This is a genomic window from Actinomycetota bacterium, from assembly GCA_019347675.1.
GTDB lineage: Bacteria > Actinomycetota > Nitriliruptoria > Nitriliruptorales > JAHWKO01 > JAHWKW01.
On sequence record JAHWKW010000003.1, the window covers coordinates 114,598 to 205,203 of the forward strand.

82 protein-coding genes and 1 riboswitch (1 of these 83 only partly in view) are annotated in these 90,606 nt (G+C 72.8%); of the genes, 29 read left to right on the top strand and 53 right to left on the bottom strand.

Features of this window, described 5'->3' with window-relative positions:
• Positions 1 to 524, bottom strand: partial view of an NAD(P)-dependent oxidoreductase gene (locus tag KY462_02910; protein ID MBW3576687.1) — the 5' portion only. Its footprint begins 361 nt before the window's first position; 524 of the gene's 885 nt are visible here — the first part of the coding sequence; it begins with the start codon at positions 522 to 524; the stop codon falls past the left edge of the window.
• A 92-nt stretch (positions 525 to 616) separates the two neighbouring features.
• Between KY462_02910 and KY462_02915 the strand changes: the two genes are divergently transcribed.
• Positions 617 to 1,540, top strand: a complete 924-nt coding sequence (locus tag KY462_02915; protein MBW3576688.1) for a TIGR03620 family F420-dependent LLM class oxidoreductase — start codon at positions 617 to 619, stop codon at positions 1,538 to 1,540.
• On the opposite strand, the gene KY462_02920 is transcribed toward KY462_02915, so the two are convergent.
• Complete coding sequence (locus KY462_02920) at positions 1,541 to 2,065, bottom strand: NUDIX hydrolase (protein ID MBW3576689.1); 525 nt, start codon at positions 2,063 to 2,065, stop codon at positions 1,541 to 1,543.
• Positions 2,062 to 3,147, bottom strand: coding sequence for a trypsin-like peptidase domain-containing protein (locus KY462_02925; protein MBW3576690.1), 1,086 nt, complete (start codon positions 3,145 to 3,147; stop codon positions 2,062 to 2,064). Before KY462_02925 ends, KY462_02920 begins: the two co-directional genes overlap by 4 nt.
• Here KY462_02925 and KY462_02930 point away from each other — a divergent pair.
• Both KY462_02930 and KY462_02935 read left to right on the top strand, forming a co-directional pair.
• Positions 3,146 to 4,684, top strand: coding sequence for an alkaline phosphatase D family protein (locus KY462_02930; GenBank protein ID MBW3576691.1), 1,539 nt, complete (start codon positions 3,146 to 3,148; stop codon positions 4,682 to 4,684). The two genes, KY462_02925 and KY462_02930, sit on opposite strands and share 2 nt — an antisense overlap.
• A 2-nt stretch (positions 4,685 to 4,686) precedes the next feature.
• Positions 4,687 to 5,262 (top strand): RNA 2'-phosphotransferase, encoded by a 576-nt coding sequence (locus KY462_02935; protein ID MBW3576692.1) that lies wholly within the window; start codon positions 4,687 to 4,689, stop codon positions 5,260 to 5,262.
• Positions 5,263 to 5,297: 35 nt separating this feature from the next.
• Here KY462_02935 and KY462_02940 read toward each other — a convergent pair whose 3' ends face one another.
• Both KY462_02940 and KY462_02945 read right to left on the bottom strand, forming a co-directional pair.
• Positions 5,298 to 7,364 carry an enoyl-CoA hydratase/isomerase family protein gene (locus KY462_02940; protein MBW3576693.1) on the bottom strand — a complete coding sequence of 689 codons (2,067 nt, stop codon included), beginning with the start codon at positions 7,362 to 7,364 and terminating at the stop codon, positions 5,298 to 5,300.
• A 65-nt stretch (positions 7,365 to 7,429) separates the two neighbouring features.
• Positions 7,430 to 8,620, bottom strand: a complete 1,191-nt coding sequence (locus KY462_02945) for a thiolase family protein (GenBank protein MBW3576694.1) — start codon at positions 8,618 to 8,620, stop codon at positions 7,430 to 7,432.
• A gap of 175 nt (positions 8,621 to 8,795) precedes the next feature.
• Here KY462_02945 and KY462_02950 point away from each other — a divergent pair, with 175 nt between their 5' ends.
• Complete coding sequence (locus KY462_02950; GenBank protein MBW3576695.1) at positions 8,796 to 9,080, top strand: DUF4235 domain-containing protein; 285 nt, start codon at positions 8,796 to 8,798, stop codon at positions 9,078 to 9,080.
• 56 nt (positions 9,081 to 9,136) lie between these two features.
• Here the strand turns inward: KY462_02950 and KY462_02955 are convergent, their stop codons facing one another.
• Complete coding sequence (locus KY462_02955) at positions 9,137 to 10,360, bottom strand: C40 family peptidase (GenBank protein MBW3576696.1); 1,224 nt, start codon at positions 10,358 to 10,360, stop codon at positions 9,137 to 9,139.
• 136 nt (positions 10,361 to 10,496) lie between these two features.
• On the opposite strand from KY462_02955, the gene KY462_02960 reads away from it, so the two are divergent.
• Positions 10,497 to 11,123, top strand: a complete 627-nt coding sequence (locus KY462_02960; protein ID MBW3576697.1) for a site-2 protease family protein — start codon at positions 10,497 to 10,499, stop codon at positions 11,121 to 11,123.
• A 34-nt stretch (positions 11,124 to 11,157) separates the two neighbouring features.
• A complete protein-coding gene (locus KY462_02965) occupies positions 11,158 to 12,114 on the top strand; it encodes a M15 family metallopeptidase (protein ID MBW3576698.1) in 957 nt (318 codons plus the stop codon).
• Positions 12,115 to 12,131: 17 nt separating this feature from the next.
• On the opposite strand, the gene KY462_02970 is transcribed toward KY462_02965, so the two are convergent.
• A complete protein-coding gene (locus KY462_02970; protein ID MBW3576699.1) occupies positions 12,132 to 13,304 on the bottom strand; it encodes a cardiolipin synthase B in 1,173 nt (390 codons plus the stop codon).
• Positions 13,305 to 14,283: 979 nt separating this feature from the next.
• Here KY462_02970 and KY462_02975 point away from each other — a divergent pair.
• Complete coding sequence (locus KY462_02975; GenBank protein ID MBW3576700.1) at positions 14,284 to 14,697, top strand: lytic transglycosylase domain-containing protein; 414 nt, start codon at positions 14,284 to 14,286, stop codon at positions 14,695 to 14,697.
• Positions 14,698 to 14,844: 147 nt separating this feature from the next.
• The gene (locus KY462_02980) at positions 14,845 to 16,014 is read left to right on the top strand and encodes a sigma-70 family RNA polymerase sigma factor (GenBank protein ID MBW3576701.1); all 1,170 of its coding nucleotides are present in this window, start codon (positions 14,845 to 14,847) and stop codon (positions 16,012 to 16,014) included.
• 194 nt (positions 16,015 to 16,208) lie between these two features.
• Here KY462_02980 and KY462_02985 read toward each other — a convergent pair whose 3' ends face one another.
• From KY462_02985 to KY462_02995, 3 genes are all read right to left on the bottom strand, one after another.
• Positions 16,209 to 16,988, bottom strand: a complete 780-nt coding sequence (locus tag KY462_02985; protein ID MBW3576702.1) for an SDR family oxidoreductase — start codon at positions 16,986 to 16,988, stop codon at positions 16,209 to 16,211.
• A gap of 131 nt (positions 16,989 to 17,119) precedes the next feature.
• On the bottom strand, positions 17,120 to 18,526 hold the full coding sequence (locus KY462_02990) for a cell wall-binding repeat-containing protein (protein ID MBW3576703.1): 1,407 nt from the start codon (positions 18,524 to 18,526) through the stop codon (positions 17,120 to 17,122).
• A gap of 624 nt (positions 18,527 to 19,150) precedes the next feature.
• The gene (locus KY462_02995; protein ID MBW3576704.1) at positions 19,151 to 19,792 is read right to left on the bottom strand and encodes a NifU family protein; all 642 of its coding nucleotides are present in this window, start codon (positions 19,790 to 19,792) and stop codon (positions 19,151 to 19,153) included.
• Between KY462_02995 and KY462_03000 the strand changes: the two genes are divergently transcribed.
• A complete protein-coding gene (locus KY462_03000; GenBank protein ID MBW3576705.1) occupies positions 19,791 to 21,098 on the top strand; it encodes an ATP-grasp domain-containing protein in 1,308 nt (435 codons plus the stop codon). The two genes, KY462_02995 and KY462_03000, sit on opposite strands and share 2 nt — an antisense overlap.
• Positions 21,099 to 21,113: 15 nt before the next feature.
• Positions 21,114 to 22,142: a DMT family transporter gene (locus KY462_03005; GenBank protein ID MBW3576706.1), complete on the top strand. Its 1,029-nt coding sequence runs from the start codon at positions 21,114 to 21,116 to the stop codon at positions 22,140 to 22,142.
• On the opposite strand, the gene glgA is transcribed toward KY462_03005, so the two are convergent.
• The 3 genes from glgA to KY462_03020 are packed head-to-tail and all read right to left on the bottom strand — an operon-like array spanning position 22,129 to position 24,960.
• Positions 22,129 to 23,325, bottom strand: a complete 1,197-nt coding sequence (gene glgA / locus KY462_03010) for a glycogen synthase (GenBank protein MBW3576707.1) — start codon at positions 23,323 to 23,325, stop codon at positions 22,129 to 22,131. The genes KY462_03005 and glgA overlap by 14 nt on opposite strands.
• On the bottom strand, positions 23,322 to 24,575 hold the full coding sequence (glgC, locus tag KY462_03015) for a glucose-1-phosphate adenylyltransferase (GenBank protein MBW3576708.1): 1,254 nt from the start codon (positions 24,573 to 24,575) through the stop codon (positions 23,322 to 23,324). Before glgC ends, glgA begins: the two co-directional genes overlap by 4 nt.
• Positions 24,576 to 24,585: 10 nt before the next feature.
• The gene (locus tag KY462_03020; GenBank protein ID MBW3576709.1) at positions 24,586 to 24,960 is read right to left on the bottom strand and encodes a DUF2203 domain-containing protein; all 375 of its coding nucleotides are present in this window, start codon (positions 24,958 to 24,960) and stop codon (positions 24,586 to 24,588) included.
• Between the two features lie 190 nt (positions 24,961 to 25,150).
• On the opposite strand from KY462_03020, the gene KY462_03025 reads away from it, so the two are divergent.
• Positions 25,151 to 26,524 (top strand): radical SAM protein, encoded by a 1,374-nt coding sequence (locus tag KY462_03025; protein ID MBW3576710.1) that lies wholly within the window; start codon positions 25,151 to 25,153, stop codon positions 26,522 to 26,524.
• Positions 26,525 to 26,612: 88 nt separating this feature from the next.
• On the opposite strand, the gene KY462_03030 is transcribed toward KY462_03025, so the two are convergent.
• Entirely contained in the window at positions 26,613 to 27,473 is an 861-nt protein-coding gene (locus KY462_03030) for an aldo/keto reductase (protein ID MBW3576711.1), read from the bottom strand.
• A gap of 222 nt (positions 27,474 to 27,695) precedes the next feature.
• On the opposite strand from KY462_03030, the gene KY462_03035 reads away from it, so the two are divergent.
• Positions 27,696 to 28,592 (top strand): DNA-3-methyladenine glycosylase 2 family protein, encoded by an 897-nt coding sequence (locus KY462_03035; protein ID MBW3576712.1) that lies wholly within the window; start codon positions 27,696 to 27,698, stop codon positions 28,590 to 28,592.
• Positions 28,593 to 28,725: 133 nt separating this feature from the next.
• Here the strand turns inward: KY462_03035 and KY462_03040 are convergent, their stop codons facing one another.
• The 21 genes from KY462_03040 to KY462_03140 form a co-directional block, all read right to left on the bottom strand.
• A complete protein-coding gene (locus KY462_03040) occupies positions 28,726 to 29,454 on the bottom strand; it encodes an adenosylcobinamide-GDP ribazoletransferase (GenBank protein MBW3576713.1) in 729 nt (242 codons plus the stop codon).
• Between the two features lie 43 nt (positions 29,455 to 29,497).
• Complete coding sequence (gene cobT / locus KY462_03045) at positions 29,498 to 30,559, bottom strand: nicotinate-nucleotide--dimethylbenzimidazole phosphoribosyltransferase (GenBank protein MBW3576714.1); 1,062 nt, start codon at positions 30,557 to 30,559, stop codon at positions 29,498 to 29,500.
• Positions 30,556 to 32,262, bottom strand: a complete 1,707-nt coding sequence (cobC, locus tag KY462_03050) for an Rv2231c family pyridoxal phosphate-dependent protein CobC (protein ID MBW3576715.1) — start codon at positions 32,260 to 32,262, stop codon at positions 30,556 to 30,558. The genes cobT and cobC overlap by 4 nt, the downstream gene beginning before the upstream one ends.
• The gene (locus tag KY462_03055) at positions 32,259 to 33,143 is read right to left on the bottom strand and encodes a sirohydrochlorin chelatase (GenBank protein ID MBW3576716.1); all 885 of its coding nucleotides are present in this window, start codon (positions 33,141 to 33,143) and stop codon (positions 32,259 to 32,261) included. Before KY462_03055 ends, cobC begins: the two co-directional genes overlap by 4 nt.
• Positions 33,140 to 33,739 (bottom strand): precorrin-8X methylmutase, encoded by a 600-nt coding sequence (locus KY462_03060; protein MBW3576717.1) that lies wholly within the window; start codon positions 33,737 to 33,739, stop codon positions 33,140 to 33,142. The genes KY462_03055 and KY462_03060 overlap by 4 nt, the downstream gene beginning before the upstream one ends.
• Entirely contained in the window at positions 33,730 to 33,960 is a 231-nt protein-coding gene (locus KY462_03065; protein MBW3576718.1) for a 4Fe-4S binding protein, read from the bottom strand. Before KY462_03065 ends, KY462_03060 begins: the two co-directional genes overlap by 10 nt.
• Entirely contained in the window at positions 33,957 to 35,576 is a 1,620-nt protein-coding gene (gene cobJ / locus KY462_03070; GenBank protein ID MBW3576719.1) for a precorrin-3B C(17)-methyltransferase, read from the bottom strand. Before cobJ ends, KY462_03065 begins: the two co-directional genes overlap by 4 nt.
• A gap of 89 nt (positions 35,577 to 35,665) precedes the next feature.
• Positions 35,666 to 36,880, bottom strand: a complete 1,215-nt coding sequence (cbiE, locus tag KY462_03075; GenBank protein MBW3576720.1) for a precorrin-6y C5,15-methyltransferase (decarboxylating) subunit CbiE — start codon at positions 36,878 to 36,880, stop codon at positions 35,666 to 35,668.
• Positions 36,877 to 38,058: a cobalt-precorrin-5B (C(1))-methyltransferase gene (locus tag KY462_03080; protein ID MBW3576721.1), complete on the bottom strand. Its 1,182-nt coding sequence runs from the start codon at positions 38,056 to 38,058 to the stop codon at positions 36,877 to 36,879. The genes cbiE and KY462_03080 overlap by 4 nt, the downstream gene beginning before the upstream one ends.
• Entirely contained in the window at positions 38,055 to 38,837 is a 783-nt protein-coding gene (gene cobM / locus KY462_03085; protein ID MBW3576722.1) for a precorrin-4 C(11)-methyltransferase, read from the bottom strand. Before cobM ends, KY462_03080 begins: the two co-directional genes overlap by 4 nt.
• Positions 38,834 to 40,432, bottom strand: coding sequence for a uroporphyrinogen-III C-methyltransferase (gene cobA, locus KY462_03090; GenBank protein MBW3576723.1), 1,599 nt, complete (start codon positions 40,430 to 40,432; stop codon positions 38,834 to 38,836). The genes cobM and cobA overlap by 4 nt, the downstream gene beginning before the upstream one ends.
• A complete protein-coding gene (gene cobI / locus KY462_03095) occupies positions 40,429 to 41,145 on the bottom strand; it encodes a precorrin-2 C(20)-methyltransferase (GenBank protein ID MBW3576724.1) in 717 nt (238 codons plus the stop codon). Before cobI ends, cobA begins: the two co-directional genes overlap by 4 nt.
• A gap of 282 nt (positions 41,146 to 41,427) precedes the next feature.
• Positions 41,428 to 42,819 carry a cobyrinate a,c-diamide synthase gene (locus KY462_03100; GenBank protein ID MBW3576725.1) on the bottom strand — a complete coding sequence of 464 codons (1,392 nt, stop codon included), beginning with the start codon at positions 42,817 to 42,819 and terminating at the stop codon, positions 41,428 to 41,430.
• Positions 42,820 to 42,832: 13 nt separating this feature from the next.
• On the bottom strand, positions 42,833 to 43,402 hold the full coding sequence (gene cobO / locus KY462_03105) for a cob(I)yrinic acid a,c-diamide adenosyltransferase (GenBank protein ID MBW3576726.1): 570 nt from the start codon (positions 43,400 to 43,402) through the stop codon (positions 42,833 to 42,835).
• A 35-nt stretch (positions 43,403 to 43,437) separates the two neighbouring features.
• Positions 43,438 to 45,546 carry a VWA domain-containing protein gene (locus tag KY462_03110; protein ID MBW3576727.1) on the bottom strand — a complete coding sequence of 703 codons (2,109 nt, stop codon included), beginning with the start codon at positions 45,544 to 45,546 and terminating at the stop codon, positions 43,438 to 43,440.
• 8 nt (positions 45,547 to 45,554) lie between these two features.
• Positions 45,555 to 49,367, bottom strand: a complete 3,813-nt coding sequence (cobN, locus tag KY462_03115; GenBank protein ID MBW3576728.1) for a cobaltochelatase subunit CobN — start codon at positions 49,365 to 49,367, stop codon at positions 45,555 to 45,557.
• Positions 49,368 to 49,384: 17 nt separating this feature from the next.
• Positions 49,385 to 50,932: a cobyric acid synthase gene (locus tag KY462_03120; protein ID MBW3576729.1), complete on the bottom strand. Its 1,548-nt coding sequence runs from the start codon at positions 50,930 to 50,932 to the stop codon at positions 49,385 to 49,387.
• Positions 50,929 to 51,870 (bottom strand): cobalamin biosynthesis protein, encoded by a 942-nt coding sequence (locus KY462_03125; GenBank protein ID MBW3576730.1) that lies wholly within the window; start codon positions 51,868 to 51,870, stop codon positions 50,929 to 50,931. The genes KY462_03120 and KY462_03125 overlap by 4 nt, the downstream gene beginning before the upstream one ends.
• Positions 51,867 to 52,490: a histidine phosphatase family protein gene (locus tag KY462_03130; protein ID MBW3576731.1), complete on the bottom strand. Its 624-nt coding sequence runs from the start codon at positions 52,488 to 52,490 to the stop codon at positions 51,867 to 51,869. Before KY462_03130 ends, KY462_03125 begins: the two co-directional genes overlap by 4 nt.
• Complete coding sequence (locus KY462_03135) at positions 52,487 to 53,203, bottom strand: CbtA family protein (GenBank protein ID MBW3576732.1); 717 nt, start codon at positions 53,201 to 53,203, stop codon at positions 52,487 to 52,489. The genes KY462_03130 and KY462_03135 overlap by 4 nt, the downstream gene beginning before the upstream one ends.
• A 23-nt stretch (positions 53,204 to 53,226) precedes the next feature.
• Complete coding sequence (locus KY462_03140; protein MBW3576733.1) at positions 53,227 to 53,412, bottom strand: CbtB-domain containing protein; 186 nt, start codon at positions 53,410 to 53,412, stop codon at positions 53,227 to 53,229.
• Positions 53,413 to 53,457: 45 nt separating this feature from the next.
• A riboswitch (cobalamin riboswitch) is annotated at positions 53,458 to 53,601 on the bottom strand.
• A 196-nt stretch (positions 53,602 to 53,797) separates the two neighbouring features.
• Between KY462_03140 and KY462_03145 the strand changes: the two genes are divergently transcribed.
• A complete protein-coding gene (locus KY462_03145) occupies positions 53,798 to 54,613 on the top strand; it encodes an aldo/keto reductase (protein ID MBW3576734.1) in 816 nt (271 codons plus the stop codon).
• 47 nt (positions 54,614 to 54,660) lie between these two features.
• Here the strand turns inward: KY462_03145 and KY462_03150 are convergent, their stop codons facing one another.
• The 8 genes from KY462_03150 to KY462_03185 all read right to left on the bottom strand — a co-directional run bounded on the left by KY462_03150 (position 54,661) and on the right by KY462_03185 (position 65,428).
• The gene (locus KY462_03150) at positions 54,661 to 56,589 is read right to left on the bottom strand and encodes a hypothetical protein (protein MBW3576735.1); all 1,929 of its coding nucleotides are present in this window, start codon (positions 56,587 to 56,589) and stop codon (positions 54,661 to 54,663) included.
• A 245-nt stretch (positions 56,590 to 56,834) separates the two neighbouring features.
• Positions 56,835 to 58,646, bottom strand: a complete 1,812-nt coding sequence (gene ftsH / locus KY462_03155; GenBank protein ID MBW3576736.1) for an ATP-dependent zinc metalloprotease FtsH — start codon at positions 58,644 to 58,646, stop codon at positions 56,835 to 56,837.
• Positions 58,647 to 58,796: 150 nt separating this feature from the next.
• Complete coding sequence (locus KY462_03160; protein ID MBW3576737.1) at positions 58,797 to 60,200, bottom strand: sigma 54-interacting transcriptional regulator; 1,404 nt, start codon at positions 60,198 to 60,200, stop codon at positions 58,797 to 58,799.
• Positions 60,201 to 60,353: 153 nt separating this feature from the next.
• The gene (locus KY462_03165) at positions 60,354 to 62,012 is read right to left on the bottom strand and encodes a cell wall-binding repeat-containing protein (GenBank protein MBW3576738.1); all 1,659 of its coding nucleotides are present in this window, start codon (positions 62,010 to 62,012) and stop codon (positions 60,354 to 60,356) included.
• 42 nt (positions 62,013 to 62,054) lie between these two features.
• On the bottom strand, positions 62,055 to 63,068 hold the full coding sequence (locus tag KY462_03170) for a metallophosphoesterase (GenBank protein ID MBW3576739.1): 1,014 nt from the start codon (positions 63,066 to 63,068) through the stop codon (positions 62,055 to 62,057).
• A gap of 11 nt (positions 63,069 to 63,079) precedes the next feature.
• Positions 63,080 to 64,006 (bottom strand): sucrase ferredoxin, encoded by a 927-nt coding sequence (locus KY462_03175; GenBank protein ID MBW3576740.1) that lies wholly within the window; start codon positions 64,004 to 64,006, stop codon positions 63,080 to 63,082.
• Positions 63,999 to 65,201: a cupin domain-containing protein gene (locus KY462_03180; protein ID MBW3576741.1), complete on the bottom strand. Its 1,203-nt coding sequence runs from the start codon at positions 65,199 to 65,201 to the stop codon at positions 63,999 to 64,001. Before KY462_03180 ends, KY462_03175 begins: the two co-directional genes overlap by 8 nt.
• Positions 65,202 to 65,206: 5 nt before the next feature.
• Positions 65,207 to 65,428 carry a hypothetical protein gene (locus tag KY462_03185; protein MBW3576742.1) on the bottom strand — a complete coding sequence of 74 codons (222 nt, stop codon included), beginning with the start codon at positions 65,426 to 65,428 and terminating at the stop codon, positions 65,207 to 65,209.
• 211 nt (positions 65,429 to 65,639) lie between these two features.
• Here KY462_03185 and KY462_03190 point away from each other — a divergent pair, with 211 nt between their 5' ends.
• The 4 genes from KY462_03190 (at position 65,640) to KY462_03205 (ending at position 69,018) form a co-directional block, all read left to right on the top strand.
• The gene (locus KY462_03190; protein MBW3576743.1) at positions 65,640 to 65,900 is read left to right on the top strand and encodes a hypothetical protein; all 261 of its coding nucleotides are present in this window, start codon (positions 65,640 to 65,642) and stop codon (positions 65,898 to 65,900) included.
• A gap of 70 nt (positions 65,901 to 65,970) precedes the next feature.
• On the top strand, positions 65,971 to 66,726 hold the full coding sequence (locus KY462_03195; protein ID MBW3576744.1) for a FliA/WhiG family RNA polymerase sigma factor: 756 nt from the start codon (positions 65,971 to 65,973) through the stop codon (positions 66,724 to 66,726).
• A 147-nt stretch (positions 66,727 to 66,873) separates the two neighbouring features.
• Entirely contained in the window at positions 66,874 to 68,172 is a 1,299-nt protein-coding gene (locus tag KY462_03200; GenBank protein MBW3576745.1) for a citrate synthase, read from the top strand.
• Between the two features lie 84 nt (positions 68,173 to 68,256).
• Positions 68,257 to 69,018, top strand: coding sequence for a dihydrodipicolinate synthase family protein (locus tag KY462_03205; protein ID MBW3576746.1), 762 nt, complete (start codon positions 68,257 to 68,259; stop codon positions 69,016 to 69,018).
• A 6-nt stretch (positions 69,019 to 69,024) separates the two neighbouring features.
• Here the strand turns inward: KY462_03205 and KY462_03210 are convergent, their stop codons facing one another.
• Positions 69,025 to 71,766, bottom strand: coding sequence for a cell wall-binding repeat-containing protein (locus KY462_03210; GenBank protein ID MBW3576747.1), 2,742 nt, complete (start codon positions 71,764 to 71,766; stop codon positions 69,025 to 69,027).
• Positions 71,767 to 71,940: 174 nt separating this feature from the next.
• Between KY462_03210 and KY462_03215 the strand changes: the two genes are divergently transcribed.
• Positions 71,941 to 73,209 carry an LCP family protein gene (locus KY462_03215; GenBank protein ID MBW3576748.1) on the top strand — a complete coding sequence of 423 codons (1,269 nt, stop codon included), beginning with the start codon at positions 71,941 to 71,943 and terminating at the stop codon, positions 73,207 to 73,209.
• A gap of 12 nt (positions 73,210 to 73,221) precedes the next feature.
• Here the strand turns inward: KY462_03215 and KY462_03220 are convergent, their stop codons facing one another.
• Complete coding sequence (locus tag KY462_03220; GenBank protein MBW3576749.1) at positions 73,222 to 74,205, bottom strand: DUF72 domain-containing protein; 984 nt, start codon at positions 74,203 to 74,205, stop codon at positions 73,222 to 73,224.
• Positions 74,206 to 74,238: 33 nt separating this feature from the next.
• Between KY462_03220 and KY462_03225 the strand changes: the two genes are divergently transcribed.
• Both KY462_03225 and KY462_03230 read left to right on the top strand, forming a co-directional pair.
• The gene (locus KY462_03225; GenBank protein ID MBW3576750.1) at positions 74,239 to 75,279 is read left to right on the top strand and encodes a ferrochelatase; all 1,041 of its coding nucleotides are present in this window, start codon (positions 74,239 to 74,241) and stop codon (positions 75,277 to 75,279) included.
• Between the two features lie 70 nt (positions 75,280 to 75,349).
• Entirely contained in the window at positions 75,350 to 76,342 is a 993-nt protein-coding gene (locus KY462_03230) for a hypothetical protein (protein ID MBW3576751.1), read from the top strand.
• Here KY462_03230 and KY462_03235 read toward each other — a convergent pair.
• The 3 genes from KY462_03235 to KY462_03245 are packed head-to-tail and all read right to left on the bottom strand — an operon-like array spanning position 76,305 to position 79,439.
• Positions 76,305 to 77,714, bottom strand: a complete 1,410-nt coding sequence (locus KY462_03235) for a 2,3-diphosphoglycerate synthetase (protein MBW3576752.1) — start codon at positions 77,712 to 77,714, stop codon at positions 76,305 to 76,307. The two genes, KY462_03230 and KY462_03235, sit on opposite strands and share 38 nt — an antisense overlap.
• Before the next feature lies 1 nt (position 77,715).
• Positions 77,716 to 78,567 carry a metallophosphoesterase gene (locus tag KY462_03240; protein MBW3576753.1) on the bottom strand — a complete coding sequence of 284 codons (852 nt, stop codon included), beginning with the start codon at positions 78,565 to 78,567 and terminating at the stop codon, positions 77,716 to 77,718.
• Between the two features lie 11 nt (positions 78,568 to 78,578).
• Complete coding sequence (locus KY462_03245; protein ID MBW3576754.1) at positions 78,579 to 79,439, bottom strand: metallophosphoesterase; 861 nt, start codon at positions 79,437 to 79,439, stop codon at positions 78,579 to 78,581.
• Between the two features lie 115 nt (positions 79,440 to 79,554).
• On the opposite strand from KY462_03245, the gene KY462_03250 reads away from it, so the two are divergent.
• The 5 genes from KY462_03250 to KY462_03270 all read left to right on the top strand — a co-directional run bounded on the left by KY462_03250 (position 79,555) and on the right by KY462_03270 (position 83,449).
• The gene (locus tag KY462_03250; GenBank protein ID MBW3576755.1) at positions 79,555 to 80,115 is read left to right on the top strand and encodes a cyclic nucleotide-binding domain-containing protein; all 561 of its coding nucleotides are present in this window, start codon (positions 79,555 to 79,557) and stop codon (positions 80,113 to 80,115) included.
• A gap of 31 nt (positions 80,116 to 80,146) precedes the next feature.
• Complete coding sequence (locus tag KY462_03255; GenBank protein ID MBW3576756.1) at positions 80,147 to 80,833, top strand: 2-phosphosulfolactate phosphatase; 687 nt, start codon at positions 80,147 to 80,149, stop codon at positions 80,831 to 80,833.
• A 28-nt stretch (positions 80,834 to 80,861) separates the two neighbouring features.
• Positions 80,862 to 81,494 carry a DUF2993 domain-containing protein gene (locus tag KY462_03260; protein ID MBW3576757.1) on the top strand — a complete coding sequence of 211 codons (633 nt, stop codon included), beginning with the start codon at positions 80,862 to 80,864 and terminating at the stop codon, positions 81,492 to 81,494.
• Between the two features lie 37 nt (positions 81,495 to 81,531).
• Positions 81,532 to 82,068, top strand: a complete 537-nt coding sequence (locus tag KY462_03265) for a flavin reductase family protein (GenBank protein ID MBW3576758.1) — start codon at positions 81,532 to 81,534, stop codon at positions 82,066 to 82,068.
• 73 nt (positions 82,069 to 82,141) lie between these two features.
• Positions 82,142 to 83,449, top strand: a complete 1,308-nt coding sequence (locus tag KY462_03270; GenBank protein MBW3576759.1) for an LCP family protein — start codon at positions 82,142 to 82,144, stop codon at positions 83,447 to 83,449.
• Between the two features lie 69 nt (positions 83,450 to 83,518).
• Here the strand turns inward: KY462_03270 and KY462_03275 are convergent, their stop codons facing one another.
• From KY462_03275 to KY462_03285, 3 genes are read right to left on the bottom strand one after another with little or no spacing between them, the layout of a single operon-like run.
• Positions 83,519 to 84,181 (bottom strand): uracil-DNA glycosylase, encoded by a 663-nt coding sequence (locus KY462_03275; GenBank protein ID MBW3576760.1) that lies wholly within the window; start codon positions 84,179 to 84,181, stop codon positions 83,519 to 83,521.
• Positions 84,182 to 84,210: 29 nt separating this feature from the next.
• A complete protein-coding gene (locus tag KY462_03280) occupies positions 84,211 to 84,894 on the bottom strand; it encodes a TetR/AcrR family transcriptional regulator (protein MBW3576761.1) in 684 nt (227 codons plus the stop codon).
• A 17-nt stretch (positions 84,895 to 84,911) separates the two neighbouring features.
• The gene (locus KY462_03285) at positions 84,912 to 85,796 is read right to left on the bottom strand and encodes an acyl-CoA desaturase (protein ID MBW3576762.1); all 885 of its coding nucleotides are present in this window, start codon (positions 85,794 to 85,796) and stop codon (positions 84,912 to 84,914) included.
• A gap of 380 nt (positions 85,797 to 86,176) precedes the next feature.
• Here KY462_03285 and KY462_03290 point away from each other — a divergent pair, with 380 nt between their 5' ends.
• The 4 genes from KY462_03290 to KY462_03305 all read left to right on the top strand — a co-directional run bounded on the left by KY462_03290 (position 86,177) and on the right by KY462_03305 (position 89,033).
• Positions 86,177 to 86,761, top strand: a complete 585-nt coding sequence (locus KY462_03290) for a TlpA family protein disulfide reductase (GenBank protein ID MBW3576763.1) — start codon at positions 86,177 to 86,179, stop codon at positions 86,759 to 86,761.
• A 112-nt stretch (positions 86,762 to 86,873) separates the two neighbouring features.
• Positions 86,874 to 87,170 carry a (2Fe-2S)-binding protein gene (locus KY462_03295; GenBank protein MBW3576764.1) on the top strand — a complete coding sequence of 99 codons (297 nt, stop codon included), beginning with the start codon at positions 86,874 to 86,876 and terminating at the stop codon, positions 87,168 to 87,170.
• Entirely contained in the window at positions 87,125 to 87,598 is a 474-nt protein-coding gene (bfr, locus tag KY462_03300) for a bacterioferritin (GenBank protein ID MBW3576765.1), read from the top strand. Before KY462_03295 ends, bfr begins: the two co-directional genes overlap by 46 nt.
• 103 nt (positions 87,599 to 87,701) lie before the next feature.
• Positions 87,702 to 89,033, top strand: a complete 1,332-nt coding sequence (locus KY462_03305; GenBank protein MBW3576766.1) for a hypothetical protein — start codon at positions 87,702 to 87,704, stop codon at positions 89,031 to 89,033.
• A gap of 83 nt (positions 89,034 to 89,116) precedes the next feature.
• Here KY462_03305 and KY462_03310 read toward each other — a convergent pair whose 3' ends face one another.
• Both KY462_03310 and KY462_03315 read right to left on the bottom strand, forming a co-directional pair.
• Entirely contained in the window at positions 89,117 to 89,791 is a 675-nt protein-coding gene (locus KY462_03310; protein ID MBW3576767.1) for a thermonuclease family protein, read from the bottom strand.
• Positions 89,792 to 89,997: 206 nt separating this feature from the next.
• A partial coding sequence (locus KY462_03315; protein MBW3576768.1) for an iron-containing alcohol dehydrogenase occupies positions 89,998 to 90,606 on the bottom strand: 609 nt, incomplete at its 5' end.

Here is a 90,606-nt window from a genome sequence, read left to right on the forward strand (position 1 = left end):
AGCCAGGCGTTGGTCACCAGCTTCACACGACTGGCCGCCCCGGCCTCCCCCAGCCACAGTGTCCGAGAGCCCACCGCGTCGAACACCGGCTCGCAGCGCTCGCGCAGGTCCTCGGGGCCGGCGGCCAACACCACCACCTCGCCGCGCTCCGCCGGTTCCTTGCTCCCCAGGACCGGTGCGTCGACGAACCCGACCTCGTGCTCGGCGGCGAGGTCGGCCAGGCGGTCGATCGCCAGCCCGACCGTGCTCATCTGCACCCAGACCGCGTCGTCGGCCATGGCGCCGAGGGCCTCGGTCATCACCTCCTCGACCGCTTCCGCGTCGGCGAGCACGGTGAGGACCATCTCCGTCCCGTCCACCGCCTCAGCCGCGTCGTCGGCGACGGTCGCGCCGTCCTGCCCGAGCTCCTCGGCCTTCTCACGGGTGCGGTTCCACACCGCGACGTCGTGGTCTGCTGCGAGCAGCTGGCGGGCCATCGCCGAACCCATGATCCCGGTGCCGAGCACGGTCACTCGCGTTGCCATGTGGTCCCCTCCAGTCGGCGCCCCCATCTTGTCGCACGCCCGGCACGGCACCACCGACCATGGTCGGCGGGCGATCGCCAGCCGGGACCCGGATGGTGGGCGGTAACGTCGGTGCGGTGGACACCACTGCGCGGCTCGGCACCTACGGTGTGTGGGCCAGCCACCTCGGCCTGTTCCCCATCCACGAGGCCCGCTCCGCCGCCGCGGCGATCGAGGGCCACGGCTACGGTGCGGTGTGGGTCGGCGAGGCCGAGGGCAAGGAGGCGCTGACCCACGCGGGCGTCCTGCTCGCCGCGACCGCCGAGGTGGTCGTGGCCACCGGGATCGCCAACATCTGGGCGCGCGACGCCATGGCGATGGCCAACGGGGCGCGCACCCTCGCCGAGGCGTACGCGGGCCGGTTCCTGCTCGGCATCGGGGCGAGCCACCCGCCACTGCTCGACACCCGCGGCCAGAGCTACGAACGGCCGCTGACGACCATGCGGCGGTACCTCGAGGCCATGGACCAGGCCCCGTGGCGCGGCCCGGAGCTTCCTGAGGAGCCGCCGCGGATGCTGGCCGCGCTCGGCCCGCGCATGCTGGAGCTGGCAGCAGAGCGCAGCGCCGGGGCGCACACCTTCCTGGTCCCCGTCGAGCACACACGTCGCGCCCGCGACATCCTCGGTGGTGACAGGATCCTGGTGCCCGAGCAGGCCGTGGTGCTGGCCGATACCCGCGACGAGGCCCGCCGGGTCGCCGCCCGACACCTGCGCCGCTACCTGCGGCTGGACAACTACCGGCGCAACCTGGTGCGGCTGGGCTGGGATCAGTCGGACCTCGACGAGCCGCTCGCCGACGTCCGGTTCGACGCGCTGATCGCCTGGGGAGACGCCCAGGCCGTGGCCGCCCGGCTCCGCGCCCACGTCGATGCGGGCGCCGACCACGTCGCGGTGCACCCGCTCACCCCCGCTGTCGAGGTCTCCCCGGTGCCGCTGCTCGCCGAGCTCGCCGGCGCCCTGGATCTCGCGCCGCGCTGACTAGCCAGCCGGCCACGACGAGGGGGTCTGGTCGTCGCTTCCCGTCCCGCCCGACTCCTCGGTCCGGCTGAGGGCGGCCAGCGCGGTGGCGGCCTCCTCCTGCAGCCTCGGTAGGTCGCCATGGGGGAACCAGTCCAGGTCGACGACCTCCGGGGTGCGGGTGTGGGCCGTGGTCGGCGTCCCGCGACGTGGCCGGCAGCGGAACACGATGTCGATGCGCCGCTTGGCGGCCTCCACGACCACTGCGGGCTCGCCGAGCGTCTCGATGTCGAGGCTGGTCTCCTCGTCGGCCTCGCGCCTGGCCGCGTCGATCGGTGTCTCACCGCGCTTGAGGAGGCCACCTGGCAGCCCCCAACCGTCGCGGTAGGACAGACGCAGCAGCAGGATCGCCCCGTCGGACCGTTCGATCACGCAGACCGACCCGACGGTGAACGACGGTGCGAGCCGGCGGACGACGAAGCGTCGCCCACGGACGGGGAGCCGGCGGAAGGCCCGCAGCAGTGCGTGGTGGACCGCACCGATCATCCCCGCAGCTCCGACGGGACGACCGTGAGTTGCCGGAGCTGGCCGTCGCGGACGACATGGAGCCTGATCTGACGGCCGATCCGCTCGCCACCCAGCAGGCGCTGCAGATCCCCGAGTTCGGTGACCGGTTCACCGTCGACCCCGACGACGATGTCCTCCACCGTGATGCCGGCGTGGTCGGCGGGGCTGCCGGCCATGACCTGGACGACCTCCACGCCGGCGCCCCGCCCGACCGCGTCACGCACCCGCGGGGGAAGCGGACGGGAACCCCCGGCGATGCCGAGGTACGCCCGCCGGTAGCGGCCCTCGGACACCAGCGCTGAGACGATGCTCAAGGTGGCGTCGTCGACGGGGACCGCGAGCCCCAGCCCGACGCCCGCCACCGCCGTGTTGATGCCCACCACACGGCCGCGGGCGTCGGCCAGCGCCCCGCCGCTGTTGCCGGGGTTGAGCGCAGCGTCGGTCTGGATCACGTTCTCGACCAGCCGGGTGACCGCCCCCTCCCGGGTCGGCAGCGAACGACCCAGGGCGCTGACCACCCCGGCGGTGACCGAGCCGGCGAAGCCGAGCGGGTTCCCGATGGCCACCACCAGTTGACCGACGCGGAGCCGGGCAGCGTCACCCAGCCGTGCCGCGGTCAGACCCTGGCCGTCCACGCGCAGCGCCGCAAGGTCGCTCAGCGGATCGCGGCCAACCACGTGGAAGGTGAACTGGCGCCCATCGGTGAAGGTGGCCGTGCCATTGTCGATCCTGCCGACCACGTGGGCGGAGGTGACCAGCACCCCACGGGGATCGAACACGACCGCCGAGCCGGAGCCGCGACGTCCCCGCAACCGGACGCTCGCCACCGCGGGGGCCAGCGTCTCGGCGACCGCGGTCACCAACTGCGAGTAGGCGTCCAGCGCGTCGTCGTCGTCGACCCCGTCGGTCAGGTCGGTGCGGTGCTCAACCACGCATCCTCCTTGGCAACACGGGCTTTGCGCGGGCCTGGCCGGCAGCCTCCGCCTGGCCACCAGGGCGACCGCCACCGTCGGGCGCTTCGATCGGCGGCCTACCGTGGCGACGGTCGGAAGGCCACACATGCAACCAGACCCACGCGACGTGAACGGACCGACGTTCCAGCACGGGGTGGCCAGTGGCGACCCCGAGGCGGACCGGGTGGTGCTGTGGACCCGGGTCAGCACCCCCGACGACCCGGTCGACGTGCGGTGGCGGATCGCCCGTGACGAGGACCTGTCGGACGTGGTCGCCAGCGGGGTCACGACCACCGGATCCGACCGCGACCGGACCGTGAAGATCGACGTCCCCGGCCTGTCCCCGGCGACCACCTACTTCTACGCGTTCGAAGCCGCCGGGGAACGCTCACCGGTCGGGCGCACCCGCACCGCACCGGTCGGGGCGACCGACGCGGTGAAGCTCGCGTTCACGTCGTGCGCGAAGTACAACGACGGGTTCTTCAACGCCTACGGACGGATCGCCGACCGCGACGACCTGGCGCTGGTCGTGCACCTGGGCGACTACATCTACGAGTACGGGACCGAGGATCGTTCACCGGGCGCTGCGATCGGCCGCGCCCACGTGCCCGACCACGACTGCGTCAGCCGCGATGACTACCGGACGCGGTACGCGCTGCACCGCCTGGACCCGGACTGCCAACGGATGCACCAGCGCCACCCCACGGTCCACGTCTTCGACGACCACGAGTTCGCTGACGACCGCTGGCGGGAAGGAGCCAGCAAGCACGATCCCCAACTGCACGGGCGGTTCGACGTGCGGGCCGACGCGGCGCTGCGGGCATGGTACGAGTGGCTGCCGGTCCGCATGCCCGACCGTGATCACCCGGCACGCATCTACCGCCGGTTCCCCCTGGGCGACGTCGCCGACCTGCTCATGATCGACTGCCGCTCCTGGCGCGACGAGCAAGTCGGCCCGCCCACGATGTACGACGACGTCCGAGAGTTGCTCGGCGCCGAGCAACGACGCTGGCTGTGCGAGCGCCTGGCAGGATCGACGGCGCGGTGGAAGCTCGTCGGGAACCCGATCATGGTCGGGCAGTGCTACACGCACCTCCTCCCCGACTGGCTCGGCCCGCCGCTCGCGGAGCTCGGGATCCTCACCGAGGAACGTCACGGCGCGAACCCCGACCAGTGGGACGGCTACCCCGGCGACCGTGGCCGGGTGTTCGCGGCCATCCGCCGCGACCAGGTCCGCAACGTCGTGCTCCTATCGGGCGACGTGCACACCTGTTGGGCGCTGCACCTGCTCGAGGACCCCACCCAAGACATCGAACCGGTCGCGGTGGAGTTCGTGACGCCGAGTGTCACGAGCCAGAACCTCAACGAGAAGCTCGGCGAGGACCGCGACCGCGAAGCCGAAGGTGTGGAGGTCACGGTGATGCGCGACAACCCGCACGTGCACTGGTGCGAGTTCGACGCCCACGGGTACGTGGTGATGGATGTGACGCCGGCCCGGATCCGGGGCGAGTGGTGGGCGGTGGACACCGTGCTCGAGCGCAGCGACGGCGAGGCGCTGCTCAGCTCCTGGGAGGTCCGCGACGGCACCAGCCGACTGCATCACATCGATGGGGAGGGCCACCGCCGCGTGGGCGAGGATCGCTAGACGTGGACCCCCGCCGCCGCGCGCGTCTGTCGAAGCTGCTGGCGCTGCTGCTGCGCCACGACCCGCAGCGGGCGGGGTTGCGCCTGGAGCCCGGTGGTTGGATCTCGGTCGAAGACCTGATCGCTGCCCTGGGCCGGCCGGGCAGGAACGTGACGGAGGCGGAGCTGGAGGAGGTCGTGCGCGTCGCCGGCGGCGCAGGGGGGCGGGGCGGCAAGGACCGCTTCGAGTTGTCGGCTGACGGCACCCACGTACGGGCCCGGTACGGCCACAGCGTCGCGGTCGATCTCGGGTACGAACCGGCCGAACCGCCACCGGTGCTGTACCACGGCACGGTCACACGGGCCCTCGACGCGATCCTGGCTGCCGGGATCAGGTCGATGGGGCGCCAACTGGTGCACCTGTCCGAGGACGTGCCCACCGCAGCTCAGGTCGGTGCCCGCCACGGCCGGCCGGTGGTGGTGGCGGTCGACGCCGCGGGTCTGGCACGAGACGGTGCCGTCTTCCACCGCCTTCCCGGCGGGGTCTGGCTCACCGCGGAGGTGCCGCCCGACCGCATCGAGGGCACGGTCACCCCGTGACCGGCCCACTCTGAGGGAATAGTCCTCAAACGACGTCAGGCGAACGCGCGGTCGTCGGCTGTCAGCAGCTGCCGGCCGAAGAGCTTGTCCGACAGGCTGATCTGGTCGGCGTACTTGCAGATGCCGCCCATGAAGAACGGCCATCCGGCACCCAACAGCAAGCCGGTGTCGATGTCGCGCCCGTCGGCGACGACCTGCTCGTCGAGCATCATCTTGGCTTCGTCGGTGGTCGCCTCCAACGCCCGCTGACGGATCTCCTCCCCGCTGAGCGGTTCGAGGCCCTCGTCGACCTGCACGGCGGCCGCGACCTCGTCGTGGGTCACGCGACCCCGCGACCAGTCGTAGATCCCGTCCACGTCGAGCTCGGCGAAGCGCCGGAAGTTCTCGTCGCGTGGGAAGCGGTCGGGGAACGCCGCGTGCAGCGTCTCGGCGGTGTGGTAGGCGACCTTCAGGCCCACGAAGCCCAGCAGTTCGAAGGGCCCCATCGGCAGGCCCAGCTGCTTGATCGCGTCATCGATGTCGGTGAACGGGTTGCCGTGGCGCAGCGCCTGCATGCACGCCCCGTTGAAGCGCATCAGCAGTCGGTTGACGATGAAGGCGGGGGTGTCCTTGCACTGCACGCCCGACTTGCGAAGCTGCTTGGACAGCTCAAAGGCGGTGGCCAGGGCACGGTCACTCGCGGCTTCTGTCCGGACGATCTCCAGGAACGGCATGACCCGCACCGGATTGAAGAAGTGCAGGCCCACGACCCGCTCGGGACGATCCAGGTGCGCTGCCATCTCGGTGACCGACAGCGACGAGGTGTTGGACGCCAGGATCGCGTCGTCGTCGACCACCTGCTCGAGATCGGCGAAAATGCGCTGCTTGACGTCCATCCGCTCGACGACGGCCTCCAGCGCCAGGTCGGCCCCCTCCACCGGCTCGTAGCTGGTGGTGTAGGTCACCAGCGTCTTGAGGAACCTCTCCTTGCCCCGGCGGACCCGGCCGCGCTCGGCGGCCTGGTCCAGGTCGGCCTCGATGGTTTGGCGGGCTTGTTCGAGGACGGCCTCGTCGATGTCCTTCATCACGATCGGTACCTCGAGCCGCTGCAGGATGTACGACCCGAGCTGGGCACCCATCAGGCCCGACCCGACGATCGCGGCCTTGCGCACCGGGCGTGGCTCGGCGTCCGGGCGCCACGGCTGCTTCCTGATGCGCTGCTGGGTCAGCTCGAACGCGTACACCGCCGCCTGCGCCTGGCGCGCCGGGAGCAGTTCGGTGATGGCCTCCTCCTCCAGGCGGTAGCCCTCGTTGAAGTCCCCGCCGCGGGCGGCGAACTCGATCAGGTCGATGGCCAGGCCTGGGGCCCGGGTCGCGCCGTGCACCCGGTTCTCGACGTACTCACGGGCCTCCTGCAACGCGTCATCCAGCCCCTCGGTCGACGGGATCCGCTCGGCCAGTCGCCGCTCGCCGGTCACCAGCTCCTCGAGGGTCCGCAGCGACCGTTCGTAGAAGTCGACCGCCGGGATCACGTCGTCGGCCAGGCCCAGTTGGGCGGCCTGGGCCGCGTTCAACGTGCGGTTGTTGTCGAGGGCGTTGCGGACGATCACCTGCAGCGCGTTGGCGGGTCCCGCGATGCGCGGCGTCAGCTGCGTCCCGCCCCACGCCGGGAGGATCGACAGGAACACCTCGGGGAAGCCGATCGGGCCGGCGGCTTGCGACAGCGTGCGGTAGTCGCAGTGCAGGGCGATCTCCAAGCCACCACCCAGGCACACGCCGTTGATCGCCGCCAACGTCGGGTATGGCAGGTCCATCAGCCGGCGGAACAGCCCGTGACCGGTCCGCCCCGCCTCCCGTGCGAAGTCCTCGTCGGCGCCCTCGAACGCGGTGATGTCCGCCCCGGCTGCGAAGATGAACGGCTTGCCGGTCAGCATCAGGCCCTTGACGTCCGACTGCGACTCGATCGAATCCAGGGCATCCCGGAGCGACTCCAGCGCCCTCAGCCCGAACGTGTTGGGCTTGGTGTGGTCGGCTCCGTTGTCCATGGTGACCAGCGCCAGACGTCCGGCCTCCCGCGAGTCGTAGTAGCGGACCTTGAAGCGCGTGTAGACATCGTTGGCCATGTCGGGGTTCCTTCCGCGGTCTGGCCGGGTCGGCGTGCGTCCGACCGGCTGACTTGTTCGAGTTCCTACAGCCGCTCCCACAAGATCGAGCAGCCCATGCCCAACCCGACACACAGCGTCGTCACGCCGTAACGGGCGTCGGGGTTCTTCTCGAAGAACGTGGCCAGCTCGGCGGTCAGCCGCGCCCCGGACATCGCCAGTGGGTGGCCCAACGCGATCGCGCCGCCGTAGGGGTTGACCTTGGGCGTGTCCAGTGGCAGGCCGTAGTGGTCGAGGAACGCCACGCACTGCACCGCGAACGCCTCGTTCATGAACACCACGTCGATGTCGTCCATCGTGAGGTCGTTGCGCCCCAGGATCTGATCGGTCGCGGGGACGGGGCCGTACCCCATGGTCTCCGGCTCGACACCCACGAACACGTAGTCGACGAAGCGCATCCGCGGTGTGAGGCCCTTGGCCCGGGCGTACTCGGCGCTGGTGAGCAGGACACAGCCCGCCCCATCGTTGAGACCAGCGGCGTTCCCGGCTGTGACCCGTCCACCGACCCGGAACGGGGACGACAGCGTGGTCAGGTCGTTCACGGTGGTGCCCGGGCGGGGATGTTCGTCGTCGGCCACGACCCGCACACCGTCCTTGGACCACACCATCATGCGCGCCACGTGGCCGTCGAAGATCCCCTCGGCCTGGGCTTTGGCGGTCCGCTCCTGCGACTGAACCGCGTACTGGTCGGCGCGTTCGCGGGTGATCTGCGGGAGTTCGTCGTGCAGGTTCTCGGCGGTGTTGCCCATCACCAGCGCCGTCGGGTCCACCAGCTTCTCGGCGATGAACCGCGGGTTGGGATCCATATGGGCCCCCATCGGGTGGTGGCCCATGTGTTCGACCCCACCGGCGAGGACCACGTCCTGCGCCCCGACCCTGATCGCGTTGGCCGCGTTGCAGATCGCGGTCAGCGCCCCGGCGCACATCCGGTCGATGGCGTACCCGGGGACGGTCAGTGGGAGGCCGGCCAGCACGGCGACGGCCCGACCCATGGTCAGTCCCTGGTCGCCGACCTGCGCGGTCGCGGCCAGCGCCACGTCGTCGATGTCGCCGGGATCCACGGCCGGGTTGCGTTCCAGCAGGGCACGCACCGTGCGCACCGCCATGTCGTCCGCCCGAGTGTCGGCGTAATAGCCGTCCGGCTTGGCGCGGCCGATGGGCAGGCGGACTCCGTCGACGTAGACGGCGTCGCGGAGCGGACCGGAGCGGTCGCTCATGGGATCTCCTTGTTGCGCGGCAGTGGTCGCAAGACAATGGAACAAGGTCGGGCCGGGGCGACGCCAATCGGGCATCGCCCCGGTACCGCCCTCGCACCTCCCTTCGCCCGTGCCCGCACTCGCCTGACAGCCGTCGGCGCTTGTAGTTTCCCGGTGCCGGCAGCCAGGAGCGAACGTGGATTCCAGGGAGACTCTGTGGAAGGCGTTGGGGACCGTCGCGGCGATCGCGGCCGCTGCACTGGTCCGGAACGCGGCGACCGCCGCGTGGAAGCGCACCCGCAACGCCGACCCGCCGGCGAACCCCGCGTCTCCGTACACGCGGTGGAGCGAGGCGATCGCGTGGGCTGCGCTGACCGGGATGCTGGTCGGAATCGCCCGGATGCTGGCGTCGCGGGGCGCCGCGGAAGGTTGGCGCCGCGCCACCGGCGTCTACCCGCCGGGGCTGGATGAGGTCGCCTGACCCGGCGCCGGCTCGCTCGTGACGGCGCCGGGCGCTGCGGACAGCGGCGACGACGGTCAGCGGGTCCTGGGCCGGCCGATGCCCACCAGGTCGGAGCGGTGCACCGTGCGGTCGTTGATCCGGACGCGCTCGCCGCTGTAGGGCGCTTCCACGACCTTGCCGTCGCCGATGTAGAGCGCGACGTGGTGGATCGGGCTGCCGAAGAACATCAGGTCACCGGGTCGAAGGTCCGAGCGAGGCACGCGCGCCGTCACCTCGAACTGCATCCGTGAGCTGTGTGGCAGCGACACCCCCGCCTTGGCCCACGCCCACTTCGTCAGGCCGGAGCAGTCGTAGGCGTCAGGGCCTTCGGCTCCCCAGCGGTAGGGCTTGCCGACCTGCGACCGCGCCGCGTCGACGGCGGTCTGCGCCCCGTCGCCCGCCGAAGGTGGCGGCTGCGGAGGCTCGGAGGCGGCGGGCGGAGCGGAGGGGGTGGTGGCGCGCCTTGTCGTATCGGCGGCCCGGCGAGCCGCCTCACGAGTCTCCGCCTGGGCCCGCTGGCGTGCCTCGTGCGCAATCCGCTCGCGCTCCGCGCGTTCGCGGGCTTCACGCTCCGCCCGTTGCCGTGCGAGCCGTTCCTCCTCGGCGCGGACAGCCTCGACGTGGGCGCCCTCGGCCTCCGCGACCGCCTCGCGCAGCTGGTCCACCTCGGCCCGTTGCGTCGCGAGCAGGCTCTCCACGCGGTGGCGCTCCCCCGCCAGCGACCGTTCCGCCGCGGCGGCTTCGGCCCGGACCGTTTCCAGCCGCCCCAAGTGCCCCGCCCGGACGCGACGGTCGCCGCGGAGCGCGTCGACCACCGACAGCTGCGCCTGAGCGGCCGACCGCAGCAGCGTCAACCGGGCCTGGGCCTCCGCCGCGTCACCGGCGTCCAAGACGACCGCGATCTGGTGGGTGACGCCCTGCTGGTACAGACGCCGAGCGAACCCGTCCGCCAGATCCTGGCGCTGTTGCATACTGGTCTCGAGGTGCTGGATCTCGGCCACGACCTCCGCCATCTGGCGGCGCACCACGGTGAGCCGCTCGTTGGCTTCGTTGTAGGACTCGACCGCCAGCTCCGCCGCGCGGGCCAGCTCGTCGAGCCGGTGCTCCGCCCGACTGGCCGTGCGGCGGGTCTCCTCCAACCGCCCCTCGGTGTCCTGCACCCTCTGCGGGTCAGCGCCAGCCGGGGCGACCGAGCCGGACATCACCACCGCGGCGAGCGCGACCGCCACCACCGCGCATCGGTTGCCGCCCCGCGCCATTCCCCCACCATCCATCGGCGCCCCCGGGGAGACTAACGCGTCGGCGCTGGCACTCCGAAGCTTGGTGGACCGGTAGCCGAACAACGCGCGGTAGCCTCGGCCCCGCCAGTTGGGGTCCATCCAGTGGAGGTCGGTACTGACACAGGTCGTCCTCATCCTCGTGGTCCTGGCCCCGTCGGTGATCCTCCACGAGGTCTCCCACGGCGCCGTCGCGCTGGCCTTCGGCGACGACACCGCCAAGCGGGCGGGGCGGCTCACGCTCAACCCGGTCAAGCACATCGATCCGTTCGGGACGATCCTCCTTCCCCTCCTGCTGGCGGTCACCACCGGGGCCGCGTTCGGTTACGCGAAACCCGTGCCCGTCAACCCCGCGCGGATGCGACGCCCTCGCGACCACGGGCTCCTGGTCAGCCTGGCGGGACCGGCCGTGAACATCGTCCTGGCAGTGGGCGCGGCGCTGGGACTGCGTGCACTGGTCACCAACCCGGCACTGGCCGGGATACGTCAAGGTGATGCGCTGCTGCAGGCGCTGTTCGCGTTCGGCTGGATCAACGTGATCCTCGCCGCGTTCAACCTCATCCCCCTCCCGCCCCTGGACGGCTCAGCTGTGATCGAACGGATCCTGCCGAGACGCTGGTTGCCGGCGTGGACCCAGCTCCGGTCGTACTCGATGGGGTTGCTGCTGATCGTGGTGCTGCTGCTGCCGGGTGCGCTCAGTCGCGTCTTCGGCGTGGCGTTGGGCCTGTGGCAGCTGCTGCTGTAACACGCTCCCGGCGCACCGGCGGTAGCGTCCCCGCATGCCATCCCCGCGCCCCCGTCGCCGGCGCGCCGCCGTCGCCGTGTTGATCGCCGCCGCCGTGGTCACGGGCTGCCTGCCGGGGAGATCTTCTGACGGTGCGCCTGCCGGGACGTCGCAGCCGTCGCCGTCCGACACGACCTCCGCCACCAACGGGGAGCCGGCCGTGTCGCCGTCGGCGACGGCTGCGGCCGGGCACACGCCGGGCGGACCGCCACCGACCGCGGAGGAGGCGATCGCAGCCGATCCGCCGATCAGCACGCGACCATCCTGGCTCGGCACGCGGGTGCTGCCGCTCCGCGCGGATGGCTTCGGCCAGGTCCAACCGACGCCGCCTGAGCTCCGCGACCGCCGGTTGCCGCCACCGGTGGGAGTCCCGCGGGCCGGCACCGACCGCTTCGTGGCCACGGTCAGCGACGTGCCCGAGGAGGTCGTCGCGCGCTCCACGTGGTCGCGGCGATGTCCGGTCGCCGTGTCGGACCTGCGCTACGTCACGCTGTCGTTCTGGGGGTTCGACGGGCGGGCGTACCGCGGGGAGCTCCTGCTGCACGCGTCCGCAGCGGATCCCGTGGTCACCGTCTTCGAGCGGCTGTTCGAGGCCGGCTTCCCGATCGAAGAGATGCGCGTGGTGTCCCCAGAGGAGGTCGACGCGCTCCCCACCGGCGACGGCAACAACACCACGGCGTTCGTGTGCCGCTCCGTGCGCGGGGCGACCTCGTGGTCGGAGCACGCCTACGGCCTGGCGGTCGACATCAATCCGTTCCACAACCCGTACGTCAAGGGCGACCTGGTCCTGCCGGAACTCGCGTCCGCCTACACCGACCGAGGCTGGGAGCGGCCGGGGATGATCCTGGCCGGCGACGTTGTGACCGAGGCGTTCGCCGAGATCGGCTGGGGATGGGGCGGCGACTGGCGCGGAAGCGTGGACTGGATGCACTCCTCGCGCAGCGGTCGCTGAAGCGGCGGCAGGAGCGGTCAGATCTGCTGGTCGATCAGGGCGCTCAGCTGCTCCAGTGTCCGCTGGGTCAGGCTGCGGTCGTCCCAGCGTCCTGGCTGCATCTCCTCGCTCCAGGTGAGGTCCTCGTCGAAGTGGGCGTCGAGCACCTCCACCACGTCGCGGTCGAAGATCACGGCATCCACCTCGTCGTCTTCGGAGAACGACCGGCTGTTGAAGTTCGACGACCCCACGTTCGCTACGGCGCCGTCGATGGTCATCACCTTGGGGTGCAGCATGGTGCGCTGGTAGTTGTAGATCCCGACCCCGCAGTCCATCAGCTGCTGGTAGCCCTGCTCGCCGGCGATCTGCGCGACCCGCTTGTCGGCGTGGACACCCGGCAGGAGGATGTCGATCTCGATGCCCCGCTGGGCGGCCGAGCACAGCAGGTCGAGCATCACATCGTCCGGCGAGAGGTACGCCGTGGTGATGCGGATCCGTTCCTGCGCCAGCTGGATCAGGCTCCGTTTGAGCGTGGTGATGTTGCTCCAGCCGGCTTCGGCTTCCCCGCGGATCACCTGCACCACCGACTCGCCGGCCTGGGGCTGTTCGGGGAACCGGTCGCGTTCGTCGAAGATCGGGCCGTGGGTCTCGGCCCAGTTGTCCACGAACGCGGCGCGCAGACCGTCGACCGCCGGTCCACGGAACCGGAAGTGGGTGTCGCGCCACTCGCGGTGGTTGCGGGCGTCACCTTCCCACTCCTCGGCGATGCCGACACCGCCGGTGAAGGCGACCTCCTCGTCACAGATCAGCACCTTGCGGTGGGTGCGGTGGGTTGCCTCGGTGATCCGCTCCCAGCTGGTGGGTGGACGGAAGAAGCGGACGTCGGCGCCGGCGTCCTGCAGCATGTCGACCAGATGGTCGTCCATCAGGCGCGCCCCGAACGCGTCGAGCAGCGCCCGCACGCGGCAACCGGTCCTGGCGCGGTCCGCGAGCGTGTCCGCCATCTTCTGGGCTATGTTGCCCGTCCAGTAGACGAACGTGAGGATGTCCACGGTGTTGGTGGCGGCGCCGATCGCCTCAAGCATGGCGGGGAAGATCTCGTCGCCGTTGCGCAGCACCGCGACGTCGTTGCCCTCGGTGGCGGGCACGCCGAGGAGGCCCTCGAGGTGGCGCCGGCACCGGTGGGTGAACGTGGCCCGTTCATCGGCCATGCGTGCGAACTCCGGGCGCGTACCCGGCTGACCGTAGCCGGGTGCGTCGAGGGGCCGGTGGCGTCGGCCCGACCGGACGCCGCAGCGACGATGCGACATCCGAAGCGCCGCCGGGGAAAGTGGGGCAGCGTTGAGCGGTCGCAGGTGGGTGGCCCTCGCCGCCAGCGTGGCGCTGGCGGGGGCGGCCGTCCCGGCACATGGCGCGGAGCCGGCAGACGCGGTCCGCCGACGGCTGGAGGAGACACGTCGCGGGCTGGCGGATGCCGGCGGGCAGCTGTCCGACGCCGACCGCAACGTGCAGCAGGCGCGGGCCGCGCTCGCGCAGATCGACGAGGTCCTGGCGGTGGAGTCGGCCGAGCTCGGCCGCCTGGACACCGAACGGGCCGCCGCTGAGGCCGCCTACCGCCAAGCGTGGGAGCTCACCCAGCTCGCAACGGCGCAGCTGGCCGAGCGCGACCGCGAGCTGTCCGCGCTGGTCGATCACAGCGCGCTCGCCCGCCATCGGCTCGACGCACGTGCAGCCACCACCTTCAAACACGGGGCCCGGGCCTGGCCGAGCGCTCTGTACGGGTCGTTGCTCGGCGCGATCGACGGGCACGGCCTGGCGGTCGGGGTGCGCATCGTGGAACGCTCGTTGGCTGCTGACGGCGAGCTGCTGCGCTCGGCGCGGGGGGTGACGATCGAAGCGGCGCGTGCCCGGCGTGAGGTCGCGGCCCTGCGGGCCGCACGCCAGCGCGAGGAGGTCCGGGCCACCGAGGCGCGCGCCCGCGCCGACGCGCTCGCCAAGCGCCAAGCCCAGGTCACCGCGAAGGTCGGCCACGAGCGCGAACGCCGAGCGGAGATCGTGGCCTCGACCGAAGCGGACCGCGAGGCCAGCGCGGCCCTGGTCCGCCAGCTCGAGGCTGCCGCGGCACAGCTGTCCAAGGAGCTGCGCAGCGCCATCGACGTGCGCTGGCAGGACCTCGTGATCGACGGCCCCATGCCCGAGTGGGCGGACCGCCTTCCCACCCACGCCCGCAGGTGGGCCCCCGCGGTCGCACAGGCGGCGACGCAGGCGGGACTGGACCCGCGGCTGTTCGCGGCCGTGGTCTGGGCCGAATCCGCCTACCACCCTGGCGCCGTGTCACACGCTGGCGCGTTGGGTCTGGCGCAGTTGATGCCGACGACCGCCGCCCGGCTGGGTGTCGATCCTGGGCACCCGCTGCAGAACCTCGCCGGCGGGGCGCGGTACCTCGCCCAGCAGCACGCGTCGTTCGGATCCGTGGAGCTGGCCCTGGCGGCGTACAACGCCGGACCAGGTGCCGTGGTGTCCCACGGGGGCATCCCGCCATACGCCGAGACGCAGTACTACGTCCTGGCGGTGTTGCGCTACTACGAGCGCCTCATCGCCTGACCGCTCTCTGCAATCCCCACGGGCGCCCGCGGCGCGCGCGGCCGAAAGCGGCGACCTCCGTTACGGTAAGGGGCGGGTCGCGCGCCGCGGGGGGCCGCGACCCGCACTTCGGCTGTGGGCACCAGCGATAACGAGGAGCGTGAACGCGTGGATGACGTCGACATCCCCCAAGCTCGAGCCGAGATCGCGGAGCTGTTCGAGCGTGGCGCTCAGCGTGGCTACCTCCTCGCCTCGGAGCTGACCGAGCTGCACGACCCGCTGGTCGACGAAGGTGACCTCGTTGAGGAGCTGGCTCAGCAGGCCCGTGAGCTCGGGATGGTGGTCGTCGACGACCTCACCCAGGACGGTGACCATCCCACCCCCCGACCGTTGAGCGCCTCGACCGACTCGGTCCGCCAGTACCTCGACGGCATCGGGCGGACCGCCCTGCTCACAGCCGAGGAGGAGATCGACCTCTCCAAGCGCGACCACGCCGGTCGGGCAGCGCGGCACATGATGGAAGACGAGACGCTCACGCTCAGCGCACAGCGCAGGGCGACGCTGTGGAAGCTGGTGCGCGACGGCCAGCGGGCGCACGAACACATGATCCGTGCGAACCTGCGCCTGGTGGTCTCGGTGGCGCGCCGCTACCGGGGCCGGGGACTGAGCCTGCTGGGCCTGATCCAAGAGGGAAACCTCGGTCTGATCCGGGCCGTCGAGAAGTTCGACTACAAGAAGGGCTACAAGTTCTCGACGTACGCCACGTGGTGGATCCGTCAGGCCCTGACCCGCGGGACCGCCAACAAGGCCCGGGTCGTGCGCCTCCCCGTCCACGTGCACGAGATGGTCGGCAAGATCCGCCGCGTCGAGATGGACCTACTGCAGATCCACGGCCGTGAGCCCACCGACGAGGAGGTCGCCGACGAGCTCGGCCTCGAGCTCGAGCGACTGCGCGATATCCGCCAGGCGTCCAGCTCGATCGCGTCGCTGGACAAGCCGGTCGGGGAGGAGGGCGACACCACGATGGGTGAGCTCGTCCCCGACGAGGACGCCATCGACCCGGAAGCGGTCGCCGCCTTCAAGCTGGCCCGCGACGACGTCGCCGCGGCGCTGTCGTCGCTCGACGAGCGCGAGCGGGGCGTGCTGATGATGCGCTTCGGGCTGCTCGACGGGCGCACACGGACCTTGGAAGAGATCGGCGAGTTCTACGGCGTCACGCGCGAGCGGATCCGCCAGATCGAGAAGAAGACGCTGACGAAGCTCCGCCACCCTGCCCGCGCCGACAAGCTGCGGGGACTGGTGGAGGCTGCAGCGCGGACGCAGGGCCTGCCGTTCTAGGACCCCACCTGGTGGTGTGACGATCTGTTCCCGCAGCCGGGAACGACCCGGCACGTCGACGGGTCGCAGTGCGGTGGTGTGACGATCTGTTCCCGCAGCCGGGAACGACCCGGCACGTCGACGGGTCGCAGTGCGGTGGTGTGACGATCTGTTCCCGCAGCCGGGAACAACCCGGCATGTCGACGGGTCGCAGTTCAGTGGCGGATCCCACGCGCACGGTCCAGGCGTGAGGCGACCGCCCGGTACAGCGGCGCCGCAACGTGGCGCACCACCACGATCCCGCGGTACCAGCGCGGAACCGTGCGCTCGACCTTGCCGCGCACGAGCGCGTCGAACACCGCTTCGGCGACGTCGTCGGGCTCCCCGATCAGCGGACCCAGGCCTCGGCGCCTGAGCCCGGTCTGCGGGAAGCCCTCGGTCTCGATGAAACCGGGGTTGAGTTGACAGACGGTCACGCCCCGGGCAGCCCACGAGAACGCCAACGCTTCGGAGACGCCGACGACCCCGAACTTGCTGGCCGCGTACGCGGCCGGCCCGATGCCCAGCTTCCCGGCGACCGACGCGACGTTGATGACGCGGCTCGGGGCGGATGCGGCCAGCAGGTCGGCGAACGCCGCGAGACACCGGAAGGTGCCCAGCAGGTTCACGTCGAGGGTCTGCAACGCGTCGTCGAGGTCGTCGCGGTCCCAGAACTGCCCGCCCGCAACCCCGGCGTTGTTGATCAGTGCGTGGCAGGCACCGAACTCGTCGCGGACCCGCTCGGACAGCGCATCGACCGCGGCCACGTCGGTGATGTCGGCCGCGTGCGCCACCACGTTGGGTTCCTCGCCGGTGAGCTCGCGCAGCCGTTGCTCGCGTCGAGCGACGCCGACCACCGTCATGCCCGCCGACGCCAGCCGACGCGCGGTGGCGCGACCGATCCCGCTGGAGGCGCCGGTGACCACCGCAACCTTGCCGTGCGGATCCCAGGTCACGCCGTGCTCCTCAACCGATGCTGCGCTGTTGCTGCCACGCCATGTTCGGGCGTCGCCCGGCGGACGTCACCTTCCGTGTCGTCGACCCTGACATGGCAACCTCGACGGCCTGGACACAACCGACGTCGACGCTAGCGCAGCCCGATCTTGCGGGAACACGACGGCCAGGCACCCCAGCCCTGCCGGGACTGCAGCAGCTCACCGCGGTAGATCTGCTCCCACTTCGATTGCTGGTGCGGGTAGCCGGTCCCCCCGACGGCGCGCCACGACGACAGCGCGAACTGCAGACCCCCGTAGTAGCCGTTGCCGGTGTTGATCGCCCAGTTCCCGCCGGATTCGCAGCGTGCCAACGACTCCCAGGTCGAAATGGGATGGTGGTAGGTGTAACGGCAGTCCGGCGACGAGTTCGGCGCGCAACTGGGTTCGGGGGCCGGCGGTGGCGGTGGCGGCGGCGTGGGCCGCGGAGCCCCGGCCAGTGCCGCCTCGAGCTCCTGGTGGACGAACCCGCTGACCGCCACCGGTCCCCCGACCAGGACGCCGCCTTCGAAGTCCGTCCCGTCGCTGCGCAGGAACGCATCGACGCCGTCCGCCAGCTGCCCGCCGGGCACCAGGACGAGCGGAGCGGACCGGCGAGCCGCCAGCGCCCCGGCGCCCAGCGCGTCCGGGAAGTTCTCCCCGGAGGCGAACACGACCTGTTGGCCGTCGAGCGTGCCGGCACCGCCGCCTCCGTCGAGGGCGGCTTGGGCGACCCGTACGGAGGTCGCGAACCGGTCGCTGCCGGCGGCCCGTTCGACCGGGATGTCCATCCCGGCGATCTGCTGGACGACCGCGTCGCTGACCGCCCCCGGCCCGCCGAGGACCATCACGCGGTCGGGTGCCAGCTGCTGCAGCGCGTCGCGGGTGGCGTCGGGCAGGTGATCGTCGGCAGCCAACAGGGTCGGCGCCGGGGAGTTGAGCCCCGCCAGCGACGCTGCTGACAGCGCGTCCGGCCAGGCGTCACGGCCGTCGGCGCGGCTGCCCACCGCGACCGCCACGAGCGGGACGTCCCCACCGGCGTTGACCTGCCCGGCCACGACCGCGGCGGTGTGGTACCGGGTCGGCCCCGAGGCGCGTTGCACCGCGTACCCGGCGGCCCGCAGGTGCTGCTCGACCGCGGGCGTCACTGCCTTGCCGCCCCCGAGGATGGTGACGTCGGTGGTGCCCAGTGACCGCAGCGCCTCCCACACGGGCACGGGCACGTGGTCGGGTGGCGTGAGCAGGACCGGCCCCTGGCGTCGGGCCGCCAGCGCTGCTCCCGCGATCGCGTCGGGGTAGTCGGAGGCTGTGGCCAGCAGCACGTGTGGGGCGTGGCCCCACGCCTGCGTGGCGACCGCGACCGCCGTCGACACGCGGTCGCGGTCGTGGACGCGCTGGACGCCGGACGCGGCGTGCGCAGGCTCCGCCCCCACGAGTTGCGTGACGGCGAGCGAGACCGCGACGAACACGGCCGGGAGCGCGCGGAGAAGCCGCAGTCGTCGAGGAGACACAGAAGACGGCATGGAGGATCTCTCGTTCGGGGAGGGGGAAGAGGGCGACGGCCGCGTCGAACGCGAGCGCTTCACATCGCGGCTCACGTGTCGGCAGCGCCGTGCCGATGGTGGAGCCCCAACCCCAGATGCGCTAACAAGAGTGCGCAGAGCGCATGCTGCAGTTAGCTCACCGGACGCTCACGTGCCCAACCGACCACGCGTTGGCGCCACGAGGTCACGGCGCCGTGATGCAGCACGTCGCCCTCCGCGCCAAAGACCTGGCCGGGCAGGACAGCCCGCGAGCCCGGCCGGACGACGCGGCACGTACCACACACCCGGTTCGCACCGTTGCCACGGGCGCAGCTACCGAACCCGACCAGGTTGGCCGATGCTGGTGGTGACGAGGCGACCGACCACGTAGGGCGTGACATGGCAGCGACGCAGTCCCATGAGCACCAGGCTCTGCTCGCCGTCAAGCTCGCGCTCGGGGTCGCCACCCCGCGCGACATCGAGCAGCTCCGCGAGCTGCACGCCGGCGACCACGACCAGCGGGCCGCCTGACCGCGTCGGGGGGGACCGGAGCGAAGACGGTCCTACGGGGTCGCAGGGCGGCCGGCTCACGCCGGCGGGCCGACGATCGACTGCTGCTTGCCGTTACTTCTTGGACGACTCGAAGTACGGGCTGTCCCCGGCGGCGTGGTCGGTGACGTCCACGATGTTGCGGATCTCGGGGACGGCATCGCGGATCGCCACCTCGATCCCCTGGGTCAGCGTCACCTTGGCCATCCCGCAACCTTGGCACCCGCCCGACAGGCGTAGGTAGGCGGTGTCGTCCTCGACGCCGACAAGTTCGGCATGGCCGCCGTGCGCGGCGATGCTCGGGTTGACCACCCCTTCGAGGATCTGCGCCACGCGCTCCGCGAGCGGGCCGCTGAGGTCGCCGACCTGGCCACGCATCTGCGGGCTCTCGGGCTTGTTGGGGTTGGTGACGACCACGGCGCCGTAGACGGGGTCACCTTCCACGGCGACCGTTGCGCCGCGGAGCTTGTCGACGTCGTCCTCGGGGATGACGATCGACAGGTCATCGTGGTGCTGCACGACGTCGCTGGGCTCGGCCAGCTCCAGCCGATCGATCCGGATCTCGTGGTCGTAGCCGCGTGGACCGAACCCGCTGACGGACACCCAGAGCGCCATCGCCTCGGGCTGGGGTTCCTGCGCCCGCACCCGCAGGATCTTCTCCTTGGCGTTGGGCGTGATCTGCACGATCGGTTCGGTTGTCATGGGACTGTCGGTCATGGATGCCCTCCGCGCGGGCCGACATCGCCTGGGCGGGACCGCGCACGTCACGTACGGTACCGCCGTGCGCCGCATCCTTCTGCTCCTGCCCTCGTCCACGTACCGCGCCGGGGATTTCCTCGATGCCGCCACGCGCCTGGGGGTCGAGGTGGTGATCGCATCGGAGGAGCGTCAGGCCATGGCCGATCGGATGGGCGATCGGGCGCTGAGGGTCGATCTGGGCGACCCTGACCGGGCGGCACGCGCGATCGTCACGCACGCACGCAGCAACCGGATCGACGCTGTCATCGCGGTCGACGACCAGGGGGTTGTGGCCGGAGCGCAGGCCGCCGCCGCGCTCGGGATCCCCCACAACCCGCCGGATGCGGTCGCCCGCACCCGGGACAAGGTCGCGCTGCGTCGCGCGCTGGCTGGGCGGGTGCGCCAGCCCGACTTCCGCGTCGCCGCATCAGGCGACGACGTCGCCGCGCTCGCCCGCACGGTGGGCCTTCCGTGCGTGGTCAAACCGGTGTCGTTGTCAGCCAGCCGCGGGGTGATCCGCGCCGACACCCCGGAGGATGCCGCGATCGCTGCGGCACGGATCCGGCGGCTGCTGGGATGCGCTGACGCCGATGCAGAGGGTCCGTTGCTGGTCGAACGCTTCGTTCCCGGCCAGGAGGTGGCCGTCGAAGGGCTGCTGCGCGGCGGCCACCTCGAGGTGCTGGCGGTCTTCGACAAGCCTGACCCGCTCGACGGGCCCTACTTCGAGGAGACCCTGTACGTCACGCCGTCGAGCAAGCCAGCGGACGTCGTGGCCGAGATCGAGCGTGTCACCGCCGACGCAATGACCGCGGTCGGCTTGCGCGAAGGCCCCGTCCACGCGGAGCTACGGGTCGGGCCGGACGGGGTCGCGACGTTCCTGGAGGTGGCCGCGCGTTCCATCGGTGGGCTGTGCGCCCGTGCGTTGCGGTTCGGGTTGGGCGTTCAGCTCGAGGAGCTGATCCTGCGTCACGCGCTCGATCTGCCGCTGGACACGCTGCGACGTGAGCCGGACGCGTCCGGGGTGATGATGCTGCCCATCCCCCACGCGGGCGTGCTCCGGGCCGTCCAAGGCCAGGACGCTGCCCGTTCGGTCCCTGGCATCGTCGGCCTCGAGATCACCGTCCCGACCGGGCGTGCGGTGGCGCCGCTGCCGGAAGGCGACCGCTACCTGGGCTTCCTGTTCGCCCGTGGCCAGACTCCCGCGGACGTCGAGCGCTCGTTGCGCGAGGCGCACCGCCAGCTCGACGTGGTCATCGCCGCGCCGGCCGATCAACGCACCGCTTGACGGCGCCGCCGCGACGTGAGCCTGACCCCGGATCCCGCCAGGGATCACCCGCCACCGGGGCGGCCGGGCCCGGCCCGGCGCCGGGTGCTGCAGACCGCGCACGGCACCCGAGTCGAACCTTTCGGTGTGGTCGAGTGGGGGTTGCTCGCCGGGATCGCCGCGATCTGGGGCTCGTCGTTCCTGTTCATCGCCATCGGGCTCGAAGCGTTCGCCCCCGGGGTCGTGGCACTGGCTCGCCTCACCCTGGGGGTGGTCGCACTCGCGCTGGTCCCCCGTGCCAGGAGCAGCGTCCACCGCGACGACTGGCCGCGGGTCGCGGTGCTGGGGCTGGTGTGGATGGCCGCCCCGCTGCTGCTGTTCCCCATCGCCCAGCAGTGGGTCGACTCGTCGGTGGCCGGGATGATCAACGGGGCGGTGCCGCTGTGGAGCGCGCTGATCGCGACGCTGCTGCTGCGGTCCCTGCCCCGACCGACCCAGGTCGTCGGCCTCGCGCTGGGGTTCATCGGCGTGGTGGCGATCATGTGGCCCAACGCGTCGGGGGCGGACGCGTCACTGCTGGGCGTGGCGCTGCTGCTGGTCGCGGTGGCGCTGTACGGCCTGGCCACCAACCTCGCCGTCCCGCTGCAGCAACGCTACGGCAGCGCTCCCGTGCTGCTCCGCGCCCAGCTCGTGGCGCTGGTGGTGATCGCCCCGGTGGGTGCCGCGTCGGTGCCGACCTCGACCTGGGAGTGGACCAGCGCCGTGGCCATGCTTCCCCTGGGGGTGCTGGGCACGGGTCTGGCGTTCGTGGGGATGACCACCCTGGTGGGGCGGGTGGGTGCAGCACGCGGGTCGGTGGCGATCTACTTCATCCCCGTCGTCGCGATCGTGCTGGGCGTGACGGTGCGCGGCGAGGCGGTCCACCCGCTGGCGCTGGTCGGGACGGCGCTGGTCCTGGTCGGGGCGGGGCTGACCAGCCGTCGCGAACGCGAACGTCGTCGAACCGACGTCGGGTCGACGGTTGCGGTGGGCGCCGACGTCCCGACCGACGTCAACCACCCGTGAGGCGCTGGTAGAGGTCGGCCGTCCGCTCGGCGACCACGTCCCACGTGAAGCGGTCCAGCACCCGTCGGCGGCCTGCTCGACCCATGCGGGCGGCGCGGGAGGGGTCGGCCAGGAGCTCGTCGATGCGGGTGGCCAGGTCCCGGGCGAACCGCTCGGCGTCGGCTGGCTCCGACGTGGGGTCACCGGGCTCGAACGGGACCAGCAGGCCGGTGTCGCCCTCGACCACGATCTCGGGGATCCCGCCGGTTGCGGTCGCCACGACCGGGGCTCCACACGCCATCGCCTCGAGGTTGACCAGCCCGAACGGTTCGTACACCGATGGGCAGACGAACACCGTGGCGTGGGACAGCACCGCGACGACGTCGGCGCGGGGCAGCATCGCCTCCTCCCACACGACCCCGCCCCGCCCCGCACGGAGCCGTTCGACCCGAGCGCGGACCTCGGCCGCGATCTCAGGCGTGTCGGGCTCGCCGGCCAACAGCACCAGCTGCGCGGGGTGCACGAGGAGCTCGACAGCGCGGAGCAGGTGCGGCAGGCCCTTCTGGCGGGTGATGCGGCCGACGAACACCACCGACGGCTGGTCGGGGTCAATGCCCAGACGGCGTAGCACGTGGCGGTCGGGTGCGGGCCGGTACACGTCCGGGTCGACGCCGTTGTGGATCACCTGGACCCGGTCGGGAGCGATCTGCGGGTAACAGGCGACCACGTCGGCGCGCATGCCCTCGGACACCGCGATCACCGCGTCGGCATCCTCCAGCCCGGTGCGTTCGCAGAAGCTGGACAGCGCGTAGCCGCCGCCGAGCTGCTCGGCCTTCCACGGGCGCAACGGCTCGAGGCTGTGGACGGTCGCCACGTGCGGGACCTCGTAGAGCAGCTTGGCCAGGTGCCCGGCGAAGTTCGCGTACCAGGTGTGGGTGTGGACCAGGTCGGCGCCGGCCACGCCGGCGGCCATCACCAGATCCACCGACATGGTGCGCAGGGCGGCCAGGTGGCGTGCGTCGCCCTCCAACTCCTCCCACGGCTGGTACGCCGCGGCCACCAGCGGGTCGCTTCGGGGGGGCCCGAAGCAGTGCACCGCGACGTCGACGTGCTGGGCAAGTGCGGTGGCGAGGTGCTCGACGTGCACGCCGGCGCCGCCGTACACCTCCGGCGGGTACTCGCGGGTGACGATCGCGGCCTTCACGGGCAGACGGCGCCCGCCGCTGCAGGCACGCGCTGCCCCTTGCCGATCACCACGACGCCGCCGTCGGAGACGGTGAAGCGCTCGCGGTCGAGGTCCGGGTCCACCCCGATGCGGGCACCTTCTGCGATGACCACGTTCTTGTCGACGATGGCGTTGCGGACGACGGCGTTGCGGCCGACCACGACGTCCTGCATCAGCACGGACCCTTCCACCTGGGCGTGCGACTCCACCAACACCCCCGGGGACAGCACCGACCGCCGCACCGTCCCGCCCGAGACGATCACACCGCCGCTGACCATCGAGTTGAGCGCCTGTCCCCGGCGCCCGTCGTCGTCGAAGATGAACTTGGTGGGCGGGAGCGACCCCGGCCAGGTGTGGATCGGCCAGTCGCGGTTGTACAGGTTGAAGATCGGGTGCACCGAGACGAGGTCCATGTGTGCCGCGTAGTAGGCGTCGAGGGTCCCCACGTCCCGCCAGTAGCCGCGGTCACGCTCGGTGGCTCCCGGCACGTCGTTGCTGGCGAAGTCGTACACGTGCGCCTGATCTGCTGCGGTCAGCATGGTGATGACGTCGCGGCCCACATCGTGGTCGCTGTCCTCACGCTGGGCATCGCGGGTCACCGCATCGACCAGCACCTCGGTGGCGAACACGTAGTTGCCCATCGAGGCGAACACCTGGTCGGGTGCGTCCGGCAGGCCCTGCGCGGTGGACGGCTTCTCGTGGAAGGCCGCCAGCCTGGTGCCCTCCCCCGGCTGCACCACCCCGAACCGGGACGCCTCCTCGCGCGGGGCGCGGATCGCAGCGACCGTCACCCCCGCCCCGGTGGCGACGTGCTGCTCGACCATCTGGCGCGGGTCCATCCGGTAGACGTGGTCGGCGCTGAACACGATCACGTGATCGGGACGCTCGTCGCGAACGATGTTGAGGTTCTGGTAGATCGCGTCCGCCGACCCGGCGAACCACCGCGCACCGTGGCGCATCTGCGCGGGCACCGGCGTGACGTAGTTGCCCAGCAGCGGTGACAGCCGCCAGGTGGTGGAGATGTGCCGATCGAGGCTGTGGCTCTTGTACTGGGTCAACACGACCAGGCGCAGGTAGCCGCCGTTGACGAGGTTCGACAGGGCGAAGTCGACCAACCGGTAGGTCCCGGCGAAGGGCACGGCCGGCTTGGCCCGGTCGGCCGTGAGCGGCATCAGCCGCTTGCCCGCCCCGCCGGCGAGCACGATCCCGATCACGTGGCGGTCGGCCACGAGCTCCTCCTCACAATAGGCGCAGTTCCGCGATCGGCGCGCGGCCCAGGAAGCCGGTCTCAGCCGTGTGGTACCAGGCGAGGTCGTCCTCACCCTCCAACCAGCACAGCAGCACCATGCCCTGGACCGCCCGGGCCGGGAAGTCCAGGAGCGCCGGGGCGATGCCTTTGACCTGCACGCCGTGCTCGGCGAACCACGCCAGCTCCTCGTGGACACGGGCGTCCAAGGCCTTCAGCTCCGGCACCCCGCCAGCAGCCGGACGGTCGTCGCGCAGCGCCCGCTCGAGCTGGCGAGCCTCGGCCGTGAGAGCCGCCACCGTCCTGATCCGCGCCCGCGCCTCGGGCAGGACAGCCCGGGCTTCTTCGAGGGTGAAGGTCCGCTCCATGCGGGCCAGTATGGCCGGTCCGTGTTGCGGCGGCAGCGGCCGCGAGGAGACGGCAAGGCCGCCCCCTCGCGGTCCCCCCGTTGGCTGCGACGTCGCAGATAGCGCCCCGCGGAGCGTGCGGTAGACCGTACAACCGGCCAGTCCAGCGAACCATGTCTCGACGGCCGGCCGTTCGTCGGCGTCACCGGGGATGGTTAGCCTCGGTGGCGTGCGTGTCCTGATCGTGTCCACCTACGAGCTCGGTCACCAGCCGCTGCACGCGGCGGTCCCTGCCGCGGTCCTCCGCGACGCTGGCCACGAGGTCCGCTGCCTCGATCTGTCCGTCCAGCGGTGGGACCCGGCCCTGATCGATTGGGCCGGTGCGGTCTGCTTCTCGACCCCGATGCACACCGCGATGCGTCTGGCCGTGACCGCGGCCACCGTCATTCGTCGCGAGCGCCCCACCCTCCCGATCTGCTTCTACGGTCTGTACGCCCCGGTGAGCCGTGACCACACCGTCGGTCGCGTCACCGACCGGGTGATCGCCGGCGACTACGTCGGGGCGCTAGTCGCGTGGGTCGCAGACCTCGCTGGCGACGTCGACGTGGCAGACCCTGTGACCATCCAGCTCGGCCGCGGCCGGGTGAAGCCACCGCTGCCTGCCCGCGACCTCCTTCCGCCGCTCGACTCCTACGCCCATCTCGCGTTCGGCGGCCACGAACGCCGGGTCGGGGCGGTCCAGGCGACCGTGGGTTGCAAGCACCGGTGCCGGCACTGTCCCGTCCCGACCGTCTACGGCGGACGCTTCCGGGCGGTGGACACCGCCGCCGTCCTGGACGACATCGCCCAGCTGGTCGAACTCGGCGCCGGGCACATCACGTTCGCCGACCCCGACTTCCTCAACGGCCCCACCCACGCGCTCCGCGTGGTGCGCGCCATGCACGAGCGTTGGCCGCAGCTCACCTTCGACTGCACCACCAAGGTCGACCACATCGTCGAGCACCCGCAAGCGTGGCCGGTGCTGGCGCAGTCGGGCTGCCTGTTCGTCGTGTCGGCCCTGGAGACGACCAACGACACGATCCTCGCCCGGCTCGACAAGGGCCACACCACCGCCCAGGCGCGTCAGGCGATCGCGTTGCTGCGCTCGTACGGGATCGAACTGCGGCCCTCCTGGCTGCCGTTCACGCCGTGGACGACGCTGGGAGACGTCCACGACGTCGTGACGTTCGTCGCCGACCACGACCTGGTCGGCAACGTCGACCCGGTCATGTACACGATCCGGCTCCTGCTCCCGCAAGGGTCGCTGCTCGTCGACCATCCCGACCTCGCCCCGCACCTGGGCGACTACGACGCCGAGAGGCTGACGTACCGGTGGACCGCCGCGGATCCGCAGGTCGATGCGCTGCAGGCCGAACTCGCACAGCTGGTGGCCGAGCGCACCGCCCACGGGGCGAGCGCCGAGCGGATCTTCCTCGACGTCGACGCGGCCGTGTCGGCAGCCGCGGGGGTCACCGCCGGGCGCCCGCAGATCCTCACCGGCTCGGTGCAGGGGCGCCCCAGGTTGACCGAGCCGTGGTTCTGCTGAGCGGAGCCCACCGAGCAGATGGCCGGTCCGGTCATCGCCGATGCGACACCCGATCGGAGCTGAACGCCACGTCGTCGTTGGCCGTGGCCTACACGCGGTCCAGGACCGCGACGACGTCGTCGGGGAGATCCACGGAGGCTGCGGCGACGTTCTCCTCGAGATGCTCCAGCGACGAGGTCCCCGGGATCGGCAGCATCACGGGAGAACGGGCCAGCAGCCACGCCAACGCCACCTGCGCGGGCGTGATGGCGTCGCGGGCAGCCAACCCCGCCAGGGGGCCGTCGTCGCTGGCCAGCTGGGCTGAACCCAGCGGGAAGTACGGGATGAAAGCCAGACCCTGTTCTGTGCAGGCCTCGAGCACGTCCTCGTGCTGGCGGGCAGCGAGGTTGTAGCGGTTCTGCACCGACACCACGTCGACGATCCTCCGGGCGGCTGCCAGCTGGTCGGCAGCCACGTTGGACAGCCCGACGTGGCGGACCTTCCCGGCGTCCTGGAGGTTCTTCAGCGCCCCGACGGACTCTTCGTACGGCACGGCGGGGTCGGGCGCGTGCAGCTGGTAGACGTCGATCGCCTCGACGCGTAGCCGTTGCAGGCTCCCGTCGCAGGCGGCCTTGAGGTGGTCGGGGCGGGCGTTGCGCGGCCACTGTCCGGGCCCGGGGCGCTCCAGCCCACCCTTGGTGGCGATGATGAGGTCGTCGGGGTAGGGGTGCAGCGCCTGGGCGATCAACGTCTCGTTGACGTGGGGGCCGTACGAGTCGGCCGTGTCGATGAAGTTGACACCGAGCTCGACCGCTCGGCGCAGCACCGCCCGGGCGGCGTCGACGTCGTCGGGCTCTCCCCACACCCCCGGGCCGGTGAGGCGCATCGCCCCGAACCCCAGTCGGCGCACCTCGAGGTCGCCGAGGACCACCGTGCCGGCGGTCGTGTCGTCCAGGGTGGCCACGCTCATCGGCGATCCCGTTCGTCGATCCCGGGTCACGCTACGGTCGCGGCCGCCCGTCCCGCAGGACGCACTCGTCCACCCGTCCGCCCCGTCCGACCGGCACGCCCGCGCCTGCGGCCGGCGACGGCCACCCGCGGCTCGTCCCAGCTTCGGTGTCCGGATGCGCCGGCCAGGCGCGCAGGCGTGGTTTCATGGCTTGCTCCTCGCAGGCCACCCACGGAGGGGCGCATGCGGGTCAGGCACCTGCGGCTGTCCTACCCGCTGGATCTGGCGGGCACGCTCGCGCCGCTGCGCACGGGAGCGGCGGACCCCACCGTCCGGCTCGCCCGCCGGGAGGCGTGGCGGGCGGTGCGGACTCCCGACGGTGCAGGGACCCTTCACCTGGCGTCCATGCCTCCCACGGTGGTCGCCACGGCCTGGGGTCCCGGCGCCGCGTGGCTCCTCGACACCGCCCCGGACGTGCTCGGCGCGGGCGACCACCCGGAGGGCTTCCGCCCCACCCACCCGCTGCTGGAGCGCCTGCACCGCCGCCACCGCGGTTTGCGGCTGTGCCGCTCCCGCTGCGTGGTCGATGCGCTGCAGCGTGCGGTGGTCGAGCAGAAGGTCACGTCGGTCGAGGCCAAGCGGGCGTGGGGACGGATCGTGGTCGGGTTCGGGGAGCCGGCACCGGGACCCGGTGGTCTGCTGCTCCCGCCGGCCCCGGACGTGCTGGCCCAACAGCCCTACTTCCGCTTCCACCCGCTGGGGTTGGAGCGCCGCCGGGCCGAGACGCTGCGTCGCGTCTGCGTTCACGCCGCCCGGCTCGAAGACGTTTCGACGCTGGACCCCGGCGAGGCGACCCGCCGGCTGTTGGCCGTGAACGGGGTCGGCCCCTGGACCGCGGCGCTGGTCGTTCGGACCGCGCTCGGCGACGCCGATGCCGTGGAGGTCGGTGACTACCACATCCCCAACCTGGTGGCGTGGAACCTGGCCGGCGAGCCACGTGCCGACGACGCACGGATGCTCGAGCTGCTCGAGCCCTACCGCGGCCACCGCGGCCGGGCCGTGCGCCTGCTGTGCCTCAGCGGGCGGTGGGCACCCCGGTTCGGGCCCCGCCAGCCCCTGCGCCGGCTCGAGGCGATCTGAGCCGCGTCGCCGGCATCGGGGGCGGCGAGCCCCGGCACGCTGCCTGCGCCAGCGTCGCCGGCAACGGGGGCGGCGAGCCCCGGCACGCTGCCTGCGCCAGCGTCGCCGGCCAGGAGTCTCCGCTGACGAGTGGTCACAGTGCTGCCACCAGCACGGCGAGGGCGACGAGCTCGGCGACGATCCCGGCGAGACCCACGGCATCGCCACAGGCGAAACCGTACCTGTGCCGCCACCACGCGGCGAGCGCCACCGCGGTGGTCACCGCGGTCGCCGCGGCCACGCCGCCCACGATCACCGCACGGGTCAGCGGGACGCCCGCTGCGCGCGCCGCCGCCGCGGCGATCACCGTGGCCGACCCGACCGCGACCCACCGCACCGTCGCGGTCGCGGTCGGTGCCAGGTCGCTGCTCAGCGATCCGGCTGCGGCGGGCAGCCGCCCCAGCGTCCACACCATCGCGAGCCGCCCGGCGGTGGGGACCGCGACCAGCGCGACCGGCACGGTCGTTGCCAGGAGCGCGAACCGGGCCAGCAGCACGGTGCCGACGCCGGCGGCGCCGACCGCCCCCACCCGCGGATCGCGGATCACGTCGCGGGCGGCGTCGCCGCGCCGACCCGATGCCCACGCGTCGGTGACGTCCCCGACGGCATCCAGGTGCAGCCCCCCGGTCACGATCAGGTCGGCCACCAGCACCGCCGCGGCGCCCACTGCCGCCCCGCCCAGCCCCCGTCCCGCCACGGCCGCCGCCCACCAGGCCAGGCCGACCACGGCTCCCGCGGCGGGGAACGCCGCCAGCGTCCGGCGGCCGGGACCGACCGCGCCCCGCACCGGCAGGACGGTCAGGAACGCCAGCGCGGCCCTCACAGGGCCACGTCCTGTGGTTGGCTGAGGAGCGCCAGCGCGGCCCTCACGCGAGCTGGTCCTGCAGCTCGGCGAGGGTCGCGACGTCGTGCAGCAGCCGGGCGGCGGACTGCACCAGCGGGACCGCCAGCAGCGCCCCCGTCCCCTCCCCCAGCCGCATCCCCAGGTCCAGGAGCGGGACCAGATCCAGGTGCGCCAGCCCGATCGCGGCGCCGGGCTCGACCGAGCGGTGACCGGCGACGACGTAGTCGGCCACCGCCGGGTTGAGCGCGACCGCCACCAGCGCGGCGCCGACGGTGGAGATCCCGTCCAGGATCACGGGGACGGCCTCGGCCGCCGCGGTGAGCACCACCCCGACGAGGGCGGCGTGCTCGAGACCGCCCAGCGACGCCAGGACAGCCAGCGGGTCGCGGTCGTCGCCGTGGCGCTCCAGAGCGCCGCGGACAACCGCCTGCTTGCGCGCCAGCGTCGCCGCGTCGATGCCCGATCCGCGGCCGGTGACCTGCTCGGGGTCGGAGCCGGTGAGCGCGGCGACCAGACACGCCGCCGGGGTGGTGTTGGCGATGCCCATGTCGCCGGTGAGCAGCAGGTCCGCCCCGGCGGCGAGCAGCTCCTCGGCCACCCCTGCCCCGGCCAGGACCGCCCGGGCCGCGTCGTCGCAGCTCATGGCCGGGCCGTCGAGCAGGTCGGCGGTGCCGTCACGGACGCGGGCGGCGCGGAGCAGAGGATGGGAGGCGACCGGCCCCGCCACGCCCACGTCCAGGACGGTGACGCGTGCCCCGATCGTCGCCGCCAGGGCGTTCGCGGCGGCTCTGCCCTGGCAGAACGCCGCGACCATCTGGCGGGTCACGTCCCGCGGCCAGGGCGTCACACCCTGGGCGTGCACGCCGTGGTCGCCGACGGCGATGACCAGGGCGGGGTCGGTGGGTACCGGCGGGGGGCAGGCCCCGGCGATCGCAGCGAGCTGGCCGCCGAGGCGCTCGAGGTCGCCCAGGCTCCCGGGGGGTTTGGCCAGCGCGGCGTGGCGCGCGCCGGCGGCCTGCCCCGCGGCCGGGTCGCCGGCGCGGGCCTCGGCGGCGAGCTCGCGGACCCGGTCGGTCACCGTCACGAGCGGCTGGCTGACGGGCGGGCGGCCACCGCGTCGCTCAGCGCGGTGACCAGCCGATCGGTCGTGGCGCGGTCCCGCACGGCGATGCGGACATGGTCGGGGCCCAGACCCGGGAAGGTGTCGCCGCGGCGGACCGCCAGGCCCCGGTCGAGGAGGCGCCGGCGCAGGTCGGGGTGGCCGGGGGCGTGCACCAGGACGAAGTTGGCGGCCGAGGGCCACACGGTCAGGCCGGGCACCGACCGCAGGGCAGCGAGCAGGTGGTCGCGTTCTGCGGCCACGGCGCGGGCGCGTCCGCGGCGGTGCTCGTCCGCCTCGACGCAGGCCACGACCGCCTCCAGCGCGAGGGCGTTCACCGGCCAGGGCTGGCGGTGGGCGGCCAGCTGCGCCACCAACTCCGCATCGGCGACCAGGTACCCGACGCGGAGCCCGGCCAGGCCCCACAGCTTGGTCAGGCTGCGCACCGCCACGACGCCGGGCAGGTCACGACGGTCGGCGACCCCGGCGGCGTCGTCGAGCAGCTCGGCGAAGGCCTCGTCGACCACCAGGATCCGCCCCGGCCGGGCCAGCGCCTCGACCGTCGCGACCGGATCCACCACGCCGGTGGGGTTGTCGGGGCGGCCCACCACCACCAGGTCGGCGTCGGCCGGGACGGTGGCCGGGTCCAGCGCCCAGCCCGCGGCCGGGTCGCGCTGGACCCGGACCACCGGGTGGCCGCAGGCGCGGAGTGCCGCCTCGGGTTCGGTGAACGACGGGTGGACGCAGGCGGCGAGCCGAGGGCGGAGAGCCGCCGCCAGGAGCCAGATCGCCTCGGCGGCGCCGTCCAGCACCAGGCACTCCTCGAGTGGGCGGTGGTGGCGTGCCGCGGCGGCGGCGCGGGCTTGCGTGTCGTCGGGATAGGCGTCGGCGCGGTCCAGGGCGGCTTCCAGGCGGTCGCGGAGCCAGCGGGGCGGGCCGGGCACCACGTTCACGGCCAGGTCGACCGTCCCGGCCGGGACCTGCCGGTCGCCGTGCTCGCGCAAGCGCCCCGCCATGTCGTCCGGTGGTGGGCGCCGCCCCGCCACCACCACGCCGCGATCAGCCTCCCGTTGCATCACGGCGCCCGGCGGGCCGCTGCGGGTCGGTGGGTCGAGCGCGGCGGGCAGGCGGTCGGCGACCTCCACGGCCCGCCCGGCGACGGCAAGGACTACACGGTCGGCGCCGGCCGACAGCCGCTGCCCCGCGTCGCCGTGCAGGTCGAGGTAGCGGCGGGTCGCGGCGTCGGTGGGTGTGGGGCCCCAGCCGGGCTGGCCGGCGACGACCAGGGTGGTGCCGGGGCGCGCGCCGGCCGTGTCCCAGAAGCCGGTGAGCTCGGCGAGGACCGTGTCGCGGGCCGCTCGTCCCGCGGCGCCCAGCGGGGCGACCGCCGCTTCCGTCCACAGCCCCGCCTCCCCCATCCGTCGCGTCAGCCAGGTGTCGAGCGCGTCGACCAGGACGGTGTCGTCGGGCGCGCTCGACATGACGGCGGCGGCCAGGTCGGCGGTCTCGAGCGTCGTCCACCCGGCGGGGCGCCGCCGGCGGTGCGCGGCGATCCGCTCGGCCATCTCGGCGTCGGTGACCAACCCTGGGGTGATCACCACGACCGGGTGGCCGGTGGCGGCCGCGAGCCGCTCGGCGACAGCGCTCTTGCCGGAGCGGGTCGGCCCGATGACCAGGATCCGGGTCACCGCGGTGGCCGGTGGACGTGGGTGGCGGGGTCGTGGGGGTGGACGTGCATGGTCTGTGGAGCGCCGACCGCGTGCTCGAAGCCGGGCAGGGCCACCCGGTGGATGCAGCGGTCGCAGGTGGCGTGCGCCTCCCCGGCGTGCGCCTCGTCATGGCGTTCCACGACGAGCCGGACGACACGCTGGTCGACCCCCAGATGGCCGGCGACGACCACGGTGACGTCAGGGTGTCGGGCGGCCCAGCGGCGGGCCTGGTCACCGATGCGTCGTATCAGCACCCCGGTGAACAGGAAGTAGGGCACCACCGCCACCCGGCGGGCACCCAGCCGGTGGCAGCGGTCGAGTCCGGCCTCGACCGTCGGCGCGGTGATCCCCGCGAACGCCGTCTCGACCAGCGGCCAGGGCCGTCCCTCCCACAGCAGCCTCCCCACCTTGGCGAGGTCGGAGTTGGCGTCCGGGTCGCTGGAGCCGCGCCCGACGACGAGCACGGCGGTGTCGGCGCGTTCGGCGGGCGCCACGGCGGCGGCGAGACGGTCGTCGACGATCGTCAACAGGTCCGGGTGGACTCCCAGAGGGGTGGCGTACCGGAAGGCGACGTCGGGGTGCAACGAACGTTGGCGCGTGATCGCGGCGGGCACGTCGGTCTTGGCGTGCCCGGCGCCGAGCAGGACCAGCGGCACGACCGTGATGTGCGTGGCGCCGGCCGCGGCCAGGGCAGCCGCGGCGTCGTGGATCGGTGGTGGGGACAGCTCGATGAAACCCAGGGCCGTGGGCAGCCCGGGGCGGACCTCCTCGACGGCCGCGATCAGCTCCGCGCACTCGGCGACCCCGGCCGGGTCACGTGAACCGTGCCCGGCGATCAGCAGCGCGTCGCGGCGGGTCACGGCAGTGGCCTGGCGTGCATCAGCGCGTGGACCGCGGCGGCAGCGGCTGCGGACCCGCCCTTGACGCTGCGGTTGGTCACGGCCGCAAGGCCGCTGACCCGCAACGCGGCCTTCGCCTCGACCGCGCCGACGAACCCCACCGGCAGGCCCACCACGAAGGCCGGGTCGGCACCGACCTGGAGCAGCTGGGTGAGCGCGGTCGGGGCGCAGCCGATCACCCACACCGCCCCGGGGCCGACCCGCTCGGCAGCGACGCGGATCGCCGCGGCGCTCCGGGTGGAACCGGTGCGCTCCGCGAGGTCGACGGTCTCGGGCGCCGCGATGAACGTCGACGCGCGCCGGGCGGTGATCCCCGCGGCGACCATCGCGACGTCCGCGACGAGCGGGGCGCCGGCGTGCAGCGCCGCCGCGCCTGCGGCCAGCTGCGCCTCGTCGACGACGAGGTCGGTGGCGTAGCCCACGTCGGCCGTGGCGTGCACCACGCGTTCCACGACCGCGCGGCTGAACCACGGCAGGTCTTCCAGGTCGAGCATCGTGCGCAGGATGCGGTAGCTCTCCTGCTCGATCGGGTGGACCTGCCGGCCGCTCACCGCCACGCCCCCCGAGCCGGTCCCGTGGATGCCGCCTCGGACAGCGGGATCGCCGCCTCGACCGGACACACCTCGGTGCACTCCCCGCACCCGGTGCACCCCGCGCCGACGATCACGGGGACGGGGTGGGTGGGCGGCGCGGGTCGCAGGCACCGGGCCGGGCAGGTCCGCAGGCACGCGCCACAAGCGGTGCACGCCGCGGTGATCGTCCAGGCGGCAGCGATCACGTCGTCGCTCCCCGCGGGGTGAGCATCCACCGCCCCGCCATCCGGGTGCGGGTGCTTCCCACCAGCACCACCGTGCGCATGTCGACCGTGGCCGGGTCCAACGCGGCCAGCGTGGTGACCTGCACGCTCGACGCCGTGCGGTAGGCGTCGCGGACCACACCCACCGGGGTGTCGGGCGAGCGGTGGGCGAGCAGGATGCGGCGGGCTTCGTCCAGCTGCCAGTCGCGCGTGGCGCTCCTCGGGTTGTACAGGGCCACCACGAAGTCGCCGGCGGCGGCTGCGCGCAGGCGCCGGCGGATGTCGCGCCACGGCGTCAGCAGGTCCGACAGCGAGATCGCGCAGTGGTCGTGACCCAGCGGGGCGCCCAGCAGCGACGCGGCCGCCTGCGCAGCCGTGACGCCGGGCACGATCTCCACATCGACGGGCGCCTCCGCGCCGTCGCCCGCGGATGACTCGATGGTCGGGGCAGCCATCGCGTACACGCCGACGTCGCCGCTGCTGACCAGCGCCACGGATCGGCCCTGGCGCGCCAGGTCCAGCGCCCGGCGGGCACGGGCCACCTCGTCACCCAGGGGGGACGGTTCCGTCGCGGCGCCCCGTGGCAGCAGCGGGCGGGCCAGATCGAGGTAGGCGGTGTAGCCCACCACCACCTCGGCGCGCGCCAGCGCCCGGCGGGCCCGGGCCGGCACGAGCTCCGGGTCACCGGGTCCGAGGCTGACCAGGGCCAGGTGACCGCGCGGGGCGCGGCGAGCCACCGCGACCGTCGCCCGGGTGCTCTTGCGCTTGGCGACGAGCAGGTCGCCGCCGCGGTGCAACGCCGCGGCTTCGGCGACGCTGGGTGTGCCGACCGCGGCGGCCACCACCGCCGAGGGGTGGGGCACGGCGATGGTGGCGAGCACCCCGGCCGGGAGTGTCACCAGCGGCCACCCGCGGGTGACGGCGGCCTCGATGATGCCGGCCTCGTCGGCCTTGGCGTCCACAGTGGCGACACACGCCACCGACAGGCTCGACAGGCCGGCCGCGGCCAGGGTCGCGTCGATCAGGTCGCCGACCTCGTCGGCGGTGACGCCCCGGCTGGCGCCCACCCCCACCACCAGGCTGGGTGGCCGGTACACGACGCAGGGCCGGGGCGGGTCCACCACCCGGTCGGTCACCAGCAGCAGCGGGGCGGCCGGCGCGTCGACCTCGGTCACGCCGGGCAGGGGACCCAGCGGCCACGCCACCTCCCGCAGCAGGTTGACCGGCGCGCCGCTGACCAGTGCCCCGCCGACCGCGGCGAGGTCACCGTCGCGCTCGGTGCGGACCCCGAACGCCGCCCCGACGTCCACCAGCGTCGGCACGTCGAACGCGTCGGACGCGGTGGTCACGACCGCGGTGGCACGCAGGTAGGCGGCGATGTGCTCGGCGAGGGCGTTGGCCCCGCCCTCGTGGCCGCCGGTGAGCGCGACCGCGAACCGGGTGGCGTCGTCGACGCAGACCACGCCGGGATCGCGGCGCTTGTCGTCCAGGAGCGGGGCGATCAGCCGCACCGCCGCGCCCACCGCCATCACCATGACCACACGGTCGCAGCTGCTCCACGCGGCGCGGAGCGCGTCGCGGACGTTCCCGTCCTGCACGGTCGCGCCGAGCGCGGTGGCGAGGTCGGTTGCCAGGCGCCGTCCGGCTGTGGTGGCCGCCACCACGCCGATCCTGTGCCCGTCGCCGGTCACGGCCTGCGCCCCACGACCACGAACACGGGGTTGGTGGCGGCCAGGCGGTGGCCGGCGCCAAGGGGCACGACGTCCGCGGCCTGCAGCATGCGGGCCCGCGCCGACCAGCGACCGTCGTGGAACGCCGCCAAGGTCGGTCCGACCCGTTCGACGGTGGCCAGCGACACCACGACGGCGCGGCGTGTCCGGGCCAGGACAACGTCGAGGATGGCGCCGAGGTCCGTCCCACCTCCGCCGACGAACACCGCGTCGGGGTCGGGCAGGTCGGTGAGGGCGGCGGGGGCCGCGCCGGACACGACCCTGACGGCGACGTCGAACACGGCCGCGTTCTTGCGGACCAGTGCACAGGCGTGCGGGTCGCGGTCCACCGCGATGACCGCTGCGCCGAACCGGGCGCATTCGATCCCCACCGATCCGCTACCGGCGCCCACGTCCCACAGGAGGTCGCCGGTGGCGGGCGCCAGCTCCGCCAGCGCGGCAGCGCGGACCTCGGTCTTCGAGATCATGCCGTCGCGGTAGGCGAACGCGTCGGCGTCGAGCGCCCACCGGCTGGGTACGGCCCGTGGCGGGTGCAGCACCGGCCGGGGGCCGACCAGCGGTCGTCGCGGGTCGAGCACCACGACGACGTTGGGGTCGGTCCAGGTCGTGGCCGCGGCCGTGACCGTGTCGACCTCGACGAGGCGGGCGTCGGGCTCCCCCAACCGCTCGGCGACGACCAGGGTGCGTTCCACGCCCGTGTCCACGAGCGCGCTGGCCAGGTCGGCGGGTGAGAACCGGGGGCTGGTCAGCACCGCGACCTTGGGGTGAGCCAGGCAGGCGTGGACAGCAACGGTCGGGTCGCGACCGTGTGCGCTGGCGACGACCGCGTCGTCCCAGGGCAGGCCCGCAGCGGCGAACGCGGCAGCGACGCTCGACACCGCCGGGAGCACGCGGAGCCGTTCGCGGCCGAACCGGGTTGCCAGCGCCCGCACGATCCCGAAGAAGCCCGGATCGCCGGACGCGAGGACCACCACGGGGCCGGCTGCTGCCGCCACCGCCGCAAGCCCCGGCTGCAGATCACCGGTCAGCTCCACCGTGGCGATCCCAGGCGGTGCCCAGCGCGCCAGGTGCCGGGCACCGCCCACCACCAGCGTGGCACCGGGCAGGGCCTCTTCCCCGCCGCCGGCCAGCCCACCGGGTCCGACGCCCACCACGGTCACCGGGGCGGTCATCGGCCACCCCCCCGCTCGCCGAGCGGCGCGTGGCGGCTGGCCCCGACCGGCTCGAGCGTGTCGAAGTCGACGAGTACGGCGTGGACGTTCAGCCGGTCCCGGGACCAGGCGCGCAGGTTGTCGGCGACCTGGGCGCACAGCAGGTCCGCGACGCCAGCGGCGATCCCCGCCTGCGCCCACAGCTCGTAGGCGTGACGGGCGGTGTTGGCCGCGCGGACGTCCGCGACGAGGCTGCGGTCACCGCCGGCCCGGGCGGTGACGGCGGCGAGGACGTCGGTGTCCACCCGCGAGCGCGTCCAGTGGGTCATCATGATCCCCGCGGCGAGCTTGGTCAGCTTCCCCGCCATCCCCACGAACACGACCTCGCCGACGCCGCGGTCGACGGCCCGGTCGACGGCGTTCCCGGAGAAGTCGCCGACCTCGACGAAGCAGACCTCGTGCAGGTGGGGCAGCAGCCGCCGCGCCGCACGTTCGGTCCGCCCGCCGGTGGTGAGCACGCAGGTGCGCTCCCCTTGCGCGGCCATCACGTCGACGGCCTGGAGCACCGACGCCCGCCACGACGCGGTGGAGAACGGGCGGACGATCCCGGTGGTGCCCAGGATCGAGATGCCACCGACGATCCCCAGCCGGGGGTTGGTGGTGCGCCGCGCCAGCTGGTCCCCGCCGGGGACGCTGACGGTGACGTCGACACCGCGCGTCTGCGGGTCGGTGACCTCCCCGATCGCCGCGCCGATCATCCGGCGCGGCACCGGGTTGATCGCCGGCCCGCCGACGTCGAGTCCCAGACCCGGTTTGGTGACGGTGCCCACGCCGGGTCCCGACCGCAGGTGCACGCCAGGTCCTGCGGCCCACCGCACGGTGACGGTCAGGTGGGCGCCGTCGGTGACGTCGGGGTCGTCGCCGGCGTCCTTGATCACGACCGTCTCCCAGCCATCGCCCGCCCGCGTGCAGCGCGCGAGGGGGAAGGTGACGCGCCGCCCCGACGGCAGCGCGACCTCCACCGACGCCTGCGTGAGGCCGGAGACCAGCGCGGCGACCGCGGCCTTCGCCGCGGCGGAGGTGCACGTCCCGGTGGTCCACCCGGTGCGCAGCGCCCCGGTGCGGACCTTGGCGGTGCGGGGCAGGTCGGGTTCGCGGAGCGCCCCGCGGACGTCGACGTCGCGGCGGGCCGGCGTCACGGGGTGACCTGCCGGTGCGGGCGGAAGCTGTGGGTGAACCCGGGCGAGTACAGCTGGCTGCGGGTGCCGCCCCGCTCCAGGGCCGGACCGACCAGGACCAGCGTGTGGCGGTGCAGGCCGGCGGCGCGGACGGTGGCGGCGAGCTGGTCGAGATCGCAGCGGCGGATCAGCTGCTCCGGCCAGGTGGCGCGGTACACCACCGCGCACGGCGTGTGCGGCGGGTACCCACCCGACAGCAGCTCCTGCTGGAGGCGGTGCGGTCGGGCGGCGGAGAGGAACAACGCCATGGTGGTGCCGTGCCGGGCGAACGCGGCGACGTCCTCGCCGGGCGGCATCGGCGTGTGCGTCGCCAGCCGGGTGATCACCACCGACTGCGCCACCTCGGGGATGGTCAGCTCGCGCCCGACCGCCGCTGCGGCGGCGGCCAGCGACGACACGCCCGGGACGATCTCCCACGCCAGGCCGAGATCGGCGCAACGATCGATCTGCTCCTGGATCGCCCCGTACAGGCTGGGGTCACCCGAGTGGATGCGGGCCACCACCTCGCCGCGCTGCGCCGCGACCGCGTAGCGGTCCAGGACCTGCTCGAGGGTCAGGGTCGACGAGTCGAGCACCTGCGCGTCGGGACGGACGTGGCCGAGCACGTCAGGGTGGACCAGGCTCGCCGCCCAGATCACCACGTCCGCTCCGGCGATGACCTGCGCGGCGCGGAGCGTGAGCAGGTCCGCGGCGCCCGGACCGGCACCCACGAACCAGACCTTCCCCCGACCGGCCGTCACGGGCGGTCCTCCACCGGCAACAGCGGCCGGGGCCCGTCGCTGACGTTGTTCGCACCAGGCTGCGATCGCGCCGCCTCGATCACCGCGGCGACGAGCGCGTCGAGATCGGGCTCGGCCGCCTCGGCCGCGACCGTCAACCCGGCCTCTCGGGCGGCACGCGTGGTGTGCGCCCCGATCGTGGCGGCGGCGACCCGGGTGGTGGCGTCGCCCAGCAGCCTCGCCAGGCCGGTGGCGGCGGTGGACGACGCCACGGCCGCCAGCAACGGCATGCCGTCCTGCACCTCCCGGCGGAGCCGGTCAGGGACATCGGTGACCGCGACGAGTGCGTAGGCGGTGACCACGACCGGGTGGAAGGTGGCCAGCGGCCCGGGATCGCCCGGGTCGGCTGCCAGCACGAGCGTGCCGCCGCGATCGTCGAGCTCGGCGAGGCGACGGGCGAGCTGGTCGAGGTCGGCGCCGGTGACGTCGGCGCGGATCGCCAGGCGATCACCCAGGGCGCGGACCGCGCCGCGCCCCACGGCAGCGACCCGGACGCCGGCCAGGGCCCGGGCGTCCAGCCCCGCTGCCGCGAGCGCGTCCGCCAGCGCGGTGACGGCGGGAGGTCCCGACGCCACCAGCGTGGCGTACGCCCCGGCGGCCAGGTCACGGGCCGCAGCGTGCAACCCGGCGGTGTCGCCGGGCCCGGGCCGGGCGACCTGGACCTCCAGGGGCTCTCCGCCGGCCGACCGGATCCGTGCGGCCAGCGCCGACGGACGGTGCAGGGTCCGGGGTACCAGCACCGTCCGGCCCATCAGCGGCAGATCCTCGCGGCCGCCGATGCCGCCACGCAGCCGGACCACGTCGCCGATGACCGCGACCGCGGGAGGTCGCAAGCCGCGCCGCTGCACCTCGGCGGCGATCGTGGCCAGCGTGCCCTCGACCGTCTCCTGCCGGGCGGTGGTCCCCCAGCGAACCAGCGCCACCGGGGTGTCGGCGGGCTTGCCGTGCGAGATCAGCGCGGCGGCGAAGGCCCGGACCTGCCCAACGCCCATCAGGACCACCACCGTGCCGGGGAAGTCGGCCAGGAGCGCGTGGTCGACGCTCCCCGACGACTCGGCGGGATCCTCGTGGCCGGTGACCACCGCGAATCCCGACGCGACCGTGCGGTGGGTGAGCGGGATGCCCGCCGCTGCCGGGACCGCCACCGCCGAGGTGACGCCGGACACGACCTCGACCGCGACGCCGTGCGCGCGGCAGGCCGCGGCCTCCTCCCCGCCCCGTCCGAACACGAACGGGTCGCCGCCCTTGAGGCGCACCACCGCATCACCGGCCCGGGCGCGTGACACCAGAAGGTCATCGACCGCGGCCCGGCTCAGGCCCTGCTCGCCCGACCGCTTCCCGACGCAGATCAGCTCCGCGTCGGGTGGCGCGAGCCGCAGCGCCTCGGCGGGGGCGAGCCGGTCGTACGCGACCAGGTCACAGGTGGACAGCACGACCGCCGCCCGGAGCGTCAACAGGCCGGGGTCGCCGGGACCCCCACCGACCAGGTAGACGGTGCCGGGCCGGGCCGGCGGGCCCCCGAGGCCGTCGATCAGCGCCTGCAGAGCGACGGTCACCGGTCGGCCTGCCGGGGGCGGGTGACGATGACGGTGGCCAGGTACGGGGCGGAGCCCGTCGGGAGATCACCGCGACCGCGGACGTCCTGACCCTCGAGGCCCAGCCGCGCCCCGTACACCGCGTGAGCCTCCCGGCCGGTCGCGGCGAGGATCGAGCGGACCGCCGGCAGGCGACGCCCGCCCTTGTAGCACACGACCGTGTCGAAGCTGTCCAGCGCGTGGCGCAGGGGCGCCTCCCCGGCCGTGAACGGCAGGAGGGCCAACTGCTCGTCGCCTTCGACCAGCACGGTCCCCGACCGGGCCGCCAGGTCCTGCATCGCGGTGATCCCCGGGACGGTGACGATCTCGGCGTCCGGGACGCGCTGGCGGACGGCCCGGGCCAGCCGCGTGAACGTCGAGTAGACGTTGGGGTCGCCGATCGTCGCGAACGCCGCGTCTGCCCCCGTCGCCAGCGTGGCGGCGACCGCGGCGGCGGCCGCGGCCCACGACTCGGCCCGCGCCTGCGGGTCGGGGTCGAGGGCGAACACCAGCCGGCGCAGCGGCGTGCCGTGGGTGACGTGGGCACGGACCACACGTTCGGCGTACCCGATCTCGTCGGCGGCGGCGACCGGGACGAAGACCGCATCGGCGCTGCGCAGCGCCGCCCGACCCTTGAACGTCAGCAGCTCCGGATCGCCCGGCCCGACGCCGACGCCGACCAGTCGCCCGCTCACGGGTACACCTCCGTCGCGGTCTTAGGAGACCTAAGACCGCTCCTCTCGCGCCGCTCCTGTGGAGCGTCGCTCACGGGGTACACCTCCGTCGCGGTCTTAGGAGACCTAAGACCGCTCCTCTCGCGCCGCTCCTGTGGAGCGTCGCTCACGGGGTACACCTCCGTCGCGGTCTCAGGAGACCGAAGACCGCTCCTCTCGCGCCGCTCCTGGATCCGTACCGGCTCGGTCTTAGGCGACCTAAGACCCTCTCCGGTTGGTGGAGCCCCGCTCACGTGGAAACGCTCACGTGGCGACCTTCCGGCGCGACACGGCCCCGGCGGCTGCGACCAGCGCAGTGGGCAGCTCCGGGTTGGCGGTCCAGTGCGGGTGCAGGTAGCTGGCGTGCAGCGTCGGGCCGGCGAACCCCTCGCTGTCGCCGTCGCCCAGCCGCCAGGCGGGGGAACCCCCGGCGCGGGGCGTGACCACGGTGCGGTGGAACGCGTGTGCCCGGACCGGGGTCCCAGCTGGCCCCAGCGGCGAATCCGAACCGGTGGTGGCCTCGTGGTAGCCGAGCGTGAGGCGCTCGCCCCAGGAGGCGTCGGCGTCGACCACGCCGCACATGACGCGGCCCTCCAGGCGGCCGCACAGGTACAGCAGCCCGCCGCATTCGGCCACGATCGGGCGGCGCGAGACCGCCAGCCCCGCGACCGACGCCCGCAGCCGACCGTTGCCGGCCAGCTCCTCGACGTGTTCCTCGGGGAAGCCCCCGCCGAGGTACAGGGCGGCGGTCCCGTCGGGGAGCGACTCGTCGTGGGTCGGGTCGAAGGTGGCGACGTCGCCTCCCGCGGCGCGGAGCAGCTCGCGGTGCTCCTCGTAGACGAACGTGAACGCCGGTCCGTCGGCGACCGCGACGACCGGTCGTCCGCGCACCGTCCGCCCGGCGACGGCCGCGTCCGCGGACCACGCCCGCTTCCTCAGAGCCCGGGCGGTGCGGGCGGTGCGGACAACCGCGTCGAGGTCGACCCCCTCGGTGACCGCCGCACCCAGCGCTGCCACCGTGGCGGCGGCCGCCTGGCCACGTTCCCGGGCGGGGATCAACCCCAGGTGGCGGGCGGGGGTGACCAACCGGTCGTCGCGGCGCAACACCCCGAGCACCGGGACCCCCAGCGGTTGGAGGGCCTCACGCAGCAGCTGCTCGTGGCTTTGCGATCCGACCCGGTTGAGGATCACCCCGGCGAGGTCGATCTCGGAGTCGAAGGTCGCGAAGCCGTGCACCTCGGCGGCCACCGACCGTGACGCCGCGGAGGCGTCCACGACCAGCACCACCGGGGTGGCGGTGAGGCGGGCGACGTGTGCCGTGGAGGCCTCGTCGCCACTGCCGCGGCCGTCGAACAGGCCCATCACGCCTTCGATCACGGCCAGGTCGGCGCCGGCGGCGCCGTGGGACAGCAGCCGCGGGATCAGGTCGGCCCCGCTCAGGAACGCGTCGAGGTTGCGGGGCGGGCGGCCGGTGGCCAGCGCGTGGTAGCTGGGATCGATGAAGTCGGGGCCGACCTTGTGGCCCGACACGCGCAAGCCCCGTGCGGCCAGCGCTGCCATCAGACCGACCGCGACGCTGGTCTTGCCCACGCCCGATCGGGTCCCGGCGACCACGACGCGAGGCAGCTTCACGAGCGTCCCACCGTGCGCGCGCATGGGCTGGGCAGCCTCACCATTCGATCCCCTTCTGGCCGCGGAAGCCGGCGTCGAACGGGTGCTTGAGTTTGCGCATCTCGGTGGCGAGGTCGGCGACGTCGAGCAGCGGCGGTGGCGCGTCGCGGCCGGTGACCACCACGTGCTGGAAGCCCGGGCGTGAGGTCAGCACGTCGACCACCTCGCCGGTGTCCACCCAGCCGAACGTCATCGGGTAGGTGAACTCGTCGAGGAGCAGGAACGTGTAGCGCTCGTCGGCGAGGCAGCGTTTGGCCTCCTCCCAGCCCTCACGGGCCAGCGCGGCCGAGCCCTCCAGGTCGCGCGACGTCCACGTCCAGCCGTCGCCCATCTTGAACCAGTCGATCCCCTCCAGCTTCCGGGCGGCGGCCTCCTCGCCCACGCGCCACTTCCCCGACTTCACGAACTGGAACACCCCGCACGGCCAGCCCTGATGCCAGGCCCGCAGCAGCAGCCCGAACGCGGCGGTGGACTTGCCCTTGCCGTGACCGGTGTGGACGATCAGCAGCGGTCGTTCGCGCTTGCGGCGTCGTGGCCGTTCCTCGGCGGTGGTGGCCGGCTGGGTCATCGACGTCTCCTTGGGGCGTCTCCTTGGGGCGGCCACTAGGCGGCCGGGCGGAGCCGGCGAACCATGGCGACCAGTGGCGCGGCGGCCAGCTCCTCCAGCGTCAGGCAGGCCATCCCCAGCGCGGCCGCCAGCTGTGCCGCCAGCCCCAGGCGGACCACGCCATCCTCGGTGTCGACCACCACGCCGGCCACGCCACGGGCGGTCATCGTGCGGCCGGCGACCTGCGCTTCCGCGACCGGGTCCAAGCCACCGACGGCTGCGTTGGCACGGCCGTCGGTCATCGCCACCAGCAGCGGCCGGTGACGGGGGTTGCGGAGGCGCTCGCCCGCGATCACCTGACCGGCGCGGGCCAGGCCCGCCGCCAGGGGCGTGCGCCCGCCGGTGGGCAGGTCCGACAGGCCACGGTCGGCCAGCTCCACCGACGACGTCGGCGCGACGACGAGCGTCGCGTCGCCGCCGCGGAAGCTGATCAGCGCGACCTTGTCGCGGCGCTGGTAGGCGTCGAGGAGGAGCGAGCGCACCGCGCCTTTCACCTCGACCATCCGTCGACGGGCCGCCATCGAGCCCGAGGCGTCGATGACCACGACGATCAGGTTGCCTTCGCGGCCTTCACGCACGGGCGTGTGCACATCGTCGGGGCGGACGACCATGGGGTTGTGGCGGCCGCGGCCGCGGGCGTGCTGGTGGGGGGCGGCGGCGCGGATCGTGGCGGCGATGGCGAGGTCATGGTCGCCGGGGCCGGCGGGGCGGGCGCCCACGGCCGAGCCGCGCTGGCCGCGGGCGGGGCTGCGCCGTCCCAGCGCCCCGGCTCCGACGCCGGGTGCGGTGAGCAGCAGGGGTCGGAACGCCGCCCCCGGCGCGAACAGCTGGTCGTCGCCGTCGTCGCCGGGCGGACCGCCGCCTGTTGCCGCGCGAGCGACCCGACCGTCGCCGTCGTCGCCGGGCGGGCCGCCACCTGTTTCTGCGCGAGCGACCCGACCGCTGCCGTCGTCGCCGGGCACACCGCCGCCTCCCTCTCCGCGGTCGCCGGCGGCGCTGCCCCGATCCCCGTTGGACCCAGCCCCAGCCGGCGGCGGCGCCGGGGCCGGGGGCCGCGACCCGCCGTTGGATCCCCCCCCGGGCGGTTGTGGCTCGCTGCCACCGTCCAGCGCCCGGTCCAACGCGTCCTCGTCGAGGCCGGGTGCCTCGAACGGCTGCCGGCGCCGACGGTGGGGCAACGCCAGCAGGGCGGCGCGGCGGACGTCGTCGCGGCTGACCTCGCTGCGGCCTTCCCACGCGGCGATCGCCCGGGCTGCCTTGGCCACGACGATGTCGGCGCGGAGCCCGTCGACGTCGAACGCGGCGCAGACCCCCACGGCCCGGTCCAGTTCGCGTTCCGGGAGGCTGACCGCGCCCAGCAGCTGCCGGGCGGCGACGACCCGACGTGCCGTCGCGGCCTCCTGAAGGTCGTAGCGGCGCGCGAACCCGGCCGGGTCCGCCTCGTAGGACAGCCGGCGGCGGACGACCTCCGACCGTGCCCCCGGGTCGCGGGGGGCGGTGACCTCGACGGCCAGGCCGAAGCGGTCCAGCAGCTGGGGGCGGAGCTCGCCCTCCTCGGGGTTCATCGTCCCCACCAGGAGGAACCGGGCGGCGTGACGCACCGAGATCCCCTCGCGTTCGACGTGCGCGACGCCCATGGCCGCGGCGTCCAGGAGGAGGTCGACCAGGTGGTCGCTCAGGAGGTTGACCTCATCGACGTAGAGGATGCCCCGGTTGGCTGCGGCCAGGAGGCCGGGCTCGAATGCGCGGGCGCCGGCGGCCAGGGCCCGCTCGAGGTCGATCGAGCCGGCGACGCGGTCCTCGGTCGCGCCGACCGGGAGCTCCACCAGCCGGGCGGGGACCACCGTGACGTCGACTCCGGCGGCGTGCGGACCCGCGGGGCAGGTCGGGAACGGCGCGGCGGGGTCGCAGGCGTACCGACAGCCGTCGACCTGCTCGACGGGTGGGAGCAGCGCCGCCAGTGCCCGGACCGCGGTGGATTTGGCGGTGCCCTTGTGGCCGCGGACCAGGACCCCGCCGATCGCGGGGTCCACGGCGTTCAGCAGCAGGGCGAGCTTGAGGTCGTCCTGGCCGACGAGCGCGGAGAACGGGAACGGGGCGTGCACGGCGGTGGTCACGGGGCGTCCTCGGTGCGGTCCTCCAGCGCGGCCTCGCACGCCAGGTAGGCGGCGCGCAGCTGCGCGAGCGTGTCGTCACGTGGCTGGGCCCACAGACGCCGGTCCGCGGCCTCCAGCAACCGCTCGGTCATGGCCCGCAGGGCCCAGGGGTTGGACCGCTCGAGGAAGGCCCGGGTATCGGCGTCGAACACGTAGCGGGCCGCGACCGTCTCGTACATCCAGTCGTGGACCACCCCGGCGGTGGCGTCGTAGCCGAACATGTAGTCGACGGTCGCCGTGAGTTCGAACGCGCCCTTGTAGCCGTGGCCCATCATGGCCGCGATCCAGCGGGGGTTGGCGACCCGCGCGCGGAAGATCCGGTTGGTCTCCTCCTGCAAGGACCGGGTCGCGGGACGTGCGGGGTCGGTGTCGTCGCCGATGTAGGCCCGTGGCGCGACGCCGGTCAGCGCCCGGATCGTTGCGACCATGCCGCCGTGCTCCTGGAAGTAGTCGTCGGAGTCGAGGATGTCGTGCTCCCGCGTGTCGATGTTCTTCACCGCCACCGCGACGCGCGACAGGTTGGTCTCCAGGTCGTCGCGGGCGGGCGCCCCGTCAAGCCCCTCGCCGTACGCGTACCCTCCCCACACGGCGTACACCTCGGCCAGGTCGGAGACGTCGCGCCAGTTGCGCGCGTCGATCAGCGGCAGCAGCCCCGCACCGTACGCGCCGGGCTTCGCGCCGAACACCCGGGTGGTGGCCCGCCGCCAGGCCCGGTCGTCGCCCTCGCCGGCGGCGGCCAGGCGTGCACGGTCGGCGCGGGCGTGCTTGGCCACGAAGTTGTCCTCGTCGGCCTCGTCCAGGCTGGCGACCAGCTGCACGGCCCGGTCCAGAAGCGACACCAGGTTGGGGAAGGCGTCGCGGAAGAACCCGCTGACCCGGACGGTCACGTCGATGCGGGGCCGGGCCAGCTCGTCGAGCTCGATCACCGCCAGGTCGACCACGCGACGGGTCTCGTCGTCCCACACCGGGCGGACGCCGAGCAGCGACAGGATCTCGGCGATGTCGTCGCCGTGGGTGCGCATGTTCGCGGTGCCCCACACCACGATCCCGACCGTCTCGGGCACCGTCCCGTCGTCGGCCACGGCCCGCGCCAGCAGGTCGGACGCCAGGCGCTGGCCGACCTGCCACGACAGGCGCGTGGGGATGGACTTGGGGTCGACCGAGTAGAAGTTCTTCCCGGTGGGCAGCACGTCGAGCCGGCCGCGGGTCGGCGACCCCGACGGGCCCGCTTCCAGGTAGTGGCCGTCGAGCCCGGCCACGAGGCGGTCGAGCTCGCGGCGGCAGGCCACCACCCGCGGGACCACCTGGGTACAGGTGAAGCGCAGCACGTCGGCCAGGCTGGCGTCGGGTCGGCCCAGCACGTCGGCGACGACCGCGTCGACGGCTGCGGTCTCCCAGTCCTTGGCGTGGAGTCGCTCCAGGAGCGCGTCGACGAGGGCTTCGATCCGGTCGAGGAGGTCGCTGCCGGTGCGCCCGGGACCCGGACTGGCCGCCACCAGCGCGTCGCGGCCCGCCCCGGCGGCGACCGGCTCGCCCGGCGCGTCCAGCAGGGCCCGTTCGTCGAGGTGGAAGACGGCGGCGACCGCAGCCCGCAGCCCCGGTACGTCACCGTGGGGCAGACGGAGGATGGCGCGGACCAGCCCGCGCAGCTGCTCACCTCGAGGCGGCGCTCCCAGGACGTGCAGACCGCCGCGGACCTGCAGGTCCTTGATCTCGCACAGGTACCCGTCGACGTGGGTGATCAGCTCGCCGAACCTGTCGGCGTCCGGTGGGCTGTCGGCGCCGAGGTCACGGGCGATCTCGGTGGCCTGGAGCAGCTCCCAGACCTGCGCCCGGAGGGCGGGGAGCTTGGCCGGGTCCAGCAGTTCGATCTCGGCGTACTCGTCGAGAAGCTGCTCGAGGCGGCGCAGATCGTCGTAGGCCTCGGCCCGCATCTGCGGTGGGACCAGATGGTCGACGATGGTGGCGTGCGCGCGGCGCTTGGCCTGGGTGCCCTCGCCGGGGTCGTTGACCACGAACGGGTAGAACAGCGGCGTGTCCCCGAGGGCGGCGTCGGGGCCACACGTCGCCGACAGGCCCACGCCCTTGCCGGGGAGCCACTCGAGCGTGCCGTGCTTGCCGACGTGCACGACCGCGTCGGCGGCGAACTCGCGGGTGAGCCACCAGTACACCGCCAGGTAGTGGTGGGTGGGGGCCAGCGCCGGGTCGTGGTAGATCGCGACCGGGTTGGCACCGAAGCCGCGGGGTGGCTGGATGGCGACCACGACGTTGCCCAGGCGCAGCGCGGCCACCGCCAGGTGCCGCCCGTCGGGCGTGACGAACAGCTCGCCGGGCGGCGGACCCCACGCCTGCTGCACCGCCGACTGCAGGTCGGCGGGCAGGTCGCGGAACCAACGCGTGTAGCGGTCGACGTCGAGGCGGGCGCCGAGGCGGGACAGCTGAGCCTCCGTGAGGAACTCCTCGTCGAAGCCTCCCGCGTCGATCAGGGTGTGGATCAGCGCGTCGCCGTCGGAGATCTGGTCGCTACCGCTGGCGCTACTTGAGCGACGAGGGACGAGACGCTCATCGACGTCGCCCAGGTCGTACCCGGCGTCGCGGAGCGCGGACAGGATCCGCACCGTCGAGGCGGGGGTGTCCAGCCCGACCCCGTTCCCCACCCGGCTGTGGCGGGTGGGGTAGTTGGACAGCACCACCGCGACCCGCTTGTCGGCGTTGGGCACCCGCCGCAACCGCGCGTGGTTGACCGCCAGACCGGCGACGCGGACGGCACGTTCGCGGTCGGGCACGTACGCGACCACCGGCCCACCGACCGTGTCACGACCAGCGGGGACCTCCTCCTTGAACGAGAACGGCACGCCGATCACCCGCCCGTCGAACTCCGGCAGGGCGATCTGCATGGCGGTGTCGAGCGGGGACAGCCCGGAGTCCGAGTCCGACCAGCGTTGACGGTCGACGGTCGCGACCAGGCCCTGCACGACCGGGACACCGAGGTCGCGGAGCGCGGGGACCTCCCAGCCGCCCGAATCATCTGCTCCCGTCGAGCCACCCATCGCCAGGACGGTCACCACCAGCGCGTCGGGGACCACTCCGACGTCACGCAGGTGGTCCAGCGCCGCGACCCGCCGGTCGAGCTCGGGGCGGAGCGAATAGCAGTACAGGCCGACGGCGTTGGCTCCGCGGTCCTCGATCGCCGCCAGGAGCGCGTCGACGAACGCGACGTTCCCGCTGGTCAGGTGCGAACGGTAGAAGACGACCACCACCGTGGGTCGGTCGGGGTTCAGGCGTCGGGCCGCGGCGGCGTCGTCGGGCGCGTGCGGGTGGTACAGCCCGAAAGGCGGGACCGGCCGGGGCGGGTCGAAGCCGAACCCCTCCACCAGGATCATGTCGGCGACGAAGCGGAGCAGGTTCGCGGTGTTGTCGACGCCGCCGAGCCGCAGGTACTCGAAGGCGTCGGCGACCACCGACGACGGCGCGGTCGAGGCGGCGGTGAGCTCGGCATCCGGGGCGTCCTCGCCGCCGAACGCCAGCAACGGGATCCGCCGGTCGGCGCAGCGCTCCCGCAGCCGGTCGAACAGCTCCGGGAACGCCGACCGGCCACCCAGCAGCCGGACCAGGACCACGCCCGCACCCGCGGTTGCGTCGTCGATCCACCGGCCGGTCGTGTCCTGCGGGGCGCGGGCGGGGTTGAGCGCCCGGACCTGGGGGAACCCCGCCGGCAGGAGCGCCACCGCTTCGGCCACTGCCAGGATCTCGGTGTCGGCTGTCGTCAGCAGCACGATCGTGGTGGTCACGCGGGGCTCCCCGTGTGGGCCACCCCGGCGGGGGGGACGACCGGGAGACCGGGTGGTGCGCCGTGGGTGATCAGCTCGGCGACGGCGGTGGTGTCCAGGTGGTCGCCGATCAGGTCGCCGAGGCGGTCGAGACGCTCCTCGCGGACCGCGGCGAACGGGCGGGGCCCCGGCCGCCACGTCCGTCCGGTTGCGGCGGCGACCCAGGCCAGCAGCGCGCGGCGGAACGCGTCGCACTCCAGCGCCCCGTGCCAGGACGTCCCGGCGACGGCCCCGGCCACGCAGCCCTCGTCGCGGCCGTCGGTGTGGCGCAGGAACGGCTCGCCGCCGTGGACGGCGACGCGGCCGTGGCGGATCTCGTAACCGTCCACCGCCACGCCGCCGAGGAACGGGGCCGTCCCGGCGGGGCGGCCGACGACCTTGTCGGGTGCAAACGCCGTGTCGACCGGGAGGAGACCAAGGCCGGCCACCTCGCCCCGCCGGGACTCGACGTGGTCGACGATGCGGTCGCCGAGCAGCTGGTACCCGCCGCAGACACCCAGGATCGGGCGGCCGGCGCGCGCCCGCTGTCGCAACACCCGGTCGAGGCCGGTGCGCCGCACCCAGGCGAGGTCGTCGACCGTGGCTTTGGTCCCCGGTACCACGACCAGGTCCGCGCGGGCCACCACCGCGGCGCTGGCGGTGAAGCGGACGGCGACACCCGGCTCGGCCGCGAGCGGGTCGGCGTCGGTGAAGTTGCTGATGCGTGGCAGGCGCACCACCGCCACGTCGAGCTGGCCGTCGGGGTCGTCCGGCGCTTCGCCGGTGCGGTCCCACCCGGCGGCGTCGAGCGCGAGCGAGTCCTCGACGTCGAGCCACAGGCCGTCGCGGTGAGGCAGCACCCCGAGAACCGGGCGCCCCGTCAGGCCGCGCAGCTGCTCGAGCCCGGCCGCCAGCACCCGGGGGTCGCCCCGGAACCGGTTGATCACGAACCCGGCGACGTGCGCCTGGTCGGCAGCGTCGAGCAGCGCGACCGTCCCGTGCAGCGCCGCGAAGACCCCGCCACGGTCCACGTCGCCGACGACCACGACCGGCAGGTCCCCCGTCCGGGCCAGGCCCAGGTTGGCCAGGTCCCCGGCGCGGAGGTTGATCTCGGCGGCGCTGCCGGCGCCCTCGCAGACGACCACGTCGAACCGGGCGCGCAGGTCCGCCAACGCATCCGCCACGACCGGGAGGAGCTCGCCGCAGCGGCGGCGGTAGGAGCGTGCGTCGACGTCGAACGCGGGCCGGCCGAGCACCACGACCTGGCTGTGGCGTTCCCCGGTCGGTTTGATCAGGATCGGGTTCATCGCGGCTTCGGGCGGCACCCGCGCCGCGGCGGCCTGCGCGGCCTGTGCGCGGCCGATCTCGGCCCCGTCGGCGGTGACCGCCGCGTTGAGGGCCATGTTCTGGGCCTTGAACGGGGCGACGGACACGCCCCGGCGGTGCAGCCAGCGGCACAGGCCCGCCACCACGACGCTCTTGCCGACATCCGAGCCGGTCCCACATACCAGCAGCGCGCCTCTCACCGCTGGTCCGTCCACGCCAGCGCCGCGGCGGCGATGCCGGCAGCGACCGCCCCGACCGCGCGCGACAGGCGGATCGCGCGGTGGACGTCGTCGACACCCGGGGTGGTGCCGTCTCCGATCCGAGGCCGGGCCACCATCTGGCCGTGGTAGGCCACCACGTCACCTCCGAGCACGATCTCGAGGGCGCCGGCGAACGCGGCCTCGACCGGACCGGCATTGGGGCTGGCGTGGACGCGCCCGTCGCGACGCAGCACCCGCCAGGCACGGCACGGATGGCCGCCGACCGCGGGGGCGAGCCCCACCGCCAGGACGGCCGTGAGCCGGGCGGGGACCGCGTTGAGCAGGTCGTCGAGGCGGGCGGCGGCCCACCCGAACCGGGCGTAGCGACCGTCGCGGTACCCGACCATCGCGTCGAGGGTGTTGGCCGCCCGGTGCGCGACGACCCCGGCCGGACCGGCGACCGCTGCCCACGCCAGCACCCCCACGACCGCGTCGGAGGTGTTCTCCGCGACCGACTCGACGGTGGCGCGGACCAGCCCGTCCGCGTCCAGCACGTCGGCGTCACGGCTGACCAGAGCGCGGACGCGGGTGCGCGCCGTGGGAAGGTCGCCGGCGTCGACCGCGGCGGCCACGGCGCGGGCCTCGCGGGCCAGCGACCGTCCGCCCAGGGCCGCCCAGGTCGCAGCGGCGGCGAACGCGGTCCCGGCCAGCGGCCGGGCGCGAAGCGCCCGGTGAGTGAGCGCCGCCGCGGCGGTGACCGCACCGACCAGCCCCCCGGTGTGCACCGCACCGGCCAGCCGCCGCGGCCGGTAGGTCCGCCGCTCCAACGCCAGGGCCGCCCGCCCGAAGCCGGCCACGGGGTGGTAGCGGGCCGGGTCTCCCACCAGCAGGTCGGCGGTGTACCCGGCGACGACGCCGGCGGCGGCCGGGGCGCTCACGGGGCGGTCCTGACCACGGCCGCGGTGCTCGTCGGGCGGTGCTGACCGCCGGGGCGCCCCGGACGGTTGACCCCGGCCACCGTCCAGCCACCGTCGCTCCGCGGGCGCAGTTCGGTCACCGAGCACGGAGCGACGTCCACGCGCCACACGGCCGCCAGCGGGGCGCCGAGCGCGTGCACCACCGCGGCCTTGATCGGCCCGCCGTGCGTGAAGCAGACCGCTTGACGGTCGCGCAGGCGCGCCAGCAGCCGCGCCACACGTCTCATGAGGTCCGCGATCGACTCGCCGCCCGGCGGGGCGGCGTCCGGCTCGGTGAGCCACCGGCGCAGCGCGGCCGGGTCCTCGCGGCCCACGTCGTCCAGGCGTCGCCCCGCCCACGCCCCGAAGTCGGCCTCGCCCAGGTCGGGGTCCCGGGTCGCGTCGGCGTACCCCGCGAGGACTGCGGTCTCGACGGCGCGCGCGGCGGGGCTGACCAGCGCCTCGATCGCCGGGAGCATCCCGGCCAGCGCGGCCGCCTGCTGGCGTCCCCGCGGGTCCAGTGGCTCGTCCGCGGCGAACACGCCGCGGCGGGTCGCTGCGGTCGGGGCGTGGCGCACCAGCAGGACGCGGGCGCCGATCATGACGGCGCCTCGGACGCATGCTCGCTGAGCAGCCCGAAGACCACCGCGGTGCCCGCCCACAGGACCAGCTGCGTGGCGAGCGCCGCCAGCCGGAAGTCCCACAGCAGGGCCGCGGGGACCCCGGTGGGCTCCGCTCCGGCGGGCAGCGCCCACACCCCGGCGAAGCCGACGCCGGCGGCGCTCGCCGTCAGCAGCTGGCGGGACACGTGAGGCACCCCGCGCACGCGCAGTCGGCGGGCCAGCTGCCACGCCGCGACAACCACCGCCAGTGACACCCCGACCGCGAGGAGGTACCAGCCGGTGCGGCCGGAGACGGTGGCCGGGTCGCCGACCGCGGGGGGGTTCGGCGGGTACTTCAGCGACGGCATCAACGCCACCCCGACGTACGCGGCCGCCCCGACCTGCAGCGACGCCGTCCAGCCGCTCGAGGTGGTGAGCTTCGGGCGGACCGCCCAGAACACCAGACCGAACAGGCCACCCGCCGTCACCCCGACCAGTCCGGTCGCGACGATCAGGCCGGCCTCCTGCACGCTGCGGCCGACCGCGACGACGTCGCCGCCGGGGGGCTGCTCGGCGTTGGCCTGCTCGAGGTGGACGGCGTCACGCAACGGTGGCTCGCCGACCACGAACGCGACCACGGCGGCGACGAGCCCGGCCAGGAGCCCAGCTGCCAGCCCCCGGCGCAGGTTCGCGGTCAACGCCGCCGGTGTCACCTCGGATCCGCTGCGGCGAGCGGTCAGTGGCAGGGGACGCCGAGCAGGTGGCGCGCGTCGTGGAAGACCTCGTGCAGAAGTGGGCTCCCGCCGGTCAGCGCCCCCTGCTCGAACAGCACCGCGTACACCGCGAACAGGGCGGCCGCCGCCACGAGCGCGATCCGCCACGACATGCCGGCGAGCGCGCCGGAAAGGAGGTGGGTGTGCATCCGTCGTCCTTCGTGGGATCCTCGTCCCGTCGGTCTGGCGACGCGCAGTCTCCTGGCTCCCGGATCGACGCTGGCCTCCGGCCTTCCCGGATCTCTCCAGTGGCCGTTCGTCGGGCGCCTGTCGGCGCCCCGGAGGGTCGCTCCCCGGTCACAGTGGCGGGACCGCCGCGGGCTCACACCGCGTTCCTGCCGCTGTCGCCGTGCGCGCGCACCCTAGTCGAGGCCGCCGGGCGCTGTCGCGACCTGATCCCGGGGGGGCGCGCCACGGTCGCCGTCACCGACATGGCCGCTCCTGGTCGCGCTCCCCGAACGGTCGTGGACGGCTCGCCTCACGCGTGCGCGACGCCCGTAGCGTCGTCCTCCGGCGACGAAAAGGCATCCAGCGATGGAGCACGTCGAGGTGCAGGGGGTAGCGGTCCCCGCCCTCGGGTTCGGCACCTGGCAGTTGAAGGGCCGCGCCTGCTACGAGGGTGTCCGCCACGCGTTGGAGCTCGGCTACCGCCACATCGACACGGCCCAGATGTACGACAACGAGCATGAGGTCGGCCGGGCACTGCGCGACGCCGACGTGGACCGCGACGAGATCTTCGTGGTCACCAAGATCCCGCCGCGCAACCTGTGGCCCCGCGACGTTCACCGCAGCCACGACGCCAGCCTGCAGGCGCTGGGCACCGACGACGTCGACCTGCTGTTGATCCACTGGCCCACCCGGTCGGTCCCGCTGGGAGCGACGCTCGAGGCGATGCGCGAGCTGCGCGACCAGGGCAAGGCACGCCACCTGGGGGTCAGCAACTTCACCCCCACCCTGGTCGACGAGGCGCTGGAGCACGCCGCGATCGTCTGCAACCAGGTCGAGTACCACCCGTACCTGGACCAGGGGTCGCTCGTGGAGCAGGCCGTCGAGCGCGACCTGGTGCTCACGGCCTACTCACCGCTGGCCAAGGGCCGCGTCCTCGATGACCCGACGCTGGAGGAGATCGCCCAGGTCCACGGCAAGACGCCGGCGCAGGTCACGCTGCGCTGGCTGATCCAGCAGCCCAACGTCGCCGTGATCCCCCGCTCGTCGGACCGCGCACACCGTGCCGAGAACGTCGATGTGTGGGACTTCGGGCTCAGCGACGACGAGATGCAGCGGATCGACGCGCTGCAACGCGGACAGCGCCTGATCGATCCGGGGTTCGCACCCGAGTGGGAGACCTGAACCTGCACGGCGGCGCGGCGGCCGACGGCCCGGCGAGGGCGGCCGGGTCACGCCGTCCGTCGTGACACGTAGTCGCGGACGATGAAGCCGCCCAGTTGGTCGCCGCTGCTCTGGAAGATCTGCCCACCGGTCAGCTGCGCCAAGCGATCAGCGAAGGCCACCAGCCGTGGGTCGTCCTCGAGCAGGAAGACGTGCAGCGCGATGCCCGACCGCGCCAGTCGCAGCGCCTCCCGCAAGGTCCGTTCGAGGGTCTCGCGTACCGGCGGCCAGTTGAACACCGCGGTGTCGCCGTCCAGGTGCGCGGTGGGTTCACCGTCCGTCACCATGATGACCTGCTTGACCGGCCGTGGATCGTCGTTGAGCAGGCGGCGTGCGAGCAGGAACGCGTGGTGCATGTTTGTCCCGTACACCCGGTCGGAGGCGGCCGCTCCGAGGTCCGCGGGCTGCATCCGCCGGGCGTAGTCGGAGAAACCGACCAGGTACAGCGAGTCCTGGCGGTAGGTGCCCTCGATCAGGGCGTGCAGGGCCAGCGCCATCCGTTTGGCGGGGACGAAGTGGCCTCGCAGCGGCATCGAGAACGACAGGTCCAGCAGCAGCGCGGTGGCGGTGCGGGGTCGGACCTCAAGCTCGGCCACCTCGAAGTCGTCGGGTGACAGCGACACCCGCGCACCGGGTGGACGATCCGCTGTCGAGCGCAGCACAGCGTTGGCGATCGTGGGCTGCACCGCGATCGGCTCGCGGTCACCGAACCTCCACCGGCGGGTCTGGCCGGTGGTCTCCGCCTCGGCGCCGACGGCGCGGATCGCGGTGTGGCGACGGATCCGGTGCATCAGGTGGGTCAGGGCACGCTGTCCCAGGATCCGCGCGCCCCGCGGCGTGAGCTCCAGGCGCCCCGCCCGCCGCTGGAGCACGCCGGCCTCCTCCAGCGCACGCTCCACCCGGCGCAGCCGGCGCAGGTCGTCTCCGGCGTCGTCGCCAAGGTGACGGCGCAGGGCGTCCTCGTCGACGTCTTCGAGGCTCGCGCCGGCGTACTCACCGGCGAGTTGGCGGTCGAGGTCCTCCAGCTCGCCCAGCCGCTCGAAGGCGTCCACCGCGCCCGACAGCGGCACCGGGTCGCCGGGTCCGCCGGGCGACGCCTGGTCCCACGGCAGGTTCGGCAGCAAGCTGCGCAGCTGCTGCTGGAGCTGGCTGAACTGGAACGCCAGGTCGAGGTCCTCGAGGACCGCGCGTGACAGCTCCTCGAGCTCGCGGCGCTGCTGGGGCGTCATGCTGGCCAACAGCCGGCTCATCGCCGCCATCCGCCGCGCGAGCATCTCCAGCAGCGCGTCGAGGTCGGCGGGGCGCTCGGGGAAGAACCGCCCGTGGCGCTCCAGGAACTGGTCGAGGTCGGGGTCCTCCCCGCGGGTCCGCGCAGCGAGGAGCGCGTTGAGGTCGGCCAGCATCGCGGCGAAGGCGGCGACGTCCTCGGGTGTGAGGTCACGCAACGCGCCGGAGAGCTGCCGGAAGTAGCTGTCGAGCACCTGCCGGCGCAGGTCGTCGACCAGCTGCGCGAACCGCGCGGCCGCGACCTCAGACCGGAACCGGTGGTCGGCCAGCTCGGCGATCGCTTCCCCCAGGGCGTGCGGGAGCTCGCCCAGGCGGAGCTCGGCGAACCGGGCGTCCGGGGAGTCGTCGGCTGCGAGCGCGTCGCGCTCCAGCGCGACGATCCCGTCGAGGCGGTCGCGCAGCTCCGCCAGGGCCCCCCCCGGATCGATGCTCCCCTCCAGCCGCTGACGGGCGTCGCCCAACCGCCGGCGCAGCTCGTCCAGGCCACGCAGCTCCCCGTCGACGCCGCGGCGCAGCAACCGGCGCAGCGCGACTTGTCCCCCGCGGCCCACCAGCAGGTCGTCAGCGAGTGCGTCGAGGACCTCACCGGCGTCGACGTCCTCGCCCAACGGGTCCTGGCTGCCGTCCCAGCGGCGGTAACGGGCGCGCATGCGTTCCAGCGTAGTGGCCGCCGGCGGGAGAGCCGGGGCGGTGGCCTGGAGACGTTGTGTGCCGCGCTGGGTGTGCCGCGCCGGGTGTGCCGCGCCGGGTGTGCCGCGCCGGGTGTGCCGCGCCGGGTGTGCCGCGCCGGGTGTGCCGCGCCGGGTGTGCCGCGCCGGGTGTGCCGCGCCGGGTGTGCCGCGCCGGGTGCGCCGCGCCGGGTGAGCCGCGCTGGCCGTTGCCGGGTTCGGCCGCCTCACATCGGGGGTGCGTCGATCCCGACCAGCTCGTAGACGACCTCGCCGTCGACCGTCTCGGCATCCAGAAGCCGCTCGATCAGCGCCTCCAACGCGTCGCGGTGGTTCTCGAGCGACTCGATCGCGTGCTTCTCGGCCTCGCGCATCAGGCGGGCCACCTCCTCGTCGATCATCCGTTGGGTGGCCTCGGCGAACGGACGCTGCCGGAACGGCTGGCGGTCGCCGTTGTCGTCGCCGAGCCCGATCCCGGCGTCCTTTGAGTACCCCACGGGCCCGAGCTTGTCCGACAGGCCGAAGTCGCGGACCATGCGGGCCGCCACCTCCGTCGCGTTGCGCAGGTCGTTCGCCGAACCGGTCGACGCCTCGCCGAGGACCAGCAGCTCGGCGGCGCGTCCCCCGACCCGGACCGCCAACGTGTCCAACAGGTAGCTCTCGATGTGCAGGCGGCGTTCGTCGACAGGCAGCTGTTCGGTTGCGCCCAGCGCCCGGCCGGTCGGCAGGATCGTGACCTTGGCGACCGGATCGGCGCGTTCGCTCAACGCCGCCACGATCGCGTGGCCCGACTCGTGCACCGCGACGCGGCGCTTCTCGTCATCGGTCAGAGCGCTGGACTCCTCGCGGCGACCGAGCATCACGCGGGTGCGGGCCTGGTCGAAGTCGTCCTGGGTGATGGTCTCGCGTTCGTCGCGGACTGCCGTGATGGCTGCCTCGTTGACGAGGTTCTCGAGTTCCGCGCCGCTGAACCCGGGGGTTGCGCGCGCGACCCGGTCGAGGTCGAGGTCGTCGGCGACGGGTTTGCCGCGGGTGTGCACCTCGAGGATGGCTCGGCGGTCATGGCGACGCGGGAGCGGGACCTGCAGCTGCCGGTCGAACCGGCCCGGGCGGAGCAGCGCCTGGTCGAGGAGCTGCGGGCGGTTGGTCGCGGCCATGACCACGACCTGCTCGGTCGGCTCGAAGCCGTCCATCTCGGCCAGGAGCTGGTTGAGGGTCTGCTCCTGTTCGTTGTTGGCCCCGATCGTCGCCGCACCGCCGCGCTTGCGACCGACCGAGTCCAGCTCATCGATGAAGATGATCGACGGGGACAGCTTCCGCGCCTTCTCGAACAGGTCACGCACCCGCGAGGCACCGACACCCACCAGCATCTGCACGAAGCTGGAGCCCTCCACCGAGATGAACGGCACGTCGGCCTCGCCGGCGACCGCCCGCGCCAGCAGCGTCTTGCCGGTCCCGGGGGGGCCCACCATCAGGATGCCGCCGGGCCCGCGCGCGCCGGCGCGGTGGAAGCGTTCGGGCTCCGTGAGGTAGTCGATGATCTCACGGACCTCCTCCTTGACGCCCTCGTACCCGGCGACATCGTCGAAGACCGTGTCGGGACGTTCGGTCGTGATGATGTCGGCCTGCGACTCGCCGATGCCGCGCAGCTGCGACAGCTGGCCCCGGGCGCGGCGTCCGATCCAGATGAACAGCAGGATCAGCAGCAGGAACGGGGCCATGGCGATGGCGATCTCCCAGAACCCTCGCGTCGGCGCTTCCGCGTCGATCGTGACCTCGTGCTCGCGCAGCGTCTGCTCGAGCTGCTCGTTGGGCAGGGCGGTCGGGATCACGGTGGTGAACTGCGAGCCGTCCTCGAGCTCGCCCCGGACCTCCCCCTCGGGCATGATCGTGACCTGTTCGACCTGGCCCTGCTGGACACGGTCCAGGAACGCGGAGTAGTCCAGCTCTTCGCTTCGGGGCTCCGTGGACGCGACGCTGAGCACACCGAACCCGACGATCGCGGCGGCGATCAGCACCCACCGCAGCCAGGGGGGCATCGACGGCACCGAAGGGCCGGCACTGCGGCGGCTGCGGTCGACGCGTTGCCCGCCCGTGCGTTCTCCAGGCAGGTGCGGGGAGGATCGGTGGGGACTCACGACCCAAGGGTAACGACGGCCGACTCGGCCACTGGACCGTTCGACCGTGCGTCAGACGCCCCGGAAGCGGTCCACGCCGGGCGCGGCCTCGTCCTTGTTCAGCCGCTTGGACAGGTGCAGCCCCTCGAGCGCGAACTCGACCACGCTCGCCGCCGCCGCGGGGCTCTCGGCGGGGACGTCCAGCTCCTCCATCAGTCGCGCCAGCCCCGGTATCTCGTCGCCGAACTGACCGAGCAGGTCCGCCCCGGCCATCGCGTCGTGCGTCTCGACCGAAACGCCGCGGTCGAAATGGGCCAGCAGCGGGCGCAGGTCATGGCGGCCGAGGTAGCGGCGCCACACGGTCAGGACCGCCTGCCGCAGCAGCCGCGCCACGATCTGCTCCTCACGACCTTCCTCGAGGGTGTCGAACTCGATCCGGCCGAGCGCGGCGGGGACCACCGGCCACAGGTCCACGACCCGGGGCACGGCCTGCGGCTCGCCGGTGCGTAGCGCCCGGCGCACCGCCCCGGCCACCAGCGTCTCGCGCGCCCCGATCGTGTACCGCACCGAGACACCCGACCGGTGGTTGACCTGGTTGCTGCCGCGCAGTTGCCGGGTCAGCTCCGCCAGGACCTCCTCCAGGAAGGACGGGACCCGCACGTCGGCGCCGGGCGGTGGCGGGGCGGCCTCCTGGCGAGCGATCGCGATCTCGTCGTCGACGGTCCGCGGGTAGTGGGTGCGCAGCTGTGTGCCGAAGCGATCCTTGAGCGGAGAGATGATGCGGCCACGGTTGGTGTAGTCGTCGGGGTTGGCGGTGGCGACCAGGACGACGTCCAGCGGCAGGCGGATCTTGTATCCGCGGATCTGCACGTCGCGTTCCTCGAGGACGTTGAGGAGCCCGACCTGGATGCGCTCGGGCAGGTCCGGGAGCTCGTTGAGCGCGAAGATGCCGCGGTTGGTCCGCGGAAGCAGGCCGTAGTGGATGGTGCGTTCGTCGCCGAGGTAGCGGCCCTCGGCGACCCGGATCGGGTCGACGTCACCGATCAGGTCGCCGACCGACGTGTCGGGCGTGGCCAGCTTCTCGCTGAAGCGTCGGTCACGCGCGACCCACTCGACCGGGAGGTCGTCGCCGTGCTCGGCGGTCAGGTCACGGCAGCGGGCGCAGATCGGGTGGTAGGGGTGGCAGTTGACCTCACAGCCGGCGGCGACCGGGGCCGTCTCATCGAGCAGGTCCGCGAGCCGCCGCACGATGCGGGACTTGGCCTGTCCCCGCTCGCCGAGCAGGATCAGGTCGTGGCCGGCGAGGATCCCGCGTTCGAGGTCGGGAACCACCGTGGCGTCGAACCCCACCACGTCCGGCAAGAGAGGGTCACCCGACCGCAGCCGCGCGATGAGGTTGGCGCGGAGCTCCTGTTTGACCGTGCGGTCGGGGTAACCAGCGCCGCGGAGTCCGCCGAGGGTTCTGGGAGCGTCCATGCCCGCAATCTAGACCGTGACAACCGGTGGTCGTGGTCCTTGATCTGGCGTCACAACCGGTGGTCGTGGTCCTTAGATCTGGCGTCACAACCGGTGGTCGTGGTCCCTGCTGGGACGGCTCGGCCCACGATGTGGCGACTGGCACCGGTGCGGTCACTCGGGGTGGACCGGGACGTCGGTCGCTCCGGGACCGCCCGTTGCGATGTTGTCGCGTGCGCGGTCGCGTTCGAACGGCAGCGGCCACACGTTGCTGGTGCACGCCCCCGTGTCGATCGACTGCTGATCCATCACCGGGGCGCGGTCGCCGGGGTCCTGGTGCGCGGCGCACGCGAAGTGGTCGAGGTTCAGCCAGTGACCGACCTCGTGCAGGACGACGTAGTGGCGGTAGTCGTCGAGGCTGCGGTCGGCATAGGTCGCGGTGGCGCTGCGCCAGCGGTCGTCGTTGATGTAGACGTCGTCGCCGACCCGGCAGCTCCAGTCGGCGCTGCAACCGGGACTGGCCGCGGCGACGTCCTGTGGGGATGCCAGCCACAGGTGGAAGCTGGCGGGTTCACCCTGCGGGACGCGCGTGTAGCGGAAGTCGTTGTCGAGTGCCCAGCCGCGCTGGTCGACCAGGGTCCAGTCCGCGTGCTCGGCGAAGAACCCCGGATCGCCGTGAACGGGACCGTGCTGGTCCCTGACGCCGACCGTGTACCGCAACGTCTGGATCGGCGGGAAGGCGGCCTCCGCCACGCGGAACAGGACCCGGTCGGTGACGGCGGCCGGGCCGCCCAGGGCACGCACCTCCTGGATCGTGTCGGCCCGGTCCACGATCCACTGCAGCAGGTCGTAGCTCACGCTGTCGGGCCCGCGGGTCAGCAGGATCGGCGCGCCGAGGACGCCGCCGTGGGAGGCGGCGGCCAGCGCGTCCGGGAACGTGTCGCCACGGCTGAGCAGGATCCGCTCGGCGGTGAAGCCCAGGTGCTGCTCGAGGTAGGTCGCGATCAGCTGCGCGGTGTCGCTGCGATCGCGTCCACCGAGCCGGTTGGTGTCGATGCCCAGCTCGCGGATGCGCGCAGCGACCTGCTCGGACAGGACCGCCTCGCCGCCGACGAGGACGGCCAACTCGGCGCCCACGTCCCGCAGCGCCGCAGCGGCCGCCGGGTGCAGGTCGTCGGTGGTCGACAGCAGGATCGGGTTGCGGTTGGCGTACGCGCCGGGACCGACCGTCAGGGCATCGGGGAAGTCAGCGCCGTAGGCGACGAACACCGTCCGCTGGTCGTGGATCGTCCCCACGCCGTGGCGGTCGGCGAGCTGGCGCGCGATGTCGGCTGCGGTCTCGTAGCGCGTCTGGCCGGCGACGCGCTCTGTCCGGTAGCCGCCCTCGCGCAGCTGCGCCCCGACCGCAGCGCCGATCGCGTCACTCCCACCGAGGATGGTGACCCGCTGTACCCCGAGGTCGCGGAGCACCTGCCCGGTGCGTTCAGGCAGATGGTCGCGCCAGCTGAGCACGACGGGCGCCCCGATCCCCCCCGCCAGCGACGACCCGGCCAACGCATCGGGGAAGTCGTTCGCGGAGGCCAGCACCGCACTGGTCGCGCCGCCGGTGAAGGTCCGCTGTGCGATCGCGGCTGCGGTGTCGATGCGGTCGGCGCCGGCGATCCGGTCGGTGGACTCGCGGCCGTGAACGGCTGCTGCCGGGACCGCGAAGGCCAGCGTCGCGACGGCGGCGAGCAGGACGATCAGGTGACGTCGGACGATGCAACCTCCCTCGGACGATGCAACCTCCCGGGTGTGGCCCCGACGGTGGCCGCAGCGCGACGTCGTGCCCACCGTCGGCCCCGTCCGGACGTCGACGGCGGAAAGCGCCAACTCCTAGCCGCCGGGTGGCCCGTGCACCGACCCTTGCCCGGCGTCGCGGAAGGTCCCGCCGGCGACAGGGGCGTACTCCCAGTCGTATCCGTCGCGCCGCAGCGTGAGAACGATCACCCCGTATGTGGCGTCGCTGGCCGCCTCCGACCCCGCCCGCCGCGGCTGGCGGAGTCGGTACAGGCTCCGCCCGCCGGTCCCGACCACGAACTGGCGGATCCCGTGGCTGGTGTCCAGGAGTCCGCGGGGGTCCAGCGGGGCGTAGCGCTCGTACAGGTGGTCGTGGCCCGCCAGGACGATCTCGGCGCCGTGCTCGTACAGGGCGGTCCAGAACGCAGCGGTCGCGTCGCTGTCGCCGTGCGGGCCCGAGCTGAAGCGCGCATGGTGCCAGTACGCCACGACGTGACGGTCGGCGTTGGCGGCGAGGTCTCCACGTAGCCAGCGTTCCTGCGCGGATCCGGGTCCGCAACCACCCACCGCGCCGCAGTTGCTGTTGAGGACGATCGCGTGCCAGTGCGGGCCGAGGTCGTAGCTGTAGTACCCGGCGCCCCGCGGGCCGGCGGCGGTACCGAAGTAGTCGAAGTACGCGGTGGCGGAGTCGGTGCCGTAGTCGTGGTTGCCGGGGGCGGGGCGCGTGCGGTGACGGTGGCGACCCCAGGACGGGTCGTAGCAGCGGGCGAACTCGGTGGCGGTTCCCCGGTCGTAGACGTTGTCACCGAACGTGGCGACGGTGCCGTCGATCTCGTCGAGAAGCGCCGCGGTCGCCTCGTCGCCGGAGCTCTCACACGAGGCGATGTCCCCGGCGCCGACCAGGACCGCCGGGCGTTGTCGGGGCTCGCTGGCCGCGGTGGGCTCGGTGGTCACCGCCCCGCCTGGCTCTGAGGCGTCGATGCGACCACCGGCGGTGTCGGACGTGGCGGTCGGCGGATCGCTGACTGGCCCGCGGGTGCATCCGACCATCCCGAGCACACCGGCCACCGTGATGGCGGCACCCAGCCGCATCCTGTGGTGGACACCCATCCCGAGCGACGCTACCGGCCGCTGGAGCCGGTCATCGGCACGTTCAGGTCGACCAGCTCGTACCGCAGCGGGCACATGCGGCCGGCCGCGCGGCAGGTCAGGCGCCACGCCTCCGGGTCGGGACGCGCCCGCACCGTGGCGGCCACGCGTCGCCCGTCGATCGTGGCGAAGGTGATCTCGTGCAGGTCTCCGTCGACGCGACCTCGGCCGATCGCGCGGAGCGCACCGACCGCGGTCAGCCCCAGCCTGTCCCGGATGAAGGTCTCGGCTGCCTGAACCGCGAACGGATAGCAGCTGCGGCCCCGGTAGTGGGCCAGATCGATCGTGCCGGCCTCGTACCGCTCGATCACCTCGGGGGCGTCCGTGGGGCTGACCCACCCGAAGTACAGGCCCTCGGGGAGGATCACGAGGTTGCCGGCGAAGCGGTCACCGCCGATGTGTGAGCACTCCCAGGTCTCGGCCGGTCGCGCGACGCTGAGCGCCGCCGCGAGCGGCCGGCCGAACTCGGCGCAGCACGGGTCGTGGGCGCCGTTGGTGCACACAAGGTACGGACCGCGGCTGACCGCCCGGCCTCCGACCGACCGACCCGCCGCCAGCGGGGAGAGATCGTGGTCGAGCAGCCCCGCGGCATCGTCGAAGGTCAGCTGCTCCACCCAGCAGGCACGGGGCGTGGAGTGCGCGACGAAGCAGGTGACCGCGGCACCGTCGTCGGCGGCGCGACCGTGGCGACGGATCACGATCAGGCGGGCGTCGACCTGCCGTGCACGGCGCCGCAGCTCTCCGCCGATCGCCGGCTGCAGCCGGCTGTCGATGACAGCGTCGTGTCCCCAGGCTCCCGGCTGCTCGAGCGCGATCCAGCGGCGGATGCGCGAGGCCGTGGCCAGCAGCGGTTCCGCACGGGTCCGTGCCGCCCGCGAGCAGGAGAACCGCTCACTCACCGCCGGCCACGAGCAGACCCTCGCGGATCAGCCGCCGCACCAGCACAACGCGGCTGTCTTCGTCCAGCTCCGTCAGGTCGCCGACACGGAGTCCCTGGGCGCTCAGCAGTCGGCCGATCACCGGCTCGAGTTCCGCCGGGAGCGTGAGGCGCCGGTCGCCGAGTTGCAGGTGGGCTCGCCCGTCGCGGACGTCGAGGTGGGCCACGGCACCGTCGCGGCGGCTGACGCGGCTGTCCTGGTCGAGGGCGTCGAGGTCGAGCAGCTGGCGTAGCTGCCCATCGAGGACCGGTGGCCGCGACGCCCAGAAGCGGTCCGCCAGCCGCGCGGCGAGCTTCCCGCCGTCGCGCTCCTCGATCCAGGTCGCGAGCTCCTTCAGCCGGGCGGAGACCGTCCCGGCGAACCCGGCCGGATCGGTGGCGTACCCGGCGGGGAGCGCCTGACGGAAGCGGACCTCGTCGGCCGCGTCGGTGACCACCTGGGTGAACAGGTCGTGCCAGGTGACGCTCCGGATGCCGAGCGTCAGGTGCAGCGACGCGGTGTCGACCGTCCGCGCCGCGTGCAGCATGCCCCGCGGGACGTACAGGCAGTCGCCAGGCGCGAGTTCGACGTCCAGGACCGGCTCGCCGGGATCACCGAGTGACGGATCCCAGCGCTGTGATGCCACGGGATCGTCGACGACGGGCGCGTAGGTCACCCAGTGTTTCCGGCCGAACGTCTGCATGGCGAAGACGTCGTGGATGTCGTGGTGGACGTTCAGGCCGGTGGCGACCGGCGGTGTGAGGTAGGCGTTGGCCTGCACGGGCTGGGTGAGGAACGCCTCCAGCTCGCGGCAGAAGCGGGTGACCGGCTCCCAGTAGCGGTGCAGGCCCTGCAGCACGATCGTCGCGCCCTCGTCGAACAGCTTCAGGACGCGTCCGATGTCGGGCAGGTCGGTCAGCCGCTGACCGCCCAGCGTGCCGCTCCGCGTGTAGCTGGCGCGTGGGAGCGTGTTGCCTGCCCGCACCAGGCGGAACGCCGGCGGCCGCGGCGACATCGTGGCGAGGATCCGGTCGACGTCGTCGAACGACAGCAGATCCGCGAAGTCGTCATCGCCGCGGCGCCGGTGCAGGTGCGCGGAGCACTGCCAGGCCTCCCGGAGGAAGCGGTCGGCGTCCCCGACGCAGCGACGCAGGCTGCGCGGGACCCCGGATGGCACCGGGCTCAGGCGTCCTCTCCGTCGGCGTCGGCGGCGTCGGCCGCGTCGGCGGCGTCACTGTCGGCGGCGTCGGTGGCGTCACTGTCGTCGGCGTCGCTGTCGGCTGCGTCACCGTCGGTGGCGTCCGCCGCGTCACCGTCGGCAGCGTCGCCCTGAGCCCGCGGCGGCGATGCGGCGGTGAAGGCGGTGTCGATGTCCTCGTCGGTCACGCGCAGCTTGGTGGTCATGCGATCCCCTCTCGTTGTCCGACGCCGGCACCCTACCGCTTGCCGGAAACGGGCTCCGAGCCCGCTCGCGACCGGGCCGCACGCAGGTCGCCACGGCCGCCGGTTGCCTGCGGCTGTCATCCTCCGGCCCCGACAGTCGGCGGGTGCGATGATGCAAACCGCGGGACACGACCCGGTTAGGTGGACGGGTGGCCCAGGAAAGTGACAGACCATGCAGCAGCGACCCGATGCGCGACCGTTGGAGCCGATCGCCGGTGGCGCGGACGAGGAGCCTCCGCCCGAGATCGACGAACGCCGGCTGGGCGTGGGCACGGGGGACACGGCCGACAGCGACGCCACGGCCGAGGAGGCCCCTTCCGAAGCCGACCAGCCCGCCACCGGCGACCCGACCGGCACCGGTCGGCCGGTGCTCGACGATCACCACGTTGAACGTGACCAACACGACGTGGAACGTGACCAACCTGACCGATGACGGATCGCACCCATGAAGGATCGCCGACCGATGCGTACGATGGGTAACGAGCCGATCACCAGGAGCAGCGGTGGATCCTGAGGCGCTGTGGGAGCGCTACCACGAGACCCACGACGGTGCCGCCCGCGACGCCCTGATCCTGCATTACTCGCCGCTGGTCAAGTACGTCGCCGGCCGGGTCGGCGTGAGCCTGCCGGACACCATCGAGCACACCGATCTGGTCTCCTATGGGATCTTCGGGCTGATCGACGCGATCGAGCGCTTCGACCCCGCCAAGGGGGTGAAGTTCGCGACCTATGCGGTGACGCGGATCCGCGGGGCGATCATCGACGAGCTGCGCAAGGTCGACTGGGTGCCGCGCTCGGTGCGCAACAAGTCCAAGGCGATCGCCGGCGCGATACGCCGGCTGGAGATCGAGCTCGGGCGGACACCCAGCGATCAGGAGATCGCCGTCGAGCTCGAGGTGACCGTCGAGGAGTTCCACCGCATGCTGGAGGAGACCGCCTACACCTCGATCGCGGAGCTGGACCGCACGCTCGGAGGTGACGGCGACGAGCAGATCACGCTGGTCGACACGCTCCAGGACACGGCGACGTTGGGCCCCCTGGACGCCATCGACGAGCAGGCGACCCGCGACATCCTCGTCCAGTCGATCGGGAAGCTGTCCGAACGCGAACAGAAGATCATCGCGTTGTACTACTTCGAAGGCATGACCCTGGCCCAGATCGGGGGTGTCCTCGGGGTGACGGAGTCGCGGGTCTGTCAGATCCACTCCAAGGCCGTGATCACTCTGCGCAACAAGATGATCGACGCGATGGCGAGCTGAGCGCGCGCAACCGGGTCCGACAGCGTCACGGTCTGCCTGTCGCCGCCAGTGGTGCCCATCCGGCGCCAGGTGCGCCCATCCGGCCGGACCTGTTCGCCGCGGTGGCGTTACCGTCGCGGGTGTCACGACTCGAGGAGACGGGTGGCGATGAACGACGGTGCCAAGGAAACCTTGAGCATCACGGACAACCGGACGGGGCGCCGCTACGAGGTCGAGCTGGTCGACGGTGCGGTCCGCGCGATGGATCTGCGTCAGATCAAGGTCTCCGACGACGACTTCGGCCTCCTCGTGTACGACCCGGCCTTCCGCAACACCGCCAACTCCCGCAGCGAGGTCACGTTCATCGACGGGGCCGCTGGGGTGTTGCGCTACCGCGGGTACGCGATCCAAGACCTCGCCGACCGCAGCAGCTTTCTCGAGGTGGCCTACCTGCTGGTTCACGGGGAGCTGCCCAGCAAGGACCACTACGACGAGTGGGTGTTCGACATCACCCACCACACGATGATCCACGAGAACATCAAGAAGTTCATCGACGGGTTCCATCACGACGCCCACCCGATGGGCATCCTGGTCGGCACGGTCGGCGCGTTGTCGACCTTCTACCCCGAGGCCAAGCAGATCCACGATCCCGAGGTGCGCCACAAGCAGATCGTCCGGCTGATCGCGAAGTTCCCCACCCTGGCGGCGTTCGCCTACCGCCACTCGATCGGGCTGCGCTACGCCTACCCCGACAACCACCTGTCCTTCCCCGGGAACTTCCTCAACATGATGTGGAAGAAAACCGAGCTGAAGTACGAGCCCGATCCGGTCCTGGAACGGGCGATGGACGTTCTGTTCATCCTCCACGCCGACCACGAGCAGAACTGCTCGACCACCACGATGCGGACGGTGGGAAGCTCCGACGCCGACCCGTACTCGTCGGCCGCGGCAGCCGTCGCCGCGCTCTACGGCCCCAAGCACGGCGGAGCGAACGAGCAGGTGCTACGGATGCTCGAACAGATCGGCGATGTCCGGCAGGTCCCCGAGTACGTCGAGCGGGTCAAGCACGGTGACTTCCGCCTGATGGGCTTCGGCCACCGCGTGTACAAGAACTACGACCCGCGCGCGCGGGTGGTGCGCGACCTCGCCCACGAGGTGTTCGGGGTGACGGGGAAGAACCCGCTGATCGACATCGCCGTCGAGCTCGAACGGATCGCGTTGGAAGACGACTACTTCCTCGAGCGCCGCCTGTACCCCAACGTGGACTTCTACACGGGGATCATCTACCAGGCGATGGGCTTCCCCACCGACATGTTCCCGGTGCTGTTCGCCATCGGTCGGATCGCGGGCTGGGTCGCCCAGTGGCAGGAGAACCTGCTCGACGAGGAGCAGGCCATCGCCCGTCCCCGCCAGCTGTACGTCGGTCCCGCCGAGCGCGACTACGTCCCGATCGACCAGCGCGGCTGACGCCGGGCTCGACATCGGACGTGGGGCCGTGCCCTGTGGCCAGCAGCAGCCGCTGTCTGGGATCCTGAGTCGCGAGGAGTGTCCATGTCGGTCTTCGACGGTGTCGGCGTGGCGCTCGTCACGCTCTTCGACGCCGACGGGAGGTTGGACACCGATGCCACGGCCGAGCACGCCGAGCGTCTGGTCGAGGCAGGTGTCGCCGCGGTGGTGGTGGCGGGCAGCACCGGTGAGGCACCGACGCTGGACACTGATGAGCGCCTCGCGCTGGTCGCGACCGTCCGCCGGCGGATCGCCGGACGGGTGCCGGTGGTGGTGGGGACCGGAGCGCCATCGGCGCGCCAGGCCGTGGGTCTGACCCGGGCCGCGTGTGACCACGGCGCCGATGCGGTGCTGGCGCTCTCCGGCCTGCAAGCCGCCGATCCACGGCCCTACTACGAAGCGGTGCGGGACGCCGCGGGCGACGTTCCCGTGTTGGCCTACCACTTCCCCACCATGGCGCCGCCGGGGATCCCGGTCGCTGCTCTGGCGTCGCTCCCGGTGGTCGGCGTCAAGGATTCGACCGGCGACCCCGACCGGCTGTTGCACACACTGGACGCGTATGACGGCGACGTCTACGTCGGCTCCTCAGCGCTGCTGACCATGGCGGGGGCCGTGGGATGCCGCGGTGCCATCCTGGCGCTGGCCAACCTCGAACCCCGAGGCTGCGTCGAGGCGTTCGGCGGCGACGGAGGCGCCCAGCGGGCCCTCGCACCGGTCCACCGGCGCGTGGCGTCACCGTTCCCGCGGGGACTGAAGGAGGCGCTGGCCGAGTCCTTCGGGACCTCGCCGGTGTGCCGGATGGGCTGAACCGCTTCAGCAGGGCCGACCGTCGACGGCGTCGAGCTCCCCACGACGATCGTCGGGGATGACCGACCGGTCCCCGACCAGCAGCAGGTCCACCTGGGGCGCTCCGCAGGTCGCCGCCAGGTCCCGGGTGATCGTCGGGACGAAGTCGGCGGCGACGAGGACAACAGGCGCACCGGCGTCGGCGGCGATGCCCGCCGCCGCCAGCCCGTAGCCCCAGCCGTCGCCGTGGTAGCCGTTGAGGATGACGAACCGGCGGGGGCCGCTCGCGGTCGCCCCCCACAGTCGGGTGGCGATCGCCCCGGCGGTCTCCGCACGACTGGGGCCCGCCACCCGGTCGGGGTGGGGCACCGCCCCGGCCACCGCGTCGGACAGCGCAGCCGTTCCGCCCACAACCACCGTGCGGACGGGGAGGTCGCGGGCAAGCCAGTCGCGGACGGCGTCATGCAGCGAAGCGGTCGGACTGAGCAGAACCGGGTGGCCGGCGCGGGCAGCGAACGCCCCGCCGGTCACCGAGTCCGCCCAGCCGGCGTTCGGATCGTGGGCCGGGCCGTGGCTCCGGGCGAGGATGACCTGGTTGCTTCCCGGACGCAGTCGCCGGACCTCGTCGGCGACGGCGAGCGCGGTCTCCACCCGCGTGGCTCCGCTCAGACGGCGGGTGACGTAGCCGTCGGCCTGGACGGCGCTCTCGACCGCGACGCCGACCGCGTCGTGACCTCCCAGCAGGTACACGGTCGCGCCCGGCGGGAGGACCCGGCGCAGCTCAGTGCGTGTGACGGTGGACAGCGCACCGGTGGTCGTGAACAACAGCGGGGCGCGCCCGGCCAATGCCGATCCGGCGAGCGAGTCCGCGAAGACGTCGTCTCGGGACAGCACCGCGTACGGAGCTGCACCCGGCGCGAAACGGGCCTGGCTCAACCCAACGCCGGCGGCAGTGGGGGTGGCTTCGTCGACGCGCTCGGTCGTTGCGGGGTCGCCATCGAAGCGCACAGCGGGGGTGACCGGTGTGGGTTGCGACGGTGGGCTGTCACCGACCGCGTTGGTGGCCACCACCGTGACCCGGTAGGCCACACCATTGGTGAGGCCGGTCAACCGCGCGGACGTTGTGGATCCGGCCACGGTCACCGTTGTGGAGCCCGGCGCGGCCGCGACGGTGTAGAGCTCCACCGCCGCGCCGCCGTCGTCGGTCGGAGGCAACCACGTCACGCTCGCCCCGCGGTCCGTCGGCGTCGCGCTCACCGTGTCGGGTGCGGTCGGTGGCCGACGTGGGTCGACGACCGCCAGCTCCGTCGGCCAGCCCCCGGCGGCCAGCGCAGCGGTGCGGACGCTGGCGACGTTCCCCGCCTCGTCGGCGACCGTGACCGCCTCGACCGTCCACGTCCCCGGCTCGGCGTACTGAGGCAGCACCGCGTTGGTGCGGAACCGGCCCTGCAGCGCGGTCCCGGACACCAGGTGGCGGGCCGCGTCGACCGTGGCGGTCAGCCGCTGTCGGCCGGACGGGCTGCGCAGCGCAACGCGGGTCAGAGGTTCCGCGCCCGCCGCCACGCCTGACTCGTCATCGCCCAGGTCGAGGGTGAACGTCAACGTGGCGTCGCCAGCGGCGGTGTCGACCCGCTGCGGAGACAGCGACAGGTGGTCCAGCACCGGCGGAGCGGTGTCGGTGGGGCCCGCCGCTTTGGCGGCCACCGACCGCCGGATCTCGGGCAGGCGCTCGTAGAGCCGGTCACCGGGGCAGTCGGTCGACGAGAAGTCCTGGTGGCCGGAGATCGCGGGCACGGTCCGGGAGCTGCTGCTGTTGGAGTACGTGACGTGCGCCTGCGGGTCGAGGCCGTGGCGGGCGGCGAGTTCCGCCAGGGCGTCCTCGAGCGTGCCGACCGCGGCGGCGGTGGGTTCCTCGCCGGGCTGGCCGGGCGCACCGAAGTGGCCCAGCAGGGCCACACCGACGTTGCCGGTGTTGTAGCCGCCGACGTGTGCGCCGGTGACCAGCCGGTTGCGGTCGTCGTGGGCGAAGTCACGCCCGTTGCCTCCGGCATCGCAGCGGCGGCTGTCGCCCCCCGACCAGCGTCCCTCGTAGATGCGGCCATGCGGGTCGATCAGGTACTGGTAGCCGATGTCATCCCATCCGCGGACCTTGATGTGGTAGGCGTAGATGCCGCGCACGACGGCCGCGGGATCGTCGCCGGTGCGGTTGAGGCGAGCGGTGTGATGCACGGTCATCACCTGCGCCACGCCGAAGGATCGCGACCCCGTCCGGATCGACTCGTCGGCCTGCCACTCGGCGCGTGACACGCAGCGCTGCAGCGCATCCGCCGCGGCCGCCGGTCGCTTCCCGATCCGCTCCACAGGACCGTCTGTGGTGTTGATCGCGGCGACGCGGACGTTGGCGGCCACAGGGGGGATGCCGCGGACCTGGTAGGCGTCGGCGTCGTCGCCGGCCACCAGGCCGCTCGCCCACTGCCCCTCGGCGTCGGCGCCGTCCTCGATCAGCGCGATCCACGGTCCCCACATCCGGCCGTGACGGAACCGCACGGCGCCGTTGTCACCCGCTTGGGCGCCGACCCCTTCCCCGTCCCACACCACCCCGAGGTGGTCGATCGGGAACCCCGGCTCCACCACGCCGGCTGCGGCGCGGCGGACGTCCAGCAGCGTCCGTGGCCGGCGGTGAGCGTCCGAGGCGGCCTGCGGCACGGTCAGGCCAGCGACCAGCACGCACAAAGCCACGACGATCCGCAGCCCGACCCCACGCCCCACGGCTGTTCCCCTCGTCCGCCCGGCGCTCGCGCACCGCCCCGGCACCGCCCGGCCGTCCCCCGTCGCAGCGGCACCTCACTGTCGTGTGGCGGCCGGCCGTCGTCAACCGCGTCCACGCTGGATCGTTCCGGCCGCTGCAGCTGCCAGACTGCGGACACCCGCGCGGAGGACGACGTGACCGAGACCCACGACGAGGGCTGGGGCGCCACCGTCCGTGGGGGGCGGCGTCGGGGACGACGCAGCGTGCGGGTCGTCCTGGTGATCGTCGTGCTGGTGGTGCTCGCCGCGGCGGCGACGGGCGTCGGGGCGGCCGTGTACGCCAGCGCGCAGATGCAGCACGTCGAGGTCGGTGGCCTCGACGGCGCAAGCCGTCCTCTGCACGTGTTGGTCGTGGGTTCCGACAGCCGCGCCGGGCTGACACCTGAGCAGCAGCGTGAACTCGCGACCGGCGACACCGCCGGCGAACGCGCCGACACGATCTTCCTGATGACCGTCTCCGGCCGGCGCGCGGCGGTGCTCGCCTTCCCCCGGGACCTGTACGTCGAGCGCTGCGACGGTTCGACGGGCCGCATCAACGGGGCGTTCGCGATCGGCGGGGCGGACTGCCTGGTGCGCACGGTGCGGGACCTGTCCGACATCCCGATCGATCACTACCTCGCCGTGCACTTCCTGGGCTTCCGGCACATCGTCGACGCGGTCGGCGGCGTCGACCTCTGCCTCGACCAGCCCATCGCCGACCCCTTCGCCGGGATCGACCTACCGGCAGGCTGTCAGCGGCTGGACGGCCGACAGGCGCTGGGCTACGTCCGGGTCCGCAAGATCGACAGTGACCTGCAGCGCATCGAGCGCCAGCAACAGTTCCTCAAGGCGCTGGCGCAGGAGGTCATCTCGCCGTCGGTGGCGCTGAACCCGCTGCGCCTGTACGAGACGGCCGGGCGGGTCGGGAACGCCCTCACCGGCGACCAGGGGCTGGGCACGGTCGCGCTGGTTCGGCTGGGGTTCGGCATGCTCGGCGTCGCATCCGGCAGATCGGTGACCCACACCGTCCCCGCCACGCCCGCCAACGTCGGCGGTGGCGCTGTGCTGCGGGTGAACGAGGACGAGGCCGAGCAGCTCTTCGAGCGCTTCCGGGACGGTTCGGTCCTGGCCGAGGCCGCTGGCGGGGCGCAGGTCGACCCGGCCGACGTGGAGGTCAGGGTCCTGAACGGCGCCGGCATCACCGGGCTCGCGGCACGCACCGCGGATCGGCTGCGCTCCGAAGGCTTCCGCGTCGTCAGCGTCGCTGACGCCTCGCAGCAGGTCGACCGCACGGTGGTGAACCACCCGCGAGGGCGGCGGACCCAGGCCGAGGCGGTCGCCCGTGCGCTGGACGGGCGAGGCGAGCTGCGCGAGGACCCGACGGTCGAGACGGTCACGATCGTGCTCGGCCCCGACGCAGCGTGACTGCGCCGCGCTCTAGGGCCGGGGGTCGGGGCGCACGTCCAGCAGCTGCGCGAGCTGCGCGGCGTTGCGTACCCCGTAGTCGCGGTAGCAGTTGTTCATGATCGCGTGTGTCTCGCGGGCTTGGACGCTGAGCTGCTGGACGCGGGCTGCCCACTGGGCCAGCTCCTCGGTGGAGTACAGGTAGGCGAACCGCTCCGCGGCCGTGATGCCCTCCTTCTCCCAGGTCTCGCGGTTGTGGCCGTGGAACCGGATCACCGCCAGGCGGTCCGTGGTCGCGGCGACGACCGGCGGGACGGAGGTCTCGAAGCCCTGCGGCTCGTCGACGCACACGTAGGCCAGACCCAGCTCCTCCAACAGGTCGAGGGTGCGGTCGGCGTCCGCCCCGTCTATCCACGAACGGTGGCGGAACTCGACCGCGAGGTCGTAGTCGGGGAGCCGCTGCGGGAGCTGCGCGAGGTAGTCGCGTGCCGCTCGGCCGGGGCGGAACCACGGCGGGAACTGGAAGAACACCGCTCCGAGCTTCCCCGCGGAGTGCAACGGCATCAGCGCCGTGCGGACGTGCTCGAAGGCGCGGTCGACCGCATCCGACGGCAGGTGCGAGAGGTACACCCGCCGCCTGCCCTGGTGCTCGACAGGCAGGTCGGCGAGGACGTCGTCCCACACCGCATCGGGTGATGCGGGGTGGTGGGTGAGGAGCGAGAACGCCTTGATGTCCATGCGGAAGTCGTCGGGCGTGCGTTGGGTCCACAGCGCGGCCAGCTCCGCGGTGGGCGGGTAGTAGTAGGTCGCGTCGACCTCGACCACCTTGAACCGTTCCGCGTAGTAGCGCAGTCGCTCCTCGGCGCTCATCGACCGGCGCGGGTACCAGTCGCTGTCACGGATCAGCGTCCGATCGGTCCACGAGGCCGTGCCGACGCGGACGTCGCCGTTGGCGCCCCGTCCCGGCACCCGACCTCCTTCACGGCCGCCGCCATCCTCGCACACCGGGCGTACCATGCGGTGCCGGCCACGTGAGCGAGGAGACCGTCGGTGCCGCGGCGCAGCTACGGCCGGTTCGACGACCGGCCGCACGACTACGACGCGGTCCTGTACCTGTCGTTCGGCGGGCCCGAGGCGCCCGAGGACGTCATCCCGTTCCTCGAACGGGTGATCCGCGGCCGCAACGTCCCACGCGCGCGTCTCGACGAGGTCGCCGAGCACTATTACCTCTTCGGCGGCGTCAGCCCGCTGAACGCACACAACCGGGCTGTGATCGCAGCCCTGCGTGAAGAGCTGGCGAACCGGGGCCCCGATCTGCCGGTGTACTGGGGCAACCGCAACTGGCATCCGTTGGTGGGCGACACGGTCGGTCGCATGCGTGACGACGGCGTTCGTCGTGCCGTGTGCTTCATCACATCCGCCTACAGCTCGTACTCCAGCTGCCGCCAGTACCGCGAGGACATCGCCCGTGCCCGGGCCGAGGTCGGGGCCGACGCCCCGGAGATCGACCCGATCCGCCCGTTCTACAACCACCCGGGGTTCATCGAGCCCCAGGCACGGAAGGTGAACGTCGCGCTGCACGCCATCCCCGATCACCGCCGCGCCGCCGCTCATCTGAGCTTCACCGCGCACAGCATCCCGGTCACGATGGCCGAGGCCAGCGACTACCAGGCCCAGCTGGAGGAGGCGTGCAGCCTCGTGGCCGGACGCGTCGGCGGCGACCATCCCTGGGCGCTCGTGTGGCAGAGCCGCAGTGGCCCGCCGGAGGTCCCGTGGCTGGAGCCCGACATCATCGACCACCTCGACAGCCTGCATGCTGCTGACATCACCGACGTGGTGGTCGTCCCGATCGGGTTCGTCAGCGATCATCTCGAGGTCCGCTTCGATCTCGACGTCGAGGCGGCTGCCCACGCGGCGTCGGTCGGCCTGCACCGCGTGCGTGCGGACACCGTCGGCGCCGACCCCACGTACGTCCGGATGATCCGCGACCTGATCGTCGAGCGTTCGGCCGCGCAACCGCACCGTCCCGCCCTCGGCGCTCGGGGGCCATGTCACGACGTGTGCGGCACCGGCTGCTGTGTCCCGACGTGACGTGCGGGGAGCCGCCACGGGCGGCTCCCGGCGCATAGGCTCGGTGGGAGCCGGCCGAGCGAGGAGCCGCGTGGAGCACGACCCCACAGCCCATACACACATCCTCGTGCGCGGCACGAAGACCGGGCTGCCCTACTCCAAGGGCCTGCTGGCCACGTCGGTGCAGGCCACGGGCCTGGCCCCCGCCCGCGCCTACGGCGTCGCCGAACGCGTGGAGAACGTCCTGCGCGACAGCGGCACGCGGGAGGTCAGCGTCGAGGAGCTGCGCCAGGTCGCCGTCCAGGTGCTGCGCGACACCGTCAGTGAGAAGGCCGCTGACCGCTACCTGCGCTGGCAGCGCGCCCAGGAGCGCCAGCTTCCGCTGATCGTACTGATCGGCGGCGCCACGGGAGTGGGCAAGTCGACCGTGGCGACGCACTTGGCCAGCCGTCTGGCGATGACCCGCATCGTGTCGACCGACGCCATCCGGGAGGTGATGCGCAGCACGATCAGCGAGGAGCTGATGCCGTCGCTGCACGTGTCGTCGTTCGAGGCCGTCGATGCGGTCCCGCCGGCGGTGTCCGTCGTCAAGGAACCGCTGATCGCCGGGTTCCTGCGGCAGGTCCAGGCCGTCTCGGTGGGGATCCGCCACCTGGTCGAGCGCGACGCCCTCGAACGCACCGACATGATCGTGGAGGGCGTGCACATCCTGCCGGGGATGATCACCGCGTCTCAGGTCGAGGACGCCGCCGTGGTCCAGGTGGTCTTGACCGTCGATGACTCCGATGTGCATCGCTCGCACCTGTCGGGTCGATCACAGCAAGCGCCCGACCGTCCCCGTGAGCGGTACCTGGAACGCTTCGAGGAGATCCGCGAGATCCAGGACGAGGTGGTCCGGCGCGCCGAAGCCGCCGGTGTCCCGATGGTGCGGTCCTACGCGCTGGACGCGACGGTCGACGAGGTCCACGGGCTCGTGGTCGACGCGGTGCTGCAGCGCCAGGGCGAAGCGATCCCCGACGTCACCGCCACGCCCCGCGGGGAGGTCCTCAGCGGCGCGCGCGGTGACGCCGGTCGGCGAGGCTGAGCAGCCGGTCGAAGGCCCCCTCCAGAGCATCGACGTCGACGCCACGGACCGGCTCGGGACGGTTGTCGCAGAAGACGACGTCGGTTCCCTGGTCACGGGCGGTGCGCACGACGACGTCCACCGCCGCCGCCTTCAACTCGGTGACCAGCGCATCGTGTGCCGGCGCATGCGAGAGATCGTCGAGGAGGGCCGGCCGGTCGGCGAGGTTCTGGCTGGCCCCCACCACCGTCGCGCCGAAGCGCTCCTCCAGGGTCTTCGTCAGACGGTCGGCCGCACGACCGCGGGCGGTGCTCACGACGAACACCCGCCGACCGGAGACGTCACCCAGGGGGTGGGGTCGCAGGTCGGTGAGAACGGGTTCGGGGACCGGCTGATCGTCACGGCGCGGTAGCTCGTTCAGCAGCTCGCGGACCGACCGCACGAGCGTCTTGAGGTGGGCGTCGTCGGCGTCCTCACCGGCGAAGCTGATCAGGACCGCATCCGCCAGGACGAACCGCAGTGGCAGCGACGACAGCAACTGCCCCGGGTCCTCGTCGGCGGGGACGATCAGCGCCGTGGCGTCGGCTGCACACGGCGGCAAGGCCGAACCGGAGCCCTCCAAGACGGTCAGGTCGCCGGGCTGCTCCTCGGACCGGGTCACGCCGGCGGCCACGTTGGACAGCGCGACCTCGCCGGCAGGGCCGTCGCCGACGCGGTAGCAGCCGATGCTCGCGGCACCGGTCGTCACGGCGTCCTCGTAGAAGTCGCTGGCGGCGTGCCCACCCGCTTCGACGACCTCCAGCAGCCGGTCGGGGTTGAGCGCTTCCCCGGCGGGGATGACGGTCGGTTCGGGCGGCCCGCCCCGCCCCATGGCCACCACCACCGGTGTGCGGCCGCGTCGCTGGGCGTGGCGAACGAACGCTCCCGACATGGCGGTCTTCCCGGTCCGCTTGCCCGTCGCCACGACCGCGACGGTCGGCCGGGTGGTGAGCGACGGCAGGTCCGGCGGCGTGTAACGCACCCCCGGAGAGTCGTACGGGACGCCCGCCGCCAGAGCGATCGCTGCCAGCCGCAGCCGGCGGGGCGCCTCGACCACCGGCGGACCCGACAGGTCGACCACGACGTCAGGTCCGGTGTCGCGCAGGATCTTCAGCAGCTCGTGCTCGGCCGACGCCGGCCAGCGGGCCGGCACACCGAGGTCGGGGGGCACGCCCGGCTCGTCGAGCTTCTCGCCGCCGCCGAGCACGACCACCTGGACCGGTTCGATCCCGTCGTCGGCCAGCCGCGTCAGGGCTCGACGCAGGACGGGCGGGTGGTGCTCCCCGTCGACCAGCACCACAGCGCGGGCGCCACCCGCCGGACGGTCGCCGTACATCCCGCTGCGGTCGGCCACGTCAGTCGACCGGCAGGTGGTTGGAGGCGAAGAAACGATCGGTGACGAAGAACGCCTCCTGGACGATCCGCTGGGTGATGCGGCTGCGGATGACGGCGAGCTGTCGGCGTCCGTCGGTGTAGTGAACGAACACCTTGATGCTCGAGGCGTCCACCACCAGCTCGTTCCATGACGGGGGGATCGTTCCCCTCACGCGCCGCGTCGACGCCGTCCCACAGTTGGCCACCAGCGTGCCGTTGAGGCCCCAGAAGAACGGGACGTGCTTGTGTCCGGACAGGACCAGGTCGACGTCTCCGAGCTCGGTGAGGACCGCGAGGACGTCGCCGGCGTCCTGGATGACGTTGGCTTCTCGCCCGGCACCGGGGATCGCGACCAGGTGGTGATGCAGCACGAAGACGTTGAAGTCGTCGGGGTGGGTGAAACCCTCACGCACCCAGTCGTACCACTCCCGACCGATCCGGCCTCCCTCGAGGTCGGGCTCCGACGAGTCGGCCCCGAGGACCGTGATGCCACCGGTCCCCAGCCGCTCGGCTCGCTCACCGTCGAGCTCGATACGGCGACGGGTGAAGCGGTCGCCGAAGCGCCGTTCGAAGTGCACGTACCCCACGTTCCGCGAATCGTGGTTGCCGGGCACCACCACCGTCGGCGCGTCGAGGCGTTCGAGGGCCGTGGCCGCCTCGTCGTACTCCCAGTCGTAGCCCCCGGCGGTCAGGTCGCCGGCGACCACGACCAGGTCCGGACCGACGTCGCGGATCCCCGTCACGGTGGAGCGCAGCAGCCCGGGGTCGTACGCGGTGTCACCGCAGTGGATGCTTCCCAGGTGGCAGATGCGCAGCGGCCGCGCGGCGGACACGTTGGCCTCCTTCACCCGGCAGGGACGGCGTCGACGCGGTTGTCGGCACGGAAGTCGTCGGTGACGTAGAACGATTCGCGGATCGCCGAACGGTTGGCGCGGCTGCGGATCACCGACAGTTCCCGGCGACCGTCGTCGTAGTGCAGGTGCACCTTGATCGTCGCGGCGTCGATCGTGATCTCGTTCCACGACGGCGGGGTGAGCCCTCTGACCCGACGCGTCGAGGTCGTGCCGGAGTTGCAGATCAGCATCCCGTTCAGGCCCCAGAAGAAGGGAACGTGCTTGTGGCCACACATCACCAGATCGAGTTGGAGCCGGGTCAACACGTCCAGCACGTCGCCCGCGTCGCTGATCGTGTTGCGTTCCCGCCCCGTTCCGGGGATGGAGACCAGGTGGTGGTGCAAGACCAGGATCTTGATGTCGTCGGGCTCGACGTACTGCTCACCGATCCAGTCGTACCACTCGCGTCCGATCCGTCCGTCGTTGAGATCCGGTTCGGAGGAGTCTAGACCGACGATCGTGACCCCCGTCGCGTTGATGCGCTCGGCGCGGTCGGGGTCGAAGGTCATCCGCCGCCGGAAGTGACGGTCGCCGAAGAACCGCTCGAAGTGCAGGTACCCGAGGTTGCGGGCGTCGTGGTTGCCGGGCACCACCACGGTGGGAGCCTCGAAGCGCTCGAACCACTCGGCTGCGTCCTCGTACTCCCACTGGTACCCCCCGGAGGTGATGTCGCCGGCGATGATGACCACGTCGGGGAGGAGGCTGTTGACATCCCGCACGCACCGCTCCATCAGCGACGCATCGAAGGTGGGGGTGCCGCAGTGCACGTCGCTGATCTGGACGACGCGGAACGGGACCTGCATGATGGACACGGCAACTCCTTCCCATGGTCGGTCCGCAGTCCAGGGTAGGCACCCCGCTCGGTTCCGGCCGTGACCCACGTCCTGGCGGGTGCGTTTAGCCTGCAACCGTTGAGGGAGGTGGAATGTGAGCGGTCCGATGACGCACAGCCTGGTCCGGACGTTGAGGGAGGTCGCCGACTTCTCGGCGTTCCCCGACGATGCGCTGGTGGAGGCGGTGGGGGCGTCGGCGAACCTGTTGTGGCCGTCCGGTCGCGTCGTGTTTGACGAGGGCGGGCCAGCCCAAGCGGTCTACGTCGTCCTCCGTGGTCGGGTCCGGATCCGGACCGACGACGCCGAGACGCTGGCCGAACTGGGTCCCGGCGCCTACTTCGGCGAGCAGGCGGTGCTGCTGCGCACCACCCACTCAGCCAGGGCGGAGGCGGTGGAGGACTCGGAGTTGATGGTGATCCCCAAGTCGTCGTTCGAGTCGCTCCTGGACGCCGCCCCGGAAGTCGCAGCCGGGTTCCGCCGTCGGCTGGAGCAGCGCCTGGCGGAACGTCGCGACCGGCCCGGTGAGTCGCCCAGCGCCGACGTTGGTTCCGAGGGCGACACCGATGCCGGGTCTGAGGGCGACACCGATGCCGGGTCTGAGGGCGGCACCGATGCCGGGTCTGAGGGCGGCACCGATGCCGGGTCTGAGGACTGACGGGCGCCGGGCCGCTGGTGAGGGCTGCACGGTGCGCTTCGTAACCGTCCCGGGGGGACGTGCCGGCGACGCCACCGGCACGGTGGTCGTGGTGGATGTGCTCCGGGCGTTCACCACGGCGGCGGTGGCGTTCGCCGGCGGGGCGCGGGAGATCCTGCTCGTCGAGACGGTCGAAGACGCCATGGCCCTGCGGTCCCAGCGCCACGGCGCGTTGCTGATGGGAGAGGTCGGTGGCTTGCCGGTCGATGAGTTCGACCTGTCCAACTCGCCGGTCGAGGCAGACCGCGCCGACCTCGCCGACCGGGTCATGGTGCAGCGCACGACCGCCGGGACCAGTGGCGCGGTCAACGCCCGTGGCGCCGACCGGCTCATCGCCGCGTCGTTCGTGGTCGCCGAGGGAACCGTCCGCCAGATCCTGGGGTGGGCCCCGGACACGGTCTCGTTCGTGATCACCGGTGCGCACAGTGGCCGCGACGCCGAGGAGGATCTGTCGTGCGCCGACTACCTGGCCGCCCGTCTGCGCGGCGAACGTCCCGACCCGGCGCCGTACCTGCAGCGGGTGCGGCGCTCGGACGCCGGGCGGCTGTTCGCCCAGCCCGAGCACGCCCACCTGCCCCCGCACGACATCGATCTGGCCTGCGACATCGACCGCTACAACGTCGCACTCCCGATCGAACGGGCCGACGGACATCTCGTGATGCGCCCGGCAGGTCCGTGAGCGCAAGGCGGACACGACGATGTCGTGGGTGACGATCGGGTTGGTCATCGCTGCGGTGGTGATCGCAGTCGATGCCGCCGCCACCGTGGTCCTGCAGCGGGTCGCGGGGCGTGAGGTCAGCCGCGCGATGGGTGCGGGCGCGAACGTCCGACTGCGCGGATGGCCGGCCGCGCTGCGCCTGGCCGGCGGGCTGCCCACGTCCGCACGGATCGTCGCCAGCGAGGTTCCCATGCGGTCCACCACGATCGCTCGCTTGGAGATCGATCTGGACGGGGTGCGCCGGACGGGTGACCCGGGTGGTGGGACACGACCCCACCTGGCGGTGCGCGCCGGGCGGTACTCCGCCCGGCTCGACGAGGACGCGCTCGGGGCGCTGATGCCGGTGCCGGTCCGCGACGTCGAAGTCCGCGACGGGCGTGTCCGGTTCTCCTTCCCCGGTCACGTGACCGTCGACACCGCCGTCGAGATCCAAGACGGCGTGCTGCTGCTGCGCCCCGTCGCCGGACGGATCGGAGTCGTCGACCTGATCCGTATCACTCCCCCGATCGGGGAGTTGCCGTTCGGGGCCACGATCGCGGACGTCGAGACGGTCTCCGGGGCGCTGGTGATCCACGGGGGCGTGCAGGGCGTCACGCTGGGCCCCGCCGACGCGAGCACGTGAAGCCGGAGCGGTGCAGGTCGCCGGGAGTGAGGACGCTGTGGGACCGGAACATCCGTCGGGGATCCACGACGAGCACCCGTTCGTGACGCCGGAGGTCGACCGCGATCCGGTGCGGCGGCTGCGCGGCCGACTCGCCGCTCCCGTCACGGTGTGGACGGCGGGAACGGTGGCGGCCCGGGCCGGCCTGACGATCTCGTCGGTGCTGATCGCCGAAGGCGAGCCCGCGCGCGTCCTCGGTCTGATGAGCGACCTCACCGACCTGTGGGAGACGATCCAGGACACCGGTTCGTTCGTGATGCACGTCCTGGACCGATCCCAGGGGTGGCTGTCGGACCGGTTCGCCTTCCGGGTCCCCAGCCCCGGCGGGCCCTACGCCGGGCTGGAGATCACCGAGTCGTCGTTCGGGCCGGTGCTGGCTGCGGTCGGCACGCGAGCCTACTGCCGGGTGGTCGAGGCCCGGACGGTCGGGCACGCGCAGCTGGTGGACGCCGCCATCGAGGACCTCGAACTGGCCGACCTGGACCCGCTGGTGCACTTCCGCGGCCGCTACGCGGGTCTGTCGACCGCGCGGTGAGCCAGCGCAGGTCGCAGCGACCGCCCGAACGTCCCCCCGGGGGCGGCTGCGGTGCGGTTGCCTGGACGTGACCATGGAGTTCACGTCCGACGACCCGCCGGGGAGCGCGCCAGGCGACGCGCCGTCGACGCGGCAGATCGTGGCGGTCGTCGCGATCGGGGTCGTCGCCCTGGTGATCATGGCCGCCGCCGGGCTGGCGCTGTTCACCGAGAGCCAGATCGCGCGGTACCCGATCGAGGCGATCGAGGAACGCGGGCAGGCGGACGGTGCCGGGTCCCATCGGCGCGCAGGCGAGGACGAGGGTCACGAGACCCTCAACATCCTGGTCGTGGGAAGCGACAGCCGTGAGGGCCTCAGCGAAGCCGAACGGGACCGACTCACGACGGGTCCGCCTCAAGGACCGCCGCGCACCGACACGATCCTGCTGGTGCATGCCCGCCCCGAGGAGGGCGTCGCGACGATCGTCTCGATCCCCCGCGACCTCAAGGTCGAGCTGCCGGGGTCCGGTCCCGGCAAGATCAACGCGGCCGTCGCCCGCGGCGGTCCTGACCTGCTGGTGAGGATCGTCGAGCGTTTGTCCGGCTTCGACATCGACCACTACGTGGAGGTGTCGATCCCCAGCTTCCTGACGGTCGTCGAGGCCGTCGGCGGAGTCGAGGTCTGCCTCCGCGAGCCGCTGGTCGATGACAAGTCCGGCGCCGATCTGCGCGCTGGCTGCCAGCACCTGGATGCGGTGGAGGCGCTGGCGTACGTGCGGTCGCGCGAGGGGGCGCGCGGCGACTTCCGGCGCATCCACCGCCAGCAGCGCTTCCTGAAGGCGCTCGCGAACGAGGCGACGTCGGCAGGGACGCTGGCCAACGTGCCGCGGGTGGTCCGGATCGCGGACCGCGTGGCGAGCAGCCTGACGACCGACGAGGACTTCGGGCTGACGCAACTGCGCTTCCTGGCGGAGCAGTTCCGCGGGATGGCCAGCGGGGACGTTCAGACCGCGACCGTCCCGGCGTACGCGCAGACGATCCAGGACACGAGCTACGTGGTGCCCTACCGACCGGGCGTGCGGGCGCTGTTCGAGCGGCTGGCGGAGGGCGGCAGGCTGGGTCCGCGCGGCACCGCACGCCAGCGGCAGACCGCGGACGTCGTGGTGTGGAACGGCCAACGCGGCCAGACGGTGCAGCGTGTCGAGAGCGTGCTGTACTTCGCCGGCTTCCAGCCGCGGCGAGAGCCGCCCGCCACCGACGTCGAAGAGACGGTGGTGTACGCCGCAAGCGACGACGAGATCGCGACGTGGATCGGCAGCATCCTGGGCGCCCCGGTGCGACCCCTACCCCCGGGTGTGCCCGTCCGCGACGACACCGATGCGGTGGTCGCCGTCAGCCAGTAGGCCGGTGCTCGGTCGCCGAAGCGAAAGGGGCCTGCACACGCCGAGCGCGGTGCTCCGGCAAGACGCCGGTCACGGCAGGCGCCAGTCCACCGGCGGGGCGCCTTGCCGCTCGAGGAGGGCGTTGGCGCGGCTGAACGGACGCGACCCGAAGAAGCCGTGATGCGCGGACAGGGGGCTGGGATGGGAGCTGGCCACCACCGGTGCCGCCCCGAGCAGCGGCCGCAGGTTGCCGGCGTCGCGGCCCCACAGGATCGCGACCAGCGGCCGGTCGCGGGCTGCCAGCACCCGGATGGCATGCTCGGTGACCTCCTCCCAGCCGTTCCCGCGGTGCGATCCGGTCGCGCCCGCACGCACGGTCAGGACCCGGTTGAGCAGCATCACGCCGCGTGTCGACCAGGATGACAGGTCGCCGTTGGACGGCGGCGGGAAGCCGAGGTCGGCCTGGTACTCGGCGAAGATGTTCTGCAGGCTCTTGGGCAGTGGCCGCACGTCCGCAGCGACGCTGAAGCTCAGCCCAACCGGATGCCCCGGCGTGGGGTACGGATCCTGACCGACCAGCAGAACCCGGACCTCGTCCAGGGGCTGCTGGAACGCTGCCAGGATGCGCCCCCCCGAAGGCAGGAACCGGCGGCCCGCCGCCTGCTCTCCCCGTAGGAAGTCTCCCAGCTCGCCCAGGCGCTGACGGACGGGCTCCAGCTGTGCCGCCCACGTGGGATGAACCACCGCGGCCAGGTCCGGTCGGGTGGTGGTCGTCGCTGTGCTCACCGCGATGCAACTCCCTGGACGGCGTCGCCTGGGGATGTAGCAGTCGACGCGACCGGCTTCAACGACCCGCTGTCGTCCCCACTCACGGGTGGGTGATCCGGGGGCCCCAGCCGCAGGTCCTTCAAGCCGTTCCAGGCCAGGTTGACGAGGTGTGCGGCGACGTCGTGCCGTCCGGGCGTTCCCGCCTCCAACCACCACTCCCCCACCAGGGCGACCATCCCGACCAGTGCCCGGGCGTACAGCGGGGCGAGCGCGGTGTCGTACCCCCGCGAGAAGAACTCCTCAGCGAGGATCAACTCTGCGTTGGCCGCCACGTCGCCGATCACGCTGGCGAACGTGCCCGACGAGCTGCCGACGGGCGCGTCACGGACCAGGATCCGGAAGCCGTCGCGCTCGTCCTCGATGTAGGTCAGGAAGGCGTCCGCTGCGCGTTCCACCGCGGCGCGGGGATGGTCGGCAGCGTCCAGCGCAGCCACGATCCGTCCGAGGAGGGCCCTGACCTCACGGTCGACGATCACCGCATACAGGCCCTCCTTCCCGCCGAAGTGCTCGTAGACGATCGGCTTGCTCACCTTCGCACGTTCGGCGATGTCCTCGACCGAGGCGGCTTCGAAGCCGCGTTCGGCGAAGACCTGTCGCCCCACGCCGATGAGCTGCTCGCGGCGTTCGCGGCCGCTCATGCGTCCTCGACGCTCGGTCACCAGCGAGCCAGTCGCTTGGGCTCCGCTGCCCACTTCCGCGCGATGATGCGTGGACTCGGCAGCCGCACGTTCCACGCCAGGCGCAGTTGCTCGAGCGTCCGGATGATCCGCCAGCTGGGGTCGACCTGGCCGCGGAGCAGGCCGTGGCGGGCCGAGGTCGGGAAGGCGTGGTGGTTGTTGTGCCAAGACTCCCCGAACGACAGCAGCGACAGCGGCCAGTTGTTGGTGCCCTCGTCGCGGCTCTCGAACGGTTGCTCCCCGAAGAAGTGGCAGATCGAGTTGATGCTCCAGGTGACGTGGTGCAGCAGGAAGATCCGGACCAGGCTGCCCCACACGAACGCGGTCAGCATTCCCCACAGCGTCCCGTTGACCGCCAGGCCGATCAGCGGGGGGAGCAGGAAGCTGGTGGTGACCAGCGCCGGGAAGCTGCGGTCGACCGCGCAGATCGCGGCGTCGTCCTCCAGGTCCGGCGCCCACCGCGAGTTCACCGTGTCGTGCGGGCTGAACAGCCACCCGGCGTGCGAGTGCCACAGTCCGCGGAGCACGCCCCGCAGGCCGCTGTCCTCGACCAGGTGCGGCGAGTGCGGGTCGCCGTACTCGTCGGCGTACGCGTGGTGACGGCGGTGGGTCGCGACCCAGTCGATCACCGACTTCTGCGCCGACATCGTCCCGGCCACGGCGAACAGCACACGCACCGCCGTCGGGGCCTCGAAGCTGCGGTGGGTCAGCAGGCGGTGGTACCCGATCGTGACACCGAGACCCGTGAAGAGGTAGAAGCCGAGGAACAGGCCGAAGTCGAGCCCGCTCAAGCCCTGACCCCACAGCAGGACCATCGCCGCCACCACGCCGACGAGGGGCCCGACCGTGAACAGCACCGCCATGCGCCGCTGGAACCGGATCTCCTCGGACGTGACCTTCCGCACCCCCCGCACCTTCGGCGGTCCCTCTTCGCGGAGCGCCCGCTCCATGATCTGGTCGGCCTCGGGGGGCAGGACGGTGTCGGGCGGTGCGGGCGATGACGTCATACATCCCTCCGTGAGGACGGCAAGAACCTACGCGAACGTAACCTACGCGAGCGTAGGGCACCGGGGCGTGGCGCCCCCGGGCGAGACGGCCTGGCTGCCACCGCCCCGCCCGCATCGATCCGGTGCCCCGCCTCACCGTCCACGACGGCCACGAATCCGGCGGGGCGACAGCGAGGACGAGTGGGTGTCCAGGCGACGTCGTAGGCTGCGTGGCCGTGTCGAGCCGAGGGATCACCGTGATCGTTCCTGCCGCACACCGGCGACTGCGCGGTGCCGTGGCCGTCCTGGCATCCCTGGGGGCGGCGATCGCCTTGTCGGCGTGCTCGCAGTCCGACGCGTCGCAGCGGTCGGCTGGGAAGGGCCTGATCGAGGTCGGGTCGCGGCAGGACGCGCCCGCGGACTACCGGCCGCGGCTGCTGACCGACGGGCAGCTTGGGTTCACCGACCTGCGCGGCGACGTGGTGGTGGTGAACTTCTGGGCGTCGTGGTGCGCTCCCTGCCGCGAAGAGCAGCCGGACCTGAACCAGGTCCACGCCGCCTACGCCGATCGCGGGGTCAGCTTCCTGGGCGTGGCGATCAAGGACAACCACAGCAACGCCGAGTCGTACGTGGCCGAGTTGGGGGTCCCCTACGACTCGCTCGTCGATGCGGACGGATCCTACGGCGCGAGCTTCGGGGAGGTCGGCCCGTCCGCGCTCCCCGCCACCATCCTGGTCGACCATGAGGGTCGGGTGGCCGCCCGCATCTTCGGACGGACGACCGCCGAGGAGCTGTCGTCGTTGCTGGACCGGCTGCTGGCCGAACAACCGGCCGCGGGCTGAAGCGACCGACACGAACGAGCGAGCCGCCACGCGATTCGCGAGTTGCGACCGCCTGGACCGACGGTCAACTTCGGTTAGGCGACCCTTACTTGCTTTGCTAGGCTCTGTGGCCGTGTACGTTTGCCACTGCGTCCTCGTCACCGACCGTGAGATCCACGCTGCAGTAGAGTGCGGCGCGCGTGACGAATGCGCCATCGCACGCCTGTGTGGGGCCGGGAGCCGGTGCGGCGGTTGTCTGCCGTTCATCCGCGACCTGCTCGCCGAGCGTGGGATCGACATCGACGAACCGGTGACATCACGCGAGGTCCGCCAGGCGCTGCGGGCGTTCGGCCACGTCCACCAGCGGCACGTTAGGAGCCGGAGATGCAAGGTGACGAGCGGGTCATCGACTTCCTCAACGAACACCTGACCGCCGAGCTCACCATCATCAGCCAGTACTTCCTCAACGCCAAGATGCTGGAGAACTGGGGGTTGCCCGGCCTCGCGAAGGTCTTCCGCGACGTCTCGTTCGAGGAGATGCGCGACGCGGAGAGCCTGATCGACCGCATCCTGTACCTCAAAGGGCATCCCAACCTGCAGCGTCTGGACACCATCCGCGTGGGCGAGGACCCCCGGGAGCAGATCGAGTTGGCGCTCGACTGCGAGCGGGACGCCATCCAACGGCTCCGCAGCGGCGTCGAGCTGTGCGTCGAGGTCGGCGACCATGGGACCCGGGAAGTCCTGGCGGAGATGCTGACCGAAGAGGAGGCCCACACCGACTTCTTCGAGACGCAGCTGGACGTGATCGACCGTGTCGGTCTGGCGAACTTCCTCGCGGCGTACGTCCGCAGCGACTAGCCCGGCGTCGACCGACAGCGGGAGGTGACGAGCGCGCCGCCCGCCCGGCGTGCACACCCCCGACGAGCGACCGCCGGCTGAGCGCCGCACTGCAGGAGCCGCGATGACCACCTACTCCCCGGCCGTTCAGAGGGTCCCGTTCAACGTCGTGGACGAGGCGATCCACCTGCTCAACTCCGAGGCGGAACCGTGGAGCGTCCACGTCGAGGTCCGCGTCGAGGCTTCGCTGGAAGAAGACCGGCTGCGCTCGGCCGTTGCCCGGGCCCTGGACCGCCACCCGATGGCGCGCGCCCGCAAGACCGCGACCGAGCGTCGGGCAGAGCACCGCTTCTACTGGGAGATCACGCCCGAAGCGGAGCTCGACCCTCTGGGGGTGATCGATTGCCCCAACGACCATGCCCTGGCCGCAGCCCGGGTCGACCTGCAGAGCCTGCGTGTCCCCTTGGCGGAGTCGCCACCGTTGCGGATGCGGTTGGCCCGCCATCCGCAGGGCGACGTCGTCATGCTCAACGTCAACCACGCCGCGAGCGACGCTTTCGGTGCGGTGCGGCTGCTGCGCTCGGTCGCCCGCGCCTACGCGGGCGAGGAAGACCCCGTCCCCGACATCGACCCGCTGCGGGCCCGTAGCCTCCGCGGGCTGGCGGGGACCGATGACGCGCCGACCAAGGTCCGGCGCGCGGCGCTGCTCGCCGAGAAGGTCCGTGACCTGGCGTTCCCTCCCGCCCGGATCGCGGCGGACGAGGGCTCACCTCGCCCTGGCTACGGCTTCCACCACGTCAGCTTCGACCGGGACAGGACCAAGGCGCTGGTCGACTTGCAGCTGCCGGGGACCGTCAACGACGTTCTGCTGGCTGCGTTGAACCTGGCGATCGCCGCGTGGAACCGGGAGCACCGTGTCACCACGAACCGCATCGGCGTGATGGTCCCCATCAACATGCGCCCCAACCAGTGGCGCGAGGAGATCGTGGGCAACCTGCTGCTACCGGTGCGGGTGTCAACCGATCGCGGTGACCGTGGGAGCTTGCGCAGCCTGCTCGCAGCGATCGTGCGGCAGACCCGACGGATCAAGGAGGGCGGGACCGCGGCTGCGCTGATGGAGGTGCTGGGTCGTTCGCCGGCGCTTCCGCTGGGTGCCAAGGAGGCCACCTCGCCGCTGCTGCGTCTGAGCGGCGCCCGTCTGCTCGACACCGCGCTGCTGTCCAACCTGGCCCGGTTGGACGATCCCCCCAACTTCGGCCCGCAGGCTGGTGACACCGTCGAGGTCTGGTTCTCGGCGCCAGCGCGGATGCCGCTCGGCCTGTCGATCGGGGTGGTGACCGTCGCCGGGCGGATGCACCTGGTCTTCCGGTACCGCCATCCCCTGTTCGGGCCCGATGCCGCGCGCCGATTCGCCGAGCGCTATGACTCCGCCCTGGACCTGTTCCTGTCGATGTGACCGGTGGCCGTTGAGCCTGTGCCGCGTCCTGCAGTCGGCCGCTGCCACACCGGCTCGCACGCGTGTCGTCGCACAGTGTGTGTTCACACGGGGCAGGCGCCCCACAAGCCCCTGCCGGCTTCGCGCGCGTCTCGCTGAGCTGTGAGCAACTCGCCCGCGTACGTCACGTTGGGCGGGACGGTGTCAACCTGCGCGTACCCGTCGCGGACCATGGCGAGGTTCACCAACAGGCCGTCAGACGCGCGCCGAACGTGCCCGAGCGGCCGCCCGTACCGGTCCCGTTGCTGCACGTCGAACTCGACGCGGACAGCTGTCCCCGGTGGGACGAGTCCGGCGAGGTGGGCGGTCGCCTCGCGTCCGTAGCACTCGACCCCTTCGCGGGGATGACGCGTCTCCGGTGTGTCGATCCCGACCAGGCGGACACGTTCGGGCAGATCCGCGACGTGGAGGGTGTCGCCATCGACGATGCTGGTGACCTGGGTGTCGAGCCCTGCGGGCAGGCCAGCGGTCGCCGGAGCGGAGGCGTTCGGGCGGGATGTCGCCACGTCGGCAACGCCACCGGCCAGCGTCGCGGCCGTGGACACCGTCACCAGCAACAGGAAGACGGCTGCCAACGTCCGGCCCAGGCGGGGATGGCCGCGCCACTGACGGAGCCACAACGCCGGCAGCACCCACCACAGCAGCAGCCATGCGAGGGCTTGCGCCCACGCCGGTCGCGAGCGCAGCCACCGCCACACGTCCCGCGATGCAGCCGTCATGGGCAGCAGTGTCCCGGAAGCTGAGACACGGACACGACGGGGCCGGGTCGGACGCTCGGTCCGCCGCGACCTCTCCATAGTCCTGGCATGGCGGTGCTGTGCAGCAGGGTGCCCACGTCCTCACGCTCCGTCTCGGGAGCCTCCTCCGGCCCTTCGCCGGCGAAAGCGGTGCTCCCATCGTTACATCCGGGCAGCAGCCTTTGCGGTCACGGGTCGGGGCCGGTGCGGGATCCGGGGGGGTGCAGGATGGGGCGCTGGTGGGTCCAGGTGATCTGCCATGTGTGGTGGTCGTAGCGGCGGTGGTGGTAGCGGCACCCCAGCCCGGCGGTGTGCAGCGTCAGGCGCCCGCCTTGGGCGTGGGGGGCGCCCAGGTGCATCACGTCACACCAGGCCGGTGGGGCGTCGCAGCCTTTGGCGATGCACCCGCCGTCGCGGTGCACCAGCGCGCGCCATGGCCCCGCCGGGACGGTGCGCACCTCAGGGCCGGCCGCCAGCGGCAGGCCGTCGCGGTCGACGGCCAGCCACGCCAGGCCGGCGTCGTCGAGCAGGTGACGGACCTGCCCGTAGGCCACCGGCCCCGTCCAGGTCCCCTGGGCCGGCCCGGCGCCGTTTCGGACGGTGTCGAGCGCCACTGTGATGGTGATGTGGGGGCGCACCCCGTGGGTGGTGGGTGCCTGGCCGGCGCGCAGCGCCGCCGACAGCGCGTCGATGACGGCGTCGACCAGGCCCGCTTCGCGAACGCCGGGATCGGTCACGATGAGCGCGCGGCTCGCGCCGAGCGACTTCGCCTCTCGCCCGGTTTCGGAGACAGTTCC

What these genes read in the sequence shown, in the direction of transcription:
- KY462_03145 (MBW3576734.1), top strand. Translation starts at nt 53,798, where the DNA reads ATGGAGCACGTCGAGGTGCAGGGGGTAGCGGTCCCCGCCCTCGGGTTC.
- KY462_03150 (MBW3576735.1), bottom strand. Translation starts at nt 56,589, where the DNA reads ATGCGCGCCCGTTACCGCCGCTGGGACGGCAGCCAGGACCCGTTGGGC.
- KY462_02915 (MBW3576688.1), top strand. Translation starts at nt 617, where the DNA reads ATGGTGGGCGGTAACGTCGGTGCGGTGGACACCACTGCGCGGCTCGGC.
- KY462_03100 (MBW3576725.1), bottom strand. Translation starts at nt 42,819, where the DNA reads ATGCGCGCGCACGGTGGGACGCTCGTGAAGCTGCCTCGCGTCGTGGTC.
- KY462_02930 (MBW3576691.1), top strand. Translation starts at nt 3,146, where the DNA reads ATGCAACCAGACCCACGCGACGTGAACGGACCGACGTTCCAGCACGGG.
- KY462_03030 (MBW3576711.1), bottom strand. Translation starts at nt 27,473, where the DNA reads ATGAGCGTGGCCACCCTGGACGACACGACCGCCGGCACGGTGGTCCTC.
- KY462_03130 (MBW3576731.1), bottom strand. Translation starts at nt 52,490, where the DNA reads ATGATCGGCGCCCGCGTCCTGCTGGTGCGCCACGCCCCGACCGCAGCG.
- ftsH (MBW3576736.1), bottom strand. Translation starts at nt 58,646, where the DNA reads ATGCCCCCCTGGCTGCGGTGGGTGCTGATCGCCGCCGCGATCGTCGGG.
- KY462_03190 (MBW3576743.1), top strand. Translation starts at nt 65,640, where the DNA reads ATGCAGCAGCGACCCGATGCGCGACCGTTGGAGCCGATCGCCGGTGGC.
- KY462_02940 (MBW3576693.1), bottom strand. Translation starts at nt 7,364, where the DNA reads ATGGCCAACGATGTCTACACGCGCTTCAAGGTCCGCTACTACGACTCG.
- KY462_03020 (MBW3576709.1), bottom strand. Translation starts at nt 24,960, where the DNA reads ATGGAGCGGACCTTCACCCTCGAAGAAGCCCGGGCTGTCCTGCCCGAG.
- KY462_02920 (MBW3576689.1), bottom strand. Translation starts at nt 2,065, where the DNA reads ATGATCGGTGCGGTCCACCACGCACTGCTGCGGGCCTTCCGCCGGCTC.
- cobO (MBW3576726.1), bottom strand. Translation starts at nt 43,402, where the DNA reads ATGACCCAGCCGGCCACCACCGCCGAGGAACGGCCACGACGCCGCAAG.
- KY462_02990 (MBW3576703.1), bottom strand. Translation starts at nt 18,526, where the DNA reads ATGCCGTCTTCTGTGTCTCCTCGACGACTGCGGCTTCTCCGCGCGCTC.
- KY462_03310 (MBW3576767.1), bottom strand. Translation starts at nt 89,791, where the DNA reads ATGACGGCTGCATCGCGGGACGTGTGGCGGTGGCTGCGCTCGCGACCG.
- KY462_03170 (MBW3576739.1), bottom strand. Translation starts at nt 63,068, where the DNA reads ATGGGTGTCCACCACAGGATGCGGCTGGGTGCCGCCATCACGGTGGCC.
- KY462_03270 (MBW3576759.1), top strand. Translation starts at nt 82,142, where the DNA reads ATGGAGTTCACGTCCGACGACCCGCCGGGGAGCGCGCCAGGCGACGCG.
- KY462_03285 (MBW3576762.1), bottom strand. Translation starts at nt 85,796, where the DNA reads ATGGCGGTGCTGTTCACGGTCGGGCCCCTCGTCGGCGTGGTGGCGGCG.
- KY462_02945 (MBW3576694.1), bottom strand. Translation starts at nt 8,620, where the DNA reads ATGAGCGACCGCTCCGGTCCGCTCCGCGACGCCGTCTACGTCGACGGA.
- KY462_03205 (MBW3576746.1), top strand. Translation starts at nt 68,257, where the DNA reads ATGTCGGTCTTCGACGGTGTCGGCGTGGCGCTCGTCACGCTCTTCGAC.
- KY462_02955 (MBW3576696.1), bottom strand. Translation starts at nt 10,360, where the DNA reads ATGGCGCGGGGCGGCAACCGATGCGCGGTGGTGGCGGTCGCGCTCGCC.
- KY462_03280 (MBW3576761.1), bottom strand. Translation starts at nt 84,894, where the DNA reads ATGAGCGGCCGCGAACGCCGCGAGCAGCTCATCGGCGTGGGGCGACAG.
- KY462_02975 (MBW3576700.1), top strand. Translation starts at nt 14,284, where the DNA reads ATGCCCGAGTGGGCGGACCGCCTTCCCACCCACGCCCGCAGGTGGGCC.
- KY462_03035 (MBW3576712.1), top strand. Translation starts at nt 27,696, where the DNA reads ATGCGGGTCAGGCACCTGCGGCTGTCCTACCCGCTGGATCTGGCGGGC.
- KY462_03220 (MBW3576749.1), bottom strand. Translation starts at nt 74,205, where the DNA reads ATGGTACGCCCGGTGTGCGAGGATGGCGGCGGCCGTGAAGGAGGTCGG.
- bfr (MBW3576765.1), top strand. Translation starts at nt 87,125, where the DNA reads ATGCAAGGTGACGAGCGGGTCATCGACTTCCTCAACGAACACCTGACC.
- KY462_03185 (MBW3576742.1), bottom strand. Translation starts at nt 65,428, where the DNA reads ATGACCACCAAGCTGCGCGTGACCGACGAGGACATCGACACCGCCTTC.
- KY462_03305 (MBW3576766.1), top strand. Translation starts at nt 87,702, where the DNA reads ATGACCACCTACTCCCCGGCCGTTCAGAGGGTCCCGTTCAACGTCGTG.
- KY462_02925 (MBW3576690.1), bottom strand. Translation starts at nt 3,147, where the DNA reads ATGTGTGGCCTTCCGACCGTCGCCACGGTAGGCCGCCGATCGAAGCGC.
- KY462_02965 (MBW3576698.1), top strand. Translation starts at nt 11,158, where the DNA reads ATGCCATCCCCGCGCCCCCGTCGCCGGCGCGCCGCCGTCGCCGTGTTG.
- KY462_02970 (MBW3576699.1), bottom strand. Translation starts at nt 13,304, where the DNA reads ATGGCCGATGAACGGGCCACGTTCACCCACCGGTGCCGGCGCCACCTC.
- KY462_03140 (MBW3576733.1), bottom strand. Translation starts at nt 53,412, where the DNA reads ATGCACACCCACCTCCTTTCCGGCGCGCTCGCCGGCATGTCGTGGCGG.
- KY462_03000 (MBW3576705.1), top strand. Translation starts at nt 19,791, where the DNA reads ATGGATGCCCTCCGCGCGGGCCGACATCGCCTGGGCGGGACCGCGCAC.
- KY462_03160 (MBW3576737.1), bottom strand. Translation starts at nt 60,200, where the DNA reads ATGGACGCTCCCAGAACCCTCGGCGGACTCCGCGGCGCTGGTTACCCC.
- KY462_03200 (MBW3576745.1), top strand. Translation starts at nt 66,874, where the DNA reads ATGAACGACGGTGCCAAGGAAACCTTGAGCATCACGGACAACCGGACG.
- cbiE (MBW3576720.1), bottom strand. Translation starts at nt 36,880, where the DNA reads ATGACCGCCCCGGTGACCGTGGTGGGCGTCGGACCCGGTGGGCTGGCC.
- KY462_03025 (MBW3576710.1), top strand. Translation starts at nt 25,151, where the DNA reads ATGGTTAGCCTCGGTGGCGTGCGTGTCCTGATCGTGTCCACCTACGAG.
- KY462_02995 (MBW3576704.1), bottom strand. Translation starts at nt 19,792, where the DNA reads ATGACCGACAGTCCCATGACAACCGAACCGATCGTGCAGATCACGCCC.